Origin of the sequence: Cellulomonas edaphi, assembly GCF_030362815.1 — a bacterium.
Classification (GTDB): Bacteria; Actinomycetota; Actinomycetes; order Actinomycetales; family Cellulomonadaceae; genus Cellulomonas; species Cellulomonas edaphi.
Map to the genome: position 1 here is coordinate 1 of NZ_JAUCGR010000002.1, position 114,832 is coordinate 114,832.

The following is a 114,832-nucleotide window of genomic DNA, read 5'->3' on the forward strand; positions in this document are numbered from 1 at the left end:
CCCGGAAGCTAAGCCCCTCAGCGCCGATGGTACTGCACTCGCCAGGGTGTGGGAGAGTAGGACGCCGCCGGACATCATTCAGAAATAGCCACCCCCACGGGGGTGGCTATTTCTGTTTCCGGATATTGTGGCGCCGCGACCGGCACTTCGTCGAGCGCGCGCGTCGTGCGTGCCGCCGATTGCGGTCTTCTCCGGGGCCGGCCGCGAGCGCTTCCGCGCCTGCTCACTGGGTCCGGGGCGCTCCCGCAGTGGCCGGTCCGGAGGGAGCTCGGTGTGATCCGGTTCCCCTGCCGGCCCGCCGGTGGGAGTCTCCGGGCAGGATCGTCGGCTGGCGCTCGGCATCGGATCCCTCCTCGCGAGCTGGCGCTCCGAGGAGGCGCGCGTTGCAGTTCCCACTGTGTGTGTGAGCACATCCGGCCGGGCGGATTCGAACGATCGGCCGTGCGGGTGGGAGGATGAACGTCGATTCCGGCGAGGAGAGTACACAGATGAACAGCGACAACCGGGCAGGGCGTACCCCCGACGACAAGGACAGGTCGGGCGGCGCACCCCGCGGCGGATCGGCGCGTTCGGGCGACCGACGCGGCGGGCGAAGCGGAGGACCCGGTGGCGCGTCTCGGGGCTCGTCCGGTGGCTACGGGTCCGGTGGGGGTACCAGTCGGTACGGGCAGCGCGGCTCATCGGGCTCGGACCGCGCGCCCGCCGGTGGTCGGTCCGGCGACCGTGACGGTGCGCCTCGCTCCGGGGGCAAGCCGTACGGATCGGGCGAGCGGACGTCGTACGGCTCCCGTCCCCAGGACGACCGCGGAGGCCGGGCGTCGTACGGCCAGGGCGCGGGGCGCGACCGCGCCGGCGACCGCCCGTCGTACGGCGAGCGTGCCCAGGGCGAGCGCTCCGGGCGCGACTCCTACGGCCGGCGCGACGACCGTGGGGCGCGGCCGTCCTACGGTGATCGCTCTCAGGGTGGTCGTCCGTCGTACGGGCAGAGCGGTGACCGTGGTGGTCGTCCGTCGTACGGGGACCGCAACCAGGGTGGTGCGTCGAGCAGGCAGGGCGACGACCGTGGTGGTCGGCCCTCCTACGGCGATCGCCCGTCGGGTGGCCGCCCGTCATATGAGGAGAGCAGCGACCGTGGTGGTCGACCTCCGTACGGTGACCGTCAGCAGGGTGGGCGGGACCAGGGCTCGAGCCGTGGACACAGCAGCGACAGGGGATCGCGGGTCTACGGCGATCGCGCGCAGGGTGGTCGTCCGTCGTCGGCGCAGGGCGGAGACCGTGGCGGTCGTCCGTCCTACGGCGATCGCGCGCAGGGTGGTCGTCCGTCGTCGGCGCAGGGCGGAGACCGTGGCGGTCGTCCGTCCTACGGCGACCGGGCCCAGGGTGGTCGTCCGTCGTACGGGCAGAGCAGCGACCGTGGCGGTCGCCCCGCGTACGGGGATCGCTCGCAGGGCGGGCGCGACCGGGGTGCGGGCTACGGCAGTGCGGACGACCGCGCACCGGGCGGACGTGCGTCGTACAGCCAGGGCGACGGGTCGCGCTCGGGCGCGCGTTCGTCCTACGGCGATCGGCCGCAGGGGGACCGCGGCTCGCGGCCCGCTTACGGTGAGCGCTCGCAGGGCGACCGTGGTGCACCTCGCACCGGTCACTCGTCGGGCTCCCGCGCCGAGCGCTCGTCGTACGGCGACCGCGGTGACCGTTCCCGCACGAGCGACCGGCGTCCGATCGCCGGCGAGCGCTCGAGCTACCGGTCGCGTGCCGAGGGCGACCGCCCTGCCTACGACTCCCGCCCGTCGCACGCCGACCGGCCGTCCACGGGCGACCGCCGCCCGCCGCGTGGCCGTGACGATCGCACCGACGTGCGCGACGGCGACCGCGCGTCGAGGCCCCAGGCCTCGTCCGGCGGCCGCCCCGCCGGCGCACGGGCGTACGGGAACCGGGGTGAGGACCGCGCCGGCGCGCGCGACGGCGACCGGCAGACTCGTCCTCCGCAGGACCAGCGCCGGCCCGCGCCGCTGATCCCGGACGACGTCACCTTCAGCGACCTGGACCGCGCGGCTCGCGCGCCGCTGCGCACGCTGACCAAGGACAACGCCGAGCGCGTCGGGCGTCACCTGGTGATGGTCGGGCGCCTGCTCGACGACGAGCCCGAGCTCGCCTACGAGCACGCCCAGGCGGCCGTGCAGCGCGCGGGACGTGTCGACGTCGTGCGGGAGGCGGCCGGGCTGGCCGCGTACCGCACGGGCCGGTACGCCGAGGCGCTGCGCGAGCTGCGCACCGTGCGACGCCTGAACGGCTCGTCCGAGCACCTGCCGATCATGGCCGACTGCGAGCGAGGGTTGGGCCGCCCCGAGCGGGCCATCGCCCTGGCGCAGGAGCCCGAGGCCGAGCAGCTCGACCTGGACGGCAGGGTCGAGCTGGCGATCGTCGTGAGCGGCGCGCGTCTCGACCTCGCCGAGCCCGAGGCGGCCGTCGCGGTGCTGTCTGCTCCGGCGCTCCGAGCGGTGCAGGGCGTGCTCGCCGTCCGCGTGGCTCAGGCGCGGGCGACCGCCCTCGAGGCTGCGGGCCGGGCCGACGAGGCGGCGGACGCGCTCACGGGGTTCAGCGCCGCGCAGCTGGCGGCGGCCGGGGTCGTGGCGGACGAGCACGAGGACGACGTGGTGGTCTTCGACCTGGAGGACGACAACGACGAGAAGGACGGCGAGTCCGAGCACGAGGTGGGCACGACCGAGGCGCGCGGCGACGAGGCTGGAGAGGCCCGATGACCGGAGGTCTCGTCGGGTCGACGACCCCGCTCGCCGACCGTTACGACCTGGCGCTCGTCGACCTCGACGGTGTGGCGTACAAGGGTCACGAGCCGATCGAGCACGCTGCGCACGGCCTGACCGCCGCGCGTGGTCGTGGCATGCGCCTGGTGTTCGTCACGAACAACGCGTCGCGCGAGCCCGAGTCCGTTGCCGACCAGCTGACCGGCCTCGGCATCGAGACCGCGCCCGACGAGGTGATGACCGCGGCCCAGGCGGCGGCGCAGCTGTTGCGCTCGCGCCTGCCCGAGGGGTCGCGCGTCCTCGTCGTCGGGGGTGCCGGCCTCGTCACGGCCGTCCGGGCCGCGGGATACGACGTGGTGACGTCGGCCGACGACGAGCCGGTGGCCGTCGCCCAGGGCTTCGCGCCCGAGGTCGGCTGGACGCAGCTCGCCGAGGCCGCCTACGCGATCGAGCGGGGGGCGTGGCACGTCGCGTCCAATCTCGACCTGAGCATCCCGACCGCCCGCGGCATCGGCCCCGGGAACGGGTCGCTCGTGGCCGCGGTGCGTGCCGCGACGGGCGTGGTGCCGGACAGCGCGGGCAAGCCGGCGCCGACGATGTACCACATGGCCGTCGAGCGGGCGGGTGCCCGTGAGGCGCTCGTGATCGGCGACCGCCTGGACACCGACCTCGCGGGCGCGCGCTCCGGCGGCTTCGTCGGGCTCCACGTGCTGACCGGGGTCAACTCCGCCCGCGACGACGTGCTGGCTCGCCCTGGTGAGCGGCCGCACTACATCGGCGCCGACCTGCGGGCGCTGCTCGAGGCTCATCCCGAGCCGCAGGCGGGGCCCGACGGATGGTGGACGTGCCGCGAGGCCTCGGCTCGCGTCGTGGACGGAGCGCTCGAGCTCGGCCGCGGCGCGGACCTGGCCGACCTCGACGTCGTTCGCGCAGCCTGTGCGGCCGCGTGGGCGGTCGTCGACCAGGGCGGCGCGATCGATCCCGCAAGCGTGCCCGAGCTCGGCGCGCCCGCTGCCTGAGGCTCGGCAGGGACCGGTGGCCGGGCCCTGGGGATGTCGGGGCAGCGGTGTGGGCCGTTCCCGGTAGCGTGGAGCCGTCCGTACGACGAGGAGGATGCGTGAGCGAGTCAGTGGTTCCCGAGCACCGTCCGGTGACCCCGGACGCGGGCGACGGGCCGGTCGTGCCGCTGACGGGAGACCACGCTGTCGACGAGGCGCTGACCAGCCTGGCGGGCCTCGACGAGCACCCCCTGCGCGCGCACGTGGCGGTCTTCGACGCCGTGCACGGGGCCCTGCAGGACCGCCTGGCCGACGCGGAAGCGTGAGCGGTTCGTGACGCGCAGCATGACCCCGCGACGGGTGCACGCCGTCGGCGGCTCGGAGCCGTTCGCGCCGCACGAGCCGCACGGCGCGGGCCCGTCGGAGGTGCACGCCCGGGACGATCGCCGTGGTCCTGCTCCGGAGCAGGACGGCTTCCCCGGGTCCGCGCCGGCGGGCGAGCCCGCCGCGGGTGGACGCCTCGACGCGGAGCTGGTGCGGCGCGGGTTGGCCCGCTCGCGCAAGGACGCCGCGGCGGCGATCGCCGCGGGCCGGGTCGCGGTCCGCGGCGTCGTCGCATCGCGGAGCTCGCAGCGTGTCGGCGCCGGGGAGCATGTCGAGGTGAGCCTCGACGCCGACGACCCGGGCTATGCCTCGCGCGCCGCCCACAAGCTCGTCGGCGCGCTCGACGCGACCGGGGTCGAGGTGACGGGTCGCCGGTGCCTCGACGCCGGGGCCAGCACCGGCGGATTCACCGACGTGCTGCTGCGGCGCGGCGCCCGTCGGGTCGTCGCCGTCGACGTCGGCCACGACCAGATCATCGACCGTCTGCGGCACGACGAGCGCGTCGAGGTGCGCGAAGGGCTGAACGTGCGCTCGCTGAGCGCCGCGGACGTCGGTCCTGCGCCGGAGCTGGTGGTCGCCGACCTCTCGTTCATCTCTCTGACGCTGGTCCTGCCGGCGCTGCGGTCGGTCGCTGCGCCCGGGGCCGACTTCCTCGTGATGGTCAAGCCGCAGTTCGAGGTGGGGCGCGACCGTCTGGGCTCCGGGGGCGTGGTGCGCGACCCGGCGCTGCGGGCCGACGCCGTGCTCGAGGTGGCGCGGGCTGCCGCGCGGCTCGGCCTCGCCACCCGCGGGGTCGTGCGCAGCCCGTTGCCCGGGCCGAGCGGCAACGTGGAGTACTTCCTGTGGCTGCGCGCCGAGGAGCGAGCGGATCTCGACGAGGAACGGGTGCGTGCCGCGGTGGTCGACGACGAGGCGTACGGGCGGGGCGGGACCGAGTCGGTGCCCGATGGCGGATCGGTGAGCGCCGGGCACGAAGGCGACCGTGCGGGGGAGCGCGCATGACGCGCCGCGCTCTCGTCGTGACCCACGGCGGGCGTGAGGAGGCTGTCTCGGCGACCGCCGAGGCCGTGCGAGAGCTCGAGGACGCGGGCTTCACGCCGGTGCTCGCGCAGGAGCACACCGACGCGGCCGACCTGCCCCCGTTCGAGCTCGCGGTGGTGCTCGGAGGCGACGGCACGATCCTGCGCGCCGCCGAGCTGACGCGCGGCACGACGGTGCCGCTGCTCGGCGTCAACCTCGGGCACGTGGGCTTTCTCGCGGAGAGCGAGCGCGACGACGTCGGCGAGTCCGTGCGCCGCCTGACCGTGGGGGACTTCTCCGTGGAGGAGCGCGTCACCCTGGACGTCCGTGTGATGCGACCCGACGGGGCCGTCGGCACGGGATGGGCTCTGAACGAGGTGAGCCTGGAGAAGGTGGATCGCGGGCGCATCCTCGAGGTGGCGGTCGAGGTGGACGGCCACCCGCTGTCCTCGTTCGGCTGCGACGGCATCGTGGCGGCGACCGCGACCGGCTCGACCGCGCACGCGTTCTCCGCGGGCGGCCCGGTGGTGTGGCCGGACGTGGACGGCATGATCCTCGTCCCGCTGTCGGCGCACGCGCTGTTCGCGCGCCCGCTGGTCGTCGGCCCTCGCAGCATGCTCGCGGTCGAGGTGCTGGAGCGCTCTCCCGCGGACGGTCTCGTGACCTGCGACGGTCGCCGGCAGCTCGAGGTGCCGGCCGGCTCCCGGGTCGAGGTCACGCGCAGCCAGACGCCGGTGCTGCTGGCACGGCTGACGCCGGCGCCCTTCACCACACGGCTGGTGCAGAAGTTCGGCCTCCCGGTGGCCGGGTGGCGGGGTGGCGCCTCGTGATCGAGGAGATCCGCATCGCCGACCTCGGCGTCATCGGCCGGGCCCACGTGGAGCTCGGGCCGGGCCTCACCGTGCTGACGGGCGAGACGGGCGCCGGCAAGACGATGGTGCTGACGGCGCTCAACCTGCTGCTCGGGGGCAAGGCGGACCCCGCGACCGTGCGTACGGGCGCGCCGTCCGCGTCCGTCGAGGGTCGCATCCTGCTGCGCGAGGACGGTGCCGCCCTGGAGCGGGCGGCCGAGGCCGGCGCAGCGCTGGACGACGACGGGTCGCTGGTGCTGGTCCGGACCCTCGGCGCGCCGGTCGACGGCGGCGCGGGGCGCTCGCGGGCGTTCCTCGGTGGTCGGTCGGTGCCCCAGGCGGTGCTCGGCGAGCTGGCCGAGCACCTCGTGACCGTGCACGGACAGGCCGACCAGGCGCGGCTGCGTTCCCCGGCGCACCAGCGCGAGGCGCTCGACGCGTTCGTCGGGCCCGAGCACGCCGGCGTGCTCGCCGGCTACCGGCAGGCGTGGGCGGAGCGTGCCCGGGTAGACGCAGAGCTCGCCGATCTTGTGAGCCGCGCGCAGGACCGCGTGCGCGAGGCCGAGCTCTTGCGGCTCGGGCTGGCGGAGGTCGAGCGGGTGGACCCGCAGCCCGGGGAGGACGTGGAGCTGGCCGCCGAGGCGGAGCGGCTCGCGCACGCGGAGGACCTGCGCGCCGCCGCGAGCGGTGCCCATGGCCTGCTCGTCGGCGACGTCGACGCCGGGTCACCCGACGCGGTGAGCGCGGTCGAGCTCGTGGACCAGGCGCGGCGTGCGCTGGAGAACGCGGGCGGCCACGACGCCGCGCTGGCTGCCCTAGGGGTACGGGCGGCCGAGGCCGGCTTCCTCCTGGCTGACGTGGCCACCGAGCTGTCCGTCTACATCGAGGACCTGGCGGCGGACCCGCGCCGCCTGGACGCGGTGCAGCAGCGACGGGCCGAGCTCGCCACCGTCACGCGCAGCTACGGGTCGGACGTCGCGGAGGTGCTCGCCTGGGCCGACTTCGCGGGGCGCCGCCTGCTGGAGCTCGACGGAGGTGACGGCCGTATCGAGGAGCTCCGTGCGCAGCGCGCCGAGCTCGACACGAGCCTCGACGAGCTCGGCGCACGGTTGAGCGTCGCCCGCCGCGAGGGCGCCGAGCAGCTCGCCGCGGCGGTGACCCAGGAGCTGGCCGGCCTGGCCATGGGCGGCGCCGAGCTGCGCATCATGGTGGAGCCGGCCGACGAGCCCGGCCCGCACGGACATGACCGGGTCGAGATGCTGCTGGTGCCGCACGCGGGGGCACCCGCGAGGCCGCTCGGCAAGGGCGCGTCGGGCGGTGAGCTGTCGCGCGTGATGCTCGCGCTCGAGGTGGCGCTCGCGACCGCGCCGGACAGCGGCGCGTCGCGGCCCGGCACGTTCGTCTTCGACGAGGTCGACGCGGGGGTCGGCGGCCGCGCGGCGGTCGAGGTGGGGCGTCGGCTGGCGGTGCTCGCGCGCGACTCGCAGGTGCTCGTGGTGACCCACCTCGCGCAGGTGGCCGCGTTCGCCGACCACCACCTGGTGGTCACCAAGTCGAGCGCCGGCGGGGTGGATGTGGTGACCGAGTCGGACGTGAGGTCGGTCACGGACGAGGACCGAGTGCGCGAGCTCGCCCGCATGCTGTCGGGTCAGGAGGACTCCGACGCCGCGCGGACGCACGCCGCAGAGCTTCTGGCGCAGTCCGTCGTGGGACGATGACAGGCGATGAGATCAAGCCTGCGTAAGCGCTCCGCCCTGCCCGAGCCCGGCGTCATCGCCGGTTCGGCCCGTGTCGACCCCCGCACCAAGGCGCTGACCAAGCGCCTCAAGCCGGGCGACATCGCCGTGATCGACCACGAGGACCTCGACAGGGTGTCCGCGGAGGCGCTCGTCGCGTGCCAGCCCGTCGCGGTGCTCAACGCCGCCCGGTCGACCTCGGGCCGCTACCCCAACCTCGGCCCCGAGATCCTCGTCGAGGCGGGCGTCCCGCTCATCGACGACCTCGGCCCGGACGTCATGGCGATCACCGAGGGGCACCACCTGCGCGTCGTGGACGGGAGCGTGTACGACGGCGAGGAGCTGGTCGCCGAGGGCGTCGAGCAGACCGCCGCCATCGTCGCGCTCGCCATGGAGGAGGCCCGCGCCGGCCTCTCCGTGCAGCTCGAGTCGTTCGCCGCGAACACCATGGACTACCTGCGCCGGGAGCGCGACCTGCTGCTGGACGGCGTCGGCGTGCCCGACATCGACACCGTCATCGACGGGCGGCAGGTGCTCATCGTGGTGCGCGGGTACCACTACAAGGAGGACCTCGTCACGCTGCGTCCCTACATCCGCGAGTACCGCCCGGTGCTCATCGGGGTGGACGGGGGAGCGGACGCGATCCTCGATGCGGGGTGGCGGCCGGATCTCATCGTCGGCGACATGGACTCGGTCTCGGACCGCGCGCTCAGCTGCGGCGCCGAGGTCGTCGTGCACGCCTACCGGGACGGGCGCGCGCCGGGCCTGTCCCGAGTCGAGCAGCTCGGCGTCCCGCACGTGGTCTTCCCGGCGACCGGCACCAGCGAGGACGTCGCGATGCTCCTCGCGGACGACAAGGGTGCCGAGCTCATCGTCGCCGTCGGCACCCACGCGACCCTCGTCGAGTTCCTCGACAAGGGACGCTCGGGCATGGCGAGCACGTTCCTGACCCGCCTGCGCGTCGGCAGCAAGCTCGTCGACGCCAAGGGCGTCTCGCGCCTGTACCGCCACCGCATCTCGAACCTGCAGCTCACCCTCCTGGTCCTCGCGGGCCTGCTGGCGCTCGGCGTCGCCCTCGCGTCGACCGCGGCCGGGCAGACGCTGTTCGGCCTGGGCGGCGCCCGCTTCGACGACTTCACGTCCTGGGTCGGATCCCTCTTCGGAGGGAACGCGTGACCGCGACCGACCGCCTCACATCTGACGGAGAGAACGCCCCGTGATCGACTTCCGCTACCACGTCGTCTCCCTCATCTCGGTGTTCCTGGCCCTCGCGGTCGGCATCGCGCTGGGGGCCGGGCCGCTCAAGGAGACGATCGGCGACACCCTCACCGGTCAGGTGCAGCAGCTGCGCGGCGAGAAGGACGCTCTGCGCTCGGAGCTCGACGACACGTCCGCGGACCTCGCGGACACCCGCAGCTACGTCGACGCCGCCGGTCCCGCCCTGCTGGACGGGTCGCTGACGGGTCGCCGCGTGGTCGTCGTCGCGCTCGGCTCGGTCACCGACTCCGACTCGACCGCCATCGACGACAGGCTCACGCAGGCGGGCGCGGAGATCACGGGGCACGCGACCCTCACCGACGCCTGGGCCGACCCCGACCAGCGCAGCTTCCGCCAGGCGCTGGCGGGCAACCTGGTGCAGTTCCTCGAGCCGGCGCCCGACAAGGCGGGCGGCCTCGAGGCGGAGCTCGGCGCCGCGCTGGTGCAGGGCCTCGTGGGTGCCGACCCCGCGGCCCCGGACGCGCTGACGCAGGACGCGAGCTACCTGCTCGAGATCCTCTCCACGGGGGACAACCCCCTGGTGGCCTTCGACGACCCGATCACCAAGCCGGCGGACGCCGTCGTGGTCGTGGCCGCGACGCCGGCGAAGGTCGCAGCCGAGCCGTCGCCCTCCGCCGCCCCCACCGACGAGGACCTCGAGCCGCAGCTCGCCGTGGTCCAGGCGGCGCAGCAGTACTCCGCCGGGGCGGTGCTCGCCGACGGCCCGCGCGGCGCCGGCACCCTGACCGACGCGATCCTCGGGGACGACGATCTGGCATCGACCCTCACCACCGTGTCGGACTCGTCCGACATCACGGCTCAGGTCAACGTGCCGCTCGCGCTCGCGGCGCGCATCGGCGGCAAGAACGGGCACTACGGATTCGGCGAGGGCGAGACGGTCATCCCGCCGTCCGTGGAACTCCCGCCGGTCGACCGCACGCCCGTCGCGCCGGACGCCGGATCGGGCTCCGACGACAGCGCGGGATCCGGCGGATGAGCGTCGGGGTGCTGCGCCGGCTGCTGACCGCGGTCGCCGCGGGGGTCACCACCTCGGTGGCTCGCGGCGTCCTCGACCAGCAGACGCCCGGCGGCCAGGCGCGGTGGACGCGCACGAACCATCGCGGCGAGCCCGTGAGCATGCTCGAGGGTCCCGCCGTCGCGGCGGGCCTGCTCTCCGGACTGGCCCTCGGAGCGCCGGACGCGCGCGGTGCGGCCGCGCTGTGGGTGGCCACCGGGTCGGCCGCCACGTTCGGGATCGTCGACGACCTGGCCGAGGACACGAGCGCGCGGCGCAAGGGACTGCGCGGTCACCTCGGTGCCCTCGCGCACGGCGAGCTGACGACGGGTGGGCTGAAGGTCCTCGGCATCGGCGCGGGCGCGCTCGCCGCGGCCGCTCTCGCGACCCCGCGCAAGCCCGGTGCCGGCCCCGTGGGGCGTCTCGTCGACGTGGGGACCTCCGGTGCCCTCATCGCGCTCACGGCCAACCTCATCAACCTGCTGGACCTGCGTCCCGGCCGCGCGCTCAAGGCCGTCACGCTCGTCGCCGCGCCGCTCGCGCTCGCACCGGGTGACGGCGCGGGCGCAGGCGCTGCCATCGTCGGGACCGCGTACTCCGCGCTCGACGAGGACCTCGCGGAGACCGACATGCTCGGCGACGGCGGGGCCAACGCGCTCGGCGCCGCACTCGGCACGGCGCTCGTGCTCAGTGCGCCGCGCCCGGTCCGCCTGGCCGCCCTGGTCGGGGCCGCGGCCCTGACGGTCGCCAGTGAGAAGGTCAGCTTCACGCGCGTCATCGAGTCGACGCCCGTGCTGCGCCGCATCGACGCGTGGGGCCGACGGCCGGTCCACGTGCCCTCACCGCCCACGTGAGCCCCACGGCCCGTCGGGCGCTGACCGGCCTGGCCGGCGCCGCGGCGATGATCGCCGCCGTGACGGTGCTGAGCCGCGTGCTCGGCTTCGGGCGGTGGATGGCCCAGGCTTACGCGGTGGGCTCCGGCACGATCGGCGACTCGTACAACAGTGCCAACCTGCTCCCCAACGTGCTGTTCGAGGTGGCCGCGGGTGGGGCCCTGGCGGGCGCGCTCGTGCCCCTGCTCGCCGGCCCGATCGCGCGGTCCGAACGGCGCGACGTGGACTCGATCGTCTCGGGCGCGGTCGGGTGGACGCTGCTCATCCTGGTGCCGCTCGCGGCGCTGCTGGCGGCGACGTCCGGTCCGCTCGCGTCCGTGCTCGCGGGCGGCGACGCGTCCCAGCAGTCGATGATCCAGTACTTCCTGCTCGTCTTCGCCGTGCAGGTCCCGATGTACGGGCTGGCCGTGCTGCTCTACGCGGTGCTCCAGGCCCACAAACGGTTCTTCTGGCCCGCGTTCGCGCCGGTGCTCGCCTCGCTGGTGACCATCACGGCCTACCTCGCGTACTCCGCGCTGGCGCACGGCGAGCGCAGCGACCCCCACGCGCTCGACCGGGGCGCCCTGGAGGTGCTCGCCTGGGGCACCACGCTCGGGGTCGCGGCGATGTGCCTGCCGATGCTCGTCCCCGTCCACCGCCTCGGCGTGAAGATCCGGCCGTCCGTGCGGTTCCCCTCGGGGGTCGGCCGTCGCCTGCGGACCCTGGCGCTGGCGGGCGTCGGGTCGGTCGCGGCGCAGCAGCTGACGACGCTCGTGGTCATCGTGGTCGCCAAGCGCTGGGGGAGCACGGGCACGATGTCGGTGTACCTCTACTCGCAACAGGTCTACCTGCTGCCCTACGCGGTGCTGGTGGTCCCGCTCGCCACGTCCACCTTCCCGCGTCTCGCGACGCGGGCGGCAGCCGGCGACCGCGAAGGGTTCGCCCGGACGTCGAGCGCGGTCACCCGCGGCGTCGTCGCGGCCGGCGCCGTGGGAGCGGCCGCCGTGGTCGCGGCCGCCTACGCCATCGGGACGATCTTCGAGAACCTCACGCAGGACGCGCGCGTGGCGGACCAGATGGGTGCGGCCCTCACGTGGATGGTGCCGGGCCTGGTGGGCTTCGGTGCGTTGTTCCACGCGTCACGCTCGCTCTACGCGCTCGAGCGCGGGCGAGCGGCGGTGGTCGCGAACGTCGTCGGCTGGGGCACCATGGCGGTCGCCGTCGTCGCGCTCGTCGCGACCGACCTGCCCGACGACCGCGCGGTCGTCTCGATCGCCGCAGCGAGCACGCTCGGGATGACCGTCGGCGGGATCGTCGCGCTGGCCGCCCTCGCGCGGGCGGCCGGAACCGACGCCCTCGCCGGGCTCGGGCGCGCCGTGGTGGTGCTCCTGGCCGGGGCGACGGCCGCGGCGGTGCTGGGCCGCTGGCTGGCCGACGCCGTGCAGGAGATGGGCGGCGGCAGCTCGTGGACGGCGATCGGCGCAGCCGCGGGCGCAGCGGTCCTGGCGGTCGTCGTCTCCGGCGGAGTGCTGGCGGCGTTCGACCGGGGGACGGTCACGGGCGTGCTCCAGGCGGAGAGCACTCCCTCTTCGCCGCGCCGCTGACGGGCTGGTGACCGGACTCACCTCGCGGGGCTCTTCGTGAAGTGCCGATGTATGGGTAGGCTGGAATCCCGTGACAGAGCGCGCGCATCGACTCTCCGGGCGGTCGGATTCCACGACCCGGCACATCTTCGTCACCGGGGGTGTTGCCTCCTCCCTCGGTAAGGGTCTGACGGCGAGCAGCCTCGGCCGACTCCTTCGCTCCCGTGGCCTCCGGGTCACGATGCAGAAGCTCGACCCGTACCTCAACGTGGACCCGGGCACCATGAACCCGTTCCAGCACGGTGAGGTCTTCGTCACCGAGGACGGCTCGGAGACCGACCTCGACGTCGGCCACTACGAGCGCTTCCTCGACGTCGACCTGATCGGCTCCGCCAACGTCACCACCGGCCAGGTCTACTCGCAGGTCATCGCGAAGGAGCGGCGCGGGGAGTACCTCGGCGACACCGTGCAGGTGATCCCGCACATCACCGACGAGATCAAGACCCGCATGCGCTCGCAGGCCGACGATGACATCGACGTCATCATCACCGAGATCGGCGGAACCGTCGGCGACATCGAGTCCCAGCCGTTCCTGGAGGCAGCGCGCCAGGTGCGCCACGACCTCGGCCGTGACAACTGCTTCTTCCTGCACATCTCGCTGCTGCCGTACATCGGGCCGTCGGGCGAGCTCAAGACGAAGCCGACGCAGCACTCCGTGGCCGCCCTGCGCAGCATCGGCATCCAGCCCGACGCGATCGTGCTCCGCGCCGACCGTGACGTGCCGGAGAGCATCAAGCGCAAGATCGCGCTGTTCTGCGACGTGGACGCCGAGGGCGTCGTGGTCGCCAAGGACGCGCCGAGCATCTACGACATCCCGCGCGTCCTGCACTCCGAGGGCCTGGACGCGTACGTCGTGCAGCGCCTGGGGCTGCCGTTCCGCGACGTCGACTGGTCCGGCTGGGACGACTTGCTGCACCGCGTGCACTCCCCGGCGCACAGCGTCGAGGTGGCGCTGGTGGGCAAGTACATCGACCTGCCCGACGCTTACCTCTCGGTGACCGAGGCGCTGCGCGCGGGCGGCTTCCACCACGACACCAAGGTGGTCATCCGCTGGGTCACCTCCGACGACTGCCAGACGCCCGAGGGCGCCCGCGCGTCGCTCGAGGGTGTCGACGCCGTGCTGGTGCCCGGCGGCTTCGGCGTGCGCGGCATCGAGGGCAAGCTCGGCGCGCTGCGCTGGGCCCGGGAGAACCGTGTGCCGACGCTCGGCATCTGCCTCGGTCTGCAGTGCATGGTCATCGAGTACGCCCGCACGGAGCTCGGGCTCGAGGGCGCGTCGTCGTCCGAGTTCGACGACGACCCGAAGCACCCGGTGATCGCCACGATGGCCGAGCAGCTGGCGATCGTCGGCGGCGAGGGCGACCTCGGCGGCACCATGCGCCTGGGGTCCTACGAGGCCAGGCTCACGCCCGGGTCCGTCGTGGCCGAGGCCTACGGCGCCGAGGCCGTCACGGAGCGGCATCGCCACCGCTACGAGGTCAACAACTCCTACCGCGACAAGCTCGAGGAGGCCGGCCTGGTGATCTCGGGCGTCTCGCCCGACACCTCGCTGGTCGAGTTCGTCGAGCTGCCGCGCGAGGTGCACCCCTACTACGTGGCGACCCAGGCGCACCCCGAGTTCAAGTCGCGCCCGACCAAGGCGCACCCGCTGTTCGCGGGGCTCATCGAGGCCGCGCTGGCGCAGCGGGGCGACGAGTCGTGACGGTGGATCCGCTGGCGGACGTGCCGGCGGAGCGGTCCGTCCTGAGCCACGAGGTCATCCACGCCGGCAAGGTGTTCGACCTCGTGGGTGACGTCGTGGACCTGGGCGCGTCCCAGGTGCTGCGCGAGTACGTCGCGCACCCGGGTGCCGTCGCGGTGATCGCGCTCGACGAGGACGACCGCGTGCTGCTGCTGTCGCAGTACCGCCATCCGGTGCGGTCGGTGCTCTGGGAGCCGCCCGCGGGCCTGCTCGACGTCGACGGCGAGGACCCGGTCGCCGCGGCCGCTCGTGAGCTGGCCGAGGAGGCCGACCTGCGGGCCGGGTCGTGGTGGAAGCTCGTCGAGGTCTACACGACGCCGGGTGGCTCGAACGAGCACATCGTCGTGTTCCTCGCGCGCGACCTCGCGCCGGTGGCCGACGACGAGCGGTTCGCCCGCGCCGACGAGGAGGCCGACATGGTGCCTCGCTGGGTGCCGCTCGACGAGGCGGTCGCGGCAGTGCTCGGCGGTCGGATCCACAGCCCGACGGCCGTGGCCGGCGTCCTCGCCGCGGCGGCCGCTCGTGCGGCCGGCTGGTCGACCCTGGTCCCCGTCGTGCCCTAGTCGGGGCCGCCGGCCAGAACGACGACGCCCCTCCCGGACCCGGTCCGGGAGGGGCGTCGCGCTACCGGCTCGCCGACTTCCGGAACTGCGCGTTGGCCACCGGGATGAAGATCGCCAGGATGATGACGATCCAGATGGACGTGTACAGCGCCGGGTTCTGCAGCGACCACTGCTCGGGCTCGGGCGCGTTCGGCGGGATGTTGCCGAACAACTCGCGTGCCGCCTGCGTGACGGTCGAGACGGGGTTCCAGGCCGCGAACGTCTGGAGCACCGACGGCAGCGTGTTCAGCGGCACGAACGTGTTCGCGACGAATGTCAGGGGAAAGATGACGATGAAGGCAGCGTTGTTCACGACCTCCGGGCTCGGCACGAGCATCCCGATCCACGCCATGATCCACGAGATCGCGTAGGCGAAGCCGAGCAGCAGCGCGAAGCCGCCGATGGCCTCGAGGACGCTGGAACGGATCCGCCAACCGACCAGGAGCCCGGTCAGCGACATGACGATCAGCACCAGGACGTTGTTGATCACGTCCGAGATGGTGCGGCCGGCGAGCACGGCGGACGGCGCCATGGGCAGCGACCGGAAGCGGTCGATGATGCCCTTCTTGACGTCGTCGGCCAACCCGGCGCCCGTGATCGTGGCGCCGAAGATGACCGTCTGCGCGAAGATCCCCGCCATGAGGAACTCGCGGTAGGACTGGCCGTTGCCCCCGCCGATCGCCCCGCCGAAGACGAACGAGAACAGCAGCACGAACATGATCGGCTGCAGCGTGGTGAACACGAGCAGGTCCGGGACCCGCTTGATCTTGATGAGGTTGCGCTTGGCGACCACGGCCGCGTCCGCGAACACGTAGGGGATGCTCATGCGTGGACTCCTTCCTTGGTGTCCGCGGTCTCGGTCTCGTCAGCGGTGGCGCGACCCGTCAGCGACAGGAACACGTCGTCGAGCGTGGGCCGGCGCAGGCCGACGTCGTCGAGCCCGATGCCCACGCCGTCCAGCGCGCGCAGGGCGTCGGTGAGCACGGCGGCGCCGCCGGAGACCGGCATGACGAGCTGGCGTCGCCCCTGGTCGACCACGGCCGGTCCCACACCCCGAGGCTCGAGCAGCGTGACGGCTTCGGTGAGCCGCGCGGGGTCCTTGACCGTGAGCTCGAGCCGCTCGCCGCCGACCTGCGTCTTGAGCTGGTCGGACGTGCCCTGGGCGATGATGCGGCCGTGGTCGATGACGACGATCTCGTCCGCCAGCAGGTCCGCCTCCTCGAGGTACTGCGTGGTCAGCAGCAGCGTGGTGCCGCCGGCCACGAGTCCCTGGATGACCTCCCACATGTCGGTGCGCCCGCGCGGGTCGAGGCCCGTGGTCGGCTCGTCGAGGAAGAGGACGGGCGGGTCCGCGACGAGCGCGCCGGCCAGGTCGAGCCGGCGCCGCATCCCGCCCGAGTACGTCTTGCTCGATCGGTCGCCCGCGTCCTCGAGCCGGAACGCGGCGAGCAGCTCACGCGCGCGCTCGCGCGACCTGGCGCGACCCAGGTGGTAGAGCCGGCCGATCATGTCGAGGTTCTCGAAGCCAGTGAGGTACTCGTCCACGGCGGCGTACTGCCCGGACAGGCCGATCTTGCGACGCACCTCCCGCGGGTTCGTGAGCACGTCGGTCCCCGCGACCTGGGCGGTGCCGCCGTCAGGGAGCAGCAGGGTGGAGAGGATGCGCACGATCGTCGTCTTGCCGGCGCCGTTGGGGCCGAGGAGTCCGAGGACGGACCCGGTAGGGACGGTCAGGTCGACGCCGTCGAGCGCCGTGACGTCCTTGTAGCGCTTGACCAGTCCCCGCGCGGAGACGGCCGGTGTGCCGGTGGTGGAGGTCATGGGGCGAGACTAGATGTGACCTCCGACACAGGTCACGCCTTATGGGACGAACCGGGCCAGCCCGGCGTGCTCAGGCGGAGCGAGCCGCGTCCGCCACCGGGGCGCGGAGCACGGGCACGACGGCACGGGTGCGGGTGGCGAACAGGAACGAGAAGACGCCGGCGGTCAGCAGGGCCGCCCCCAGCATGTGCAGGTTGACCAGGGCGATGGGCAGGCCCGTGTACAGCTGGACGTAGCCGATCGCCCCCTGCGCGAGCGTGACGACCACGAGCAGCACGGCGGCGCGCCAGAGCCGCCCGTCGGCGCGCGCGCGGCGCAGGCGGACGACGATCACGGCGAGCACGGCGAGGAACGCCCAGACGGATGCGGCGTGCACCTTCGCCATCAGCCAGGGGTCCACGGCGAACCGGTAGCCGACGTTCTCGTCGCCCGAGTGCGGGCCCGCGCCCGTCACCACGACGCCGAGCGTGAGAACGACCGCCGCGAGAACCACCAGGACGCGCACGAGGCGGCGCGTGGTCGGGTCGACGAGCGACGTCGTCGGCCCGTCGCCCTCGCCGTAGCGGAACATCAGCCACGTCGACAACGACACGAGCGTCATGGAGATGAGCAGGTGGACCCCGACGAACCCCGGGTTGAGGTCCAGCAGCACGATGACCCCGCCGACCACCGCCTGGGTGAGCACGAGCGCGAGCGGCGCGAGGCCGAGCAGGCGGAAGCTGCGCACCCGGCTGCGGTCGCTGGTCACGAGGAGGGCCACGAGGATCGCGATGACCAGCAGGACGCCCGTGAGCGTGCGGTTGCCGAACTCGATGAGCGGGTTGATCGACATCGCCGCGTGGAACTCCGGCGTGAAGTGGCCCGGCTCGCACGTGGGCCAGTCGGAGCAGCCGAGCCCGGAGCCGGTGAGCCGGACGGCGCCGCCGGTGACGATGATGCCGATCTGGGCGACGAGGTTCGCCACGACGACGGGCCGACCCCAGCGCGGACGCAGGCGGTCGAGGGTGTCGAGCACGGGGGACAGGCGCACGCGACCAGCGTACGGTCCGGGTGCCGGAGCCCAGGCCGCCTGCCGCGGGAGCCTCGTCACAGTCGTCGAGGGCGGAGGCGTCAGTGCCAGCGGAACAGCCGCGCCGCGCCCCAGCCGAGGGCGGCGGTCCAGCCGACGAGCACGACCACCGACCACGCGGGCAGGGAGCCGTGCTGGAAGGCCTGCCGCATGGCCTCGCCGAGCGCTCCCGAGGGGAGCAGCAGGGCGACGTGCTCGAGGGGCCCGGGCAGGCGGTCGGCGGGGACGATGACCCCGCCGCCGAGGGCCAGCAGCAGCAGCGCGAGGTTCGCGACGGCGAGCACGGCCTCGGCGCGCAGCGTCCCCGCGACCAGCAGCGCCAGCGACGTGAACGCGGCCGCCCCGAGCACCATGGCGACGAGCGCGAGCACGATGCCGAGCGCGTCGGGCCGCCAGCCGAGCAACGCCGCCGTGACGCCGATGACGACGACCTGGACGGTCCCGACCACGAGCACGCCGGCGATCTTGCCGACCAGCAGACCGCTGCGGCCCAGCGGGGTCGTGGACAGCAGCCGCAGCACGCCGTTGCGCCGGTCGAAGGCCGCGGAGATGGCCTGCGACGTGAACGAGGACGTCATGACGGCCAGGGCGAGCACGCCGGGCGTGAAGAAGTCGATGGGCGACAGGCCCTCGGTGTCGATGTCGAGCACGTCGACGCTGGTCAGGCCGATCAGCACGAGGATCGGCACGACGATGGTGACGAGCAGCTGCTCGCCGTTGCGCAGGATGGCGCGCGCCTCGAAGTCCGTCTGGGCGACGATGCGGCGCCAGGTGGGGGCCGCGCCCGCGTGGGTGGTGGTCATCGCAGGTGCCGTCCCGTCAGGTCCAGGAACACGTCCTCGAGGGTGCGCCGCCCGACCGTGACCCGTGTGGCGAGGGCGCCACGGTCCGCGAGCCACGCGGTCAGGGCCGCGAGCGTCGTCGGTCCGACCGCACCCACCACGACGTAGCTGCCCGGCGTGCTCTCGGTGACCGCGAGCCCGTCGCCGAGGGCCGCGCCCAGAGCGCCGACGTCGAGGCCGGCCGCGGTGTCGAGGCGCAGCGTGCGGTCGTCGCCGTCCGAGACGAGGTCGCGCACGGAACCCTCCGCGATCACGCGCCCGTGGTCGACGATCGCGACGTGGTCGGCCAGGTCCTCCGCCTCGTCCATGAGGTGGGTGGTCAGGACGACGGCCACGCCCTCGTCGCGCAGCTCGCGCACCAGCTCCCACACGGCGTGCCGCGACTGCGGGTCCATGCCCGCGCTCGGCTCGTCGAGGAACACCAGCTCCGGGCGGCCGACGATCGCGGCGGCGAGTGCGAGCCGCTGGCGCTGGCCGCCCGACAGGCGGCGCACCGTGGTCCGGCCGAAGGAGCCGAGCCCGAGGCGCTCGGTGAGCTCGTCCCGGTCGCGCGGCGCCGCGTACATGCGGGCGACATGGGCCAGCATGTCCTGCGCGCGGATGCCGGTGGGGAGCCCGCCGTCCTGCAGCATGACGCCGACCCGGGGCCGCAGCCGGGCGGCGTCGAGCAGGGGATCGAGGCCGAGCACGCGCACCGTGCCCCCGTCGGCCTGGCGCAGGCCCTCGCAGCACTCGATGGTCGTGGTCTTCCCGGCCCCGTTGGGACCGAGGACGGCGGTGACCTGCCCGGCGCGCGCGACGAGGTCGAGCCTGTCGACGACGGCGCGGCCGTCGTAACGCTTCACGAGACCGGCGATCTCGAGCGCGGGGGAGTCGGGCACGAGAGGTGAGTCTAGGCGGGGCGCATCGCCCGAACCGCCGCGGAACAGGGCGGATCCGGCCTGTGACCTCCGACACGACGGCTGTGCGAAGGCTCACCTTGCTTGCGGGGACTGAATTCGGCAACAAGGATGTTGCCAATATTGCGACCTGCCCCCCGGGCGCAGCTCCGCCGGTGCTCCGGTGGTGCGCAGCCGGTGGCCGCGATCCGCACGAACCGTGACCCCGCACCGCTGGCTGGAGGTAGACATGAGCGCGTCATCGCCGTCTCTCGTCCGCCACGAGCACTCCGACAGCGATGCCGGCACCCGGCAGCGGGTGCTGCAGCTGGTCGCCTCGTCCGGCCCGATCGCGGCGCCCGAGCTGGCCGCGACGCTGGACCTTACTCCCGCGGCGATCCGTCGCCACCTGGGCTTCCTGGAGCAGACCGAGCAGATCGCGGTGCACGACGCCGTGGGCGGCGGTCCCGCGCGGCGCGGCCGTCCCGCCCGGCGCTACGTCGCGACCAGCCACGGCCAGGCCGCGCTGTCGCACACCTACTCCGAGCTCGCCGCCGACGCGCTGCGGTTCCTGGCCGCGACCGGTGGCCCGCAGGCGGTCGCCGGCTTCGCCGAGCACCGCGTCGCCGACCTCGAGTCGCGGCTCGCGGGCTCCGTCCCCACGGAGGGCAGCACCGAGGAGCGCGTCCAGGCGCTCGCGGACGCGCTGGCCGCCGACGGGTACGCCGCCTCGGCCCGGCCCGTCCCCGGCGGTCACGCCGTCCAGCTCTGCCAGGGCCACTGCCCCGTGCAGGACGTGGCCCAGGAGTTCCCGCAGCTGTGCGAGGCCGAGGCGAAGGCGTTCTCGCGCCTGCTGGGCGTCCACGTGCAGCGCCTCGCCACGCTGGCCTCCGGCGGCCACGTGTGCACCACGAGCATCCCCGTCATCCCCTCAGCACCGCTGAACCCCGCAGGCAACCCCGCAGGCAACCCCGCAGGCCCCGTGCTCGCCCCGGAAGGAACGAACGCATGAGCGCACCCACGCAGGACCCGGCACAGCCGATCAGCCAGCCCATGAGCCAGGACGAGGCCATCGCCTCCATCGGCAACTACAACTACGGCTGGCACGACGCCGACGCCGCCGGTGAGGCCGCCTCGCGCGGGCTCTCCGAGGCCAAGGTGCGTGAGATCTCCGCGCTCAAGAACGAGCCCGAGTGGATGCTCAAGACGCGGCTGAAGTCGCTGCGCCTGTTCGAGAAGAAGCCCATGCCCTGGTGGGGCTCGGACCTGTCGGGCATCGACTTCGACAACATCAAGTACTTCGTGCGCTCCACCGAGAAGCAGGCCACCAGCTGGGAGGACCTGCCGGAGGACATCAAGGCGACGTACGACCGCCTCGGCATCCCGGAGGCCGAGAAGCAGCGCCTCGTGGCCGGGGTCGCGGCCCAGTACGAGTCCGAGGTGGTCTACCACCAGATCCAGGAGTCACTCGAGGAGCAGGGCGTCATCTTCCTCGACACCGACACGGCTCTGAAGGAGCACCCGGAGATCTTCGAGCAGTACTTCGGCTCGGTCATCCCGCCCGGGGACAACAAGTTCGCGTCGCTCAACACCGCGGTGTGGTCGGGCGGCTCGTTCGTCTACGTCCCGCCGGGCGTGCACGTCGACATCCCGCTGCAGGCCTACTTCCGTATCAACACGGAGAACATGGGCCAGTTCGAGCGGACGCTGATCATCGCCGACGAGGGCTCCTACGTGCACTACGTCGAGGGCTGCACCGCGCCGGTCTACTCGAGCGACTCGCTGCACTCGGCGGTCGTCGAGATCGTCGTGAAGAAGAACGCCCGCGTGCGCTACACGACCATCCAGAACTGGTCGAACAACGTGTACAACCTCGTGACCAAGCGGGCGACCGCGGCCGAGGGCGCCACCATGGAGTGGGTCGACGGCAACATCGGCTCCAAGGTCACCATGAAGTACCCGGCGATCTACCTCATGGGCGAGCACGCACGCGGCGAGACGCTGTCGATCGCGTTCGCCGGCGAGGGCCAGCACCAGGACGCGGGCGCCAAGATGGTGCACGCCGCGCCGCACACGTCGTCCTCGATCGTCTCGAAGTCCGTCGCCCGTGGCGGCGGCCGCACCTCCTACCGCGGCCTCGTGCAGGTGCTCGAGGGTGCCGAGCACTCGGCGTCCAACGTGCTGTGCGACGCGCTGCTCGTCGACCAGATCTCCCGCTCCGACACCTACCCGTACGTCGACGTCCGTGAGGACGACGTGTCGATGGGCCACGAGGCCACGGTGTCCCGCGTGAGCGAGGACCAGCTGTTCTACCTGATGTCCCGGGGCATGGCCGAGACCGAGGCCATGGCGATGATCGTGCGCGGGTTCGTCGAGCCCATCGCGCGTGAGCTGCCCATGGAGTACGCCCTCGAGCTGAACCGCCTCATCGAGCTGCAGATGGAAGGGGCCGTCGGCTGATGACGACCACCACAGAGCCCACCTTGTCCACGGACCACTCGCGGGCCCAGGCCGACGGTGCGCACACGCACGGCGTCGGCGCGCCCGAGTCGTCGCGCGCCTCGCGCCCGACGAGCTTCGACGTGAGCGACTTCGCCGTGCCCACCGGGCGCGAGGAGGAGTGGCGGTTCTCGCCGATCAGCCGGCTCGCGCCGCTGTTCGCCGCGGACACCGACGGCATCCTGACCGGCCACGGCGTGCTCACGACGGTCGTCGAGAGCCCCGAGGTCACGGTCGAGATCGTGGACCGCGGCGACGAGCGCCTGGGCCTGGCCGGCAAGCCCGGCGACCGCACGGCCGCCACGGCGTGGGCGTCGTTCCCGCGCGCGACCGTCGTCACGATCCCGCGCGAGGCGGTGGCCTCCAAGGTCACGTCCATCCGCATCGAGGGCGTGGAGGGCGCGGGCACGCACGACGCCCCGCTCGAGCCGTCGGCCTCGCACCTCGTGGTGCGGGCCGAGCCGCTGTCGCAGGGTGTCGTCGTCATCGACCACGTCGGTCACGCGGCGCTCACCGAGACGGTCGAGATCGTCGCCGAGGACGGCGCGCACCTCACGGTCGTCACCGTGCACGACTGGGCCGACGGCTCGGTGCACGCCTCGTCGCACCGGCTGCGCATCGGTCGCGACGCGACCGTCAAGCACATCGCCGTCACGCTCGGCGGCGACGTCGTGCGCATCACACCGGACGCCGAGTTCGTCGGCGAGGGCGCCTCGGTGCAGATGCTCGGGCTGTACTTCGCCGACGCGGGTCAGCACCAGGAGCAGCGTCTGTTCGTCGACCACGCCGTCCCCAACTGCGTCAGCCGCGTGACCTACAAGGGCGCGCTGCAGGGCCAGGGCGCGCACACGGTCTGGGTGGGCGACGTGCTCATCCGCGCCGCGGCCGAGGGCACCGACACCTACGAGCTCAACCGCAACCTGGTGCTCACGGACGGCGCGCGCGCCGACTCGGTGCCGAACCTCGAGATCGAGACCGGCGTCATCGAGGGCGCCGGCCACGCCTCGGCGACGGGCCGCTTCGACGACGAGCAGCTCTTCTACCTGCGCGCCCGGGGCATCCCCGAGCCCGACGCGCGTCGACTCGTGGTGCGGGGCTTCTTCGCGGAGCTGCTGCACGAGATCGGCGTGCCGGAGGTCGAGGAGCGGCTGATCGCCGCCATCGAGTCCGAGCTCGAGGCCTCCATGACCGCGCTCGACGCGCTGTCGGTCGAGGGCTCCGAGTCCGGCGCGGTGACCGAGAAGGCCCGCCCGGAGCAGGCATGACCGCCCAGCTCGCGTGCTACGCCTCGGACGTCCCCACCGGCGGGACGCTCCGGGTCGAGCTCGAGGCCGAGTCCGGCACCGTCGAGGTGGCGCTGGTGCGCGACGACGACGGTGAGCTGCACGCCATCAGCGACATCTGTTCGCACGGCGCCGTCTCGCTGTCCGACGGCGAGGTGGAGGGCTGCACGGTCGAGTGCTGGCTGCACGGGTCGAGCTTCGACCTGCGCACCGGCAAGCCGCTGAGCCCGCCCGCCATCACCCCCGTGCCCGTCTACCCCGTGACCGTCGACGGCGAGCGCGTGCTCGTCGACGTCGACGCCCCCCTGTGAACGAGGAGAACTACCGCATGTCCACCCTGGAGATCCGCGACCTGCACGTCAGCGTCGAGACGAAGGAGGGCCCCAAGGCCATCCTGCGCGGTGTCGACCTGACCATCCGCAGCGGCGAGACCCACGCGATCATGGGGCCCAACGGCTCCGGCAAGTCGACGCTGGCCTACTCGCTGGCCGGTCACCCGAAGTACACGATCACGAGCGGCACGGTCACGCTCGACGGCGAGGACGTGCTCGCGCTGTCCGTCGACGAGCGTGCGCGCGCCGGCCTGTTCCTCGCCATGCAGTACCCGGTCGAGGTTCCCGGCGTCTCGGTGTCCAACTTCCTGCGCACCGCGAAGACGGCCATCGACGGCGAAGCGCCCCCGCTGCGGTCGTGGGTCAAGGACGTCCGTACCGCCATGGACAACCTGCGCATGGACCCGGCGTTCGCCGAGCGGTCGGTCAACGAGGGCTTCTCCGGTGGCGAGAAGAAGCGCCACGAGATCCTCCAGATGGAGCTCCTCAAGCCGAAGTTCGCGATCCTCGACGAGACCGACTCGGGCCTCGACGTGGACGCGCTGCGGATCGTCTCCGAGGGCGTGAACCGGGTCCGCGAGAACCCCGACGTGGGCGTGCTCCTGATCACGCACTACACGCGCATCCTGCGCTACATCAAGCCCGACTTCGTCCACGTGTTCGTGGACGGCAAGGTCGCCGAGGAGGGTGGCCCGGAGCTGGCCGAGCGCCTCGAGAACGAGGGTTACGACCGCTTCCTGACCAGCACCACGGTCTGAGCCGCTCCACCCGGTCGGCGAGAGCATTCGCCGACCGGGTGGCCGGTCCGACGCACGACGAGAGGTGGGGGACGTGACCAGCACGATCGAGACGCCGCACACGCTGAGCGCCACGGAGCTCGCCGCCGTGCGGGCGGACTTCCCGCTGCTCGAGCGCACCTTGCGCGACGGCCGCCCGCTCGTCTATCTCGACTCCGGTGCGACGTCGCAGAAGCCCGACGTGGTGCTGGACGCGGAGCAGGACTTCTACCTCCAGCGCAACGCGGCCGTGCACCGCGGCGCGCACCAGCTGGCCGAGGAGGCCACCGAGGCGTTCGAGGACGCCCGCGCGCGCGTCGCGCGGTTCGTCGGCGTGGACGACGACGAGATCGTCTGGACCAGCAACGCCACGGCCGCGATCAACCTGGTCGCCTACGCGATGTCGAACGCGACGCTCGGCCGCGGGGGAGAGGCCGCCCGCCGGTTCGCGCTCGCACCGGGCGACGAGATCGTCGTCACGGAGGCCGAGCACCACGCCAACCTGGTGCCGTGGCAGGAGCTGGCCGCGCGCACCGGAGCGGTGCTGCGCTGGATCGGCGTCGACGACGACGGGCGGCTGCTGACCGACCAGCTCGACGAGGTCGTCGGTCCCCGCACGCGCGTCATCGCGTTCACGCACGCGTCCAACGTCACGGGTGCCGTCACGGATGTCGGCCCCTTCGTGGCGAAGGCGCGGGCCGTCGGGGCGCTGACCGTGCTGGACGCCTGCCAGTCCGTCCCGCACCTGCCCGTCGACCTGCACGAGCTGGGCGTGGACTTCGCCGCATTCTCGGGCCACAAGATGTTCGGGCCGACGGGTGTCGGCGCCCTGTACGGCCGCCGCGAGCTGCTCGCCGCGATGCCGCCCGTCACCACGGGCGGGTCGATGGTCGAGGTGGTGACCATGGACAGCACGACGTACGCACCCCCGCCGCAGCGGTTCGAGGCGGGCACGCAGATGGTGTCCCAGGCGGTCGCGATGGGCGCCGCGGCCACGTACCTGTCGGACATCGGCATGGAGGCCATCGCCGCGCACGAGGCGCACCTCGCCAGGCTGCTGCTCGACGCGGTCGCGTCCGTGCCCGGGGTCCGGGTCATCGGCCCGACCGACACGGCCAACCGCCTCGCGACCGTCTCGTTCGTGGTCGACGGCGTGCATGCGCACGACGTGGGCCAGGTGCTCGACGACGCCGGCGTGGCAGTGCGCGTGGGTCACCACTGCGCGCAGCCGCTGCACCGCCGGTTCGGCGTGGCCGCCACGGCCCGCGCGACGGCGGCCGTCTACACGACCGACGAGGAGATCGAGGTGTTCCGGGAAGCGCTGAGCGGTGTCCGGGCGTTCTTCGGTCTGGAGGCACCCGCCTCGAGCGAAGGAGCAGCATGAGCAGCTCGATGGAGCAGCTGTACCAGCAGGTCATCCTGGACCACGCGAAGCACCCGCACGGCCGAGGTCTCGGCGTCGCGCCGGGCGGGCTGCTGTCGGCCGAGTCGCACCAGGTGAACCCCACGTGCGGCGACGAGGTGACCCTGCAGGTGGACGTCGACGGCACCGGCGTGGTCCGAGACGTGCGCTGGGAGGGGCAGGGCTGCTCGATCTCGCAGGCCTCGGTGTCGGTGCTGCACGACCTGGTCGTCGACCAGCCGCTCGGCACGGTCGACGGCCTGGGCGCCACGTTCCGGGCGCTCATGCAGACCAAGGGCGCGGGCCTGGACGACGAGGCCGCGGAGGACGCCCTCGGCGACGCCAACGCGTTCACGGGCGTCGGCAAGTTCTCGGCGCGCGTCAAGTGCGCGCTGCTCGGCTGGGTGGCCCTCAACGACGCCCTCATCAAGACCGGCGCTGCTCACCCCGGCAGCAGCGCCCACGCACCGACCGCCGCAACCACGGCTCAGGAGAACGCATGACCACCACAGTTGCCGACGTCGAGGAAGCCATGCGCGACGTCATCGACCCCGAGCTCGGCATCAACGTCGTCGACCTCGGCCTCGTCTACGGGATCGTGCTGGACCAGACCAACACGGCCGTCATCGACATGACGCTCACGTCCGCGGCCTGCCCGCTGACGGACGTGATCGAGGACCAGTCCGCGCAGGCGCTCGACGGTCTCGTCGACGGCTTCCGCATCAACTGGGTGTGGATGCCGCCGTGGGGCCCGGACAAGATCACGTCCGACGGTCGCGAGCAGATGCGGGCGCTCGGCTTCAACATCTGAGGCGTGGGACCGCTGGTCGGTCGCGCCGGGTGAAGGGTCAGAGGCGCAGGCCCGCCGCGTCGTGGACCCAGAACGGGTCGGCGTAGACCAGGCGGCCGGTCATCCACGGCCGGTGGGCCGCGAGCACGGCGACCTGAAACGCGGGTTCGGGGATGCGGTCGGTCGGCGAGGTGAAGCCCCGCGTGCCGGCCGCGACGAAGCCGTGGTCGCCGTAGTAGGCGGGGTCGCCTTCGAGGAAGACGAGCGGCCAGCCCTGATCCTCGGCGCGTGCGAGCGCGGCGCCGACCAGCGCCGTGCCCACGCCGCGGCGCTGCGCGTCGGGCGCCACCGCCAGGGGCGAGAGCACGAGCACCTCGAGCAGCCGCTGCGGGGCGTCGAGCCAGGAGCGGGTGAGCAGGACGTGCCCGACGACGCTGCCGGCCTCGCGCGCCACGAGCGACAACCCCGGCCGGGCGGCCGACGAGGACTGCAGCCCGTCGAGCAGGTCGACCACGTGGTCGCCGTCGGAGGCGAAGGCGGCGCGCACCACCGCGCGGACCGCCTCACGGTCTGCCGGCACCTCGTCGTCGATCAGCACCTCGCGACTCTGACAGCGGGCGGCGCCGGGGGGCAATCGCAATACGTGCGGCGGGCTCAGCGACGGGTCGGCCTCAGAGCGAGTCGGCGGCGAACGTGTCGCAGGCCTCGAGCGTGCCCTTCTCGTAGCCGCGCGTGAACCAGCGCTGCCGTTCCTCGCTCGAGCCGTGGGTCCAGGTGTCCGGGTTCACGGATCCGCCCGACTGCTCCTGGATGTGGTCGTCACCAACGGCCGCCGCGGCGCCGAGGGCATTCTTGAGCTGCTCGGCGGTGATGGGGGCGAGGTACGGCTCGCCGGTGTCGGGGTTGATGGTGCTGGCCGCGTCGCCCGCCCACATGCCGGCGTAGCAGTCCGCCTGGAGCTCGACGCGCACCGAGTCCGACTCGGCGCCCGTCCCGCCGCGGTCGGCCTTGTCCATGACGCCGGTGATGTTCTGGATGTGGTGCCCGTACTCGTGCGCGGTGACGTACTCCTCGGCGAGCGGCCCGTCCTCGCCACCGAAGCGGCTCTCCAGCTCGTCGTAGAAGCTCACGTCGAGGTAGATCGTGGCGTCCGGCGGGCAGTAGAAGGGGCCGCTGGCGCTCGTCGCTCCGCCGCAGCCCGTCGAGACGCTGCCGCTGAACGACTGCACGTCCGGCTGGGCGAACTGCTGGCCCGCGGCCGTCAGGGTGCTCTCCCAGTACGTGTCCAGGGCGTAGGCGGTGGCGCTCAGGCGGCACGTGCGGTCGGTGTTGGCCTGCTCGACCGTGCACGTGCCGACCGTGCCGGTCGCGCCCGGCTCGGAGCCGTCGCCGGCGATGCCGCCCAGGTCCACCTGGCCGTTGCTGAACACGTAGACGAGCACGACGAGCAGACCGACGACGCCTCCGCCGCCAGCGACCGCCTTGCCGCGCCCGCCGCCGGTCTTGACGCGGCCTCCGCCGAAGCTGCCGTCACCTTGGAATGTCACGGCCCGACGGTAATATCCGCGGCGCCGTCGCGCGCGGCGAGGCTCAGTCCTCGCCCAGTCCCCGCGCGGCCAGGGCGTCGCCCGTCGCTCGTGCGTGCGCGACCATGCGGACCGCCGACGGGACCAGGACGGCCCGCGGGTTGTTCTCGAGCCCGCGTGCGCGCGCGGCGTCGCGCGCCTCGAGCGACGTCTGCACCAGCACCGGGACCGTGCGCAGGAAGAGCCCGCAGGCGAGCGCGAACGTCTCGGGGGACAGGCCCACGCGCCGCAACGGTCGAGCGACGCGGGCGAGAACCTCCAGCAGTGTGTCCGCGCGCGTCGTCGCGGTGAGCACGGTCGCGAGCAGGACGAGCGCGACGACGTCGAGCACCACCTCCGCGGCGACGGCCCAGCCGCGCACCCACCACTGGTAGGCACCCACGAGGAGCAGCGTGACGAGCGTGCCGAGCACGCCGCGGCTGGTGCGGTGCCACGGCACGCGTGAGACGACGTGAGTCGCGACGGCGAGCAGCACCGCGACGGCGGCGGACAGCGGGCCGCGCGCCACGGCGATCGCGATGCCCGCGACGGCCAGCCCGGCCAGCTTCACCCCTGGCGGGCAGCGGTGCAGCAGGCTGTCGCCCGGGTGGTACAGCCCGAGCGGGCCGGCCCACGGCTGCCGCAGCGGGCCGCTCACGCGCGCACCGCGGCCATGAGCGCGCGGTAGTGCTCGACGGCCGGTGCGGGCTCTCCGTCGAACACCACGAGCCCGTCGTCCACCACGAGCACCCGGTCCGCGCGCGCCGCGGCCTCCAGGTCGTGGGTGACGACGATGACCTGCTGGTCGAGGCCCGCGAGCAGGTCGTCGACCACCGTCCGCCAGCGCAGGTCCAGCAGCGTGGTGGGCTCGTCGCACACCAGCACGTCGGGCTCGGCGGCGAGCACGGAGGCGAGCGCGAGCAGCTGGCGCTGGCCACCGGACAGGGCGTGCGCGGGCACCTCGGCGCGCTCGGCGAGGCCGAACCGGGCCAGCGCGCACCGGGCGGCGGCATCGCGCTCGTCGGCCGACAGCGGCAACCGTCGCAGCGAGAGCGCCACGTCCTCGAGCGGCGTGGGCATGACGATCTGCGCGTCAGGACTGGTGAAGACGAAACCGACGCGGCGGCGAACCGCGCGTCCGTCGGTGGCGGTGTCGAGGTCGTCCACGCGGACCGTTCCCGACGCGGGCAGCACGAGCCCGTTCAGCAGGCGGGCGAGCGTCGACTTGCCGGAGCCGTTGGCGCCGATGATGGCGATGCGCCGCTCGGCGAGCTGCAGCGAGACCGGGCCGAGCAGGCGCACCACGCGGTCGGCGCCGCCCGCAGGATCAGGGGCGTACGCGGTGACCAGGGCGCTGTCGAGCTCGATCATGCTCTGCTCATGCTCTGCTGGTCCCTGCCTCAGCGCCGGTGGCGCAGCAGGTCCGGGTACGCGCGGAACAGCGTGTAGGCCACGGCCGCCGCGGCCGCGTTCTTGACGATGTCACCGGGCAGGTAGACGACGTCGATGGCGACGGCCGCGCCCAGGTCGAGGTCGAGCCGCGCCATCAGGCCCAGGATCCCGCCCACGTGGATGGTCAGGAAGCTGCCGAAGACACCGGCGGTGAACAGCACGGTGTACCGGGCCCAGCCCACCGACCTGACGGCGGGGGAGGCGAGCAGGCCCGCGAGGGCGGCGCCGAGCGGGAACGCGAGCAGGTAGCCGGCGGAGGGCTTCGCGAGCACCCCGAGGCCGCCGGTGGCCTCGGCGAAGATCGGCACGCCCGCCAGCCCGATCGCCAGGTAGAGCAGCACGGCCAGGGCGCCGCGGCGCCAGCCGAGCACCAGGCCGGACAGGATCACCGCGAAGGTCTGCAGCGTGATCGGCACGCCGGACCCCGTCGGGATGCCGGGAAGGATCGCGCACACCGCGATGAAGGCGGCGAAGGTCGCGACGAGCGCGACGTCGGTGGCGACGCTGGCGCGCGCGGCGGCCGGAGCGGGTAGCGCGCCGCCAGCATCCTTGGTGATGTCGGTCACGATGGGACTCCCGTCGATGGTCGTGGAGGGGGGTGCTCGTGCTGCGTGCAGGACGACGAACAGGGCCGTACCCGCACCGGGTGGTCCCGGAGGCCGTTCGAAACGCTAGCCGGTCGTAGACTTGCTGGCGTTTGTGCCCGCGGCCAAGACCCGTGCGGCCTTCTCGGAGGAAACCATCAAGTGATCACCGCCCAAGCGGTCGAGCTGCGCATCGGCGCACGCGTCCTGCTCGAAGAGTCGTCGTTCCGCATCGCGGCAGGCGACCGCATCGGCCTGGTCGGGCGCAACGGCGCCGGCAAGACGACGCTGACCAAGACGCTGGCGGGCGAGACCCTGCCGACCGGTGGGCAGATCGTGCGCTCGGGCGAGGTCGGCTACCTGCCGCAGGACCCGGCGTCGGGCGACCTCGAGCAGCTGGCCATGGATCGCGTCCTCTCGGCGCGCGGCCTCGACGAGATCGTCACCGCCCTGCGCAAGGCCGAGTCGGCGATGGCCAGCGAGGACGACGCCGTCCGGGACGCGGCGATGGACCGCTACTCGCGCCTGAACGCGCGCTTCGATGCCGCCGGCGGGTACGCCGCGGAGAGCGAGGCGCACATCATCACCTCGAACCTCGGGCTCGACGCCCGGGTGCTCGGCCAGACGCTCGGCACCCTCTCGGGTGGCCAGCGGCGACGCGTCGAGCTCGCGCGCATCCTGTTCTCGGGCGTCGACACCCTGCTGCTCGACGAGCCGACCAACCACCTCGACGCCGACTCGATCCTGTGGCTGCGCGACTACCTCAAGGCGTACCCCGGCGGCTTCATCGTGATCTCCCACGACGCGGAGCTGCTGCGCGCGACCGTCAACAAGGTGTTCCACCTCGATGCCAACCGCTCGCAGCTCGACCAGTACGCGCTCGGCTGGGACGCCTACCTGCAGCAGCGCGAGACGGACGAGAAGCGGCGCCGGCGCGAGCGTGCCAACGCCGAGAAGAAGGCGGCCACGCTGCTCGCGCAGGCCGACAAGATGCGCGCGAAGGCGACCAAGGCGGTCGCGGCGCAGAACATGGCGCGCCGCGCCGAGCGCATGCTGTCCGGCCTGGAGGCCGCGCGCGTGTCCGACAAGGTCGCGCGCCTGCGGTTCCCCGATCCCGCACCCTGCGGACGCACCCCGCTGACGGCGTCCGGGCTGTCGAAGTCGTACGGCTCGCAGGAGGTCTTCACGGACGTCGACCTCGCCATCGACCGCGGGTCGCGCGTGGTGGTGCTGGGCCTCAACGGCGCGGGCAAGACGACGCTGCTGCGCATCCTCGGCGGCATCGACAAGGCCGACACCGGCACGGTCAACCCCGGCCACGGGCTCAAGCTCGGCTACTACGCGCAGGAGCACGAGACGCTCGACCTGTCGCGCACGGTCGTCGAGAACCTGCGCTCCGCGGCCCCCGACCTGACCGACACGCAGGTGCGCTCGGTGCTGGGCTCGTTCCTGTTCTCGGGCGACGACGCCGACAAGCCGGCCCGGGTCCTGTCCGGCGGCGAGAAGACCCGGCTCGCGCTGGCGGCCCTCGTCGTCTCGTCGGCCAACGTGCTGCTGCTCGACGAGCCCACCAACAACCTCGACCCGGCCTCCCGTGAGGAGATCCTGGCGGCCCTGCGCGGCTACACCGGTGCGGTGGTGCTCGTCTCGCACGACGAGGGCGCGGTGCAGGCGCTCAACCCCGAGCGTGTCCTCCTGCTGCCGGACGGCGACGAGGACATGTGGGGCAACGACTACCTGGACCTGATCACGCTCGCCTAGCGTGCTCGCCCCGCCCCGTCGCCCGACGACTGCGCGAGCTGGGCGTCGACGAGGGCGTCCTCGTCGGCCTCCGCCCGTCCCTCCTTGCGGCGAGGTTTGCGCGGCGCGCGGTCGGCGGGCACGCGCTCCTGGTCGGCGGCCTCACGCAGCTCGCGCCGCGCCATCCAGGTGAACCCCACGAGCGAGCCGAGCGCGAACACCCACCACTGGAACGCGTACGACAGGTGCGAGCCGGGGTCGGTGCTGGGCTCGGGCAGGGTCCCAGGGACGTCCGCGGGGGCGGGCGACTCGGACTCCAGGCCCCCGTAGACCTGCCAGGTGGGCGCGTCGATGCCGGCGACGTCGAGGACCTCGTCCACCGCGATCGCCTGCACCTGCCCCGGGGGCGCCTTGCGACGGGAGTCGGGCTCGGAGGCTCGTAGGCGCACGGTGATCGTGACGTCGCCCGCAGGTGGGGCGGGCGCGACGACATCGGCGCTCGCGTCCTCACCCGTCGCCACCCAGCCGCGGTCCACTACGAGGACCGTCCCGGCGTCGGTGGGCGTGGCGGCGGTGCCGGCCGACGAGTCGTCCACCACGAACGGGACGAGGACGTGGTAGGCCGGGATCCCGTCCGCCGGCCGGTTGCGCAGCTCGACGGTCCTGTCCGGCTCGTAGTGGCCCGTCACGAGGACCGGTCGCCACACCTGGTCGCCGGCGAGCGGCTGGTCCGGCGTGAGGACCGTCGACAGCGGCACCGGGTCGGCGCCGAAGTTCTCGTTGACGATGGCGATCTGCGCGTCACGGTACGTGTGCCGGTTCCACTGCCAGCGGCCCAGGAAGACGCACGCGGTGGCCAGTGCGACGGCGAGCAGGCACAGCCCGACGGCGCGGCGAAGCGCGGGGCTCACGTCGCGGCACCCTCGAGGGAGTCGGCCGGGACGACCGACTGCAGGAAGCCGCGGGTGTCGAGGAACTGGCTCAGGTGCGCGCGGTGCTCGTCGCACGCCAGCCACACCTTGCGGCGCTCGGGCGTGTGCAGCTTGGGGTTGTTCCACAGCAGACCCCACACGGCGTCCGCGCGGCAGCCCTTGGCCGAGCACTGCAGCTCGTCGACGGGGTCCGGTGCGAAGAGGCTCACGAGCCCAGCCTTCCCGAGGGCCCCGATCCGGGACCGATCTGCCGGGGGTCGATGAAGGTCGTCTCGTCGTCGCGGCGCTCCCGCCCGGCGTTGGCCAGGATGACCGCGACGTAGGGGAGGACGACAGCGCCCACGATGAGGATCACCGAGAGCCAGACCGGGATGTGGGACCAGGTGATGACGGCGAGCGCGAAGCACACCACGCGGATGCCCATCTGGATGAGGTAGCGCTTCTGCCTACGGGCGACGTCGTCCGCCAGCGGCTCGGGCGCGGACGTGATCCGGGTGACCTCCGGCTCGTCCTGGTGCTTGCGCGCGCTCACCACCTGATCCTAAGTCCCGCGGCTGAGGGCACGCTGAGACGGCGGGGGCCGCGCGGGTTGTGCATGTCCCACAACCGGGCGCGACGAACCTGTGCCCGGACGGTCCCGCACCAGACGGGCGCCCTCGGATAGCGTCGTGTCCCGTGCCTGAGACTTCCGACAACACACCCCGCAGCGTCCTGATCACGGGCGCGAACCGTGGCATCGGCCGCGCGATCGCCGAGCGCTTCGTCGCCGCGGGCGACAAGGTCGCCACCATCTACCGCTCCGGGGACCTGCCCGCAGGTGTCCTGGGCGTCACGGGTGACATGCGCGACACCGCGTCCGTCGACGCGGCGTTCACCGAGATCGAGGCAGCGCACGGCCCCGTCGAGGTGCTCGTCGCGAACGCCGGCATCACGCGCGACCAGCTGCTGATGCGCATGTCCGACGAGGAGTTCGACGACGTCCTGGACGTCAACCTCAAGGGCGCCTTCCGCTGCGCGCGACGTGCGAGCAAGGGCATGATCCGCCTGCGCCGCGGCCGAATCGTGCTGATCTCCTCCGTGGTGGGTCTGTACGGCTCGCCCGGCCAGGTCAACTACTCGGCGTCCAAGGCGGCGCTCGTCGGCGTCGCGCGCTCCATCACGCGCGAGCTGGGCGGCCGCGGGATCACCGCGAACGTGGTCGCCCCGGGCTTCATCGACACCGACATGACCCGGGCGCTGCCCGAGGCCACGCAGAAGGCGTACGTCGACTCCATCCCCGCGGGTCGCTTCGCCCAGCCCGACGAGGTCGCGGCCGCGGTCGAGTTCCTCGCCTCGCCGGGCGCCGCCTACATCTCGGGCGCCGTCATCCCGGTCGACGGCGGCCTCGGCATGGGCCACTGAAACTCCCGCACACCCGCACTGCGCTCGCACGACAAGAACGGAGACCACCATGGGTCTGCTCGAAGGCAAGAAGCTCCTGATCACCGGTGTGCTCACCGACGGCTCGATCGCGTTCCACGTCGCGCGCCTGGCCCAGGAGGAGGGCGCCACGGTGGTGCTGACCTCCTTCGGCCGCCAGTTCCGCCTGACGCAGGCCATCGCGCGCCGCCTGCCCGCGCCGGCGGAGGTCGTCCAGCTCGACGTGACCGACGCCGAGGACCTGGCCGCGCTCGCGGACCGCGTGCGCGAGGCCGGGCTCGACTCGCTCGACGGCGTGGTGCACTCCATCGGCTTCGCGCCGCAGTCCGTGATGGGCGGCAACTTCCTGGCCGGCGAGTGGGACGACGTCGCGACCGCGCTGCACGTCTCGGCGTACTCGCTGAAGTCGCTCGCGGTGGCCGCGCAGCCCCTGCTCAGTCGCGGGGCGTCGATCGTCGGGCTCACGTTCGACGCGTCGTTCGCCTGGCCGGTCTACGACTGGATGGGCGTGGCGAAGGCCGCCTTCGAGTCGACCGCGCGGTACCTGGCGCGCGACCTCGGGCCTTCCGGTGTGCGCGTGAACCTCGTCTCGGCGGGGCCCATCCGCACCACGGCGGCCAAGTCGATCCCCGGCTTCGAGACGATGGAGGGCGGCTGGCCGGAGCGTGCCCCGCTCGGCTGGGACGTCAGCAACCCCGAGCCCACCGCTCGTGCGGTCGCGGCCCTCCTCTCCGACTGGTTCCCGGCGACCACCGCCGAGATCGTGCACGTCGACGGTGGCGTGCACGCCATGGGCCTGTGATGGGACGCTGAGCCGGTGACGTCGTCCACCCGCCGCCTGGTCCTGCTCCGCCACGCCAAGGCGGAGCACCCAGCCGGCGTGGAGGACCACGAGCGCGCGCTCGCCTTGCCCGGCCGTCGACAGGCCGGGCGGGTGGGCACGGCGATGGCCGCGGCCTCGGTGGTGCCGGACCTCGTCCTGTGCTCGTCGAGCCTGCGCACGCGGCAGACGTGGGAGCTGGCGCGCGCCGGGCTGGGTGTCGAGCCGGCCGTGGAGCTGCGTGACGAGGTCTACACGGCCGGTGCGCAGGCGCTGCTCGCCCTGGTGCAGGCGGTGCCCGACGACGTCCGCACACTGCTGGTGGTCGGGCACGAGCCGACCATGTCGCACGCCGCCGAGCTCCTGGCGGGCCCGGGGTCGGACGAGGCCGCCTACCTGCGCGTGCAGGTGGGCGTTCCCACCGCGAGCTGGTCGGTGCTCGAGTCGTCGGCCGCGTGGAGCGACTGGGCGCCGTCGGGCGCGCTGCTGGTCGGGCTGCACACGCCGTCCTGACCGCTACCGCGTGAAGGGCTCCAGGCTCAGCACGTCGTCGAGCCGGCCGTTGACCACGGCGTCGGCCTGCTCCGCGACCACGGGCTTGGCGTTGAACGCGATCCCGTAGCCGGCCGCGGCGAGCATGTCGAGGTCGTTGGCGCCGTCGCCGATCGCCACGGTGTCCGCGAGGTCCACCCCCGCATGGGCCGCGTACTCGCGCAGGGCGACGGCCTTCGCCGCCCGGTCGACCACCGCTCCCGTGACCCGGCCCGTGAGCCGGGCGTCGACGACCTCGAGCGTGTTGGCGCGGAGCAGCGTGATCCCGAGCGGCCGCGCGAGCGGGCCCACGATCTCGACGAAGCCGCCCGAGACGAGCCCGACGCTCCAGCCGCGTGCCTGGACCTCGGCGACCAGCTCGCGCGCGCCCGGCGTCAGGCGCACCTCGGCGAGCACGTCCGCGAAGACGCTGTCCGGCAGGCCGGCGAGCGTCGCGACGCGCTCGTGCAGCGAGGCCGCGAAGTCGAGCTCGCCGCGCATGGCGCGCTCGGTGATCTCCGCGACGCGCTCTTGCGAGCCGGCGCGTGCTGCCAGCATCTCGATCACCTCGCCCGTGATGAGGGTCGAGTCGACGTCCATGACGAGCAGGCGGGGATTCACGACGCGCAGGCTACCGACTCCCGCCCGCCGCGGTCGCCGCCGACCACCCAGGCGGGATCACCTGCTCGGCGCGATCAGCTGCTGATGACGGCGCCCTTGGGCACCACCGTGATCCCCGAGTCGCTGATGGTGAAGCCGCGCGCGAGGTCGTGCTCGCGGTCGAGCCCGATCCGGGCGCGCTCGGGGACGACCACGTTCTTGTCGATGATCGCGCGGTGCACCTGCGCGTACCGCTCGACGTGCACGTTGTCCATGAGCACCGAGTCGGTGACCTGCGCCCACGAGTGCAGGCGCACGCCGGGCGACAGCACGGAGCCGGTCACGGTCGCGCCGGAGACGACGACACCGGGGGAGACGATCGAGTCCGCGGCGTGCCCGAGCCGGCCCGCACCCGCGTGCACGAACTTGGCCGGCGGCAGACCCGTGTACCCCGTGTGCAGGGGCCACTCGTCGTTGTAGAGGTTGAACACCGGCTCGATCGAGATGAGGTCGATGTTCGCCTCGAAGTACGCGTCGAGCGTCCCCACGTCCCGCCAGTAGTCGCGGTCGCGCGGGGTCGAGCCCGGCACGTCGTTGCGCAGGAAGTCGTAGACACCGGCGGTGCCGCGCTCGACGAAGTAGGGCGCGATGTCGCCGCCCATGTCGTGCCGCGAGGTCGCGTTCTCGGCGTCGGCCGTGACCGCGGCCACGAGGGCGTCCGCGTTGGCCACGTAGTTGCCCATGGACGCGAGGATCTCGCCGGGGGAGTCGGCCAAGCCCACCGGGTCGGTGGGCTTCTCGCGGAACGCCGCGATGCGGGTCGGGTCGCTCGGGTCCACCTCGATGACGCCGAACTGGTCGGCCTCGGCGATGGGCTGCCGGATGGCCGCGACCGTGAACTCCGCTCCCGAGGCGATGTGCGCGTCGACCATCTGGGAGAAGTCCATGCGGTAGACGTGGTCGGCTCCCACGACGACCACGATGTCCGGACGCTCGTCCTCGATGATGTTGAGGCACTGGTAGATCGCGTCGGCGCTGCCGAGGTACCAGTGCTTGCCGACGCGCTGCTGCGCGGGCACGGCCGCGACGTAGTTGCCCAGCAGCGCCGACATGCGCCAGGTCTTGGACACGTGCCGGTCCAGGCTGTGGGACTTGTACTGCGTGAGCACGATGACGTGCAGGTAGTGCGAGTTGATGACGTTCGACAGAGCGAAGTCCACGAGCCGGTAGATCCCCCCGAAAGGAACCGCCGGCTTGGCCCGGTGCGCGGTCAGGGGCATGAGTCGCTTGCCCTCTCCACCTGCAAGGACGATTGCGAGGACGCGCGGCGCTGCCATGGCAAGGACCCTAGGCCCCGGCGGCCCAGGAGGCGAGGCGGACCGGCGGGAGCACGCTAGCGTGTCGCGGGTGACCGGCCGTGAGGGCCGGCGTGGACCAGGAGGTTGCGGTGCGTGTCGACCTGCTCACCCGGGAGTACCCGCCGCACGTCTACGGCGGAGCCGGGGTCCACGTGGCGGGACTCACGGCGGTGCTGCGGCGGACGATCGACGTCCGCGTGCACTGCTTCGACGGTCCGCGGGACGACGCGGGGGTGCTGGGCTACCGCGTCCCGGCCGAGCTCGCGGGTGCGAACGCCGCATTGCAGACGCTGGGCGTGGACCTGGAGATGGCGGACGCGGTGGGTCGCGTCGGCTCGGACGGCGTGGCCAGCGACCTGGTCCACTCCCACACCTGGTACGCCAACTTCGGCGGTCATGTCGCCGCGATGCTGCACGACCTGCCGCACGTGATCACCGCGCACAGCCTCGAGCCGTTGCGCCCGTGGAAGGCCGAGCAGCTCGGCGGGGGCTACGCGCTGTCGAGCTGGGTCGAGCGCACCGCCTACGACGCGGCCGCCGCGGTGATCGCGGTCAGCGCGGGCATGCGCGAGGACATCCTGCGCGCGTACCCCTCGGTCGCACCGGACAAGGTCAAGGTGGTCCACAACGGCATCGACCTCGACGGCTGGCGCCGGCCCACGAGCGACGCCGACCGGGCCCGGGACGACGCGACCGTGCGCGCGCTCGGCATCGACCCGAGCAGGCCCGCCGTGGTGTTCGTCGGGCGCATCACGCGCCAGAAGGGCCTGCCCTACTTCCTGCGGGCGGCCGAGCAGCTGCCGCCCGAGGTGCAGCTGGTGCTGTGCGCGGGTGCCCCCGACACCCCGGCGATCCTGGCGGAGGTGACCGGCCTGGTGGACCAGCTGCGCGCCAAGCGCTCGGGCGTGGTGTGGATCGAGCAGATGCTGCCCCGCACCGACCTGATCGCGGTGCTGTCGGCCGGGACGGTGTTCGCGTGCCCGTCCGTCTACGAGCCGCTGGGCATCGTGAACCTCGAGGCCATGGCCGTGGGGCTGCCGGTGGTGGGGACCGCCACGGGCGGGATCCCGGAGGTCGTGGACGACGGCGTGACGGGCTGGCTGGTGCCGATCGACCAGGTGCAGGACGGCACGGGCACGCCGCTCGACACCGACGCGTTCGTGGCCGACCTCGCCGCCGCGCTCAACGAGGCGGTCAGCGACCCCGCGCGCGCCCAGCAGTGGGGCGCTGCCGCTCGTCGGCGGGTCGAGGACCACTTCTCCTGGGACGCCATCGCCGAGCGGACCCTCGAGGTCTACCGGGCCGCCACGGCGTAGCCGCTGCGCCGTGATCGGCGTGGCCGCTAGAGCGCGGGGAAGGTCGCCGCGGCGGCGATCGCGCGCCGCGACATGCGGTCGACGTCGCGCAGGGCGGCCGAGCGCTGGTCCGCCTGCCACAGGCTCACCGCGCCGCCGTCGTCCTTCGTGGCCAGGGCGACGATCGCCCGCAGGCGCGCGGCGCTCGCCAGCACGCGGGCGCGACGGCCGTCCAGGTGGTCGGGCATCCGCCAGTGCGGCAACGCCGCCCCGCGCAGCGCCACCACGAGCTCGGCATCGTCGGGGCGCCACTGCGCGACGTCGAGGCGCACCAGGGCCTCGGTGACCGTGATCAGGCCCTGGCGCAGGTCACGGTCGGCGTCCTGCAGCGAGCCGTTGCGGCCGTGCGTGGCGATCCGCCAGTCCGGGACCTCGGTGACGTGCCACGTGACCAGGTGCCCGGGCTCGAGGGCGGAACCGAACTGCTCGACCTGCGGCACCGCCGCGACGCACGCCGTCGGCGTCCGGACGAGCAGGCACTCGCCGGCGTCGATCGCGGCCGGGCTCACCTGAGCCGGCGCTGCGCCCGCGTCTCCCGGAGCCAGCACCAGGGCGGCGACGTCGATCGGACCGCCGGTCCAGTCGTCGATCACGTCGCCCAGCGGGACGGCGGAGCCGTCGCCCTCGATCACCTCGTGCGGTTCGTCGTCGCCCTGCACGGCGCGCAACATCGCCGCCCGGTCGGGTCGTGCGCCCGCGGCGTCGGGCGCCAGCCACAGGGCGAGCAGGACGGATCGGGGCAGGTCCAGAGGGGCGTCCACGAGGACAACGGTAGGCGAGCGGTGTCCGCCTCAGCCCAGACGTGCGTGCCGCGCGCCCGGGGCTCGCGCGCTCCCGGGCGCCCGTTAGGGTCATGCCATGACCGACGTGCTCGACCTGCAGGCCGTGACGATCCGCCGGGGGCTGACGACGATCCTCGACGAGGTGTCGTGGACCGTCCGGGAGGGCGAGCGCTGGGTGGTGCTGGGGCGCAACGGCGCCGGCAAGACCACGTTGCTGCAGGTCGCGTCGGGTCGCATGCACCCGACGGCAGGGACCGCCGAGCTGCTCGGCGAGCGGCTGGGCAGCGTCGACGTCTTCGAGCTGCGGCCGCGCATCGGGCTGTCGAGCGCCGCCCTGGCCGACCGCATCCCCTCGGGCGAGACGGTGCGTGACGTCGTGCTCACCGCCGCCTACGGCGTGACCGGGCGGTGGCGCGAGACCTACGAGGAGCTCGACGAGTCGCGCGCGGCCGACCTCCTGCGCGCGTTCGGCGTGGCGCACCTCGCCGACCGCTACTTCGGCACGCTGAGCGAGGGCGAGCGCAAGCGGGTGCAGATCGCGCGCTCGCTCATGACCGACCCCGAGCTGCTGCTGCTCGACGAGCCGGCCGCGGGCCTGGACCTGGGCGGCCGCGAGGAGCTGGTCGCGGCGCTCGCGGAGCTTGCCGGGGACGCGAGGTCGCCCGTGCTCGTCCTGGTGACGCACCACGTCGAGGAGATCCCCCCGAACTTCACGCACGTGCTGCTGCTCAAGGACGGCCGGGTCCACGCGGCCGGTCCCGTCGCCGAGGTCCTGACCAGCGAGACGCTCTCCGGGGCGTTCGACGTCGAGCTCGTGGTCGACCGGGCCGGAGAGCGGTGGACCGCCCGCGCGGAGCGCTGAGGAAAGCACCAGCAGCGCGTAAAGGGAGCGCCTAGGATCGGTGAAGGAGCCCGCCCCGCACCGGGGCAGGCGTTGCCGAAGGGGGCTGCACCGTGGACTGGCTGTGGTGGGTCGGCGGGGCGCTGGTGCTCGGCATCCTGGAGATGCTCTCCCTCGACCTTGTGCTGATCATGTTCGCGGGCGGCGCGCTCGCGGGCGCGGTCGCGGCGGCACTCGGAGCGCCGATCGGCGTGCAGATCCTGGTCGCGGCGCTCACCTCGGTGGTGCTGCTCGCGAGCCTGCGCCCGTGGTTGCTGCGCCGGCTCAGGCGGCGGGTCCCGCTGGAGGAGACCAACGCCGCTGCGCTCGTCGGGCGCGGCGCCGTCGTGGTCGCGACCGTCACCCCGGAAGGAGGGCGGGTCAAGCTCAACGGCGAGGTCTGGAGCGCCCGGACCACTCTCGCCGAGGCCATCCCGCCGGGGGCGCAGGTGCGGGTGGACCGCATCGACGGCGCCACGGCGGTCGTCGAGCCGGACGCCGGCTGACCCACCATCCTCGCCCGCTCGACGTGGGCGTCCGCTCAACCCTGGAGGACATTCATGGACGACCCCAGCGCCGGCCAGATCGCGCTCTACGTCGTGCTCGCCCTGGTCCTGCTCTTCGTCATCATCGGGCTGTTCCGCGCGGTGCGGATCGTGCCGCAGGCGACGGCGATCATCGTCGAGCGGCTGGGCCGGTACTCCCGCACTCTCGACGCTGGCCTGCACATCCTGATCCCGTTCATCGACCGCGTGCGGGCGGGCGTGGATCTGCGCGAGCAGGTGGTCTCCTTCCCACCGCAGCCGGTCATCACGTCGGACAACCTGGTGGTGAGCATCGACACGGTCATCTACTTCCAGGTGACCGAGCCCAAGGCGGCGGTGTACGAGATCGCCAACTACATCACCGGCATCGAGCAGCTCACGGTCACGACGCTGCGCAACGTGGTCGGCTCGATGGACCTGGAGCAGACGCTGACCAGCCGTGACCAGATCAACGGCCAGCTGCGCGGGGTGCTCGACGAGGCGACCGGCCGGTGGGGCGTGCGCGTCAACCGGGTCGAGCTCAAGTCGATCGACCCGCCCGACAGCATCAAGGGCTCGATGGAGCAGCAGATGCGCGCCGAACGTGACCGTCGTGCCGCGATCCTCACGGCCGAGGGCGTCAAGCAGTCGCAGATCCTGACGGCCGAGGGCGAGAAGCAGGCCGCGATCCTCACGGCCGAGGGCAATGCGCAGGCGGCGATCCTCAACGCCGAGGGCGAGGCCCGCGCGATCCTGCAGGTGTTCGACGCGGTGCACCGCGGCGACGCGGACCCCAAGCTGCTCGCGTACCAGTACCTGCAGGTGCTGCCCAAGATCGCGCAGAGCCCGTCGAACAAGATGTGGTTCCTGCCGTCCGAGCTCAGCGGGGCGCTGGGCGCGTTCGCCAAGGGCTTCGGCGGTGCCGACGACGAGAGCGGTCCCTTCGCCTCGGCTCGCCCGGCGGGGGTCTCGCCGCTGCAGGACGACCTGCCGCCCGCGACGCTCACCGACCCGGCCGAGGCGCTCGCCGAGGCCAAGCGCGAGTCGGCCGCGGCGACGGCGGACGCGACGAGCGCCGGCAACCTGAGTGGACGGCCGTTCGACGCCAGCGTCGAGCTGGGGCAGCGCCCCGGACCGGGCGCGGCGCCGCTGCGTCCCCCGGCCGAGCCCGGCCCCTCGCTCACGAAGGACGACGCGGAGCCGACAAACCCCTAGCGGAGTGAGTGCTCACTCAGTTACGTTCGCGAGATGAGCACGCAGCAGGACGAGAGAGGCGCGGCCCGGTTGGGTCGCGCCTCTCCGCTGCCCCCCGACGAGCGCCGCCGCGCGATCCTGCTCGACGTGCAGCCCGTCGTGCTCGCGCGCGGCGCTGCCGTCACCACGCGCGAGCTCGCGCAGGCCGCGGGCGTCTCCGAGGGCACCCTCTTCCGGGTGTTCGCGGACAAGGCCACGCTGGTCGGCGACGCCGCGCACGCCGCGGTCGACCCGGCCGCGGTACTGCCCCAGCTGGACGCCATCGACCCCGGGCTGCCGCTGCTCGAGCGCGTGACGCGCGTGCTGGAGATCGGGTTCGAGCGCATCGGGGACACCATGCGCTGGATCGCGATCCTGCACGAGCTGGGGCGCGTCGGCCCCGGCCCGGACCAGGCGCCCGAGGACCGCAGGCGCATCCACCGTGAGTGGAAGGAGCGGCAGGAGAAGGGGCAGGCCGCGGTGCGTGCCTCCGTCGCTCGAGTGCTCGCACCGGATGCCGCCGCCTTCGGCCGCCCGCTGGACCAGGTCGTCGCGCTGCTCGACGTCGTGCTGGTGGGCGCCGCGATGCAGCAGGCGGACGCGGCTCGCCGCGGCACCGCGCCCGACACCCCCGCCGTGGAGGTCCTCGCCGACCACTTCCTCCACGGCGCCCTCGCCCCGACCACCTCCAGGAGCCCGTCATGATGCTGGTCCGACTGCTACGGGAGCACCTGGGCCCGTACCGCGGCGCCGTCTACGCCATCGTCGCGCTGCAGTTCGTGCAGACGATGGCCACGCTGTACCTGCCGAGCCTGAACGCGCGGATCATCGACGACGGCGTCGCCGCCGGGGACACCGACGAGATCATGCGGCTGGGCGCCATGATGCTCGCGATCAGCCTGCTCCAGGTGGTCTGCGCCGTGATCGCGGTCTACTACGGCTCGCGCACGGCCATGGCGTTCGGGCGGGACGTGCGCAAGCGGCTCTTCGGGCACGTGCAGACGTTCTCGGCGCAGGAGGTCGGCAAGTTCGGCGCCCCCACGCTGATCACGCGCACGACGAACGACGTGCAGCAGGTGCAGATGGTGGTCCTCATGACCTTCACCTTCATGATCATGGCCCCGATCATGCTGGTGGGCGGCGTGGTCATGGCCCTGCAGGAGGACGTGAAGCTGTCCGCCATCCTGCTGGTCGCGGTGCCCGTGCTCGCGATCGTGATCGGGCTCATCGTGTCGCGGATGGTGCCGTACTTCCGCCAGATGCAGAAGCGCATCGACGCGATCAACCGCGTCCTGCGCGAGCAGATCGCCGGCGTGCGGGTGGTGCGCGCCTTCGTCCGGGAGGAACGCGAGTCCCGCCGGTTCGGGGTCGCCAACGAGGAGCTCTTCACCACGTCCCTGCGGGCCGGCCAGCTCATGGCGCTGATGTTCCCCACGGTCATGCTGGTGCTCAACGTGACGAGCGTCGGCGTGCTGTGGTTCGGCGGTCACCGGGTCGACGACGGCATGCCCGTGGGCGCGCTCACCGCGTTCCTGTCGTACATCGCCTACATCCTCATGGCCGTCATGATGAGCACGATGATGTTCGTCATGGTGCCGCGCGCCATGGTGTCCTCGGACCGGATCAGCGAGGTCATCGACACCTCCACCACCGTCCTGCCGCCCCTCGAGCACGTCGCGCTGCCGTCCGGACCCGGGTCTCGTCCCGGCCTGCTCGAGCTGCGGGACGTCGAGTTCCGCTACCCGGGCGCCGAGGCGGCCGTGCTGCGCGGCGTCAGCCTGACCGCCGAGCCGGGGCGCACCACGGCGATCATCGGCTCGACGGGCTCGGGCAAGACCTCGCTGCTCAACCTCGTGCCGCGCCTGTTCGACGTGACGGGCGGGCGGGTGCTGCTCGACGGCGTCGACGTGCGGGACCTGGACCCCGAGGAGCTCTGGGCGCAGGTGGGGCTGGTGCCGCAGAAGCCGTACCTGTTCTCGGGCACCGTCCGCTCGAACCTCGAGTACGGACGGCCCGGTGCGAGCGACGACGACCTGTGGCACGCCCTCGAGGTCGCGCAGGCCCGGGACTTTGTCGAGGCGCTCCCCGGGGGCCTCGACGCGCCCATCGCGCAGGGCGGCACCAACGTCTCGGGTGGTCAGCGACAACGCCTCGCCATCGCTCGGGCGCTGGTCAGACGACCACACCTGTACCTGTTCGACGACTCGTTCTCGGCCCTCGACTACGCCACGGACGCCGCCCTGCGGCGCGCGCTCGTGCCGGAGACCAGGGACGCGGCGGTGCTGATCGTCGCGCAGCGGGTGGCGACCATCCGGCACGCGGACTCGATCGTCGTGCTCGAGGAGGGCGCGGTGGTGGGCATCGGGACGCACACCGAGCTGCTGGAGAGCAACCAGACGTACCAGGAGATCGTGTACTCGCAGGTGAGCGCGGAGGAGGCGGCATGAGCGCGCAGCAGACGGTGCCCCGCCGCCCGCCGCAGCGCGGGCCGGGTCCCATGGGCAGCATGGGGATGCCGGGGGAGAAGTCGGCCAACTTCACCGCGTCGGGCAAGCGGTTCCTGCGCGAGCTGCGTCCCGAGATGCCCCGCATCGTGCTGGTGCTCGTGCTGGCGGTGGCCTCGGTGGTGCTCGCCGTGATCGGTCCCAAGATCTTGGGCGAGGCCACCAACGTGATCTTCGCGGGGTATGTCGGGAACCGGCCCGAGCTCGCGCCGTACGCGGGGCAGACCCAGGAGCAGGTGGTTCAGGCCCTGCGTGACGCCGGCCAGGACACGTTCGCGAACACGGTCTCGGGCATCCCCGGGCTGGTGCCCGGCCAGGGGATCGACTTCGCGCACCTGCGCGGCATCCTCGTCGTGGTCCTGCTCATCTACGTGGGCTCGTTCCTGTTCGGCTGGGCGCAGGGGCGGATCACGGCGGGCGTCGTGCAGCGCGTGGTCCTCGACCTGCGCGCCGACGTGGAGGCGAAGCTGAGCCGACTGCCGCTGCGCTACCTCGACTCCCACCCGCGCGGGGAGCTGCTCTCGCGCGTGACCAACGACATCGACAACGTCGCGCAGACGCTGCAGCAGACGCTCAGCCAGCTCATCACCGCGGTGCTGACGGTGGTGGGCGTGCTGTTCATGATGTTCTGGATCTCGCCCCTGCTCGCGCTCGTGGCACTCGTCACGGTGCCCTTGTCCATGATGGTCGCGGCCATGATCGCCAAGCGCTCCAAGCCGCAGTTCATCGAGCAGTGGGCCAGCACCGGCACGCTCAACGCGCACATCGAGGAGATGTACACGGGCCACACGCTGGTGACGGTCTTCGGGCGCCAGCGCGAGTCCGCCGAGGTGTTCGCCGAGCGCAACGACACGCTGTACGAGTCGAGCTTTCGGGCGCAGTTCATCTCCGGCACCATCCAGCCGGCGCTGGGCTTCCTGGCCAACCTGAACTACGTGATCGTGGCCGTGGTCGGTGGCCTTCGCGTGGCGTCGGGCACCATGACGCTCGGCGACGTCCAGGCGTTCATCCAGTACTCGCGCCAGTTCAGCCAGCCGATCACCCAGATCGCGTCCATGGCCAACCTGCTGCAGTCCGGCATCGCGTCGGCCGAGCGGGTGTTCGAGCTGCTCGACGCGCAGGAGCAGGACCCGGACCCGGAGCCGGCGCGCCAGCTGCCGTCGCCCGTGCGAGGACGCGTCGCGTTCGAGCACGTGGCCTTCAGCTACGCGGCCGACAAGCCGCTCATCGAGGACCTGTCCATCGTCGCCGAGCCCGGCCAGACCATCGCGATCGTCGGGCCCACCGGCGCCGGCAAGACGACTCTGGTCAACCTGCTCATGCGGTTCTACGAGGTGGAATCGGGCCGCATCACGCTGGACGGGGTCGACACGCGCGAGCTGACCCGCGACGCGCTGCGCTCGCAGATGGGCATGGTGCTGCAGGACACGTGGCTGTTCGGCGGGTCGATCGCCGACAACATCGCCTACGGCGTGGAGGAGGCGACGCACGAGCAGATCGTCGCGGCCGCCGAGGCCACGCACGTCGACCGGTTCGTGCGCACCTTGCCCGACGGGTACGAGACGGTGATCGACGACGAGGGGGCCAACGTCTCCGCGGGCGAGAAGCAGCTGCTGACCATCGCGCGCGCGTTCCTCGCCGACCCGACCATCCTCATCCTCGACGAGGCCACCTCGTCCGTGGACACCCGCACCGAGGTGCTCGTGCAGCAGGCCATGAACGCGCTGCGCGTGGGACGCACCTCGTTCGTCATCGCGCACCGGCTGTCGACGATCCGCGACGCCGACACCATCCTGGTGATGGAGGCGGGCGCGATCGTCGAGCAGGGCTCGCACGACGAGCTGCTCGAGGCGGGCGGCGCGTACGCCCGGCTGTACGCGAGCCAGTTCGCGGCCGCCGTGACCGAGTAGCGAATCGGGGCATAGCGGACATCGGGCGTCTGCCGGTAGCGTCGATCAGGCCCTGCAGGGGCCCCGACGCGAGGGGGAGGGCATGCGCCCGATGATGCGGCTCCTGGGCCGGTCGGCTGCCCGGGCGGTCGAGGAGGCGTCGCCGGACGTCCTCGAGCTGCGCGTCCACGGGGTCGCCAACACGCCGCCCGCCGCGATGCTGGGGCTCGACCCGACGCAGATCGAGCAGGTGGACGGCGACCAGCTGGGCAGCTTCTGGGCGGCGACGCCCCGGGCGCTGGGCACCGAACGTCCCGAGGGCGATCCGCGCGTTCCGCCGCCGGGTGTGCGGCGCGAGGGGTACTCCTGGGGCGCGATGGCCCGGCTGTCCACGGTGCCGGCGGTGGGCAGGGCCAGCGGCCTCGTCGCAGGCGTCATCCGCGCCCTGTGGGTGCTGATCATCCCGTTCGGCCTGGCGAACGTCGCCTACTGGAGCCGCGACGCCGACGAGCCGTCGGGGATCCGCCGTCCGTCGGCGGCGGGCGGGCTCGTGCGGATGTTCGGGCTCGTCCTCACCCTGCTGTGGGTCGCGACGGCGGCGACGGTGGCGCTCGGGATCGTGGGTGCGCAGTGCTACGGGCCCCGCACCACGCTCGACGTCGCGGTGCCCGGCGGCGTGGCGAGCGTCGACTACGTCCAGACCTGCACGGCGCTGCCCGACCAGCTCGACTCGTGGGCCCGCTGGTCGTCGGGCTCGCGCACGGCCGTGCTCGCGGTGCTGGCCGCGGCGGCGGTGCTCACCCTCGCCGCCGTCGGGTCCACGGGGAGGCTGCGCTACGAGCGCCGGATGTCCGGCACCAAGTCGCGCGGCAGGGCGCCGGGGACAGCCCTCGACGCGGGCAAGCCGTGGCCCATGCTGGCGCGGCCGGGCTTCTGGACGCACTCGCAGCGCTCCTCCGTGCTCTGGTACCAGCACCTGGCGGCGTCGTTCGCGCTGCTCGCGGTGCTGCTCGCGTGGCACTTCCTGTACCGCGGCGAGCCGCAGTGCTGGCAGGCGACCGGCATGGGCGCGCGCGGCTGCCTCGGGTCCGACGTGTGGGCCGCGGCCGGCAACCAGGGCTGGGCCGCGATGATCGGCCTCGGCATCCTGCTGCTCGTGGTCGTAGCGTGGCGGGTCGCGCGCCTGCGCCTCGACCCGTTGCCGCACGGCAGCGTGGCCACCGACGCGGTGCCGGACCGCGCGGTGTCCCGAGCCACGGACGCGGCCCTGTTCCTCGTCGGCGTCGCGCTGTTCGGCTGGGCCGTCGCCACGGTGGCCACCAGCGGAGATGCGCCGCTGCGCCCCGCGGACGCGTCGGCCGTGCCGTTCCTGGGCCTGGCAGCGGTCCCGAGCCTGCTCATCGGCCTCATGGTGGTGCTGTGCGTCGTCGCGGTCGGCCTGCGGGCGCGGCTGTGGGCCGGCATCTGGGTGCCCGCGGTGGTCCTCTCGGTCGGCGGAGCGGTGATCGCCCTGCTGTGGCCCGACGGGGCCGGCGGGGTCGTGACGCGGTCGGTGGTGGCCGTCGCGTTCGTCGGCCTTCTCGTCGTCGCGGTGCGTGCCAACGTGCGGCACCCCTCGCGAGCGCGCGAGGGCTGGGCCGGCCGGGGTCCGTTCGTGCTGCTCGCCACCGCCGCCGGCGTCGCGATGGTGCTGAGCGCGGCCACGGTCCTGGGAGTCGTCGCCTGGCTCGAGGCGCCCGGTGCCCCCGAGAACGCGACCGCGCCGGAGCAGGTGACGGCCGCGCTCGAGGCCGTCGGGACGGCGGACCGGCTGCGGGATCCCGTCGTGGTGGACGCGGCGTCCCCCGTTCGGCTCGTGACGCCGCCGGGATACGTCGAGTTCGCGGTGATGAGCGTGGCGGTGCTGGTGGTCGGCGTGCTCCTCATGGTCGTCCTGGCGGCGCGCATGGGAGCCCTGCGCACCAAGCCGCTGCCCGTGATCCCCGGCGACAACCCGCCCCCCCGGCCCGAGAAGGGTGTGGACCAGGCCGTGCAGCGCGGGCGCCGGCACGCCGCGCTCGCGCACCGCGCCGAGCGCATCGTCGGGATCGTGGGGACCACGTTCTTCCTGGCGCTCGTCGGGACCCTGCTGCTGCCCGACCCGGACAAGGAGGTCACGGGGTTCTGGGGCGACCTCTGGGCGCTGGGCGTCCAGTGGTCGACGAAGGCCGTGGTGCTCGTGTTCGCGCTGGTGGTCGCCAGCGTGGTGGGGGCCGGCTCGAAGAAGGCGCTGGCCAGGCCGTGGGGGCTGCTGTGGGACCTCATGTGCTTCCTGCCGCGCGCCGCGCACCCGTTCGCGCCGCCGTGCTACGCGGAGCGCGTGGTGCCCGAGCTCCGTGGGCGCATCGACACATGGCTGGGGGACGACCGCGACCCGGCGACGTTGTCCGCCTCGCGGCGTCGCGAGCTCGCCGACCGCCGCGTGGTGCTCTCGGCGCACAGCCTGGGCGGCGTGGTCGCCGTGGCCGCGCTGCTGGCCCGCTGGGACGGTCCGGCCGGTCCGTGCGACGACCGCGTCGCGCTGCTGACCTACGGCACCCAGCTGCGCGCGTACTTCGGCCGGTTCTTCCCCGAGCTGTTCGGGCCCGCGGTGCTGGGCACCACGCCCGCGGGCCGAGCCCGGCTCTGGGCTGCAGACCCCTGGACGGGCGTCGCGCCGGGCCCGGTCACCTCGGAGACGCTCACGGTGGTCGAGTCGCTGACCGCGCCCGGACCCGGGGGCGTGCCACGGACCCGCTGGCGCAGCCTCTGGCGGCGCACGGACTTCATCGGGTTCCCCGTCGACGCGTACGCCGACGACGGTGCGGGGATCGACCACCCCGCGCAGGAGGTCGACGGCAAGGCGTACCTGCTCACGATCGCCGCCCACAGCGGCTACCCGGCCGCGCCGGAGTACCGCGCGCAGCTCGACGACCTCGTGCGGACGCTGCGCGGGAGCGGCGGCTAGCGGGCCTATCCTCGGCGCATGGCACCGAGCGCGCAGGTCGACGTGGCCGAGGCGCGCGGCGGGTTCCACCGGGACCGGCTGACCTTCACGTTCTACGGCAGCTTCGTGGTGTGGGGCTGGGTGCTGTACAGCTTCAACCCGAGCGTGACGCTGCTCGCCGACGACTTCGACATCTCGCTCGCGCAGGCCGGCCTGCACGGCACCGCGATGGCCGCGGGCGGCATCGTCGCCGCGTTCGCCGCGCCCCGGCTGGTGCGGCGGTACGGGCGGCGCGCCGCGCTGTTCGTCGCGCTGGGGGCGGTGATCGCGGGCGTGCTGGCGCTGGTCGCCGCTCCCGACCTGGCCGCAAGCCTGTCCGCGGTGCTGGTGCTCGCGCTGGGCGGCAACCTCGCGATCAGCGCGTCGCAGCCGGGTCTGGCCCTGCACCACGGCCCGGCCGCGTCCGCCGCGGTCACGGAGGCGAACGGCGCGGGGTCCTCGATCGGGCTCGTCGGGCCGCTCGCGGTCGGCGCCTGCGTCGCGCTGGGCTGGGGGTGGCGACCTGCGGTGGCGGTGGCGATCCTCCTCGCCGCGGTCACCGCGGTGCTCGTCGGGCGCGTACCAGTGGGGGGCGCGATGAGCCCGCCCGCGCGCCGTGCGCCGCGTGCGTCGCGCGGGCTGCGGGCGCGCAGCACGGCCCCGGAACCGGCGGCTGTGGTCACGTCGGTCGAAGCGCTCGCCCTCGTCGGGATCGACGAGCACCCGTCGTCCGACGCGCGTGCGGCCCTGAACCGGCTGCCGGCCTGGTGCTTCCTGGCGTGCGTCGTCGCGGCGGTCGCGCTCGAGATGACGACCACGTACTGGGCCACCGACCTGGTGCGGGACCAGACGGGGGCGCAGGCGGGCATCGCGACCGCGACGACGGCCGGGCTGGTGGCGGGAATGTCGGCGATCCGCTTCGTCATGGGCCCCATCTCGCTCCGGGTGCCGCCCGCGCTCATCCTCGCGGGCGGGTTCGTGGTGTCCGTCGTCGGCTGGGCGATCCTGTGGACCGCGTCGTCCGCCGCCGTGGCGATCGGCGGGCTCGTCGTCGCCGGGCTCGGGTACGGCGTCCAGTACCCCATGTCGATCACGCTGCTCATCGCGACGGCACCGGCTGCGGGGGACTCCGCCCAGGCGCGCGCCACGCTCGCGGGCGGGATCGCGGTGGGGATCGCGCCCTTCGCGCTCGGGGCGCTCGCCGACGCGGTCGGCATCCACGCGGCGTTCGCGGTCGTCCCGGTCGCCGCGGTGCTCGGCTGCGTCGCCGCGGCCGTCGGGGGTCGCCTGACGCGCACCGGGCGCTCCTGACGCCTGGGAGAATCACCGTCGTGATCGAGCACATCGACGACCCCCGGGACCCACGGCTCAGCGACTACTTCGACCTGACCGACGTCCGCCTTCGCCGGTCCCGGGAGGCCGCCGAGGGCCTCTACATGGCCGAGAGCTCGAAGGTCATCGAGCGCGCGCTCGACCTCGGTCACCAGCCGCGCTCGCTGCTGACCACTGAGCGGTGGCTGCCGACCTTCGACGGCCTGATCGCGCGGGCCGAGCACAGGTTCGGGCCGATCCCGGTCTACGTGGGTGACTCGGAGATGGTCGAGCAGCTCACGGGGTTCAACCTGCATCGCGGCGCGCTCGCGGCCATGCACCGGCCGCCCCTGCCCTCCATGACCGAGCTCGTCTCGACCGCCCGGCGCATCGCGGTGCTCGACGGCCTCGTCGACCACACCAACGTGGGCGCGCTGTTCCGCAGCGCAGCGGCGCTCGGCATCGACGCCATCGTCCTGTCCCCGGACTGCGCGGACCCGCTGTACCGGCGCTCCGTGCGGGTCTCCATGGGCGCCGCGCTCACGCTGCCCTACACGCGGGCCACGGTGTGGGCCGACGACCTGCAGGCGTTGCGGGCCGAGGGCTTCACGCTCGCCGCACTGGCGCTGTCCGACGACTCGGTGGACCTGGCCGACTTCGCCGCGGCGCTGCCCGACCGGGTGGCGTGGATGCTGGGGTCGGAGGGTCACGGGCTCTCGAAGACCGCCCTGGCCGCCGCCGACGTCGTGGTGCGGATCCCGATGCAGCGGGGGATCGACTCCCTCAACGTCGCCGCGGCGAGCGCCGTGGCGTTCTGGGCGTCGCGGGCGGCGACCGCCTGACTCGTCGTCGACGCCCTACGCGTCCGTGAAGAGGCACGTGATGACGAACCGGATCGGCTTGTCGAAGGTGTAGGTGCGGTCGCCCTCGTTGGCGTCGCCGAGCTCGCTCACGAAGTAGGTCTTGCCGGTCTTGATGACGACGAAGGCGACCGGCGACGGCTTGGTGTAGGTCTTCAGGCCGTGCTTGTAGACGACCTTGCTGCAGTCGTAGACGCCGCCGTACTCCCAGGTCGTCGGATCGGCCCTCGGATCAAGCGGGCACGCGAGCGCGGCACCGGCGGAGCCGAGCAGCAGGGCGCCGGCGAGGCCGGCGGTGGCGAGCGGACGGCGCAGACGAGACATCTCGGAACCCCCTGGACGAGAAGACGGGCACCGCGCGTCGCGATGTCCGGAATGTCCATGCTAGGGGCCGGGTGGGAGCGGCGAGAAGGACGACGAGCGCGCGATCTCGGTTTCACCCGGAGAGCGCGGCGGGCGGCGACCGCTAGCCGATCGCGAGCCCGTCGACGACCTCGACGCCGGGCATCGCGGCGAGCAGCGCGCCCGGCAGGGCGATCTTCGAGTGCCGCACACCGCTGCCGATGACCACGAGCCCTCCCGCGTCCGGGTCGTCGACCGTGACCCGCGCGTCGAGCAGCAGGCGGTAGTCGTCAGGCAGCCCGATGGGCGTGATGCCGCCGTACTCCATGCCCGACTCGACCGTCGCCCGGTCCATGGGCAGGAAGGAGCACTTGCGCACGTCGAGGAGCCGCTTGACGGTCGAGTTCACGTCCGCTCGCGTGGTCGCCCGGACCAGTGCGGCGGCGACGCGCTCCGTCCCTTCGCGGCGGCCGGCGACGAGCACGCAGTTCACCGACGCCGACGGCGGCAGCTCGAACGCCTCCGTGAGCGCGGCGGTGTCGGCCAGCTCGGGGTCGATCTGCGCCACGAGCACCTCGTGCGCCACGCGGGGCTCGTGCTCCGCCCAGGCGGTCAGCGCCGCGGCCGTGCTCGGCGCCACGAGGTCGAGGTGGTCGAGCGCTCTCGCCCAGGTCAGGGTGCCGATCGTCATGCCCGGCAGGTTACCCAGCGTTCTGGTAGGTCGGCACGATCAGGGCGCGCGCGACGGTGTGGAACACGACGGCCGTGTTGGCCGCTCCGGGCATCACGTCCTTGCTCAGCCCGAGCGAGGGGACCGACAGGGCGTGCACGGCGAAGAAGTAGCGGTGCGCCTGGTCCCGCGGCGGCGGCGCGGCGCCCTTGTAGACGCTCTCGCCGTCGTCGCCGCGCAGCATGAACGAGCCGGCGGGCAGGGTGCCTCCCGGCGAGCCGGCTCCGCGCTCGAGCGACGTCGCGTCGCGAGGCAGGTCGACGACCGTCCAGTGCCACCAGCCGGACGGGCCCGGGGCGTCGGGGTCGAAGCAGGTGACCCAGAACGACCGTGTCTCCTCGGGGAAGCCGGACCAGCTCAGGTGGGGGCTGAGGTTCGAGCCTCGGTCGGTGTTGGTGTGCTCGTCGGGCAGGGCCATGCCGTCGGCGATGTCGTCGCTCGTGACCTGGAAGCCCGGCACGGGGGGCAGCAGGTCGTACGGGTGCGGGGCGGGGGGCCGGGTGATCGAGGTCATCCGGTCATCCTGGTGCGGGTCAGGCGCGAGTGCGCGGCGAGTCGCTCAGCAGGGCGCGGACGGGCAGGAGCCGGTCGATGACGACCAGCACGAGGCCGAGCACGAAGAAGCCGACGCCGTACAGCAGGACGTTGACCAGCAGGCCGTCGTAGCCGATCTCGGAGACGTCGACGAACGGGTACGGGTAGGCGCTGGCGGGGGAGGCCAGGCCGCGCACGGTGGCGAACGCGCAGTACGCGACGGGGTACAGCAGCCACCAGGCAGCGTGCAAGACGCGCAGGCGCCGGTGCGGGACCATCAGCACGAAGTGCACGAACGCGGCGACGGGCGTCAGGCGGTGCACGATCTCGGCCTTGGTCATCCCCAGCGCGACGACCTCCTCTCCCGGCGGAGCGGGGTCGAGGATGAGGTAGGCCACCAGCCCGGTGATGAGGATGAACAAGGTCACGGCGCCGACGAGCCACGGCGGCGGTCCGGCCCGTCGAGCCAGGGCGGCGACACCTGCCCAGGTCATCACCAGCGCGAGGAGCAGGTTGGACTGGTTGGTGAAGTACACGTAGTCGGTGAGCTCGAAGTGCGGTCCCGTGCTCGGCGCCCAGAACAGGGCGACGAAGGTGATGGCGGCGAGCGCCAGCCGGTAGGTCCCGACCGCGATCCTCATGCGTGCTCCTCGTCTCGTGCGCCGCGTCGCTGCGGCCTGCGCGAACGTATCCGAGGCCCGCTCCGGGGGCCATCGGCGCGCCGGTGAGCCCCTGGCGCAGATTGACATCGAGGTCGTGTGGGCGTGTACTGACATACTCGAACAAGTGTTCGACGAGGCGTCGGAATTGCCACGAATGCGCTGGTCAGAGCGCTGCTTGCGGAGAAGGGAGGTGGCGGCATGCCCACCAGCACGATGAGCAGGGAGGACCGTGCCGCCCGTGCTCGAGCGGTCCTGGCGCACGCCGAGCTGCGCACCGGAGCGCGGAGCGTGCTGCGCCCGGCCGAAGGCCACCCGGTGGCCGGTGAGCGTGCGCTCGCCGCAGCCCCGGCACCTGTACCTGCACCTGCACCTGCACCTGTGTCTGCACCGGCACCTTTGGCGGCGCCGGCCGCGGTCCCGGTGGTGCGGGGGACCGCGCTGATCACCTCCGAACGCCCGGCGCTGCCCGTACCCCACCAGCTCGCCGAGGTGCTGCCGGACGGGCTGCGTCGCGGGGGGACGACGGCGGTGCTCGGCTCCACCTCGCTCGTGCTGACGCTGCTGGCCCACGCGTGCGCGGGCGGCGCGTGGGCCGCGGTGGTCGGGCAGCCGACCGTCGGGCTGCTGGCCGCCTCGCAGGCGGGCGTCGCCCTCGACCGGCTGGCACTGGTCCCGCGGCCCGGGGCGGACGCCGCCCTCGTGCTCGCCGCCCTCGTCGACGGGCTCGACGTGGTGGTGGTCGGTCCGGACGTCGCGCTCGGCGAGGCCGACCGTCGCCGCCTGTCGGCCCGGGCGCGTGAGCGCGGGGCCGTGCTGATGCCCACGGTCGCGTGGCCCGGAGCGAGCGCGGTGCTGACCGTGGAGCAGGCGCGCTGGACGGGCGTCGGGACGGGGGACGGCCGGCTGCGCACCCACAGCCTGCGCGTCGCCCGGACGGGGCGCGGGAGCGCCGCCGTGCCGCACGTCGTCGAGGTGACCCTCCCGCTCGGGTCGAGCGCGCCCGAGCAGGTGCCGGTGGAGGGCTCGGCGGAGCCAGCCGTGGAACCCGCGTTGCGGCTGGTCGGATGAGTACGCGCACCACCGTCCTGTGGGTGCCGGACTGGCCCGTGGTCGCAGCGGCGGCAGCAGAGGAGGTGCCGCGCCATCTGCCCGTCGCCGTGCACGACGGTCAGCGGGTCACGGCGGTCTCCGCCCTCGCCCGGGTGCAGGGTGTGCGGCGCGGCATGCGCCGGCGTCAGGCGCAGGGCTGCTGCCCGGAGCTGGTGCTGCTCGCGGCCGACGACGCGCGTGACGTGCGCCTGTTCGAACCGGTGGCCGTGGCCGCGGAGAGCGTCGTGGCGGGCATCGAGGTGGTGCGCGCCGGTCTGCTGCTGCTCCCGGCGGGTGGCGCCAGCCGGTACCACGGGTCGGAGGAGGCGCTCGCGGAGCGACTGGTCGACGCGGTGGCGGCCGGGTCGGGGCACGAGTGCGGCGTCGGGACCGCCGACGGCATGCTCGCCGCGGTGATCGCGGCGCGCACCGGTGCCCACGTGCCGCCGGGCGGGTCGGCCGCGTTCCTGGCGGACCGCAGCGTGGGCGAGCTGGTGCACGCGACCGTGACGGACGAGATCGCCGCCGCTGTCGGTGACCTGGTCGACCTGCTCAGCCGCCTCGGTCTGCGCACCCTGGGCCGGCTCGCCGCGCTGCCCGCCGCCGACGTCCAGGCGCGCTTCGGCCGGCTGGGTGCCTGGGCGCACCTGCTCGCGCGCGGCGACGACGAGCGACCACCGGCCCGGCGGCGTCCCGAGGCCGACCTGGAGGTGGTCGCGGAGCTCGAACCGCCGGTGGACCGCGTGGACACCGCCACCTTCGCGGGCCGGCGCCTGGCCGAGGACCTGCACGCGATGCTCGTGCAGCGTGCGGTCAGCTGCGGGCGGCTGCAGATCGCGGCCCGCACCGACGAGGGCGAGGACCTGGTGCGCACGTGGCGCACCGACCTGGGGGGCTGGGGCGGGTTGACGCCCGCGCGCATCACCGACCGGATCCGCTGGCAGCTGGAGGGGTGGCTCACCTCGTCGGCCGTGACCACGGCCCGCGGTCTGGCCGCCGACGCCCGGGCCGCCGGGGTGAGTCGCGCGCGCCAGGACTGGCCGCTCGACGACCTCGGGCCGGATCTCCTCGACCACGACACCCCGGGCGTCGCCCTGGTCCGTCTGGCCGTGACGGCCCTCGACGTCGCCCCCGCCGGCGCCGAGCAGGGTCAGCTGTGGGGAGGCCCGTCGGGTGGGGACCTGCGGGCCCACCGCGCGCTGGACCGGGTGCAGGGGCTGGTTGGCGGCTCGGGGCTGCTCACCGCCACCCTGCAGGGCGGACGGGACGTGCGGGACCAGGTGTACCTGCGGCCGTGGGGCGAGCAGACCAGCGCCCCACGGCCGGTCGACCGGCCGTGGCCGGGCAGGCTGCCGGACCCGGCACCGGCCACCGTGCTCACCGCGCCCCGACAGGTGGAGGTCCGCGACGCCGCCGGCCGGCCCGTCGCGCTGGACGTGCGCACCGGGATGAGCGGCGAGCCGGCGTGGGTGCGCGTGCTGCCCGAGCAGGAGGAGGGCGACGACGCGCGAGGCGGTCGGTGGACGGGGGACCGCGGGGTCGGCGACCAGCGGGCCCGACGCGTGACCGGCTGGGCCGGCCCGTGGCTGCTGGGAGGACGGTGGTGGACGGGCGAGGCCGCGCCCACCCTGCGTGCCCACGTGCAGGTCACGCTCGACGAGGGACCCGCGATGCTGCTCGCCTGCACGCCCGCGGGGTGGACGTGCGAGGCCACCTATGACTGACCGCGAGCACCTGACTGACCGCGCGCCACTGGCCGATCGCGCGCCACTGGCCGATCGTGCACCGCGGTACGCCGAGCTGCACGCCCACTCCGCCTTCAGCTTCCTCGACGGTGCGAGCCAGCCGGAGGAGCTGGCCGCGGAGGCGGCCCGGCAGGGGCTGCGCGCCCTCGCGCTGACCGACCATGACGGCCTGTACGGGGTGGTGCGGTTCTCGCAGGCCGCCAAGGCCGTCGGTCTTCCCACGGTGTTCGGGGCCGAGCTGCACCTCCCGGCACCGGACGGACGACGCCACCCGCGCGAGCGCACCCGGGCCACCCCTGGGCTGAGCGTGCTGGACCCGCCCACGGGCGTACCCGACCCGCGGGCGTCGCACCTGCTCGTGCTGGCCCGCGGCCCGGCGGGCTACCGTGCGCTGTCGCGAGGCATCGCCGAGGCCCACCTGCGCACCGGGCGCAAGGGCGCCGCGGACTACCGGCTCGAGGAGCTCGCTGCCACCGCCGACGGGAACTGGCTGGTGCTGACGGGGTGCCGCAAGGGCGCGGTCCGACGGGCGCTCGCGGGCGGCGACCCGTCGGGCGTCACCGGGGTCGCGCCGGGAGGGCTCGACGCCGCGCGTCGTGAGCTGGACCGGCTGGTCGCGCTGTTCGGACGCGACAACGTGGCGGTCGAGGTCACCGCCGCGGGCGACCCCTACGACTCCGAGCGGGCCGACGCCCTGGCCGAGCTCGCCCGGAGCGCTCGGCTGCCGTTGGTGGCGACCGGCAACGTCCACTACGCCACCCCGCGCGACGCCGACCTGGCCGCCGCGCTGTCGGCCGTGCGTGCCCGGTCCTCCCTCGACGACCTGGACGGCTGGCTGCCCGGCGGCCCGATGGCCCACCTGCGCTCCGCGGCCGAGATGCTCGCCCTGCACCGTCGCCACCCGCAGGCGGTGCTGACCGCGGCGGAGCTTGCCGACGAGTCCGCGTTCGACCTCTCGCTCGTCGCCCCGGACCTGCCGCCCTATCCCGTCCCGGACGGGCACACCGAGGCCAGCTGGCTGCGCGAGCTGGTGCGTCAGGGGGCGCTCGAGCTGTACGGGCCGCCGGACGACGAGCGGATCCCCGGTGCGTACGCCCAGCTCGAGCACGAGCTGCGGGTGATCGAGAACCTGCACTTCCCGGGCTACTTCCTGGTGGTCTACGACCTGGTGGCCTTCTGCCGGCGCAACGGGATCCTCGCGCAGGGCCGTGGCTCCGCGGCCAACTCGGCGGTCTGCTACGCCCTGCGGGTCACCGCGGTCGACGCCGTGCGGCACGGGCTGCTGTTCGAGCGGTTCCTGGCTCCCGAGCGCGACGGGCCGCCCGACATCGACGTCGACATCGAGTCCGCCCGCCGCGAGGAGGTCATCCAGTACGTCTACGAGAAGCACGGCAGGTCGCACGCCGCACAGGTGGCCAACGTCATCTCCTACCGTCCGCGCTCGGCGATCCGCGACGCCGCACGCGCGCTCGGCTTCGACGCGGGGCAGCAGGATGCGTGGGCGTCGTCGATCGAGCGGTGGGGGAGCCTGCGCCCGGAGGTGCCGCCGGGGGTGCCGGCGACCGCGGCCGCTGCGGTGTCCGTCCCTCCGCCCGAGTCGCCGACGTCCACGCGTCGGGAGGCGCCTGGCGGGCGGCCGCCGCGGCCGCACGTGGACCACGCCGGCCCGTGGCCGCTCGCGCCGCTCGTCTCCGACCCCGTGATCACTCCTCGGCTGGAGCGTCACGACGCGCGGGCCGCGATGTGGGGCGACCACGGTCGGGCAGGGTCGGCGGCGGGCAGTCCCACGCGTTCGCCCCGCGGCACCGAGGTCCCCGGCCTGGCCACCGCCGACGGCCACGACGTGGTGCCGGCGATCCGTCCGCCGGCGGCGAGCGACCTGGACGAGATCCCCGAGCAGGTGCTCGACCTCGCCGAGCGCTTCCTGCGCCTGCCGCGCCACCTGGGCATCCACTCGGGCGGCATGGTGATGTGCGACCGGCCCGTGATCGAGGTGTGCCCCGTGGAGTGGGCCCGGATGCCCGGGCGCACGGTGCTCCAGTGGGACAAGGAGGACTGCGCCGACGCCGGGCTGGTGAAGTTCGACCTGCTGGGCCTGGGCATGCTGACGGCGTTGCGGATCGGGTTCGGGTTCGTCCAGCAGCACGAGGGCGTCACGCTCGACCTGCACGCGCTGCCCGACGAGGACCCCGGGGTCTACGAGCTGCTCAGCGCGGCCGACACGGTGGGCGTGTTCCAGGTGGAGTCGCGCGCTCAGATGGGCACGCTGCCGCGGCTGCGGCCGCAGCGGTTCTACGACATCGTCATCGAGGTCGCCCTCATCCGGCCCGGACCCATCCAGGGCGGCTCGGTGCACCCGTACATCGAGCGCGCGCACGGCCGACAGAAGGTCACGTACCTGCATCCGCTGCTGGAGAAGTCGCTGCACAAGACGCTCGGCGTCCCGCTGTTCCAGGAACAGCTCATGCAGATGGCGATCGACGTCGCCGGGTTCACCGGCGCGGAGGCCGACCAGCTGCGCCGTGCCATGGGCTCCAAGCGCTCCACCGAGCGGATGTACGCGCTCAAGGGCCGGCTGATGGCGGGGATGGCCCGCAACGGTGTGAGCGAGGAGGTGGGCGAGCAGATCTTCGACAAGCTCAAGGCGTTCGCCGACTTCGGCTTCCCGGAGTCGCACGCGTACTCCTTCGCCTACCTGGTCTACGCGAGCGCGTGGCTGAAGGTGTACCACCCGGCAGCGTTCTACGCGGGGCTGCTGGCCGCCCAGCCCATGGGCTTCTACTCACCGCAGAGCCTCGCGGCGGACGCGCGCCGGCACGGCCTGGAGGTGCTGCGGCCGGACGTGCAGCTCTCCGAGGCGCAGGCGTGCGTGGAGCGGATCGGCCCGACCCCGGAGGGGGGCGAACCGGTGCTGGTGCCGGCACCCAGCGGGACGGGTCCGGCGCTCGCGGCGGGGGTCCGCACGCGCGACGCCCGGCCGCCTGCTGCTCGTCCCCGGGCCGCGGCATCCGCCGGTGATGCGTCGCGTCGGCGCGCGCTGGCCGTGCGGATGGGTCTGGTGGCCATCCGCAGCATCGGCGAGGAGCTGGCGCAGCGGATCGTGGACGAGCGCACAGTGCACGGCCCGTTCGCGGATCAGCGCGACCTCGCCCGCCGCGTCCAGCTGAGCACCGCCCAGCTCGAGGCGCTGGCGACGGCCGGCGCCCTGGACGGCCTGGGCATCACCCGGCGCGAGGGTCTCTGGGCGGCGGGTGCGCTCGCCCAGGAGGGGCCGGACACGCTGCCGGGGGTGAGCGTGGGAGTGCAGGCCCCGATGCTGCCGGGGTTCAGCGACGTCGAGACGGCGACCGCGGACGTATGGGCCACCGGCGTCTCGGTGGACTCCTACCCGACGCAGTTCGTGCGCGACCGGCTCGACCAGGCGGGAGTCCTGACCGTGGAGTCCTCCTACCGGCACGAGGAGGGGCGCCGCGTGGCGGTCGCCGGCGTGGTCACGCACCGGCAGCGGCCGGGAACCGCCGGTGGTGTCACGTTCCTGTCCCTCGAGGACGAGACGGGGCTGCTGAACGTCATCTGCTCACCGGGGCTGTGGGCCAGGTTCCGCGTCGTGGCCCGCACGTCGAAGGCTCTCGTTGTGCGCGGGCGGTTGGAGCGCGCCGACGGTGCCACCAACCTCGTGGCCGAGCACCTGTCCCCGCTGTCCCTCAAGGTGCGCAGCTCCTCGAGAGACTTCCGGTAGCGAGCGGCTCAGCGCTTCGGCAGCGTCCCTGCTACCAGCGCCCGCACCCAGACCCGCTTCGACGCGCCCGAGCACGCGGAGGTGTACCCCGTCCACCGAGCGCCGAAGTGCCGGGCGACGCAGTCCGCGGAGCGCTCCATCGCGTTGGGTCCGAATGCGCCGGCCATCTTGCGGTTCAGCTGCGACCACGTCAGGTGGTACTTCCGCATGATCCGGCCCTGGTAGATGTGCACGATCTCGTGGCGGACCACGTCCCGCGCGCGCGACGGATCCGACCTCAGCCGTCGCGAGTTGAGCAGGATCGACGAGGTGTCGCCCTTCCACACCCCGCCCAGGTGCGAGCCGAGGGCGGGCTCGTCCCAGAGCAGCCGGATGCCCTTCGAGCGGGGGAGCGCGTGCAGCGCTCGCGTCGCCGCCTCGCCACCCTTGCCCGCCGCCCGCCGCGCCGCGCGGAGCTGCGCCTTGGTGACCTTCGCCCGGGTGGGTGCCTTCGCCGCCGCGGCGGTCTTCGCCGAGCCGGCGGTCGTGGTGGCCAGCGAGGCTGCGGTCGGGCCTGTGACGGCCGCGACGCCCGTGCCGGTCGGCGGGAGCAACCACGGCAGCCGGGTGCTGTCCGCGACGGCCGAGACCACGACGTCGATCATCGCCGCCGACGTCCGCGGCACGGGTGCGGCGCCCGGGTTCGACGGTGCCGCCGTGGCCGGTGCAGCAGCGCCCAGGGAGGCGGTCATCGCCGCGGCGCACAGGGCGACGAGCACCGTCCGAGGGGTTCGGTGCGTGCTGCGGAGGGAGGACATGCGGCTCCTGAGGGCGACGGTGACGACCGGGTCGGGCGTTGGGTGCCCTCCTGATCGACCGCCGCACCGTTCGTGTGAGCGGGTGAAGCGTCCGGCTCGGCCGTGTGAGGCGCGCAAACGGGTGAGAAAGTGCCACGGCGCGCCGCGTACGCTGGCGCGCGTGCTCGGATCACTGGTCGCCTACCTCCCTACACCCCGGAGCGGCGACGGGGGAATAGCCGTCGACGCGCTGCAGGTACTCGTCGACCGGGCGATCGGCGCCGGGGTCGACAGCCTCGCCGTCCTGGGATCGGCCGGCGGGTTCGCCTACCTGGACCGGGCCCAGCGCGAGCGCGTGGTGCGCGCCGCCGCGGAGGCCATCGGAGGTCGGGTGCCCCTGCTGGCCGGCATCGGCGCACTCACGACGGACGCCGTTCTGCAGCACGGACGCGACGCCACCCGAGCGGGCGCGGACGCCCTGCTGCTCGGCACCACCGCGTACCTGCCGCTGACCGTCGACGAGGTCGTGGGCCTCTACAGCGACGTCGCCTCGGCCTCGCACGCGCCCGTCTGGGTGTACCACAACCCCCGCACCACGGGCGTCGAGATCAGCGTCGAGACGCTCGTGCGGATCGCCGGCCTGCCCGGCATCGGCGGCACCAAGGACCGAAGCCTGGACGTCGAGGACGTGCGGCGTCGTCACCAGGCGCTGCGGGACGGGGCCCCGGCGCACGTCGAGCTCGGCTTCAGCGGCGACCTGCTCGGTGTCCACGGGCTGCTCGCCGGGGCGGACTCATGGCACTGCGGCCTTGCGGGCCTGCTGCCCGAGCCCTACGTCGCGGCGAGCGCGGCGGCCGTGCGCGGAGACGAGGCGGAGGCCCAGACGCAGCTCGACGCGATCGCCCCCTGGATCGAGCTGGGTCAGCGCTGGGGGATCGCCCGCCTCGCCACCGTCGTCGGTCCCGCGCTCGGCATCGACCTCGGAGACGTGCCCCGACCCTTGCTCGCGCCGCCCGCGGAGGTGCGCGCGGAGGTGGAGCGGCTGCTCAGCGCGAGGTAGCGGATCGGGTCAGTGCTTCGCGACGCTGTCGTCCGACGCGTCGTCGCCGTCGACGGGCTCGACGTCCTCGACGGCCTCCTCGACCGACATCGGCGGGTCCATGGTGCGCAGCCGCGAGAAGATCGCCCACGACACCGCCACGAGCGGCACCGCGATGACCGCGCCGAGCAGCCCGCCGGTGAGCGTGCCCGTCGTCACGGCGAGCGCGATCACCACGGGGTGGATGGACACCTGCTTGCCCATGACGAACGGCTGCAGGATGTGCCCCTCGAACTGGCCGATGAGCGCGATGCCCACGCCGACGAACACCGCCGACCAGAACCCGTTCGCGGCCAGCGCCACGATCATCGCGATGACCATGGCGGCGGGCGCGCCCACCAGCGGGATGAAGGCACCGATGAACACCAGCACCGCGAGGGGCGCGGCGAGGGGCACGCCCAGGATCAGCAGGAGGATGAACGCGAGCGCGCCGTCGGTCAGGGCGATGAGCACCGTGCCGCGGGTGTAACCGGAGAAGGTGTACCAGCCGGCACCGCCCACCACCTGCCACACGTCGCGGCTGCGGGCCGGGAGCTGGTTGAGGAACCAGGTCCACATCTCCTGGCCGCGCGCCAGGAAGAAGACGGTCAGGAAGATGGCCAGCGCCAGGGCGGTGAACACCTCCACCACGGAACCGAGCCGCGCCGCGGCCTCCGAGGCGAGCTCGCCCGAGTGGGACTGCACCCACTCCTGTGCGGAGTCGATCCACTTGGCGATCTGGTCGCTCGTGATGGTGAAGGGCAGCTTGCCGCTCTCAAGGAAGTCGGTGATCTGCGTGATGCCGGTGCTGAACTTCTCGGACAGGTCGTCCCACTGGTTGACGATCGAGAAGCCGACGTACGTGAGCAGGCCCAGGAAGAACAGGATGCCGGTGGCGATCGCCAAGCCGGTGGCGAGCCCGCGCGGCATCACCTTCGAGAAGAGGACCACGAGCGGGCGCAGCACCGCGGTGAAGACGAACGCCAGGAAGAGCGAGACGAACACGAGCACCACGTGCCACACCGCGAAGAACACCAGGCTGACCGCCATGACGACGACGATCAGCCGCCACGACACACCCGCGAGCGAACGCAGCCACCGCGGTGCCGTCGGTTCCTCGATCCCGTAGACGCTCGGGTTGCGGCGGCCGCCGGCCACCTTCCGCGGCGGTGCCGCCACGTACGCCCTGGTAGGACGCTCGCCAGCGCCGTCTGTCATCGAACCCTCGGTCTCTCGTGCGGTCGTTCCGCACAGTGTGCACCGAGGGGCCGATGCGTGCCCGACTGCCGCGCCGTGCTATCTTTTCTGCCGCACCTCGGGAGGCCTACGGGCCTCCGGTGGTCCACCTGTCCGGGTGGCGGAATGGCAGACGCGCTAGCTTGAGGTGCTAGTGCCCTAACGGGCGTGGGGGTTCAAGTCCCCCTCCGGACACTCGTTGAGACAGCGACGACGAAGGCCCCCGATCCCGCCGATCGGGGGCCTTCGTCGTCGTTCCCATGGGCGCTCGGCACGATCCGAACGTGCGTCAGCCCCGGTCGCCGCGGCGCGGCTGTCCCACGGCGCATGTCGCACTCGTCGCCCTGCGGCGGCGATGACCGTCGACAATGGGCAGGTGACACCACCGTCCCCGCGTGCCGACGAGCTCGCGCCGCCCGTCGCGTGGTCGTGGGGACAAGCGGGTCTCGGGCTCGTCTACGCCCTGCCCGCCGTGCTGGTGGCGCCCCACGACCCGCTCGCCGGGCTGGCCGTCGCCGTCGGGGTGATTCCCGCGACGCTGGTGCCGCTGCGCCCAGCTCGCCGCGAGCGGGTGTTCGTCCTGCTCGTCGGCCTTGTCGCCGGGTTCTCGATCTTCCTCGGCTCGCTGGTCGCGGGCACCCCTGCGCTCGCCGTCGTCTCGATCTTCGCTCTCGCGGTGGCGACCGCCGTGGCGAGCTCCTCTCCGGCCCGGCGCCTGGCACCCATGTCCTTGACGCTGGGGCTGCCCCTCGTCGGAGCCGGGCTGAGTGAGTCCGGTCCCCGGGACGGTCTCGTCGCGGCGGGGCTCATCATGGCGGGATCGTCGTACGCCTGGGCCGTCTCGCTGCTGTGGCCGTCGCGCCCGGCGGGCTCGCGTCCTCGACGTACTCCGCCGCCGCGGGCCGTGGCGCTGCGGTACGGGGTGCAGATCGGGTCGGCCGCGGCCGCAGCCGCCGCGCTCGGGTTCGCCAGTGGGCTCGACCACCCCGGGTGGCCGGTGATCGCCGCGTTGCTCGTGAGTCGCCCAGACACCGACGCGCTGCACGCACGGGCGACCGGACGCGCCGTCTCGGTGCTGGCCGGCTCGCTGGTCGCCTGCGGCCTCGCCGCGGTCCACCCGTCGAACGCGCTCATCGGCGCGCTCGCCGCGGTGACGCTCGCCTGCGCGGCGGCCACGCTCGGCAGCCGGTGGTACGTGACACCTGCGTTCACCACCACCCTCGTCCTGTCCCTGCTCCTCGCGGACGGCGGACAGAGCTCGTCGTACTGGTTCCTCGAACGGACCGGCCAGACCCTCGTCGGCATCGCCCTGGCGCTCCTGGCGTCGTGGGTCGCTCGGCAGTCGGTCCGGCCGCGCGCGTCGGCAGGCTGACGTGGTGCGGGGCGCCCGCGGCCGCCCGACCCGTCAGCCCTGGTCGCCGGCGTACGGAAGGGTCGACGGCTTCTTCTGCCACGGCCAGCGGCCCGTGATCTCCAGCTCGAGGGTGAAGCTGAGGAACGTCCGGATGAGCACGATCCCGGCGAGGACGCCGACGCTCTGCAGCGTGGGTGTGACGGCGACCGTTCGGATGATGTCGGCGGCGACCAGCAGCTCGAGCCCCAGCAGGATCGATCGACCGAGCTGCTGGCGGAACCTCCGGTAGACGTCTGGTTCGTGCCGCACCAGCCGGACGCACGTGGCGACACCGGCGGCCACGGCGCCGATGGCGATGATCGCCACGCCCGCGCCGTCGATCACTCGGCCGACGTCCTCGACGGTCTCGGCGAACGTCATGAGATCTCCTCGGGGTCGACGTGAGGAGTCGAGCATCCAGGATGTCGGGTCTCCGCACACCTGCGGTGGCCCCGCGCATAGCGGCCCGGCCGCGCCGTCCACACCCCTAGGGAGGTACTCAGGGCCCCGCCGGTTGCACAGACTGCTGACATGCCACTGACGTTGCCGGCCCTCTCGGTGCTCGTCGTCGAAGACGACCCCGGCGACCAGCTGCTGATCCGTGAGGTCTTCGAGGAGCACAGCGCCATCGACGCACTCACGATCGTCGACGACGGTGCAGCCGCACTCGCCTACCTCCGCCGCGAAGGCGAGTACGTCGACGCGCCACGCCCCACCCTGATGCTGCTGGACCTCAACCTGCCCCTGCGTTCCGGGGGTGAGGTGCTCGAGCAGGTCCGCGCCGAGACGGCCTGGCGCGCGCTTCCGGTGGTCATCCTGACGACGTCCGACGAGGAGGTCGACGTCGCTCGTGCCTATGCCGCCGGCGCGAACGCCTACATCACCAAGCCGCTGCACTGGGACGAGTTCGCCGCCAAGGTGCGCAAGCTCGACGAGTTCTACCTGCGCACGGCACGACTGCCTCGGCACCTGACACTGGGCGAGCACGAGGCGCGCCGCACGAGCGGTCCGGGGGACGCGCCCCGCGGAGACGGCGGCGCATAAGCGTGGCGTCGCGTGAGCGCACGGGCTTCCCGGCCTCCGTCCGAGACCGCGGTGCGCCCAGACTGCTCGGCCGAGCTCGGGCAAGTCCCGGATCGCGCGCGCCCACGTCTCAGGCGACGTGCGGGGCGACGCCGACCGTCTGCGACGCCTCGCGGGCCCGACCCGATCGAGCGTGAGGGACGAGCGTGCCTGGCACCTAGGCGGACGGGAGCGGCAGCCGGGCGTCGTGCGCCACGATCGCCGCCTGGGTGCGGTTGGCGACGCCGAGCTTGGTCATCGAGTGGGCGAGATGCGTCTTCACCGTCGTCTCCGCCATGTAGAGGTGCCGTGCGATCTCGCCGTTCGTCATGCCCGCCGCGACGCAGCCGAGCACCTCGCGCTCACGCTCGCTCAGGCCGGCCACCAGCGCGGCCGCGCCCGAGCCGGCGGGGTCGAGCCGGTCCCCGACGACGTCGAGCAGCCGTCGCAACGCCAGGGGAGACATGGGGGCCCCGCCGTCCGCGGCAGCGCGTATTCCTCGGCGGAGCTCGTCGGCGGACGAGTCCTTGAGCAGGTAGCCGGCCGCGCCCGCACGCAGGGCGGGGACGATGTACTCGTCGTACTGGAAGCTCGTGAGCATCACGACGGCCGTCGTCGGTGCGGTGCGACGCAGCTCGCCCAGTGCCTCCAAGCCGTTCATCACCGGCATCTGCACGTCCAGCAGCACCACGTCCGGATGGTGCGCCTGGACCTGGGCGATGGCCTCGCGACCGTCGGCCGCCTGCCCGACCACGTCCAGGTCGGGCGTCGCGCCCAGCAGCTCCGCGAGCCCGGACCGGAACAGCTCCTCGTCGTCGACCACCACGACGCGTGTCATCGTTCCCCCCTCGGCAGCACGGCGCGGACGATGAAGCCGCCCGCGGCAGTCGGCCCGCAGGCCCACTCTCCTCCGACCATCCGGACCCGCTCCTGCATGCCCGTCAGCCCGTGGCCTCCCGTCGTCAGCACCTGCGCCGGCGGGCGGGTCGGGGCGGCGTTCCTCACCTCGACCACCAGCACGCCCGGCCCGTCCTCGATCTCCACCACCGTGGGGGCGCCGGGCGCGTGCCTGGCGGCGTTGGTCAACGACTCGCGCACGACGCGGACCGCCGTCCGCTCCGCGAGGTCGGGCGGCTGGCGCCCCGCAGTGGTCAGCCGGAGGTCGATCGGCTGCCCCACAGCGCGGACGTCGTCGACGAGGGTGCTGACCTCCGACAACGACTGGCGAGCCAGGCCTGTTCGGCAAGCCGATGCACGCCTCCGACGACTCGCTGCTGACCTTGTTCGCCCTGCGTGCAGGCAAGACCGTCGCCCAGCCGTCCGCGTTCTCGTTCTCGCTCATGCCGACCAAGCTCTCTCATCACCGGCGGCAGCAGCTGCGCTGGATGCGCGGCTCGACGGTGCGTTCCGCCTGGCGTGCCCCGCTACCTGCCCGTCGACCGCTTCGCCTGGTGGAACCACACCGCGCGGTGGATGCAGTACGGCGCGGTCAGCGGACTGTTCCTCTACCTGGTGCTCTCGGGCACGCTGCTCAGCTGGCACGTCGTCGGGCAGTCGCTGCTCGTCGTGCTCGGACTCCAGCTGGTCATCATGACGCCGTACCTCACCCTGCGCCGCAGTGATCAGAGCACGGCCCAGCGCGTCGCGGTCTACGCAACCGCCCCGCTGCTCGGCCTGTGGCAGGCCACGTTCCTTCGCGGCCTGCGCTGGTACTCGATCGCGACCTTCCGCAAGGCGGCCGCCTCGTGGGGCACCCGCGGCACGGTCGAGGTGGCGGCCTGAAACCGGTCCCATGCCCGGCTCCAGGCGTTCAGCCGGTCGGCGGCTCGGCTCGATCCCTCGCCGGTGCGGGCGGCAGCGATCCGTCGACAGGCAGGAGCCGGACCACCAGGACGGCGACGTCGTCGTGCCGCTCGGAGTCGGCGGTCAGCGTCGCGACGAGCGAGGAGGCGTCGAAGCCCGCGACGTCGTCAGCGCGTCGTGGCAGCCGGCTCAACGCGTCGCGCAGGTTCCCCGTTCGACGTTCGACGAGCCCGTCGGTGAACAGGACCAGGGCGTCCCCGGGTCGCAGCGTCACCTCATGGTCGTGCCGCTCGGTGTCCGGCGCGAACCCGACCAGCAGGTCGCCGCGCGCCTCGAGCAGCTCGGCGTCGCCATCGGCACGGCGCACGAGCGGGGGGAGGTGCCCCGCGTTCGACCACTGCAACCGGCGGGCGCCCGACGGGTCGGGCGGGTCGAGGTGCGCGACGATCATGGATGCCGTGGCCCCTACCCGGGCGCCGGTGTTGGCCTGGTCGACGAGCTGCGCGATCGCCGACGGCGGGCGCGCGAACACCCACGCGAACGCACGCCACAGGGAGCGGAGCTGGCCCATGAGCGAGGCGGCGCGCAGGTCGTGACCGGTGACGTCCCCCATCGAGATCGCGACGCCGCGATCGCCGAGATCGAGGACGTCGTACCAGTCACCCCCCACGCGTTCGCCCGCCTCAGCCGGGACGTAGCTGGACGACAGCTCGAGCCCGTCGATCCGAGGGAGCTCGGTGAGCATGGCCTCCTGGAGCACGTGGGCGACCTCGCGACGGTGGTCGAGAAGCTGGGCGCGCTCAAGGGCGAGCGCGGCGTAGGACGCGAGCGCCTGCTTGACCGGGAGGAGGTCGTCGGTGAACGCCCGGGCCAGCTGCCAGCGCAGCAGCAGCACACCGATCTGCCGGTGCTGTGTCGCGATGGGGAGCAGGGCCATCGCCCCGGCACCGCCCGCGCCGGCAAGCACAGGAAACTGCTCGGCCAGGACGTCGCCGTCCTCGAAGAACAGAGCCTGTCGGCTCGCGGCGACGACCACCGACGGCCAGCGCCGGTCCGACATCGACACGGGAGCCCACGCGCTGTCCTGGACACCCGCGACCTCGTCGTGGCGTACCCAGTGCAACCGGTGCGCCTCGATCATGGCCACAGCGCTGCGATCGACGCCCAGCACGGTGCGCGCCAGACGCTGCACCGCGTCGAGGACCTCGTCGACCGTCGTGGTGTCCGCGAGCTCTTCGGCCATCAGCAGCAGCAGGCGAGCATGCCGTGCAGCGAGGCGGGCGTCGTGCTGGGCACGCCGGGCGCGCTCCTGCTGGGAGCGCAACGTGACCTCTGCCGAGCATGCTTGCGCGAGGTCGGACAGGGCGGAGAGCTCGTCGTCGGTCCAGCGTCGCGGTCGGTCGTCGATCGCGCACAAGCTGCCCACGGCGGCGCCTGTCCCGTCGTGGAGCGGGAAGCCCGCGTACGCGATGGCGTGCAGGTCGGGGATGGCGAGGTTGTCCGCCAGGAAGTCGACCTGCCGTGCGTCCGTGACGACGAGCGGCTCGTCGGAGCGGACGACGTACTGGCAGAACGAGTGCGCCAGGCCCGTGCCGCGGCGCGACTGCCACGGTTCGGGGAGCCCGACGGCGCCCGGGAAGACCTGCCCGGCCTCGTCGACGAAGGACACGAGCGAGACGGGTGCATCGAGCATGCGTCGCGCGAGGCGTGCGAAGCGTTCGTACCCCTCGTCGGAGCGCCCGACGGGTCCATCCATGGCATCGCTCACAGACGCATACTTCCCTATGTCGGCCAGCGATCAGCGCGCCAGCAGGTCCTCCAGCGCCTCGCGCAGGTCGGGGTGCCGGAACGTGAACCCGGCGTCGGTCAGACGCGTCGAGATCGCGCGGCGTCCGGTCAGCCCGAGGCCGGGATCGGTACGCAGCGCGATGCTGCCCACGCGCACGACCCACTCCGGCGTCGGTGGCGCGGGTGGTCGGTGCACCACGGACCGGAGCGTCGCCATGAGCTCGGCGTTGCGGACGGGCTGCGGCGCGGTGGCGACCAGGACGCCTGACGGGGGCGGGGCCGCGGGGAGGTCGAGATCCGCCGCGTCGTCGCCGAGCGCCCAGTGCGCGATCCGCAGCCAGTCGTCGATGTGGAGCCAGCTGAACCACTGTCGTCCGCTCCCCACCCGGCCGCCCAGACCCCAGCGCGCCAGCCCGGCCAACCGGCCGAGCGCGGGGGTGTCGCGGTCGAGCACGATGCTCGTACGAAGCACCACCTGGCGATCCGCTCGCGCGCCCGCGGAGGCGGCCTCCCATGCCGTCGCCACGCCCGTCATCTGCGGCGGTCCGTCGACAGGGACGGGCGTGTCCTCCGTGACCAGCGTCTCCCTCGCGTCACCGAACAGCGCGAGCGTGCTCGCCTGCAGCCAGACCCCGTCGTCGAGCGCCGGCGGTCGGCACGGCGCCGCCCGGGCCTCCCTTCCGGTCGCAAGCCCACAAGGACTGGCATACGGTCCGAGAACTGCCCCGTTCGATCGGGGCCCTGCGCCCCGGGACAAGAAACGCTGCCGGGTGGTCGCGCAGCGCAGATGCGCTCGACGCCAGCCGACGCCCTCCGCGTCGTTGCAGTGCGCCGTCGCACCACCAGAGCAAGCCCGGGGGCAACGCTGCCCCCCTGACGACCGAGGGAGCATTCATGTACCTGCACGTACAGCGCCTGATCAACGAGATCGCCGCGGACGAGCCGGACCCGGCTGCCGCCAACGCCCTGCAGGAGGGTCTCGGCGGCCAGTTCGGCGAGATGCGCACGATGATGCAGTACCTGTTCCAGAGCATCAACTTCCGCGGCCCGGCCGCCAAGCCGTACCGCGACCTGCTGCAGGGGATCGGCACCGAGGAGATCAGCCACGTCGAGCTGATCGGCACCACCATCGCCCGCCTGCTCGACGGTTCGCCCCGCTACAACGGCAAGAAGACCGACCCGCTCGACGAGCCGGGTTCCGGGGGTGACATCCCGCTGCGGATGGCGCTCGACCAGAGCAACATCCACCACTACCTCGTGGCGTCGCAGGGCGCGCTGCCGGTGGACGCGGCCGGCAACCCGTGGAGCGGCTCGTACGTCTACAACTCGGGCAACCTCGTGCTCGACCTGCTCTACAACCTCATGCTCGAGTCGACCGGCCGGCTGCAGAAGTGCCGGATCTACGAGATGACGGACAACAAGTCGGCGCGGTCGACGATCGCCTACCTCATCGTCCGGGACCAGGCGCACGAGAACGCCTACGCGCGCGCCCTCGAGACGCTCGGCGTGGACTGGGCCAAGGTGCTGCCCATCCCGAAGACCAACGCGGAGAAGTTCCCCGAGGTCAAGAAGCTCGTGGACCTCGGGCTGCAGAGCAAGCAGTACAGCTTCGACCTGACCGCCTCGTCCGAGGCCGGGCGGATCTTCCAGGGCATGTCGCCGTCCAAGGACGGCACGCAGCTCGACGCGAGCGAGCAGGCGCCCGCGGGCGTGCCGTCGACCATCGCCGAGGAGCGGTTCGAGGAGTTCAGCCCCGGCCTGGATCCCGAGCTGCTCGCGCTCATCCAGGCGACGGCCGACATCGAGATGGCCGAGGTGCAGCCCTTGTACGGGCCCATCCCGCCTACCAGCTGACGCGAGCAGACCGGACCGGCCGCCGACGATCGGCGGTCGGTCCGGTCGCCTGCCCCGTCCGCCTCAGAACGGGTGCAAGAGCCGACGCAGGAACTGCCGCGTCCGCTCGTGCTGCGGCTCGCGCAGCAGCTGGTCGGGGCGCCCTCGCTCGACGACAGTCCCGCCGTCGATGAACGCCACCTCGTGCGCGACCTCGCGGGCGAACTGCAGCTCGTGCGTGACGATCACCATCGTCCAGCCCTCGAGCGCCAGCTCCTTGATGAGCCCGAGCACGTCGCCGACGAGCTCGGGGTCCAGGGCGGAGGTCGGCTCGTCGAACAGCAGCAGCCGCGGGCGCAGCGCGAGCGCCCGGACGATGCCGACGCGCTGCTGCTGCCCGCCGGACAGCTCGAACGGGTAGGTGTCGCGCTTGTCGGCGAGCCCCACGCGCTCCAACAGCTCGAGCGCCTCGGCGCGCACCTCCGCCTCCGGTCGGCGCTGGACGACGAGGGGTCCTTCGATGATGTTCTCGATGGCCGTCTTGTGGGGGAACAGGTTGTAGTGCTGGAACACCATGGCCGACTGGTCGCGCAGGCTCGCGAGCTGGGCCTTGGACGGGGTGACGCCGAAGTCGACCGTCGGGGCGCGCCCGATGGTGATCGTCCCGCCGTCGGCGACCTCGAGCCCGTTCAGGCAGCGCAGCGCGGTCGTCTTGCCGGAGCCCGACGGCCCGATGATGGCGAGCACCTGCCCGGCGCTGACGGACAGGTCCACCGAGCGCAGCACCTCGGTGGAGCCGAAGCTCTTGCGCAGCCCGACGACGTCGAGCAGGGGAGTGCCCGCGGGAACGGTGGGTTCAATGGGCGACATACCGGTCCAATCGTGTCTCCAAGGCGCTCTGCAGCGACGAGAGCACCAGGCAGATGAGCCAGTAGATGAGCCCCGCCTCGATGTAGAGCAGCATGAACTCCTGGCTGAACGCCGCGATGCGCTGCGCCTCACGGAACATCTCCGTGACGAGAATGAGCGAGGCGAGCGAGGTGTCCTTGACCAGGCTGATGAACGTGTTGGACAGCGGGGGCACCGACACGCGCGCGGCCTGCGGCAGGATGATCCGCCGCAGCGCCACGGAGCGAGACATGCCGACCATGTAGGCCGCCTCCCACTGGCCCTTGGGCACGGACAGGATCGCGGCACGGATGATCTCGGCCGCGTAGCCGCCGACGTTGATGACGAACGCCAGGATCGCGCTGGGCCACGGAGGGATGACCACTCCGACCGACGGCAGCCCGTAGAAGATCACGAACAGCTGCACCAGCAGCGGGGTGCCGCGCACGACGGAGATGTACGCGCGCGCCACGCCCGAGAGCCACCGGCGGCTGGACAGCCGCATGAGGGCCAGCACCAGCGCGAGCGCGAGTCCGCCGGCGAACGAGATCAGGGCGAGGGGGATGGTCGCGGTGACCGCCGCGACCACCAGCGGGCGCAGCGAGGCGACGAACAGCTCCCACGAGCTCTGGTCCATCAGAGCCGCCCGCCGCGGTGCGCCAAATCAGTGCGTGACGTCTTCACCGAAGTACTTCGTCGAGATCTCCGCGAGGGTGCCGTCCGCCGACAGTTCGGCGAGCGCGTCGTTGACGGCGCCGACGAGCGAGTCGCTCCCCTTCGCGAAGGGGAACGCGCTCTGCGACGTGTCGTCGGTCTCCGCGACCGTCTTGATCCCCGACGCGTTCTCCGTCGTCGTGTAGTCGAGGTAGGTGAGCTTGTCGTTGATCGTCGCGTCCACACGCTTCTGCTCGACGAGCGCGACGGCCTGCGCCCAGCCCTCCACCGCCTCGACGGTCGCGCCGTGCTCCTTGGCCAGGTCGGACCAGACGCTCGTCAGCGACTGCGCCGACGTCTTGCCCTTGAGGTCGTCGAAGGAGGAGATCGACGTGTTGTCGGACCGCACCACCAGGACGCCGGTCGAGACCGTGTACGGCGTGGAGAACGTGTACTTCGCGATGCGCTCGGGCGTGAGGGTGACCTGGTTCGCGATCATGTCGAAGCGGCCCGCATCCAGGCCTGCGAAGATCGCGTCCCACTGCGTCTCCTCGAACTTCACGTCGACGCCGAGCTTCTCGCCGACCGCGCGCGCGATGTCGACGTCGAACCCGGTCAGGTCGCCCGAGCCGCCCTCGTGGAACGAGAACGGACGGTAGGTGCCCTCGGTGGCCACGACGAGGACCCCCGCCTTCTTCACGTCGGCGAGCGAGGTGTCCGCGCCCGGCGTGCCGCTCCCGCTCGTCTCCGACTCGCCCGATCCTCCCGACGAGCAGGCGCCGACCAGCAGGCCCAGGCCGACGAGCATCGCCGCGCCCCTGCGTGCAGTCCTCGATCGCATCGCGCCGTCCTCCGTCCAGTAGCAGTGATGCCAGCCAACTACAGGGACGCGCGGAAGGCGACCGCGGAAGACCCGAGCTGTCGCGAGCCGCGGCCCCTGGACCTCACCACACCGGTTTGGCAGGGTTGCGCACGTGTCCGAGCCGCTGCGCCGTCACCTGTGGTCGGCCAACCTGCGCACGACCCCCGAGGACCACCGGGTCACCACCTTCGAGCTGTTCTTCGACCTCGTCTACGTCTTCGCCTTCACCCAGGTCAGTCATCTGCTCACCGAGACCCAGAGCCCGCGCGGCGTGGTCCAGGCGCTCACCGTGCTGGGCTTCATGTGGTGGACCTGGACGTCGTACAGCTGGCTGGCCAACCAGTCGCCCGCCGACCAGGGTCCGCTGCGGATCGGGATGGGGGTGGCGATGGCCGCCGCGTTCGTGGCGACGCTGGCGATCCCCGAGGCGTTCCACGACCTGCCCGGCGGCCTGTTCGGCCCGATGGTGCTGCTGGTCGCGTACATGGTCGCGCGCGTGGTGCACGGGTTCCTCTACGTCCTGGCGTCCGCCGGTGACCCGGGCCTGCGGCGGCAGCTCGTCCTGACAGCCGCCGTGGCGATCGTCCCCTCCACGGCGCTGCTCGTGGTGGGCGCGGTGGTGGGGGAGCCCGCACAGACCTGGATATGGCTGGCGGCCTTCGCGCTCGACGTGCTGCTCACGCTGCTCACCGGGCGGCACGGGAGCTGGCGGCTGTACTCGCCGACGCACTGGGCGGAGCGGTACGGGCTCGTCGTCATCCTCGCGCTCGGGGAGTCGGTGGTCTCGATCGGCGTGGGCGCCTCGCACCTGCCGGTGAGCTGGCCGGTGATCGCCGGCGCCGTCGTCGCGATCGCGCTCGCGATCCTGCTGTGGTGGATCTACTTCGTGACCGCGGCCCCCCACGCCGAGCACCGGCTGGGCCGGACTGAGCGGCGTCCCGCGGTCCGAGTACGCGACGCTCGCGTACACGTACCTCCACTACGTGCTCATCGCCTCGATCGTCGTCGTCGCCGTCGGTATCGAGGAGGCCATGGCGCACGTCGACTCGCGCGAGGACCTCGGCGGCTTCGGGGCCGCAGCGCTCGCGGTCGGGATCGCCGTGTACCTCGTCGGCGTCACGGTGCTGGTGCGCTCCGCGGGAAGGGGATGGGTGTGGCGGCGGCTGGTCGAGGCGGCACTCCTCGTCGCGCTCGTGCCGGTCCTGGCGGGCATGCCCTCGCTGCGCGCGCTGTCGCTGGTCGTCGGCGTCGCCTACGTCTTCGCCATCGGCGCGCGGGTCGCGGAGCTGCGGCCGCGGCCGGGCGCCTGACCGCTCACCGACCCCGTGCGTTTCTACGACGGGGCGCGGGTCGTGGTGGCGCCGGGTGGCGGGTGCGAGCGGCGCGTGACTCGCGGCCCTACAGCCGCTCGGTCGCGCCGTCGGGGACCGACGCAGGGGAGGCGGGCTCCTGACCGGTGCCGCGCCACGTCTCGAGGACCCGCATCAGGTGGTAGGTCCCCAGGGCGGCGGCGGTGCCGAGCGCGATGCCGCCGAAGACGAGGTCGCCCGGTGCCCACGTGAAGTTGGCGATACCCACGACGAGCGCGACTGCCGCCGTCGTGAGGTTCTTGGGGTCGGAGAAGTCGACGCGGTTCTGGACCCAGATGCGGGCACCGAGGACGCCGATCATCCCGTACAGCACCGTGGTGGCCCCGCCCAGGACGCCTGCGGGGATCGACGCGACGACCTCGCCGAACTTCGGCGACAGCGAGAGCACCAGCGCCGTCGCGGCGGCGACCCAGTACGCCGCAGTCGAGTAGACCTTCGTCGCGGCCATGACACCGATGTTCTCGGCGTACGTGGTGGTGCCCGACCCGCCGCCGAGCCCGGCGAGGGCGGTCGCGATGCCGTCCGACAGCAGAGCGCGGCCGGCCAGCGGGTCGAGGTCGCGACCCGTCATGGCTGCGACCGACTTCACGTGCCCGATGTTCTCGGCGATCAGGACGAGCACAACGGGCACGAACAGGCCGAGGACGGAGACGTGGAACGACGGCCCGACGAAGTCGGGAAAGCCGACCCAGTCGGCCTTGCGGACCCCGTCGAAGCTGACCTCGCCGCGGAGCGTCGCCACGCCGTAGCCGACGAGGACGCCCACCAGGATGGACAGGCGCCCCAGGATGCCGCGGAACAGGACCGTGACCAGGATGATCGCGAGCAGCGTGGCGAGCGCGGTCACGGGAGCGGCGCGGAACCCGTTGGTGCACGACTCGACGATCGCGCCGTCGACGACGTCCTGCTGGCAGGTGCCCCAGGCGGTCGGCGCGAGGTTGAGCCCGATCAGCGCCACGATCGTGCCCGTGACCACCGGCGGCATGAGGGCGTTGATCCACCCCGTTCCCGCCACGTGCACGACGAGCCCGACGACGGCCAGCAGCGCACCGACCACGACGATCCCGCCGAGGGCCGCCGACTGGCCGCCCGAGGCGGTGGCGGCCGCGATCGGCGCGATGAACGCGAACGAGGAGCCGAGGTAGCTCGGGAGCTGGTTCCGGGTGATGAGCAGGAAGACGACCGTGCCGATGGCCGAGAAGAACAGCGTCGTGGCGGGGGAGAACCCCGTCAGCAGCGGCACCAGGAAGGTCGCGCCGAACATGGCGACGACGTGCTGCATGCCGATGCCGATGGTGCGCGGCCAGCTCAGGCGCTCCTCGGGCGCCACCACCTCGCCGGCGGGGATCGTCCGTCCGTTGCCGTGCAGCTTCCATCCGATGCTCATGGGTCGTCCTCGTCGTCGCGGCTCGGGCCAGGGGGCAGCGCGGCGGCGCGGCCAGCGGGACCGTAGCAACTGGGCCCGCCGTCGGACCACCGCAGGGGATCGCGCCGGCATCCCGGTCACCCGAACCAGTGGTGCACGCGGGCCCGCAGCTCCTCGTCGAACCGGTCGTCCGAGTGCCGTTCGCGCAGCCAGCGGGCGAAGCTCCCGCCGGCGCACGCATCCATCGCCCACCGGCACGCCGCCGGCTCGCTCACGGCGCGCAGCAGCATGGCGGTCGCCTCGGCGGTGCTGCGGTACACGAGCGGGTAGTGCTCCGGGAGGATCGCGTGCACCCACGGGCGGTCGGGGAACACCCCCACCGCCCCGGCGACGAGCGCCTCGATGTACTCCAACCCGTACGACTCCTCGGTGGCCGTCGCCAGGAACGCCGTGGTTCGTGCCAGCGCCGCCCAGTAGTCCTCGCGGGTTGCCGTCAGGGGCCCGACCCAGGCCCAGTCGCGGGTCGAGAGCCTCATCGCCCGCTCCGAGACCAGGTGCGAGTCGACCAGCCGCGCCTCGACGCGCAGCGGTGTCCGCCGGGCGACCGCCTCGACGACCTCGACGAAGAGGTCGGGCCGCTTGCGGGCCGACAGCGAGATCGCCGGGTAGAGGACCACCGGGACGTCCGTCTCCTCGCGGGGGTGCCGGTGGTCGAGCCGGATGCCGAGGTTGACCCACGCGATGCGGGCCTTCTCGGCGATCGCGGGGACGGTCCACCGGCCGACGATCTCCCGGACCTCGCGCGCGGTGCGCTCCGAGTTGGCGAACGTGGGGAACAGGGCGCACGACAGGGCGAGCGCGGCGCGGTCCACGTCGTGCTCGAACTGCGAGGTGTTCCACCAGACGAAGTTCATCAGGCGTGGCTCGGGGCACGTGCGGGCCAGGGTGCGCCAGACGCTCACCGAGTCCACGACGTTCATGTTGACGACGACGGTGTCCGTCGCGTCGAGGAACTCGACGGGCAGCATGTCGAAGCCGTCGCAGCGGCGCGGCCCTTCGCCGACCAGGATCGACTGCGGGAACACCCGCAGCAGCCGACGCACAAGGGTCGCACCGGCGTCGTGCCCGGCGACGTGCCCGTCGGGATCGACGAGCACGTCACCGTAGCGGACGGCGATCCTCATGGCACGGGGGCGACCTCGGCCAGCGGCGTCAGGTCCTCCGTCGTACCGGCCGGGTCGTCCAGCGGAGCGTCGTCCAGCTCGGCCGGCTCGTCGTCGGTGAGCGAGGTCTCGATGCGCATGCCGGAGAACGACCGGTGCACGAAGTAGGCGGAGGCGAGGAAGAAGACCACGGCGAGGCCGACGACGAGCCCACCGTGCCCGTCGTCGTTCAGGTTCACGGCGAGGTCGACCGCGAGCAGCCCGAACAGCGTCGTGAACTTGATGACCGGGTTGAGTGCCACCGACGACGTGTCCTTGTACGGGTCGCCGACCGTGTCTCCCACGATCGTCGCGTCGTGCAGCGCGGTGCCCTTGGCGTGCAGGTCGACCTCGACGATCTTCTTCGCGTTGTCCCAGGCCCCGCCCGCGTTGGCCATGAAGATCGCCTGGTAGAGGCCGAAGATCGCGATCGAGACGAGGTAGCCGATGAAGAAGAACGGCTCGACGAAGGCGAACGCGAGGGTCGCGAAGAACAGCCCGAGGAACATCGTGAGCATGCCCTGCTGGGCGTACTGCGTGCAGATCTCGACCACGCGGCGCGAGTCCGCCTCGCTGGCCTTGCTCTGCCCGTCGAGCCGGATGCTCGTGCGGATGAACTCGACCGCGCGGTAGGCGCCCGTCGTCACGGCCTGGATGGATGCGCCGGTGAACCAGAAGATGACGGCACCGCCCGTCACCAGGCCGAGCAGGAACGGCGGGTGCAGGAGCGAGAGGTTCGACACCTGCGTGGTGAGCCCCTCGGTCAGGCCCATGATGATCGAGAAGATCATCGTGGTGGCACCCACCACGGCGGTGCCGATGAGCACCGGCTTGGCGGTCGCCTTGAAGGTGTTGCCCGCCCCGTCGTTCTCCTCGAGCATCTGCTTCGCGCGCGCCCACTGCGGCTCCGACCCCTGCAGCGCGAGCAGCTCCTCGTCGATGCCTTCGACGTCCTCGATCATCGACAGCTCGTACACGCTCTGCGCGTTGTCCGTCACGGGCCCGTAGGAGTCGACGGCGATCGTGACCGGGCCCATGCCGAGGAACCCGAACGCCACGAGGCCGAAGGCGAAGACGGCCGGTGCGACCATGATCTGGTCGAGCCCCTGCTCGGCCACGAGGGCGGCGCCGCCCATGAGCCCGACGATCGCGATGCCCAGCCAGTACGCGGAGAAGTTGCCCGCGACCAGGCCCGACAGGATGTTGAGCGACGGACCGCCCTCGCGCGAGCTTTTGACGACCTCGCGGACGTGCCGGCTGCTCGTCGAGGTGAAGACCTTGACCAGCTCGGGGATGAGAGCACCGGCGAGCGTGCCGAACGCGACGATGGTCGCCAGCTTCCACCACAGCGACGCGGTGGCGCCGGTGCCCAGCACGAGGTACGTGGTGCCGTACGCGGCCACGATGCACACCCCGGACGTGAGCCAGACGAGCGACGTCAGGGGCGCCTCGAAGTCCATCGACTCCGCCTTCGCCCACCGGCGGCGTGCCCAGGTGTCGTTCGCGAGGTACGAGACGCCGGAGGCGACGATCATCACGGCACGCAGCACGAAGAGCCACACGAGCAGGGTCGCCTGGACCCCGGGATCGGAGACGCCCAGCAGGACGAACGTGACCAGGGCGACGCCCGTGACGCCGTACGTCTCGAAGCCGTCGGCGCTGGGGCCCACCGAGTCACCCGCGTTGTCGCCCGTGCAGTCCGCGATGACGCCGGGGTTGCGGGCGTCGTCCTCCTTGATCTTGAAGGCGATCTTCATGAGGTCCGACCCGATGTCGGCGATCTTGGTGAAGATGCCTCCCGCGATGCGCAGGGCCGCCGCGCCCAGTGACTCGCCGATGGCGAACCCGATGAAGCACGCGCCGGCGATGTCCGCAGGCAGCAGCAGGAGGATGACGAGCATCATCAGCAGCTCGACGCTGATCAGCACCATGCCGATCGACATGCCCGACCGCAGCGGGACGCGGTGCAGCGGCAGGGGCCTGCCGCGCAGCGCTGCGTACGCGGTCCGAGAGTTGGCGAATGTGTTGACGCGGATGCCGAACCACGCCACGGAGTACGAGCCCGCCATGCCGATGAGGCTGAACGCGATGACGATCGCCACGCGTCCCCACTCGAAGCCGACGAGCACCTTGTAGTACACGACGATCACGGCGGCGATGAAGGCCCACAGCAGCACCAGGAACTTTCCCTGCTGGAGCAGGTACGCCTTGCACGTCGAGTAGATGAGCTCCGAGACCTCGCGCATCGTCTGGTGCACGGGCATGCGACGTAGCTGCACGAACGACACGAGCCCGAACACCAGGCCCATCAGGCACACGACGAGCCCGAGCGCGAGCAGTCCGCGACCCGAGAACCCGCCGACCGTGGTGACCGCGCCCAGGTCCGGCAGCACCAGGCTCGCCTCGCCCCCGTGGCCGGATCCGGGCGGCGCCGCGCCCGACGGTGTGGCGAGCGCTGACCAGAGCATCGAGGTGGTGTGCACGGGGTCCCCAGGGGTCGTCATCGGTCCTGTCCCTGGGAAACTAGGTGCGCCGCGAGTCGCCCTTCTGTGACCTAAGTCGCAGACGGTCTGGTCACGCGCCGGGCGCTGTGCGCGTCACGCGCCGGGCACCTGGTCCGTCACGTCGTCGTACGTCTTCGGTGCCGGGGCCTCCGCGATCGCGTACGCCAGCCGCAGCACGCCCGTCGGGAACGCCTCGGAGCTCAGCAGGCGCAACGAGACGAGGGTGTCGCCGTCGTCGAACAGGCGCTCGCCCTGCCGAGCGGCCACGGGGTGCACCAGCAGGTGGAGCTCGTCGAGCAGACCCGCGGCGATCAGCTGGCGCACCACCGAGATGGAACCGGCGACGAGGATCTTCCCGTGGGCCGGGTCGTCCTTCAGTGCTCTCACGGCGTCGACCAGCTCGCCCTGGATCGCTTCGGCGTTGCGCCAGCCCAGGTCCTGCGTGCCGCGTGTCGCCACGACCTTGCGCGTGTCTCCGAGCTGCGCCGCGAACGTCGCGTCCTCGCCGCCGGCGGTCTCGCGCTCGGGCCACGCGCCCGCAAAGCTGTCGTAGGTGACGCGGCCGAGCAGCAGCACGTCGGTGCCCTCGTAGTCGTCGGCGACCGCTGCCCCCATGTTCGCGTCGAAGTAGGGGAAGTGCCACGCCGGGTCGATCTCGACGACGCCGTCGAGCGAGATGAACAGGGTCGAGACGATCGTGGCCATCTTCGTCCTCCAAGGGTGTGTGCAGGTGCCGCGGGAGGCGGCCGGTCCCATCCTGCCCGGTTCGTCCCACACGGGTGGCTCGTCCGCGACACGCCCCGTTCGTCGCGTCGCAGGTCAGGGCGCCGTCGCGCGACTCACAGCGAGACGTGCACCGCCGTGCCGCGGGCGTGTGCCTAGTCTGCTCCCTCGCAGCCCCGCGGCGCGGTGGGTCCGTGCCGGACCCCGCGCGGCCGCAGGGCGACGCCGCCAGCCGACGCCAGCCGAGGTACCCACCCGATGTCCCAGCGCCACAGCCCTGCAGCGCGGATCGCGCGCATCGCACGCCGGGCAGTGGCGACCCTCGTGGCGGTCGTCGTCCTCGCCACCGTCGCGGTCGTGACGACGTCGTTCCGTCCCACGCTTCCTGGGCCCGGCTCGGCCAGCGCCGGTGGGGTGAGCCACGACTCCTTCCAGCTGAGCTGGGCCGGTGTGGAACGTGCGGCTGGCTACCGGGTCACGGTGGCTCTGGACCCCGCCTTCGAGCGCGTGGTGTGGCGCAAGGCTCGCACCACGTCGACCTCGCTCGTCGTGGACGGCGCGCCGGTCGCCGAGCACACCACCTACTACGCGCGCGTGAACGCGCTGGACGAGGGCCGCAACGTGAGCCTCGCGTCCCCGACGGTCTCGCTGCGCACGCCGTGGGCGCCGCCGGGTGCCGCGGGCAAGCCGAAGGTGACGCGCAAGGACACCTCGGGCTTCGCCGTCGCGTGGAGGCCGGGCGCGCTCGCCGAGGAGTACCGCACCGTCGTCGCGAGCGATGCCGGGTTCACCAAGGACGTCCAGGAGTCGACGGTGGACAAGCCTGCCCTGAGCGTGAAGGTCCGCGACGGCCGGCGGTACTACGTGCGCGTCACGCCCGTGCGCAAGGGGCTGACCGCGCGCGCGGTCACGACGACCGTCGTGACCCCGCTCAAGCGCCTGGGCGCCCCCGGACGGGTCTTCGCCGAGCCGCTGTCGTCGTCGTCCCTGCGCGTGGCGTGGCCGAAGGCCACCAATGCCACCGGCTACACGGTGCAGCTGCTGCGCAGGCCGGGCGCGAAGCCCACGTGGACGACGACCACCGCGCAGCCGAGCGCGCTGATCGAGCACCTGGTGCCCGCCAAGCACCGGCTGCGGCCCGTGTTCTACGTCAAGGTGGTCGCCAACCGGTACGACCTGCGCACGTCGTCGAGCCGGACGGTCGCCGCCACCCTGCTGCCCGGCAGCACCAAGCGGGCGACGTCGTTCAGGGCGCGGGTCTCGTCGTACAACCTGCTCAAGCCCACCGAGACGGACGCGGAGAGGCGCAGCTGGAAGCGGCGCTACGCGGCGGCGAGCAAGGCCCTGCGCGGCATGGACCTCGTGGGCCTGCAGGAGACGCCGTGGAAGGCGCTGGGTGGGAAGCGGCCCGTGCTGCAGGTCGCCAAGAAGGCGGGGCTGGCCCTGGCGCGCCACCCCCGGACGAAGAAGCCGTGCACCACCCAGAGCGAGCCGATCCTGTACCGGGCCGCGCGCTTCACGGTGGTGCGCTGCGGGTTCCAGAAGCTCGACACGACCGGTCCGAAGAAGTGGGCCACCTGGGCCGTGCTGCGGGAACGGGCGAGCGGGCGCAAGGTCCTGGTCGTCAACGCGCACCTGCTCGCGTACCTGGACTCCTCCTCGACGTCGCACAAGGTGCAGGCCCAGCGCGTACGCCAGGCGCGCCGCCTGGAGGCGACGATCGCGCGGCACAACCGCGCGCACCTGCCCGTCATCGTCGTCGGTGACCTCAACTCCTACCCCAACCGTGCGGAGGTCACGCCCCTCGACGTGCTCGCGCGGGCCGGCCTGGTGAGCGCGGAGCTCGTGGCGGCCAAGCGGTTCGGTGCCGAGTTCGCCTCGTTCCACGGCTTCTCCGCGAGCAGGCTGACCGGCAGGCACCTCGACCACGTGCTCGTGGACCGGCAGTCGGACGTGCTCACCTACCGCGTGCGGCACACCGACGTGCGACGCGCACCCTCGGACCACTTCCAGATCGTCACCACCATCGCCGTCCACTGAGCCCCGGCGTGCGAGGCGCCCGTCCGCGCCTCACGATCGGAGAGGGAGGTGGCGAGATGCCGAAGACGCGCAAGGACGGCGGGGCACGCCAGAGCGAGCTGCCCGCGACGCTCCAGCGGTCTGACGAGAAGGCGCAGCGGACGTACGCGCACGCCTACGACGCGGCGATCGAGCAGTACGACGGTGACGAGGAGGCTGCCCACCGCGTCGCGTTCGCGGCCCTCAAGCACACGCACGAGAAGGTGGGCGACAGCTGGCGGCCCAAGCCGGAGGCCGGTCCGTCGGACGAGCGCGCGGAGGAGGGGTACGGGTCGCACGCCCCGACGGCCGGCGGGGTCGACGCCCGCGCGAGCAAGAGCCACCTTGCCGGGATCGCGCGCGAGCTGGGGATCCGGGGCCGGTCCTCGATGACCAAGGCGGAGCTCGTCGAGGCGATCGACGCGGAGAACCGCCGACTCACCCGTCGCAACGCCTGACCGTTCGCGGCGGCGGCCAGGCGGCCGTCGGGACCTGCCGCGGATCGTGCCCGTCGCCCGCCGGGAAGCTGGTTGACACCAGGCGGAACCGGACCTACGGTGCATCTGCGTGACAGCGTTGTCAACCCGCCGACCGGCGACGACACCGCCACGCGGACCGGTCACCGCCGACCGGTCCTCGGACCGATCTGTGGGGATGCCATGCGCCTGTCCGCCGCCCGCCACTCCGCCCGCACGCGCACCTCGCGCGTGATCGCGGCCGGAGCCTCCCTCGCCCTGGCACTGGTGGTGCTTCCAGCCGCCGGGTCCGCTCAGGCCGCCGAGCCGCCCGGTGACGCGCCGGGGGGCACGTTCTCCACGTCGTTCGAGTCGTCGGACGCGCCGGCTCTCGAGACGCGGCCGTACAGCGACCCGGTGCGCATCGCCGGCAAGGTGTACGGCCCCGGAAGCCTGCTCGGCTCCGTCTCGGCCGTGACGGCGTCCGCCGAGAACGGTCCGGGGGAGCCCGCGGCCGCCGTCGCCGACGCCGTCTCAGGGACCAAGTGGCTGGCGTTCCAGTCGACCGCGTGGCTGCAGTACCAGCTGTCAGCGCCCCAGACGGTCAAGGTGTACTCGCTGACCTCGGCGAACGACGCCCCGGAGCGGGACCCGAAGGCGTGGACGTTGCAGGGATCCGCGGACGGGACCTCGTGGACCACCCTCGACACGCGCACCGGCGTGGACTTCGCCGACCGTGGCACCACGCAGACCTTCACGGTCGCGACGCCCGGCGAGTACCTCTACTACCGCCTCGACATCAGCGCGAACCACAGCGGCGGACTGCTGCAGCTCGCCGACTGGGAGATCCTCGACGGCACCACCAACCCGCCCGCGGCATCGCCGATGATCACCGCCGTCGGCACCGGGCCGGTCAGCGGCCCGACCATCAAGCCCAACGTCGGCTTCACCGGAGCCAAGGCGCTCCGGTACGTGGGCAGCCAGACCGAGGACGGCGACGCGAGCGGCACGAACACCCTCTACGAGGACCTCGACGTCACCATCGGGGCCGACACCGAGCTCGCCTACAAGGTGTTCCCGGTGCTGGACAGCGACCTCGACTACCCGGCCACCTTCGTCGCCGTCGACCTCGAGCTCGCCGACGGCACGCTCATGTCGGCGACACCCGACCTGACCGACCAGTACGGGTTCGGCGCGACCGCCGCGGCCCAGGGCACCCAGAAGGCGCTGTACGCGAACCAGTGGAACTCGGTGCGCGTCAACCTGGGCGAGCTCGCGGGCAAGCACGTCACGAAGGTGCTGCTGACCTACCACCGCCCCGACGGCAAGGCGAAGGCGCGCTTCTCCGGCTGGCTCGACGACGTCTCCCTGCGTCCGGCCGCCGTGGTGGACCCCTCGAGCCTCACGAACTTCGTCGACACCCGGCGCGGGACCAACGCGAACTCCAGCTTCTCGCGCGGCAACAACATCCCCGCGGCGGCGGTCCCCAACGGGTTCAACTTCTACACGCCCATGACGGACGCAGGCTCGCAGAGCTGGCTCTACTCCTACGCGTCGGCGAACAACGCGCAGAACCGGCCCACGCTCAACGGCATCGGCATCTCGCACGAGCCCAGCCCGTGGATGGGTGACCGCAACCAGCTCGCGGTCATGCCGTCGATCAGCACGGCCACCAACCCGGACGGCAGCCTGTCCGGGCGTCGGCTGCCCTTCTCGCACGACGCCGAGATCGCACGACCCGACCTGTACCAGGTGGCGTTCGACAACGGCATCGAGGCAGCGGTCGCCCCGGCCGACCACTCGGCGGTCTACCGCTTCACCTTCCCGGCCGGCGCCTCCGTCGGCTCGGTCATCCTCGACCAGGTGGACGGCAGCTCGAAGCTCTCCGTCGACGGCAGCGCGGTGACGGGCTGGGTGGAGAACGGCAGCGGCCTCTCCGCGGGGCGTACCCGGATGTACGTGCAGGCCGAGTTCTCGCGCACGCCTGCGGCGGTCGTCACCACGGCGAACCGCAGCACGGGCCGTGCGGTGCAGTTCGACACGAGCTCGTCCTCGACCGTCGAGATGCGCATCGCCACGTCGTTCATCTCGGTCGCGCAGGCGAAGGCGAACCTCGACCAGGAGGTCACCGGGAAGTCGTTCGACCAGGTGCGCGGTGCGGCGCAGGACGCGTGGGACGCGCGGCTGGCCGTCATCGACGTGCCGCACGCCACCCAGACGCAGAAGCAGACGCTCTACGCGAACCTGTACCGCCTGAACCTGTACCCGAACTCGCAGTTCGAGAAGACCGGCAAGGGCGCGAAGGGCGGCTTCCAGTACGCGAGCCCGGTGTCGGCCCCGACGGGGTCGGCGACCGACACGGCCACCAACGCGAAGGTCGTCGACGGCAAGATCTACGTCAACAACGGCTTCTGGGACACCTACCGCACGGTGTGGCCCGCGTACTCGTTCCTGTACCCGGACGTGGCCAAGGAGCTCGTGGACGGGTTCGTCCAGCAGTACCGCGACGGCGGCTGGATCGCCCGCTGGTCCTCGCCGGGCTACGCCGACCTCATGACGGGCACCAGCTCGGACGCGTCGTTCGCCGAGGCGTACGTCTCGGGTGCGCTGCCCAACGAGCTCGCGCTCGAGGCGTACGACGCCGCCGTGAAGAACGCGACGGTGCTGCCCACCAGCAACGCCGTCGGCCGCAAGGGCCTCGACACCTCGCCGTTCCTCGGCTACACCTCGACGGCCACGGGCGAGAGCGTCTCGTGGGGCCTCGAGGGCTACATCAACGACTACGCGATCGGTCAGATGGGCGCCAGGCTCGCGGCCGACCCCGCCACCCCGGCGGCGCGTGTCACCGAGATCAGGAACTCCTCGTCCTACCTGCTGAAGCGGGCCGAGGACTACGTCAACATGTTCGACCCGGCCGTGGACTTCTTCCAGGGCAAGACCCCCGAGGGCGACTTCGCCAAGGACCCCGAGGACTTCGACCCGACGGACTGGGGCGGGGACTACACGGAGACGAACGGGTGGAACTTCGCGTTCCACACGCCGTACGACGTCAGCGGGCTGGCCGCGCTCTACGGCGGCACCGACAAGCTCGTCGACAAGCTGGACACCTTCTTCTCGACCCCCGAGAAGGGCTCCTACGGCATCCACGAGGCCAAGGAGGCCCGGGACGTCCGGATGGGTCAGTTCGGGATGAGCAACCAGGTCTCGCACCACATCCCGTACATCTACGCCGCGGCCGGTGCACCGAGCGGCACGCAGCGCACGGTCCGCGAGGTGCTGCAGCGCCTGTTCGTCGGCTCCGAGATCGGCCAGGGCTACCCGGGCGACGAGGACAACGGCGAGATGTCGTCGTGGTACCTGTTCTCGGCGCTGGGCTTCTACCCGCTGTCGCTGGCCTCCGGCCAGTACACCGTCGGCTCGCCGCTGTTCGACAAGGTGGTCGTCGACCGCCGTGACCACGGCACGCTCACCATCGACGCGCCGGACAACTCGGCGAAGAACGTCTACGTGTCCTCGCTCGCGCTGGACGGCACCGCGATCGACGTGCCGACGGTCGAGCAGTCCGCGATCCTCTCGGGCGACCACACCCTGACGTTCGGCATGGCCGCGACCCCGCAGACGTGGGGCAGCGGCCACACCACCGCGCAGGAGCGCACGCCGTACATCGACGCCGCGAAGCCGGACTTCGGCTCCGTCGCCGCCGACGACCAGACCGACCTGGCGCTGCTCGTCGACGACAACTCGCGCACCTCGGTGGCGCTGCCCGCCGCGGACGCCAACGTCACGTGGACGTCCACCACCGGTCCGGTGGCGGTCGCCTCGTACACGCTCACCAACGGCGCGAGCGGCGCTGCACCGACCGCGTGGACCCTGCAGGGGTCGAACGACGGCCGGCACTGGACGACGCTCGACACGCGCTCGGGGCAGAAGTTCGCGTGGGCCACGCAGACCCGCTCGTTCCCCCTCGAGACGCCCAGCCTGTACACGCGCTACCGGCTGCACGTCACGGCGACGACCACCGGGGCTCCGGCCACGCTCGCCGAGGTCGAGCTGCTGGACGACACCCTGGTGCAGGGCTCCGACCTGGAGATCTACCCGTCCAAGCCGCTGACTACGACGGTCGGCACCGAGGTCAAGGCGGCCTGGGCGATCGTCCGCGGCGGCCCGGCGGCCACCACGGAGTACGACGCCCAGGTCGACTTCCTGGACGGCACCGGCGACCACGAGGCGACGGTGAGCCGGGCGAAGCTGGGCGGTGTCCAGATCACCCTGCCGCACGCCTTCGCGGACCCGGGCACGTACCCGGTGCGGGTCACGGTCACCACGACGGTCGACGGCAACCCCGTCGTCGTCTCGGGCCTGACCAGTGTCGCGGTCACGCGCGACGCGACCTTCGTGGGTGCCTTCGACAACGCCTGCCTGACCGTGCCCGGCGTCGCCGCCAACTGCGACGGCAACGGCTACGGCCTGTCCAAGACGCTGCTGGCCGCCCAGGGCTTCACGCAGGGCGAGACCGGCACGGTGCCGGGGACGGACCTGACGTTCGACCTGCCCACCATCCCGAGCGGCGAGCCGGACAACGCCACCGCGCACGGCCAGCGGGTGCGGCTGAACGTCGGCGAGGGCGCCACGCAGCTGTCGCTGGTGGGAACGGCCAACGAGTCCCAGCAGAGCGGCACGGCGGTGATCACCTACTCGGACGGCAGCACGCAGGACGTGCCCGTGACGTTCGGTGACTGGGTGGGCGCGGCGTCCAACCCGGCCCCCGGGAGCACCGTCGTCGCGGCCATCCAGGGCCGTCTGGCGGGGACCAGTGGCTCGGACAACCTCAAGACGGCCATCTTCGCGACCACCCCGGTGGAGCTGAAGACGGGTGTCACCGCCGAGTGGCTGACCCTGCCCGACCTCGACCAGCCGGTCGGTGACGGCCAGCTGCACTTCTTCGCCATCGCGACGGACGGCACGCGCGCCGCGGTCGCACCCCTGAAGGCGACGTCGCTCGACGTGGCCGACCAGGTGGCGGGCGTGTCCAAGAAGCTCGCGCTCGCGACCGTCAGCGGCGGCCAGCCGGCCGGCGACTACACGGCCACCGTCAACTGGGGTGACCAGAGCCCGGTGGACAAGGTCACCGTCACGGACGGCACGGTGCGTGCGTCCCACGCGTTCCCGGCCGTCGGGGACTACACGGTGGTCGTCACGGCGGACGACGGCGTCACGAGCGCCGCCGCCAGGACGACCGTGCACGTCGAGCCGTCGGTCTACTCGCCGACGCTCAGCGTCGCTCCCGACGCGGTCGCCCCCGGCGGCACCATCGGGGTGGCCGGCGCCGGCTTCGCGCGGGGCGAGCAGGTCGAGGTCGCGTTCGCGAGCGACCCGCCCGTCACGCGGACGGTCACGGCGTCGGCGTCGGGAACCATCAGCACGTCGCTGACGATCCCGTCCGACCTGCTGGACGGGACGTACCCGATCACGGCCCTCGGCGAGAAGTCCCGGACCGTGGCCGAGGCCAGCGTGGCCGTGGTGCGGCCCGTCGTCACGACGAAGCTGCGCCTCGCGGCCTCGGCGTCGACGATCGCCGTGGGCTCGCGGGTCACCCTGACCGCGACCATCAACGAGGGGGCGAGCGGGGCCGTCCAGTTCTTCGACGGCACGACGTCGCTCGGGATGAGCCCGATCGTCGGCGGCGAGGCTCAGCTCCAGACCGACGGGCTCGCGGTGGGCACCCACAGCCTCACCGCGAGGTACGTGGGCGACGCGGGGCACACGGCGGCCGTGAGCGCCGCAGTGACCGTCAAGGTCACCAAGGTGGCGGTCACGCTCTCGGCGCCGTCCCTCTCGCGGACCTCGAAGGTCTACGGCTCCTCGACGGTCGTGACCGTCGCGACCACCGTGACGGGGGCGACGACCGGCCGGGTCACGTTCCGCAACGGGTCGACCGTCCTGGGCACCGCCGCCATCGGCAAGGCCGGCTCGCACTACGCGGCGACGCTCACGCTGCCGCGCACCCTGTCGGCGGGTCGGTACGCGAGCATCACGGCGTCGCTGCCCGCGACGGCCACCACCGCGGCAGCCGTCTCGCCGACGGCGCCGAAGGTGCTCACGGTGAGCAAGGCGGTGCCGTCGTCGGTCTCGGCGAGTGGCAGTGCGTTCGCCCGCGGGACGCGTCCGGTGGTGAAGGTCTCCGTCGGCAAGCTCACCAACGGGCAGTGGGCCACGGGCAAGGTCGAGATCCGGGTGGACGGTGCCCGGGTCACGACCGTGCGCCTCGCCTCGACGTCCGCGCACGGCAAGGTGACGGTGACGCTGCCCTCGCGGTACTCGTCGTCGATCCGGGTCAAGGCGACGTACGTGCCGACCGACACCCGCAACCTCGGGCCGGCGTCGTCGCCGACCGTGACGGTCAAGGTCAAGCGGTAGCGCGCTGTGGTGGGCCGGGCCCACCGGCCCGTCCCACCGCGTCGTGCTCAGCGATCGACGAGTGCCGGGTGGCGCGGGTCGTCGACGCGCACCACGACGTCGGCGGCCAGCGTCGGCGTCGCGCGGCTCTCGTAGAGGTCGAACGCCTCGAGGGTCCAGGCGCTCTCGGGCGGCGTCCGGCGCACGAGCGTCGCGGGTCGGACCGCCAGGTGCACGCTGAGATCGAACGGCAGGCCGCGACCCAGCAGCATCGACCCGTCCACGACGACCACCGCCCCCGCGGGGGCCTGCTCGTAGGGCGCGCGGGTCGCTCGGTCTCGTTCGGCGTCCCACAGGCTCGGGAGGTACCGGCCCGAACCGCCGACCCCGAACGGTGCGAGCACCTCGCGGACGAGCGCGCCCTCGTCCAGCCAGTCCTCGAGGTAGGAGATCGCGTCGTGGCGACCGTGCTCGAGCCGGATCGACGCCGGTCGCCAGAAGCTGTCGGCGGAGACGCGAGCCACGTCTCGGCCGGCCGCGCGCAGCGGGGCGACCAGCGCGTCGGCGAGGTCCGCCGGCGCGGTGGCCGGTGCGCCGTCCACCACCACCCGGACCCGCTCCGCCGCGGGCCGGGCGGCGACGCGCTCCACGAGCGCGCTGACGAGCGCGGGCATCGTCGTCGGCGTCACGGGCATCGGGCCAGTGTGCCCGGCCGCGGGGTCGCGCGGGGTCCTGCGCGGGGCGGACGTGCGGCGTCCCGCGCGGAGCGGACCTGCGAGGAGGGCCGGCCCTGGTGCGGGCCGGCCCTCCTGGTGCTGCGGCGCTCAGCCCGAGTACACCTCCAGCTCGGACAGCTGGCCCGCGGGCCAGCCCGTGTTGCCGGTGAACGACAGTCGCACGTACCGCCTCGACGACGGCGTGACGGCGATGGTCACCGTGTTGCCGGACGCCGGGTTGAAGGCGTAGCCCGCTGACGCCTTGAGGGTCGACCACGAGGCGTTGTCGGTGCTTCCGAGCACGGACAGCGTCTGCGTCCTGGTCGCCCACGCGGCGGCCGGAGGCAGCTTGAGCACCACGCGCCCCACGGTCTGCGAGGAGCCCAGGTCGACCGTCAGCGTCTGCGGGAACGCGTTGTGGGGGCTCTCCCAGTACGTGCCGGCGTTGCCGTCGACCACGTTGCCCGGTACGTAGACGTCCGCGTTCGCTCCGCTGACCGCCTTGCCCGCGGCGAGGTTGACGGTCGTCGGAGGCGTGGTCGGGGTCGGTGTGGGCGTCGGGGTGGGCGTGGGCGTCGGGCTCGGCGATGCTCCCGTGCCGTACACCTCGAGCGACGAGACCTGCGCGGCGGGCCATCCGGAGTTGGCGCTGACCGTGACGCGCACGTACCGGGCGGTGCCGCTGACCGGGATGCTCACGCGGTTCCCCGCCGCCGGGTCGAACGAGTACGACGCCGAGGGCGCCAGCGTGCTCCACGACGAGCCGTCCGCGGAGCCGGCCAGCGTGAGCGTCTGGTTGCGCTGGCCCCAGGAGGAGGGCAGCGCCAGCTCGACGCGCTGGACGGCCGTGGCCGCGCACAGGTCGACGGTCAACGACTGCGGGAACGCGTTGTTGGCGCTCTCCCAGTACGTGCCGGCGTTGCCGTCGACCGCGTTGCCCGGGGCGTAGGACTGGTTGGTGCTGGTGGAGGTCGCCGCCTTGCCGCGCGCCAGGTCACCCGTGCCGGCGTTGCACGCCGGTGGCTGGGTGGGGGAGGTGGTGGGCGTCGGCGACTGCGTGGGCGAGGACGTCGGGCTGCCTGTCGGGTTGGTCACGCCGCCCGGGTAGACCGGCGTCGGCCACGGCCCGCAGTAGGGCGGGTTGGCGTAGAACCCCGAGTTGCCGCTGCCCACCAGGTTGATCCCCGTGTTCACCGAGCCCTGGCAGCTGTACAGCGGGTTGCTGTAGCCGATGTTCCTCGCCACCACGTTCTCGAAGTTGGCGACGAAGGCGGCCTGGGCCTGGATGGCGAACGTCCCGGCGCCGTCGATGGTCACGTTCTTGAAGTTGACCGTCTTGGTCGAGCCCTCGATGAACATGATCGCGGCGTAGGAGCTGTCCAGGATGTTGGCGTCGGTGACGTTGATGGTCGCGTTCATCGGCTCGTTCAGTGCCGAGAACCACAGCGCGCCCACCCCGAACTGCCAGTTGTAGTCGGAGTTGCCCGCGCGGATGAACGTGTCCCGCGCCACCGTGATGGTCCCGCCGATCGCCGCGGCGCCCTGCACACCGGGGTAGCGGTTGGCGATGTGGATCCCGCCTCCGTTGCTGATGGTGTCCGCCACGACGTTGTCGCTCACCGTGATGTTGGTGCCGCCGTAGATGGCGATGTTGTTGGCGAGGATCGGCAGGATCACGGTGTTGAAGGTGAACGAGTTGTCGTGCTCGGCCGTCTCAGCCCACTCGGCGATCCCGTCGTCACCTGTGTTGCGGATGAAGTTGTTCGTGGCCACCGAGTTCGTCACGCCCTGGTGGAAGTTGATGCCGTCGGCGGTCTGGTCGAGGATCCGGCTGTTCTTGATGGTGAGCCGGTCCATCGGGCCGTCCATCCAGGCCCCCACCTTGGTGTGCTGCATCCACACCGAGTCGATCGTCGAGCTGCTCATGGCGCCGCCGAACGCGTTGACCTGGTCGTTGTCGTTGCGCTCCTTGACCTCGCCGAGGACCGCGAGGTTGCTCACGGTCACGTTGGTGCTCGGGCCGCCCTGGTTCACGTACTTGCCGTAGATGCCGACGCCCGCACCCGTGAGCTCGGAGTACCACTGCCCGGCGCCGGTCAGCGTCACCTTGTCGACGATGACGTGGCTGGTCACCTTGAAGCGCCCCGCCGGGACGTACACGGTCCGGCCCTGCGCTGAGCCGGCGTTGACGGCGTTCTGGATGGCCTGGGTGGCGTCGGCCGCACCCGTGGGATCGGCACCGAAGTCGGTCACCACGTTGATGGACCCCGCGGGCTGCGCGATGGGAGCCGCGACCTGCTCGAAGTCGGCCAGGTCGACGGTGAACGTGGGGGACTGGGCGGTCGAGGAGACCTGGAAGCGCACCTTGGTCCCCGCGGCGAGCGTCGAGCCGAACATCATCCGCGTCTCGTCGTAGAAGTGGTGCGGGAAGGTGTCGCCCGGGTTGTTGTTGAACGGGTAGCCGCCGTAGTACCAGCCGTAGCGGGACGTGACGGGCAGGTCCTTGACCTTCGTCCCGTCGACCAGGACCGCAGCGGTGGCGTCCCGGCCCGTGCCGGCCGGGCTGTCAGGCAGCGAGTAGCGGAACACCGCGGAGTTGGCCGGCTTGGTCAGCGTGAACTCGACGTACTCGCCCACCGCGTCCAGCGTCACCGCGCGCCTGCCCGAGGCCTCGGACGGCAGCGTGCCGTACAGCCGGTTGGGACCGATGAGCGTGCCGTTGGTGACGGCGTCCTCGGCCTCCTGCTCGACGAACGGCACGGTCGCGCCCCGGCCGGGGATGCCGACCGGTGACAACGACAGCGGGGCGGCCGCCGAGGCGGTGGTCGCGCCCGAGGTGACGGCGACCAGCGCCGATGCGACGACGGCTGCGGCGGCGACCCCGGCGGCGAGCCTGCGCAGCCCGCGAGTGCCCTGGCCGGGAACGACGGTGGTGGTGCGGGGGATGGGACCGTGACGGCTCACGATGCGGACCTCTCTGTCCGACGTGCCGGGCGACTCTCTCGTGGTGCCCGGCGAGTGAGGCCGGGCCCGCGGCGCGGACCCGGGGTGCGCGCCAAACGTACATATCCGGACAGGCCGCCGCAAGATGCCGACAAATGGACGCAAGGATCGCGTTTGATTGACCCGGGCTCACATGATGGCGTCGACCAGCGCACGCAGCTGAGGGACGTAGGCGCCTCCGAACACCAGCGCGTGCACCGCCACCGGGTACACCTGGTGCAGGGGGATGCGCTGCTGCCGTCCTGGTCGCAGCGGTGCCGCCTCGTCGTACGCGGCCAGCACGTCGTCCAGGAACGGCAAGCCGAACAGAGCCAGCATGGCCAGGTCGGTCTCCCGGTGGCCGCCGTGCGCGGCGGGGTCGATGAGGGTCGCGCCGTCTGCCGTCCACACCACGTTGCCCGACCACAGGTCGCCGTGCAGCCGCGCGGGCGGCTCGTCGTCGTCGAGCTCGCCGGACCTCAGACGCGCAGCGAGCACGTCCAGTGCCGGGAGGGGGAGGCCGGCCGCGCGCAGGGCTCGAGCCACAGGGTCGATGCGGCACGCTGCGTGGAAGTCGCCCCACCGCGTGAAGCTGCCCGCGGGCATCGTGAGCGGCGCCTCGAGGGGACCGAAGAAGCCGTCACCCTCCCAGCCCGGTGGCGGCGCCCCGAAGGCGGGAGCGCCGGCCGCATGCATCGCGGCGAGGCTCGCGCCGAACGCGCGCGCCGCGGCGGCGGTGGGCGTCACGGGCTCGAGCCGGACCAGGTCCAGATGGTCCTCCCCGACATCGATCACCTCGACCACGGGCGGTCCCGCGGCGTCGGCCAGCCAGCGCAGCCCGGCAGCCTCGCAGCGGAAGAAGCCCGCGGGGGCACCGGCCCGCTGCTTGCGGAACTCGCGCATCGCATCTCCTCGTCGGTCAGGGCGTGCTTCACCCACCCCACCAGGCTCGCGACCCGAGCGCGCGGCAGCCGGGAGCGGGATGCTGGGCGGATGACGACCATCGGCATCCCGCGCGAGACCAAGAACCGTGAGTACCGAGTCGCCCTGACCCCGGCCGGAGCGCACCACCTCGCGCTCTCGGGGCACGACGTCCTCGTCGAGCAGGGCGCGGGCCTCGGGTCCGCGATCCCCGACGAGGAGTACGTCGCCGCGGGGGCGCGCATCGGTGACGACGCCGAGCAGGTGTGGGGCGAGGCGGACATCGTGTGCAAGGTCAAGGAGCCCGTCGGGCCGGAGCACGAGCTCCTGCGCGCCGACCAGGTGCTCTTCACCTACCTCCACCTCGCCGCGGACCGCGTCACCACCGACGCGCTGCTCGCGGCCGGCACCACCGCCATCGCGTACGAGACCGTGCGCAGCCCCGACGGCTCGCTGCCGCTGCTCGCACCCATGAGCGAGGTGGCGGGCCGGCTAGCGACGCAGGTGGCTGCGTACCACCTCATGCGCAACGAGGGCGGCGCCGGCGTGCTGCTCGGGGGAGTGCCGGGCGTCGACGCGGCGCACGTCGTGGTGCTCGGTGCCGGGGTGGTGGGTCGGCACGCCGCGCAGATCGCCGTCGGCATGCGCGCCGACGTCACTATGCTCGACCTGTCGATGCCGGTGCTGCGCGAGGTGGACGCCGAGTTCGGCGGTCGCGTGCGCACCCTTGCCTCGAACGCCTGGACGCTCGCTCGCGAGGTGGCCGACGCCGACGTGGTCATCGGCGCGGTGCTCGTCCCCGGTGCGCGCGCGCCGCGGCTCGTGAGCGACGAGCTCGTCGCGCAGATGCGCCCGGGCTCGGTGCTCGTGGACGTGGCGGTGGACCAGGGCGGGTGCTTCGAGTCGACGCGGCCGACGACGCACGACGACCCGACGTTCAAGGTGCACGACGCGCTCTTCTACTGCGTGGCGAACATGCCCGGTGCCGTGCCGGTGACGTCGACCCGGGCGCTCACGAACGTCACGCTGCCCTACCTGTCCGCGCTCGCGGACCGCGGCTGGCGGGCCGCGCTGGTGGCGGACCCCGCGCTCGCGGGTGGCCTGACGACGCACGGCGGCCGCCTCACCAACGCCGCGGTCGCGCGGGCGCACGGCTACTCCTGGGTCGACACGGCCGGCGTGCTCGGGACCGGCGAGGGCGCCGTCCATGGGTGATGATGACCGGCATGACCGCCGAGCTCGACGCCGAGAACCCCTTCGCAGCCCCCTCCACGCTCCCGTACGGCCTGCCGGACTTCGCCCGCATCGGTGAGGAGCACTACCGGCCGGCGATCCTGGCCGGCATGGCCGAGCACCGCGCGGAGGTCGAGGCCATCGCGACCGACCCCGAGCCGCCGACCGTCGAGAACACGCTCGTCGCGCTCGAGCGTGCCGGTCGCCTCCTGCACCGCGCGCTGACCGCCTTCTTCAACCAGTCGAGCGCGGACTCGACACCGGGACTGGACGAGATCGAGGCGGAGATCGCACCCCTGCTCGCCGCCCACACCGACGCGATCCGGCTCGACCGGCGGCTGTTCGCCCGGATCGACGCCCTGCACACGGCAGGCCTCGAGCTCGAGCCCGACACCGCCTGGCTGCTGCACCGGACGCACACCGCCTTCGTGCGCGCGGGCGTGCGCCTGGGGGACGACGCGCAGGACCGGCTGCGCGAGCTCAACGCCGAGATCACCTCGCTGGAGACGACGTTCGGGCGCGACCTGCTGGCCGCCCAGAATGCCGCGGCCGTGCTGGTCACGGACGAGGCGGAGCTCGTCGGCCTCCCCGACGACGCCCGCTCCGCCGCCGCGCGGGCGGCCGCCGAGCGCGGTCACGCCGGCGCGTGGCTCCTCGAGCTCGAGCTGCCCACGCAGCAGGGCGTGCTCGCGATGGCCGCCAGCAGGGCGCTGCGCGAGCGGGTGTTCCGGGCGTCGGTGGTCCGCGGCGCGGGGGACGACCACGACACCCGCCCCACGCTGCTCGCGCTGGCGAGGCTGCGCGCCGAGCGCGCGCAGCTGCTCGGGTTCCCGCACCACGCGGCGTTCGTGGCGTCCGACGCCACCGCGGGTTCCGCGGAGGCGGTCGCCGAGATGCTGGACCGACTCGCTCCCGCCGCGGTGGCGAACGCGCGTACGGAGGCCGAGGAGCTCGCGGCGGCGCTCGAGCGCGACGAGCCCGGCGCGCAGCTGGCCCCGTGGGACTGGTCCTACTACGCGCAGCGGGTGCGTGCGGAGCGTCGCTCGCTCGACGACGCGGCGCTGCGGCCCTACCTCGAGCTGGACCGCGTGCTGACCGAGGGGGTGTTCCGGGCCGCCCACGAGCTGTACGGCCTGACGTTCACCGAGCGCCACGACCTCGTGGGCTACCACCCGGACGTGCGTGTCTTCGAGGTCTTCGACGAGGACGGCGCGGGTCTGGGCCTCTTCCTCGGCGACTTCTGGACCCGCGACTCGAAGCGCGGCGGGGCGTGGATGAACAACCTGGTGGAGCAGTCGTCGCTGCTCGACGAGAAGCCCGTGGTGGTCAACAACCTGAACATCACCAAGCCAGCCGCGGGGGAGCCGACGCTGCTCGCCTGGGACCAGGTCATCACGCTGTTCCACGAGTTCGGGCACGCGCTGCACGGCCTCTTCTCGGCGGTGCGCTACCCGTCGCAGTCGGGCACCGAGGTGCCGCGCGACTTCGTCGAGTACCCCTCGCAGGTCAACGAGATGTGGGCCTGGCACCCCCGGATCGTCGCCGCGTTCGCCGTCCATCACGTCACGGGGGAGCCGATGCCGGCGCAGTGGGTGACGACGCTGCTGGACGCCCGGCAGGACGGCGAGGGGTTCGCGACGACGGAGTACCTCAGCGCCGCGCTGCTGGACCAGGCCTGGTACCGGCTGAGCCCGCACGAGGTGCCGACCGACCCCGCGCAGGTCGACGACTTCGAGGCGGCCGCCCTCGAGCGGGCCGGTGTCGCGTTCGCGCTCGTGCCGCCGCGCTACCGCAGCACGTACTTCAACCACGCCTTCGGCGGCGGCTACTCGGCCGGGTACTACTCCTACATCTGGTCCGAGGTGCTCGACGCCGACACGGTCGAGTGGTTCGAGGAGAACGGCGGTCTGAGCCGGGCCAACGGTGACCGCTTCCGCGCCAGCCTGCTCTCGCGCGGCGGTTCGATGGATCCCATGGAGGCGTTCCGCGACCTGCGCGGCCGGGCACCGCAGATCGGTCCGCTGCTCGCCCGCCGGGGTCTCGCGGCGGTGGCGGCCTAGCGCCCGCCAGCTGCTGAGACGGCGCCGGCCGTCCCCGGGGTCCGGGCGGCCCGGCCGGTAGCGTGAGCCCATGCCCGTCGCGAACCCCGCCCCCGTCCCTGTCGCCGGTCACCCCGTCGCCGCCGACGAGGTCGTCGACATCTGCCGGGACCTGATCCGGTTCGACACCTCGAACTACGGCGACAACGAGGGGCCGGGGGAGCGCGCGGCTGCCGAGCACGTCATGGGCCTGCTCACCGAGGTCGGCCTGGATCCCGAGCTCTTCGAGAGTGCGCCCGGCCGCGCCAACGTGGTGGTCCGCCTCCCGGGCCAGGACTCGTCCCGGCCCGCCCTGGTCCTGCACGGTCACCTGGACGTCGTCCCCGCGCGCGCGGACGACTGGAGCGTCGACCCGTTCGGCGCCGAGGAGCGCGACGGCCTGATCTGGGGTCGCGGGGCCGTCGACATGAAGGACATGGACGCCATGATCCTGGCGGTCGTGCGCCAGATGGCGCGCGAGGGTCGCCGGCCCGCGCGCGACGTCGTGGTCGCGCTTTTCGCCGACGAGGAAGCCGGCGGGACCTACGGCGCGCGGTACGCCGTCGACCACCGCCCCGACCTGTTCGAGGGTGCGACCGAGGCCATCAGCGAGGTCGGTGGCTTCTCGGTCGACGTGGACGGCACGCGCGCGTACCTGCTGCAGACGGCGGAGAAGGGCCTGTCCTGGATGCGCCTCGTCGCGCGGGGCCGGGCCGGGCACGGCAGCCAGGTCACGCCGGACAACGCCGTGACGCACCTCGCCGAGGCGGTCGCGCGCATCGGGCGGCACCCGTGGCCGCTGCTGCTCACGCCGACGGTCCGGGCGCTGCTCGAGGGCGTCGCCGACCTGACGGGCCTGCCCTTCGACGAGCACGACCCCGAGGGCGTCGACCGGCTCGTCGCCGCGCTCGGCCCCGCGTCCCGGTTCGTCGGCGCGACCCTGCGCCACACGTCCAACCCCAGCCAGCTCACGGCGGGGTACAAGGCCAACGTCATCCCCGGGCACGCGGAGGGGACCATCGACGGCCGGTTCCTGCCTGGCCACGAGGAGGAGTTCGTGCGCACGGTGACCGAGCTGGCCGGCCCGCACGTGAGCATCGAGCGGATCCACCACGACGTCGCGCTCGAGGCCCCGACGGGCGGGGCCCTCGTCGACGCGATGGTCGACGCGCTGCTCGCCGAGGACCCGGACGCGCGCGTGCTGCCGTACACGCTCTCCGGCGGGACGGACAACAAGTCGCTGTCGCGCCTGGGCATCACGGGGTACGGGTTCGTCCCGCTGCGGCTCACCCCGGAGCTCGACTTCGCGGGCATGTTCCACGGGGTCGACGAGCGGGTGCCCACCGACTCCCTGCGTTTCGGCACGCGCGTGCTGGACCGGCTGCTCGCCGACTGCTGAGACGCCGCGACCCGCGGCGTCAGCTGGTCTCGGCTCGCGGAGTCAGCTGGTCTCGGCGAGCGTGCTGCGCACCCGCAGCGTCTTGCGGCGCAGCCACACCTTGCGCTCGCCCCCGACGTAGATCACCGAGCGGGCGAGCTCCCAGCGGCCGTACTCGGCCTGCTCGGTGAGCATCCTGCGCGCGTCCGCCCGGCTGGTGGAGCGCGGGATGGTGAGCACCCGGTACTCGAACTGCCCCCCGGCCGCCACCCAGTCCCTGCGCTTCGTCCCCGTCTGACCGATTGCCATCCGTCACCCCGTCCTGTTGCCGGCGCCGTTCGACCTATCGCGCTGCCATTGTGCCTCGTGCGGCGCTACCGTCATGGCATGACCGTCGACCCGCGTGCCGCGCTGGACCGCCTGATCGCTTCCTTGGAGGCCCACTACAACGCCGTCGCCGGGCGGCAGTCGGAGGACGACCCGGCCGTCGACGACGCCTACGACATCCTCGCGGACGCGTTCGAGGTGTACGACGAGGCGCTCGGGACCGCGCACGGCGAGGCCCTCCCGTTCTACCTCGCCGAGGAGGACGACGACGAGGACGACGAGGACGACGAGTGGGGCCCGGAGGGCGACGACTCGTACGGGGACGGCGCCGACGTCGAGGACCTCGCCGGCGAGGCGCGCTCCTCCTGACGGCGCCTCAGAAGCGCTCGGGGTAGCCCAGCACGGGGGCGCTGACCTCGTCGAGCGCGAAGCGCAGCTCCTGCGGCAGGACCAGGTCCGTCGCCGCGAGCGACCCGCGCAGCTGGTCGGCGGTGCGGGCTCCGACGATCGCGGCGCCGATCCCGGGGCGGTCCGCGAGCCACGCCAGGGCGACCTCGAGGGGGGCGCGGTCCAGACCGGTCGCCGCCGTGGCGACGGCCTCGACCACCGAGGCGCTGGTGTGCGCGAGGTACGGCTCGACGAAGCCGGCCAGGTGCGGCGACGCCGCGCGCGAGTCGGCGGGGATGGTGCGCCGGTACTTGCCCGTCAGGACGCCGCGACCCAGCGGCGACCAGGCCAGCACGCCCGCCCCGAGCGCGGCCGCGGCCGGCAGCACCTCGCGCTCGATGCCGCGCTGCAGCAGCGAGTACTCGGCCTGCACGGCCGCCAGGCCCGGGTCGTGCTCGAGCAGGGTCGCGGCGCGCGCGACCTGCCAGCCGGCGTGGTTGGCGAGCCCGACGTACCGCGCGCGCCCGGTGCTCACGGCCAGGCGCAACGCCGACACGGTCTCCTCGAGCGGCGTGCGCGGGTCGGGGGTCTGGACGAGGAACAGATCGACGTGGTCGGTGCCCAGGCGCGAGAGGGAGGCGTCCAGGGACGCCAGGAGCGCCCCGCGCGAGCCGTCGACCACCGCGCCCGTGGCGGTGCGCCGCACGCCGGCCTTGGTGCACAGCACCACATCGTGGCGGTCGACCGTGCCGGCGAGCAACGAGCCGAGAAGCTCCTCGGCGCCGCCGTCGGCGTACGAGGCCGACGTGTCCACGAGCGTGCCACCGGCGTCGACGAAGTCGCGCAGCTGCTCGGTGGCCTCGTGCTCGTCGGTGTCGCGGCTCCACGTCATGGTGCCGAGGCCCAGGCGCGAGACGCGCAGGCCGGTACGTCCGAGGTGGCGCTGCTCCATGACGCGCAACCCTAGACGGGCCGTCGGCCCGCGGGGGCGCCTGCCCCGGCGAGGCGGCGCGTCGAGCTAGTGTGACCGCTCGTGACGGGCATGGGCATAGGCGAAGCGATCCTCCTGGGACTCGTGCAGGGACTGACCGAGTTCCTGCCCGTGTCGTCGAGCGCGCACCTGCGCATCGTCGGAGACCTGATCGGCTCCGACCCGGGCGCGGCCTTCACGGCGATCACGCAGCTCGGCACCGAGACCGCCGTGCTGCTCTACTTCCGGCGCGACCTCGCGCGCATCCTCACGGCGTGGTGGCAGGCCCTGCGTGGCAGGTACGGCACCGACTGGCGCTCGCGCGTGGGCAGGCCGCCGGGTGCGCCCGCCGACCACGACGCGCTCATGGCCTGGTTCATCGCGCTCGGGTCGCTGCCCATCGTCGTGCTCGGTCTCGCGTTCCAGGACTCGATCGAGAACACGTTCCGCAACCTGTGGCTGGTCGCCCTCACGCTCGCAGGTTTCGCGCTCGTGCTCGGGTGGGCGGACAAGGTGGGCGCCAAGGCGCGGCCGCTCGAGGAGCTGACGGGGCGCGACGCCGTGCAGTTCGGCTTCTGGCAGGCCCTCGCCCTGGTGCCGGGCGTCTCGCGCTCGGGCGGCACCATCACGGGTGGTCTGCTCATGGGCTACACCCGCGAGGCTGCGGCCCGGTACTCGTTCCTGCTGGCCCTGCCCGCGGTGTTCGGCTCGGGGCTGTTCCAGCTGGCCAAGAGCGCGGGCGACTTCGGCACGGCGGGCACTCCGGGGCTCGCCCCGACGCTCGTCGCCACGCTCGTGGCCTTCGTCGTCGGCTACCTCGTCATCATCGTGTTCCTGAAGATCGTCTCGACCTTCAGCTACAAGCCGTTCGTCTGGTACCGGCTGGGCCTCGCCGCGCTCGTCGTGATCCTGCTGCTCACGGGCACGCTCGACGCGACCCCCGCGACGACGTAGCTCCCGACGACGTAGCTCCCGACGACGTAGCTCGCGACGACCTACAGCCAGCCCGACCGGCGGAACTGCACGTACAGCAGCCCGCAGACGGCGACCATGGCTCCCATCACCAAGGGGTAGCCGTAGGTCCAGTCGAGCTCGGGCATGTGGCGGAAGTTCATGCCGTACACGCCTGCGATGAGCGTCGGGGCGGCGGCGATGGCGGCCCAGGCCGAGATCTTGCGCATGTCCTCGTTCTGGCGCACCGACACCTGGCTCAGGTGCACCGAGAGCATCGCGTCGAGCAGCTGGTCGTGCGCGTCTAGGTGCCGGTCCAGCCGGTCGACCATCGTCTGCGCCTGGCGCAACCAGGGGTGGTCGTCGCGCTTGCGTCCGCGCGGCCCCTCGGACTCGGCCGCGAGCATCGGCACCACGGAGCCGATCGGCGCCAGCGCCCGCCTCGCCTCGGCGATCTCGCGCTTGAGGTCGTAGATGCGCTGCAGGGGGTCGTTCACCACCCGCCCGGTGGTGAACACCTCGCCCTCGGTCGCCGCGACGGCGTCGCCCAGGGACGCCTCGACGTCGCCGGCGGTGCGGACCAGCGTGAGCATGATCGCCGCGAGCACCTCCCGCACCCCGTCGTCGGGCATCGGCACGCCGCTCGCCAGCTTCTCGGCGGCCGCGGCCAGGATCCCGGACTCGCCCAGCTCGGCGCTGATCACGACGTCCTTGCACACGATGCAGGTCAGGGACCCCGTGTGGACGTCGCGCGTCGCCTCGACGTACGACAGGGTCGGCGCGGACAGGATCAGCTCGTCGTCGGCCGACCGGTCGACGTGGCCGCGCAGCGGACGCTCGCCCAGGCTGCGTGCGGTGCCGGGCACGTGGTGCTCCAGCAGTCGCAGCGCCTGGTCGCTCACGCCGTGGCGTCGCGCGGCGTCCGCGAGGTCGTCGGGTGCGACGACGACCCAGAGCGGCTTGCCGCCGCCCTCGGCCCACGTGTCGCCGCTCGGGCTGTACTGCGTCTCTTGTCCCACGGTGTGAATCATGGACCCCTGGCGGGCGTCGCGCGGCTCCAGCACGGTTAGGCTTCCGCAGTGCTCACCTGGCCCACGCCGCATGTCCCGTCGCTCCCCGGTCGTGGCGATCCGGTCCGGGTCCGCGACACGTCCTCCGACGAGCTCGTGGTGGCCGCGGCGGGCCCCGAGGCGACGCTCTACGTCTGCGGCATCACCCCGTACGACGCGACGCACATGGGCCATGCCGCGACGTACGTCGCGTTCGACGTGCTCGGCCGGGCCTGGCGCGACGCGGGACACAGCGTGCGGTACGCGTCCAACGTCACCGACGTGGACGACCCGCTGCTCGAGAGGGCCGCCGCCACGGGAGTGGACTGGCGCGAGCTCGCCGCCGACCAGACGGCGCTCTACGCGCAGGACATGACCGCGCTCGGCGTCATCCCGCCCGACGTGTGGAGCGGCGTCGTCGAGTCGATCCCCGCCGTGGTCGCGGCCGTGGAGAAGCTGCTGGCCGCCGGCGCGGCCTACCGCGTCCCGACGCCCGAGGCCACGGACGGGCTCGGCGACGTGTACGCCGACCTGTCGGCCGACGCGGACTTCGGTGCGGTCGCCGGCCTGGCACGCGACGAGATGCTGGCGCTGTTCGCCGAGCGCGGGGGCGACCCGGACCGCCCCGGCAAGCGCGACCCGCTGGACCCGCTGCTGTGGCGACGTGAGCGCGCGGGCGAGCCCGCCTGGGACGGTGGCTCGCTCGGGACGGGTCGGCCTGGCTGGCACGTCGAGTGCGCGGTGATCGCTCGCGACGCCCTGGGTCTGCCGTTCGACGTCGAGGGGGGCGGCTCCGACCTCGCCTTCCCCCACCACGAGATGAGCACGTCGCACGCGCGGCTGCTCGACTCGGGTCGCGGCGCGCGCGTGCACCTGCACGCGGGCATGGTGGGCCTCGAGGGCGAGAAGATGAGCAAGTCCCGGGGGAACCTGGTGCTCGTCTCGGCGCTCCGGGCGCAGGGCGTCGACCCGATGGCCATCCGGCTGGCCATCCTGGCGCACCGGTACCGGGACGACTGGGACTGGACCCAGGCCGGGCTGGACGCGGCAGTGGCGCGGCTCGAACGCTGGCGGGCGGCGGTGTCCGGCAACGGCGGTCCGGACCCCGACCGGCTGCTCGCGGCGGTACGCGCCGCCGTCGCCGACGACCTCGACACCCCAGCCGCGCTGGTGCTCGTGGACGCCTGGGCCGACCTCAGCCTCGCCGGCACCGCTGAGCCGGTGGAGGGGGCGCCCGGCGTCGTCGCGCGCATGATCGACGCGCTGCTGGGCATCAGGATCTAGCCCAGCCGCCCGACCCGCTGCCGGGCATCCGGATCGCTCAGCCGCCCAGACCGGGATCGCGCCGGCGCAGGTACCGCTCGAACTCCTGCGCGATCGCCTCGCCGCTGGCCTCGGGCAGGTCCGCCGTGTCCTTCGCCTCCTCGAGCTGGTGCACGTACTCGGCGATCTCCGAGTCCTCGCCGGCCAGCTCGTCGACGCCGGCCTGCCACGCGGCGGCGTCGTCGACGAGCTCGCCGAGCGGCACGGGCTCCCCGAGCAGCTGCTCGAGCCTGCGCAGCACCGCGAGGGTCGCCTTCGGCGACGGCGGGTGCGCGACGTAGTGCGGGACGGCGGCCCACAGCGACATCGCGTTCAGACCGCGGTGGGCGGCCTCGTGCTGCAGCACGCCGACGATCCCGGTGGGCCCCTCGTACGAGTTCGGCTCGAGGCCGAGCGCCTCGCGCAGCTCCGGGTCCTCGCTCGTGGACGTCACCGGGATGGGGCGCGTGTGCGGCACGTCTGCGAGCAGCGCGCCGACCGTGACCACGGTCCGCACGCCGAGGCTCGCCGCGATGCCGAGCACCTCGTCGCAGTAGTGCCGCCACCGCATGGACGGCTCGATGCCGTGCACCAGCACGACGGTACGGCCGCGGGGCGTCGTGGCGACGGCGATCGCCGTGGTGGGCCAGGTGATGCCCCGCTTGCCGTCGGGGCCGGGTCCCACCTGGGGCCGGTTCACCTGGAAGTCGTGGTACTCCTCCGGGTCCAGCTCGTCGACCTGGTCCGCGGCCCACACGTCGTGCAGGTGCTCCAGGGCCTGGGTCGCCGCCGACCCGGCGTCGTTCCAGCCTTCGAAGGCGGCCAGCAGGACGGTCTCGTCGGCAGGCAGGTCACCGCCCGTACGCTCACTCATCGGGCCAGCCTAGGCCGCAGGTCCGGCGGGGACGTGGTGGCGCGACTCGTAGGATGACCAGATGCTCCCCTCGACTCCCGCGCTTCCCGCTGCCGTCCTGTGGGACATGGACGGCACGCTGATCAACACCGAGCCGCTGTGGATCGCCGCGGAGACCGAGCTGGTCGCCTCGCACGGCGGGGTGTGGACGCACGAGGACGGGCTGGGCCTGGTGGGCAACCCCATGACGGTCTCGGCCCGGACGCTGCGTGACCGCGGCGTCGACCTGCCCCTCCCGGAGATCGTCGACTACCTCAACCAGCGCGTGGCCGCCGGCGTCGCGGCGAGCACGCCATGGCAGCCCGGCGCGCGCGAGCTGCTCGACTCCCTGGTCGCGGCCGGCGTCCCGATGGCGCTGGTGACGTCGTCGTACCGGATGCTGTCCGAGCCGTTCGCCGCGGCCGCGGGGTGCTTCGACGTGATCGTGAGCGGCGACACGGTGACCCGGGCGAAGCCCGACCCCGAGCCCTACCTCACGGCCGCGGAGCTGCTGGGAGTGCCCATCGAGCGGTGCGTCGCCGTGGAGGACTCCCGGGCCGGCATCACCTCCGCGCTCGCCTCGGGCGCGCGGACGGTGGGCGTCGAGGTGTTCCAGCCCGTCGAGCCTCGACCCGGCCTCGTGCGCGTGCCGGACCTCGGCGCGCTCACCGTCGAGGCCCTCTGCCGGATCGCCCTGGGCGAGGCCGTGCGGAGCTGACGCCCGTCAGGCGACCTGGGTCATCTGCACGCCGGTCGCGCGCTCGACCGCCCCCTCGGGGATGGCCGGGGGTGTGCCGCCGAACGCGGGGCACAGCGCCTTGAACGAGCACCAGTCGCACAGCTTGGACGGGCGCGGACGCCATTCGCCGCTGCGCGCGGTGTCCTGGATGCCGCCCCAGATCGAGCGGATGCGCGCCTCGAACGTCGCCATCTCGGCCTCCGTCGGATCGTGCTGCAGCACGACGCCGTCGCCGAGGTACTCCAGCTGCAGGCGCCGCGGCAGCACCCCGCGCGTCTTCCAGATGACGAACGCGTAGAACCGCATCTGGAACAGCGCCGAGCTCTCGAAGCCGGCCCGGGGCGAACGCCCGGTCTTGTAGTCGACCACCCGGACCCACCCGTTGGGCGCGACGTCCACGCGGTCGACGATGCCGCGCAGCTGCGGCCCGTCCTCGAGCTCGGTCGAGACCGCCAGCTCCCGCTCGCGCGGCTCCAGGCGCGTGGGGTCCTCGAGCGTGAAGTACGTGCCGAGCAGGGCCCGCGCGCTGGAGAGCCACTCGTCGAGGGCTGCGCCGTCGGGGAACATCTCGGCCACCTCCGGGGCCCGCTCCCGCAGCTCGTCCCACTGCGGAGGCACCAGCTGCTGCGCCGCCTGGAGCGTGCGCTCCGGCGCGGGCAGGTCGAACAGACGCTCCAGCACCGAGTGCACCAGGGTCCCGCGCGCGGCCGCCGGGCTCGGAGGCTCGGGCAAGCGGTCGATGACCCGGAACCGGAACATCTGGGGGCACTGCAGGAAGTCGTTGGCGCGCGAGGGGGACAGGCCGGGACGGGACGCGGGGCGAGCGGACTCGGGAGCGGCCGCGGCGAGTGCGTCGTCGACCGACTCCTCGACCACCTCGTCCACAACTGAGTCGGCGTCGGTGCCCTCGGGCGCGCGCTCGTCGGACCCGACACTCTCGCCGGACCTGACGTCCCCCTGACCGTGCAGCTCGCTCACGGGAGGCAACACTAGGCGCGCCCACCCACACCGCCGCGCCGGCCCGCCCGCCGGCCCCGCGGGCAGCCCGGCGGCACCCACGCGGCCGCCGGCGCCGCCGTCCGGCCGGGCCACCTACGCTGTGCCGATGACCTCCCCGCGCCCCACCCCCACGCGCACGCGCGGCTGGGTCCTCGGGCGCGTCGCGGGCGCTCCCGTGATCCTGGCGCCCAGCTGGCTCCTGGCGGCGGTGGTCCTCACGCTCATCTTCGCGCCCAGCGTGCGGGCCCGCTCCGACGTGGGCCCCTTCGTCTACGTCGTCGCGCTCGGCTTCGTGGTGCTCCTCTTCGCGTCCGTGCTGGTGCACGAGCTCGCGCACGGTCTGGTGGCCAGGGCGCGCGGCCAGCAGCCGCACGAGTTCGTCCTGACGCTGTGGGGCGGCCACACGTCGTTCGGCGGCGCGGCGCCCACCCCGGCGACGAGCGCGCTCGTGGCCGCCGTGGGGCCCCTGGCCAACCTGGTGCTCGCTGCCGGCTTCCTGGCGGCGGCCCAGGCGGTCGACGAGCAGTCGGTGGCGGGCCTGCTGCTCTACTCCGGCGCCATCTCGAACGGCTTCGTGGCGGTGTTCAACCTCATCCCCGGGCTGCCGCTGGACGGCGGCCGGGTGCTCGAGGCGCTCGTGTGGGCTGTCACCAAGAACAGGTCCACGGGGACCGTGGCCGCGGGCTGGACGGGGCGGGCCGTGGCGGTGCTGCTGTTCGCGTGGGCGCTCGTGTGGCCGCTGGCGCAGGGCGTCCAGCCGAACCTCGTGAGCGTCGTCTGGACGTCCTTCATCGCCGCGTTCCTCTGGGCTGGCGCGACGGCGTCGGTGCGGCACGGCCGGACGCAGCGTGCGGTGAGCGCGCTCACCGTCGAGGCCGTGGCCAGCCCCGCGGTGGGCGTGCCGTACACGGACTCGGTGGCGCACGCGGGCGCCACCGCGGCGGCCGTGGGTGCGCACGAGGTGGTGCTGCTGTCACCCGAGGGACGGCCCGCGGCCTACGTCGACCGCACCGCGGCGGCGGCGGTCCCCGCGGAGGTCGCGGGCACGACGCCGCTGACCACCGTGGCGATCACGCTGCCCGTCGGCGCGGTCGTCGACGGGCGGCTCACGGGCTCCGGCCTGATCGCCGCGCTGAGCGACGCGACGCGCCTGTCGCCGATCGTCGTGGCCATGACCGACGGGCGCGTGGTCGGGCTCATCCGCGCCACGGACGTCGTCGCGGCCATCCGGGCCTGACGCACGCGGACCGCGGCCGGTGCGCGGGACCTAGACTCGTCGCCCGTGACCCTCGACGAGACCCCCACCGCCGCCGGAGCCGCCGCAGAGCCGGCCGGAGCGCCCACCGGCGCCGCCCAGCGCCGCGGCCTGCTGCGCGTGGGTGACCGGGTGCAGCTGACCGACCCGCGCGGACGCCTGCACACCATCACGCTGGCCGAAGGCGAGAGCTTCCACACGCACCGCGGCTTCTTCCGTCACGACGACCTCATCGGCGCACCCGAGGGGACGGTCGTGCGCAACAGCGGCGGCACCGAGTTCCTCGCGCTGCGCCCGCTCCTGGCCGACTACGTCCTGTCGATGCCTCGCGGCGCCGCCGTCGTCTACCCCAAGGACGCCGGCCAGATCGTCGCGATGGCGGACATCTACCCCGGCGCACGCGTGATCGAGGCGGGCGTCGGCTCGGGCGCGCTGACCATGTCGCTGCTGCGGGCGGTGGGCGACGGGGGCTCGGTGCACTCCATCGAGCGCCGCGAGGACTTCGCCGCGATCGCCAAGGGCAACGTCGAGGGCTTCTTCGGCGGGAAGCACCCCGCGTGGGAGCTCTCCGTCGGCGACCTCGCCGACGTGCTGCCCACCGTGGCCGAGCCCGGCAGCGTCGACCGCGTGGTGCTCGACATGCTCGCCCCATGGGAGAACGTGGACCCCGTCGCGCAGGCGCTCGCGCCGGGAGGCGTGCTGATCTGCTACGTCGCGACCACGACGCAGCTGTCCCGGCTCGCGGAGGACGTGCGGGCCGACGGCCGGTACACCGAGCCGCAGGCATGGGAGTCCATGGTGCGCGGATGGCACCTCGAGGGTCTCGCCGTGCGCCCCCAGCACCGGATGATCGGGCACACCGGCTTCCTGCTCACCACGCGCCGGCTCGCGGACGGCGTCGACGCCCCGCTGCGTCGCCGTCGCCCCGCCAAGGGCGCCTACCCCGTGGTGCCCGAGGGCGGCCCGGTGGACGACGCCGAGCTGTGGACCTCCGAGGCGCTCGGCGAGCGCGAGGTCTCGGACAAGAAGATCCGCAAGGTCCGTCGGGACATCGAGGCTCGTCCCGAGCTCTGAGCGCCCGTCGCGGCCACCGTCGCGTCACGGTCCGGACACAAGTCGGTGCGCCACCGGTCCCGTGTTTGACTTGCATGGTTAGGGTGCAAGACCTGCATGTCGGCGGCTCTGGCCGCCTCGACGGGACGGAGGCCGACCATGACCGAACCCACGCCCGGACGAGAGCTTCAGCGCGAGCTCGCGGTGCTCGCTGCCAAGAACGAGCGACTCAGCGACGCGCTGGTGGCCGCACGCGAGCAGATCATCGAGCTCAAGCGCCAGGTCGACGACCTCGCCAAGCCCCCCGGCACCTACGCCACCTTCCTCGCCTCGCGACCGGACGGGTCGGTCGACATCGTCTCGGCGGGTCGCAAGATGCACGTCGGCGCGAGCCCGACCCTCGACGTCGACCGCCTGCGCCCCGGCCAGGAGGTCATGCTCAACGAGGCCCTGACGGTGGTGGAGGCCGGCGGCTACGAGAAGGTCGGCGAGATCGTCACCATCAAGGAGATGCTGGACGACGAGCGTGCGCTCGTGGTGGGCCGCGGCGACGAGGAGCGCGTGGTCCGGTTCGCCGGGCAGGTGCGTGACGGCGCCGCCCGCGTCGGCGACGCGCTGACCATCGACTCGCGCAGCGGCTTCGTGTTCGAGGTGATCCCGCGCGCCGAGGTCGAGGACCTGGTGCTCGAAGAGGTGCCGGACATCCAGTACGAGGACATCGGCGGTCTGGGCCCGCAGATCGAGGCGATCCGCGACGCGGTCGAGCTGCCGTTCCTGCACCCGGAGCTGTTCCGCGAGCACGGCCTCAAGCCGCCCAAGGGCGTGCTCCTGTACGGCCCTCCCGGGTGCGGCAAGACGCTCATCGCCAAGGCCGTCGCGCACTCGCTGGCCGCGACGGCCGCCGTGGCGCGCGGGGACGACACGGCGGACGTCCGCAGCTTCTTCCTCAACGTCAAGGGACCTGAGCTGCTCAACAAGTACGTAGGGGAGACCGAGCGGCACATCCGGCTGATCTTCGCCCGCGCACGGGAGAAGGCCTCGCAGGGACATCCCGTGGTGGTGTTCTTCGACGAGATGGAGTCGCTGTTCCGCACGCGCGGCACGGGCGTGTCCAGCGATGTCGAGACGACGATCGTTCCCCAGCTGCTCGCCGAGATCGACGGCGTCGAGCGGCTCGAGAACGTCATCGTCATCGGTGCCTCGAACCGCGAGGACATGATCGACCCGGCCATCCTTCGTCCCGGCAGGCTCGACGTGAAGATCAAGATCGAGCGGCCCGACGCCGAGGGCGCCCGCGAGATCTTCGGCAAGTACCTGACCCCGGACCTGCCCATCCACGGTGACGACCTGGCGGAGAACGGCGGCTCGGCGGCGGCAGCGGTCGAGGCGATGGTGACGCGCGTCGTCGAGCGGATGTACACCGAGAGCGAGGAGAACCGGTTCCTCGAGGTGACCTACGCCAGCGGCGACAAGGAGATCCTGTACTTCAAGGACTTCAACTCCGGCGCGATGATCCAGAACGTCGTGGACCGGGCCAAGAAGTCGGCGATCAAGGACCTGCTCTCGACCGGCCAGCGCGGGATCCGCGTCGAGCACCTGCTCACCGCGTGCGTGGACGAGTTCAAGGAGAACGAGGACCTGCCCAACACCACCAACCCGGACGACTGGGCGCGCATCTCCGGCAAGAAGGGGGAGCGCATCGTGTTCATCCGCACGATCGTCCAGGGCAAGAAGGGCACCGAGGGCTCCCGCACCATCGAGAACGTGACGAGCACGGGGCAGTACCTCTAGCCGGGCTCGCGCGCGCGGAGCGCTGGTTCTGCCGCGAGCTCACGCACCGCACGGGCGGGCGTCCGGTCGTCCACCGGACGCCCGGCCCGCCGTGTGCGCGGTGCGGCCTAGGGTGAAGGCGTGACCGTGCGCCGCGTGATGGGGATCGAGACCGAGTACGGCATCCTCCAGCCCGGACGGCCCATGGCGAACCCCATGCTGCTGTCGAGCCACGTCGTGGCCGTGCACGCCGCGGCGCGGGAGGGCGCCCGCGCCAAGGCGCGGTGGGACTACGACGACGAGGACCCTCTGCACGACGCGCGCGGCTTCCGCCTGCAGCGCGCGGCCGCCCATCCGTCCCTGCTGACGGACGACCCGGACAGGCCGGCACCCTCCGGGGACGGTCCGCAGGAGCTCGAGCGGCCCGCCGTCGAGGAGTACGAGGACCCGGGCGCGGCCAACGTCATCCTCACCAACGGCGCCCGTCTGTACGTCGACCACGCGCACCCGGAGTACTCCTCGCCGGAGGTCACCAACCCGCTGGACGCGGTGCGCTGGGACCGCGCGGGGGAGCAGGTGATGCTCGCGTCGGTGCGCACGCTGATGTCGAGCCCCGCGCTGCCGGACGTCACGCTCTACAAGAACAACGTGGACGGCAAGGGCGCCACCTACGGCACGCACGAGAACTACCTCGTGGACCGTGCCGTGCCGTTCGGCGACCTCGCCGCACGGCTCATCCCGTTCTTCGTCTCGCGTCAGGTGTTCACCGGCGCCGGCCGGGTGGGCCTCGGGCAGCGCGGCGAGCACGCGGGGTTCCAGCTCTCCCAGCGGGCCGACTACGTGGAGGCCGAGATCGGGCTGGAGACCACCCTGCGCCGCCCGCTGGTCAACACGCGCGACGAGCCGCACGCCGACCCGGCCCGCTGGCGCCGGCTGCACGTGATCGTCGGCGACGCGACGATGCTCGAGGTGGCCACGTACCTGCGGCTAGGCACCGCGTCGCTGGTGCTGTGGCTCATCGAGCGGGCCGTCGCCGAGGGCGGTGCCGGTGGAGCGCTCGGCGCCATCGACCGGCTGACGCTGCGCGACCCCGTGCAGGCGACGCGCCTGGTGAGCCACGACCTGACCCTGACCACCAGGCTCGAGCTGGCCGACGGCCGGTACCTGACCGCGCTCGAGATCCAGCGCACCTACCTCGACGCCGTGCGGTCCGCGCTCGCCCACGTCGGCGACCCGCTCGACGACCAGACGAGCGACGTGCTGGACCGCTGGGAGTCCCTCCTGGACCGGCTGGCCGTCGACCCCGCCTCGTGCGCACGCGAGGTCGAGTGGCTGGCCAAGCTCCGCCTGCTGGAGGGCATGCGCCGCCGCGACCACCTCGCGTGGGACCACCCCCGCCTGGCCGCGGTCGACCTGCAGTGGTCCGACCTGCGGCCCGAGCGAGGGCTCTACCACCGGCTCGTGGCCGCGGGTGCGGTCGAGCTGCTCGTCACGCCGCAGGAGGTCGACGACGCCGTGGTGCACCCGCCGCAGGACACGCGGGCGTACTTCCGCGGCGAGGCGGTGGCCCGGTACGGCGCCGAGATCTCGGCCGCGTCCTGGGACTCGGTGGTGTTCGACGTCCCCGGCGCCGCGACCCTGCAGCGCGTGCCCATGCGCGACCCGCTGCGCGGCACGCACGCGCACGTCGGCGCCCTGCTGGCCGCGAGCCCCGACGCCGCGACCCTGCTGGCGGCATTGGGCGGCTGACGGTCCACGCGGTCCACGACGGGCCGCCCGTCCCGGGTCTGTCGCCGGATGGGCCTAGGGTGGTGACCAGCAGGTCCGTGGGCGACATCAGGAGGTCATGATGGCTGGTCAGGAACGTGTGCACACGCGTCGGGACGACGAGGAGCCGGGCGACGACGCCACCCCCACGCCCGTCGCGCCCGCGGCGCAGGCCCGTGACGCCGAGGTGGACGCCCTGCTCGACGAGATCGACGACGTGCTCGAGTCGAACGCTGAGCAGTTCGTGCGCGGCTTCGTCCAGAAGGGCGGTCAGTGAGCGCCGATGACGCATCCTGACCCCACGGCGTCCGGGCGGCTCCCGTACGCCTTCACCACCCCGGGCTCGTCCTCGTTCGTCGACTTCCTCGCGTCGCACGCGCCCACCCTGCTCCCCGGCAACCGGCCGGTGCCCGTGGGCGACGTGCAGGCGCCGCACGGCACCACGATCGTCGCGCTCGCGTTCGACGGCGGCATCGTCATGGCGGGCGACCGGCGCGCCACCATGGGCTCGATGATCGCGAGCCGCGAGATCGAGAAGGTGTTCCCGGCGGACGAGTACTCCGCCGTCGGGATCGCCGGCACCGCCGGGCTGGCGGTGGAGCTCGTGCGGCTGTTCCAGCTCGAGCTCGAGCACTACGAGAAGATCGAGGGGAGCCTGCTCTCGCTCGACGGCAAGGCCAACCGCCTCGCGACGATGATCCGCGGCAACCTCGGGCTCGCGATGCAGGGTCTGGCCGTGGTGCCCCTGTTCGGCGGCTTCGACCTCGACCGGCGCACGGGCCGCATCTTCTCCTACGACGTCACCGGCGGCCGCTACGAGGAGCACGACCACCACGCGGTCGGCTCCGGATCCGTGTTCGCGCGCGGCTCGCTCAAGAAGCTGTGGCGCCCGGGCCTGGACGCCGCCGAGGCCGTCCGGGTGGCGGTCGAGGCGCTCGTTGACGCGGCGGACGACGACTCCGCCACGGGCGGGCCGGACAGCACGCGGCGCATCTGGCCGGTCGTGGCCACGGTGACCGAGGCGGGCTACCTGCGCGTCTCGCAGGACGAGCTCGCGGGTGTGGCCGCAGCCTCGGAGGAGCGGCGCCGCGTGACGCACACGGACCGTGGGGGTGCCCGATGAGCATGCCGTTCTACGTCTCGCCCGAGCAGCTGATGAAGGACCGGGCGGACTACGCGCGCAAGGGCATCGCGCGCGGCCGCTCGGTGGTGGTGCTGCAGTACGACGACGGGATCGCGTTCGCGACCGAGAACGCGTCGCGCGCCCTGCACAAGGTCTCGGAGATTTACGACCGGATCGCCTTCGCCGCCGTGGGGAAGTACAACGAGTTCGAGAACCTGCGCGTCGCGGGCGTGCGGTACGCCGACCTGCGGGGCTACTCCTACGACCGCGTCGACGTCACGGCCCGAGGCCTCGCCAACGCCTACGCCCAGACGCTCGGCACGGTGTTCACCACCGAGTCCAAGCCGCTCGAGGTGGAGCTCGTGGTCGCCGAGGTGGGCCACGTGCCCGACGGAGACCAGATCTACCGGCTCGCCTACGACGGGTCGGTCACCGACGAGCACGGATGGGTGGTGATGGGCGGCCAGGCCGACCGCCTCGACTCGGTGGTGAGCGCCGGCTGGAGCCCCGGGATGACCCTGCCGGCGGTGCTCGGCCTGGCCGTGGCGGCGCTCGGCACCCCGGCGGACGAGGGCGGGACGCAGCGCGAGATCCCGGCCGCGCAGCTGGAGGTCGCGGTGCTCGACCGCACGCGCCCGCGGCGCACGTTCCGGCGGCTGTCCGGCCCGCTGCTGGAGGACCTGCTGCAGGCGTGAACCGGTGGCGTGCGGCCGGGACGGCAGGGCACCACCGC

General features: G+C 72.9%; 102 protein-coding genes, 1 tRNA gene, 1 rRNA gene and 1 pseudogene. 63 read left to right on the forward strand and 42 right to left on the reverse strand.

Annotated elements, in window-relative coordinates; all coding sequences use genetic code 11:
- From rrf to QRT05_RS06275, 13 genes are all read left to right on the forward strand, one after another.
- A 5S ribosomal RNA gene (rrf, locus tag QRT05_RS15570) occupies window positions 1-73 on the forward strand; the annotation flags it as partial.
- 1,783 nt (window positions 74-1,856) lie between these two features.
- A complete protein-coding gene (locus tag QRT05_RS06220) occupies window positions 1,857-2,762 on the forward strand; it encodes a hypothetical protein (protein ID WP_289446130.1) in 906 nt (301 codons plus the stop codon).
- Complete coding sequence (locus tag QRT05_RS06225; RefSeq protein WP_289446131.1) at window positions 2,759-3,784, forward strand: HAD-IIA family hydrolase; 1,026 nt, start codon at window positions 2,759-2,761, stop codon at window positions 3,782-3,784. The genes QRT05_RS06220 and QRT05_RS06225 overlap by 4 nt, the downstream gene beginning before the upstream one ends.
- Window positions 3,785-3,882: 98 nt before the next feature.
- Window positions 3,883-4,089, forward strand: coding sequence for a hypothetical protein (locus QRT05_RS06230; RefSeq protein ID WP_289446132.1), 207 nt, complete (start codon window positions 3,883-3,885; stop codon window positions 4,087-4,089).
- Between the two features lie 7 nt (window positions 4,090-4,096).
- On the forward strand, window positions 4,097-5,149 hold the full coding sequence (locus tag QRT05_RS06235) for a TlyA family RNA methyltransferase (protein WP_289446133.1): 1,053 nt from the start codon (window positions 4,097-4,099) through the stop codon (window positions 5,147-5,149).
- Window positions 5,146-5,997 carry an NAD kinase gene (locus tag QRT05_RS06240; RefSeq protein WP_289446134.1) on the forward strand — a complete coding sequence of 284 codons (852 nt, stop codon included), beginning with the start codon at window positions 5,146-5,148 and terminating at the stop codon, window positions 5,995-5,997. The genes QRT05_RS06235 and QRT05_RS06240 overlap by 4 nt, the downstream gene beginning before the upstream one ends.
- Complete coding sequence (gene recN / locus QRT05_RS06245; protein ID WP_289446135.1) at window positions 5,994-7,736, forward strand: DNA repair protein RecN; 1,743 nt, start codon at window positions 5,994-5,996, stop codon at window positions 7,734-7,736. Before QRT05_RS06240 ends, recN begins: the two co-directional genes overlap by 4 nt.
- Window positions 7,737-7,742: 6 nt before the next feature.
- Window positions 7,743-8,930 (forward strand): putative cytokinetic ring protein SteA, encoded by a 1,188-nt coding sequence (gene steA, locus QRT05_RS06250; protein WP_289446136.1) that lies wholly within the window; start codon window positions 7,743-7,745, stop codon window positions 8,928-8,930.
- Between the two features lie 40 nt (window positions 8,931-8,970).
- Complete coding sequence (locus tag QRT05_RS06255) at window positions 8,971-10,008, forward strand: copper transporter (RefSeq protein ID WP_289446137.1); 1,038 nt, start codon at window positions 8,971-8,973, stop codon at window positions 10,006-10,008.
- A complete protein-coding gene (locus QRT05_RS06260; RefSeq protein WP_289446138.1) occupies window positions 10,005-10,880 on the forward strand; it encodes a hypothetical protein in 876 nt (291 codons plus the stop codon). The genes QRT05_RS06255 and QRT05_RS06260 overlap by 4 nt, the downstream gene beginning before the upstream one ends.
- Complete coding sequence (gene murJ, locus QRT05_RS06265; protein WP_289446139.1) at window positions 10,877-12,502, forward strand: murein biosynthesis integral membrane protein MurJ; 1,626 nt, start codon at window positions 10,877-10,879, stop codon at window positions 12,500-12,502. Before QRT05_RS06260 ends, murJ begins: the two co-directional genes overlap by 4 nt.
- A gap of 70 nt (window positions 12,503-12,572) precedes the next feature.
- Window positions 12,573-14,243 (forward strand): CTP synthase, encoded by a 1,671-nt coding sequence (locus QRT05_RS06270; RefSeq protein ID WP_289446140.1) that lies wholly within the window; start codon window positions 12,573-12,575, stop codon window positions 14,241-14,243.
- Window positions 14,240-14,845 carry an NUDIX domain-containing protein gene (locus QRT05_RS06275; RefSeq protein WP_289446141.1) on the forward strand — a complete coding sequence of 202 codons (606 nt, stop codon included), beginning with the start codon at window positions 14,240-14,242 and terminating at the stop codon, window positions 14,843-14,845. The genes QRT05_RS06270 and QRT05_RS06275 overlap by 4 nt, the downstream gene beginning before the upstream one ends.
- Before the next feature lie 61 nt (window positions 14,846-14,906).
- On the opposite strand, the gene QRT05_RS06280 is transcribed toward QRT05_RS06275, so the two are convergent.
- From QRT05_RS06280 to QRT05_RS06300, 5 genes are all read right to left on the reverse strand, one after another.
- On the reverse strand, window positions 14,907-15,710 hold the full coding sequence (locus QRT05_RS06280; RefSeq protein ID WP_289446142.1) for an ABC transporter permease: 804 nt from the start codon (window positions 15,708-15,710) through the stop codon (window positions 14,907-14,909).
- Window positions 15,707-16,705: an ATP-binding cassette domain-containing protein gene (locus tag QRT05_RS06285; RefSeq protein WP_289446143.1), complete on the reverse strand. Its 999-nt coding sequence runs from the start codon at window positions 16,703-16,705 to the stop codon at window positions 15,707-15,709. The genes QRT05_RS06280 and QRT05_RS06285 overlap by 4 nt, the downstream gene beginning before the upstream one ends.
- 70 nt (window positions 16,706-16,775) lie before the next feature.
- Window positions 16,776-17,735: a COX15/CtaA family protein gene (locus QRT05_RS06290; protein ID WP_289446144.1), complete on the reverse strand. Its 960-nt coding sequence runs from the start codon at window positions 17,733-17,735 to the stop codon at window positions 16,776-16,778.
- Between the two features lie 80 nt (window positions 17,736-17,815).
- A complete protein-coding gene (locus QRT05_RS06295) occupies window positions 17,816-18,577 on the reverse strand; it encodes an ABC transporter permease (RefSeq protein WP_289446146.1) in 762 nt (253 codons plus the stop codon).
- Complete coding sequence (locus QRT05_RS06300) at window positions 18,574-19,497, reverse strand: ABC transporter ATP-binding protein (protein WP_289446148.1); 924 nt, start codon at window positions 19,495-19,497, stop codon at window positions 18,574-18,576. The genes QRT05_RS06295 and QRT05_RS06300 overlap by 4 nt, the downstream gene beginning before the upstream one ends.
- A gap of 247 nt (window positions 19,498-19,744) precedes the next feature.
- Here QRT05_RS06300 and QRT05_RS06305 point away from each other — a divergent pair, with 247 nt between their 5' ends.
- The 8 genes from QRT05_RS06305 to QRT05_RS06340 all read left to right on the forward strand — a co-directional run bounded on the left by QRT05_RS06305 (window position 19,745) and on the right by QRT05_RS06340 (window position 26,597).
- Entirely contained in the window at window positions 19,745-20,506 is a 762-nt protein-coding gene (locus QRT05_RS06305; RefSeq protein ID WP_289446149.1) for a helix-turn-helix transcriptional regulator, read from the forward strand.
- Window positions 20,503-21,954: a Fe-S cluster assembly protein SufB gene (gene sufB / locus QRT05_RS06310; protein WP_289446150.1), complete on the forward strand. Its 1,452-nt coding sequence runs from the start codon at window positions 20,503-20,505 to the stop codon at window positions 21,952-21,954. The genes QRT05_RS06305 and sufB overlap by 4 nt, the downstream gene beginning before the upstream one ends.
- Window positions 21,954-23,258 carry a Fe-S cluster assembly protein SufD gene (sufD, locus tag QRT05_RS06315; RefSeq protein WP_289446151.1) on the forward strand — a complete coding sequence of 435 codons (1,305 nt, stop codon included), beginning with the start codon at window positions 21,954-21,956 and terminating at the stop codon, window positions 23,256-23,258. The genes sufB and sufD overlap by 1 nt, the downstream gene beginning before the upstream one ends.
- A complete protein-coding gene (locus tag QRT05_RS06320) occupies window positions 23,255-23,587 on the forward strand; it encodes a non-heme iron oxygenase ferredoxin subunit (protein ID WP_289446152.1) in 333 nt (110 codons plus the stop codon). The genes sufD and QRT05_RS06320 overlap by 4 nt, the downstream gene beginning before the upstream one ends.
- A 17-nt stretch (window positions 23,588-23,604) precedes the next feature.
- Entirely contained in the window at window positions 23,605-24,366 is a 762-nt protein-coding gene (sufC, locus tag QRT05_RS06325; protein WP_289446154.1) for a Fe-S cluster assembly ATPase SufC, read from the forward strand.
- A gap of 73 nt (window positions 24,367-24,439) precedes the next feature.
- A complete protein-coding gene (locus QRT05_RS06330) occupies window positions 24,440-25,768 on the forward strand; it encodes a SufS family cysteine desulfurase (protein WP_289446156.1) in 1,329 nt (442 codons plus the stop codon).
- Window positions 25,765-26,289: a Fe-S cluster assembly sulfur transfer protein SufU gene (sufU, locus tag QRT05_RS06335; RefSeq protein ID WP_289446157.1), complete on the forward strand. Its 525-nt coding sequence runs from the start codon at window positions 25,765-25,767 to the stop codon at window positions 26,287-26,289. The genes QRT05_RS06330 and sufU overlap by 4 nt, the downstream gene beginning before the upstream one ends.
- Window positions 26,286-26,597, forward strand: coding sequence for a metal-sulfur cluster assembly factor (locus QRT05_RS06340; RefSeq protein WP_289446158.1), 312 nt, complete (start codon window positions 26,286-26,288; stop codon window positions 26,595-26,597). Before sufU ends, QRT05_RS06340 begins: the two co-directional genes overlap by 4 nt.
- 37 nt (window positions 26,598-26,634) lie before the next feature.
- Here QRT05_RS06340 and QRT05_RS06345 read toward each other — a convergent pair whose 3' ends face one another.
- The 5 genes from QRT05_RS06345 to QRT05_RS06365 form a co-directional block, all read right to left on the reverse strand.
- Window positions 26,635-27,174, reverse strand: coding sequence for a GNAT family N-acetyltransferase (locus tag QRT05_RS06345; RefSeq protein ID WP_289446159.1), 540 nt, complete (start codon window positions 27,172-27,174; stop codon window positions 26,635-26,637).
- Between the two features lie 73 nt (window positions 27,175-27,247).
- Entirely contained in the window at window positions 27,248-28,123 is an 876-nt protein-coding gene (gene ypfJ / locus QRT05_RS06350) for a KPN_02809 family neutral zinc metallopeptidase (RefSeq protein WP_289446160.1), read from the reverse strand.
- A gap of 43 nt (window positions 28,124-28,166) precedes the next feature.
- The gene (locus QRT05_RS06355) at window positions 28,167-28,799 is read right to left on the reverse strand and encodes an energy-coupling factor transporter transmembrane component T (protein WP_289446161.1); all 633 of its coding nucleotides are present in this window, start codon (window positions 28,797-28,799) and stop codon (window positions 28,167-28,169) included.
- Complete coding sequence (locus QRT05_RS06360; protein WP_289446162.1) at window positions 28,796-29,512, reverse strand: energy-coupling factor ABC transporter ATP-binding protein; 717 nt, start codon at window positions 29,510-29,512, stop codon at window positions 28,796-28,798. Before QRT05_RS06360 ends, QRT05_RS06355 begins: the two co-directional genes overlap by 4 nt.
- A 29-nt stretch (window positions 29,513-29,541) precedes the next feature.
- Window positions 29,542-30,159, reverse strand: coding sequence for a biotin transporter BioY (locus QRT05_RS06365; RefSeq protein ID WP_326522635.1), 618 nt, complete (start codon window positions 30,157-30,159; stop codon window positions 29,542-29,544).
- 180 nt (window positions 30,160-30,339) lie between these two features.
- On the opposite strand from QRT05_RS06365, the gene QRT05_RS06370 reads away from it, so the two are divergent.
- Window positions 30,340-31,938 carry an ABC-F family ATP-binding cassette domain-containing protein gene (locus QRT05_RS06370; protein WP_289446163.1) on the forward strand — a complete coding sequence of 533 codons (1,599 nt, stop codon included), beginning with the start codon at window positions 30,340-30,342 and terminating at the stop codon, window positions 31,936-31,938.
- Here QRT05_RS06370 and QRT05_RS06375 read toward each other — a convergent pair.
- The 3 genes from QRT05_RS06375 to QRT05_RS06385 are packed head-to-tail and all read right to left on the reverse strand — an operon-like array spanning window position 31,935 to window position 33,381.
- The gene (locus QRT05_RS06375) at window positions 31,935-32,828 is read right to left on the reverse strand and encodes an SURF1 family cytochrome oxidase biogenesis protein (protein WP_289446164.1); all 894 of its coding nucleotides are present in this window, start codon (window positions 32,826-32,828) and stop codon (window positions 31,935-31,937) included. The genes QRT05_RS06370 and QRT05_RS06375 overlap by 4 nt on opposite strands.
- Entirely contained in the window at window positions 32,825-33,058 is a 234-nt protein-coding gene (locus tag QRT05_RS06380) for a hypothetical protein (protein WP_289446165.1), read from the reverse strand. Before QRT05_RS06380 ends, QRT05_RS06375 begins: the two co-directional genes overlap by 4 nt.
- Complete coding sequence (locus QRT05_RS06385) at window positions 33,055-33,381, reverse strand: DUF3099 domain-containing protein (RefSeq protein WP_289446166.1); 327 nt, start codon at window positions 33,379-33,381, stop codon at window positions 33,055-33,057. The genes QRT05_RS06380 and QRT05_RS06385 overlap by 4 nt, the downstream gene beginning before the upstream one ends.
- Before the next feature lie 143 nt (window positions 33,382-33,524).
- On the opposite strand from QRT05_RS06385, the gene fabG reads away from it, so the two are divergent.
- From fabG to QRT05_RS06400, 3 genes are read left to right on the forward strand one after another with little or no spacing between them, the layout of a single operon-like run.
- Complete coding sequence (fabG, locus tag QRT05_RS06390; RefSeq protein ID WP_289446168.1) at window positions 33,525-34,250, forward strand: beta-ketoacyl-ACP reductase; 726 nt, start codon at window positions 33,525-33,527, stop codon at window positions 34,248-34,250.
- Window positions 34,251-34,299: 49 nt separating this feature from the next.
- Window positions 34,300-35,070 (forward strand): enoyl-ACP reductase FabI, encoded by a 771-nt coding sequence (fabI, locus tag QRT05_RS06395; protein WP_289446169.1) that lies wholly within the window; start codon window positions 34,300-34,302, stop codon window positions 35,068-35,070.
- Between the two features lie 15 nt (window positions 35,071-35,085).
- Window positions 35,086-35,601, forward strand: a complete 516-nt coding sequence (locus QRT05_RS06400) for a SixA phosphatase family protein (protein WP_289446170.1) — start codon at window positions 35,086-35,088, stop codon at window positions 35,599-35,601.
- Window positions 35,602-35,604: 3 nt separating this feature from the next.
- Here the strand turns inward: QRT05_RS06400 and serB are convergent, their stop codons facing one another.
- Entirely contained in the window at window positions 35,605-36,240 is a 636-nt protein-coding gene (gene serB, locus QRT05_RS06405) for a phosphoserine phosphatase SerB (protein WP_289446171.1), read from the reverse strand.
- A gap of 74 nt (window positions 36,241-36,314) precedes the next feature.
- On the reverse strand, window positions 36,315-37,556 hold the full coding sequence (glgC, locus tag QRT05_RS06410) for a glucose-1-phosphate adenylyltransferase (protein WP_289446172.1): 1,242 nt from the start codon (window positions 37,554-37,556) through the stop codon (window positions 36,315-36,317).
- Between the two features lie 110 nt (window positions 37,557-37,666).
- On the opposite strand from glgC, the gene glgA reads away from it, so the two are divergent.
- Complete coding sequence (glgA, locus tag QRT05_RS06415; RefSeq protein ID WP_289446173.1) at window positions 37,667-38,893, forward strand: glycogen synthase; 1,227 nt, start codon at window positions 37,667-37,669, stop codon at window positions 38,891-38,893.
- 26 nt (window positions 38,894-38,919) lie between these two features.
- Here glgA and QRT05_RS06420 read toward each other — a convergent pair whose 3' ends face one another.
- Window positions 38,920-39,693, reverse strand: a complete 774-nt coding sequence (locus QRT05_RS06420; RefSeq protein WP_289446174.1) for a hypothetical protein — start codon at window positions 39,691-39,693, stop codon at window positions 38,920-38,922.
- A gap of 97 nt (window positions 39,694-39,790) precedes the next feature.
- On the opposite strand from QRT05_RS06420, the gene QRT05_RS06425 reads away from it, so the two are divergent.
- From QRT05_RS06425 to QRT05_RS06465, 9 genes are all read left to right on the forward strand, one after another.
- Entirely contained in the window at window positions 39,791-40,576 is a 786-nt protein-coding gene (locus QRT05_RS06425) for an ABC transporter ATP-binding protein (protein WP_289446175.1), read from the forward strand.
- Window positions 40,577-40,668: 92 nt separating this feature from the next.
- Window positions 40,669-41,100, forward strand: coding sequence for an NfeD family protein (locus tag QRT05_RS06430; RefSeq protein WP_289446176.1), 432 nt, complete (start codon window positions 40,669-40,671; stop codon window positions 41,098-41,100).
- 54 nt (window positions 41,101-41,154) lie between these two features.
- Window positions 41,155-42,333: an SPFH domain-containing protein gene (locus QRT05_RS06435; protein WP_289446177.1), complete on the forward strand. Its 1,179-nt coding sequence runs from the start codon at window positions 41,155-41,157 to the stop codon at window positions 42,331-42,333.
- A gap of 33 nt (window positions 42,334-42,366) precedes the next feature.
- Window positions 42,367-43,056, forward strand: a complete 690-nt coding sequence (locus QRT05_RS06440) for a TetR/AcrR family transcriptional regulator (RefSeq protein ID WP_289446178.1) — start codon at window positions 42,367-42,369, stop codon at window positions 43,054-43,056.
- A complete protein-coding gene (locus QRT05_RS06445; protein ID WP_289447367.1) occupies window positions 43,056-44,798 on the forward strand; it encodes an ABC transporter ATP-binding protein in 1,743 nt (580 codons plus the stop codon). The genes QRT05_RS06440 and QRT05_RS06445 overlap by 1 nt, the downstream gene beginning before the upstream one ends.
- Window positions 44,795-46,765, forward strand: coding sequence for an ABC transporter ATP-binding protein (locus QRT05_RS06450; protein ID WP_289446179.1), 1,971 nt, complete (start codon window positions 44,795-44,797; stop codon window positions 46,763-46,765). Before QRT05_RS06445 ends, QRT05_RS06450 begins: the two co-directional genes overlap by 4 nt.
- Window positions 46,766-46,847: 82 nt before the next feature.
- Window positions 46,848-49,730 carry a proline dehydrogenase family protein gene (locus QRT05_RS06455; RefSeq protein ID WP_289446180.1) on the forward strand — a complete coding sequence of 961 codons (2,883 nt, stop codon included), beginning with the start codon at window positions 46,848-46,850 and terminating at the stop codon, window positions 49,728-49,730.
- Between the two features lie 18 nt (window positions 49,731-49,748).
- A complete protein-coding gene (locus QRT05_RS06460; RefSeq protein ID WP_289446181.1) occupies window positions 49,749-51,059 on the forward strand; it encodes an MFS transporter in 1,311 nt (436 codons plus the stop codon).
- A gap of 23 nt (window positions 51,060-51,082) precedes the next feature.
- Window positions 51,083-51,901, forward strand: a complete 819-nt coding sequence (locus QRT05_RS06465) for a TrmH family RNA methyltransferase (protein WP_407650332.1) — start codon at window positions 51,083-51,085, stop codon at window positions 51,899-51,901.
- A 15-nt stretch (window positions 51,902-51,916) separates the two neighbouring features.
- Here the strand turns inward: QRT05_RS06465 and QRT05_RS06470 are convergent, their stop codons facing one another.
- The 4 genes from QRT05_RS06470 to QRT05_RS06485 all read right to left on the reverse strand — a co-directional run bounded on the left by QRT05_RS06470 (window position 51,917) and on the right by QRT05_RS06485 (window position 54,166).
- The gene (locus QRT05_RS06470) at window positions 51,917-52,243 is read right to left on the reverse strand and encodes a hypothetical protein (protein ID WP_289446184.1); all 327 of its coding nucleotides are present in this window, start codon (window positions 52,241-52,243) and stop codon (window positions 51,917-51,919) included.
- Window positions 52,244-52,385: 142 nt separating this feature from the next.
- Window positions 52,386-52,952: a YbaK/EbsC family protein gene (locus QRT05_RS06475; RefSeq protein WP_289446185.1), complete on the reverse strand. Its 567-nt coding sequence runs from the start codon at window positions 52,950-52,952 to the stop codon at window positions 52,386-52,388.
- Window positions 52,953-52,962: 10 nt separating this feature from the next.
- The gene (locus tag QRT05_RS06480; protein ID WP_289446186.1) at window positions 52,963-53,505 is read right to left on the reverse strand and encodes a YbhB/YbcL family Raf kinase inhibitor-like protein; all 543 of its coding nucleotides are present in this window, start codon (window positions 53,503-53,505) and stop codon (window positions 52,963-52,965) included.
- Between the two features lie 19 nt (window positions 53,506-53,524).
- On the reverse strand, window positions 53,525-54,166 hold the full coding sequence (locus QRT05_RS06485) for a Pr6Pr family membrane protein (RefSeq protein WP_289446188.1): 642 nt from the start codon (window positions 54,164-54,166) through the stop codon (window positions 53,525-53,527).
- 219 nt (window positions 54,167-54,385) lie between these two features.
- On the opposite strand from QRT05_RS06485, the gene QRT05_RS06490 reads away from it, so the two are divergent.
- From QRT05_RS06490 to QRT05_RS06500, 3 genes are read left to right on the forward strand one after another with little or no spacing between them, the layout of a single operon-like run.
- Window positions 54,386-55,255 (forward strand): hypothetical protein, encoded by an 870-nt coding sequence (locus tag QRT05_RS06490; RefSeq protein WP_289446189.1) that lies wholly within the window; start codon window positions 54,386-54,388, stop codon window positions 55,253-55,255.
- Window positions 55,252-57,000, forward strand: a complete 1,749-nt coding sequence (locus tag QRT05_RS06495) for a Y-family DNA polymerase (RefSeq protein WP_289446191.1) — start codon at window positions 55,252-55,254, stop codon at window positions 56,998-57,000. Before QRT05_RS06490 ends, QRT05_RS06495 begins: the two co-directional genes overlap by 4 nt.
- The gene (locus QRT05_RS06500; protein ID WP_289446192.1) at window positions 56,993-60,760 is read left to right on the forward strand and encodes an error-prone DNA polymerase; all 3,768 of its coding nucleotides are present in this window, start codon (window positions 56,993-56,995) and stop codon (window positions 60,758-60,760) included. The genes QRT05_RS06495 and QRT05_RS06500 overlap by 8 nt, the downstream gene beginning before the upstream one ends.
- An 8-nt stretch (window positions 60,761-60,768) precedes the next feature.
- On the opposite strand, the gene QRT05_RS06505 is transcribed toward QRT05_RS06500, so the two are convergent.
- The gene (locus tag QRT05_RS06505; protein WP_289446193.1) at window positions 60,769-61,557 is read right to left on the reverse strand and encodes a hypothetical protein; all 789 of its coding nucleotides are present in this window, start codon (window positions 61,555-61,557) and stop codon (window positions 60,769-60,771) included.
- Between the two features lie 160 nt (window positions 61,558-61,717).
- Here QRT05_RS06505 and QRT05_RS06510 point away from each other — a divergent pair, with 160 nt between their 5' ends.
- Window positions 61,718-62,596, forward strand: a complete 879-nt coding sequence (locus QRT05_RS06510; RefSeq protein WP_289446195.1) for a dihydrodipicolinate synthase family protein — start codon at window positions 61,718-61,720, stop codon at window positions 62,594-62,596.
- Between the two features lie 9 nt (window positions 62,597-62,605).
- Here the strand turns inward: QRT05_RS06510 and QRT05_RS06515 are convergent, their stop codons facing one another.
- A complete protein-coding gene (locus QRT05_RS06515) occupies window positions 62,606-63,832 on the reverse strand; it encodes an AI-2E family transporter (RefSeq protein WP_289446197.1) in 1,227 nt (408 codons plus the stop codon).
- Window positions 63,833-63,962: 130 nt separating this feature from the next.
- Between QRT05_RS06515 and QRT05_RS06520 the strand changes: the two genes are divergently transcribed.
- Both QRT05_RS06520 and QRT05_RS06525 read left to right on the forward strand, forming a co-directional pair.
- Window positions 63,963-64,045, forward strand: a tRNA-Leu gene (locus QRT05_RS06520).
- 181 nt (window positions 64,046-64,226) lie between these two features.
- Window positions 64,227-65,222: an FUSC family protein gene (locus QRT05_RS06525; protein WP_289446199.1), complete on the forward strand. Its 996-nt coding sequence runs from the start codon at window positions 64,227-64,229 to the stop codon at window positions 65,220-65,222.
- Between the two features lie 33 nt (window positions 65,223-65,255).
- On the opposite strand, the gene QRT05_RS06530 is transcribed toward QRT05_RS06525, so the two are convergent.
- Complete coding sequence (locus QRT05_RS06530; protein WP_289446201.1) at window positions 65,256-65,624, reverse strand: DUF1622 domain-containing protein; 369 nt, start codon at window positions 65,622-65,624, stop codon at window positions 65,256-65,258.
- Between the two features lie 150 nt (window positions 65,625-65,774).
- Here QRT05_RS06530 and QRT05_RS06535 point away from each other — a divergent pair, with 150 nt between their 5' ends.
- Complete coding sequence (locus QRT05_RS06535) at window positions 65,775-66,287, forward strand: response regulator (RefSeq protein ID WP_289446203.1); 513 nt, start codon at window positions 65,775-65,777, stop codon at window positions 66,285-66,287.
- 196 nt (window positions 66,288-66,483) lie between these two features.
- Here QRT05_RS06535 and QRT05_RS06540 read toward each other — a convergent pair whose 3' ends face one another.
- Entirely contained in the window at window positions 66,484-67,143 is a 660-nt protein-coding gene (locus QRT05_RS06540) for a response regulator (RefSeq protein WP_289446205.1), read from the reverse strand.
- Window positions 67,140-67,484 (reverse strand): sensor histidine kinase, encoded by a 345-nt coding sequence (locus tag QRT05_RS06545; protein WP_289446207.1) that lies wholly within the window; start codon window positions 67,482-67,484, stop codon window positions 67,140-67,142. Before QRT05_RS06545 ends, QRT05_RS06540 begins: the two co-directional genes overlap by 4 nt.
- Before the next feature lie 237 nt (window positions 67,485-67,721).
- Between QRT05_RS06545 and QRT05_RS06550 the strand changes: the two genes are divergently transcribed.
- On the forward strand, window positions 67,722-68,087 hold the full coding sequence (locus tag QRT05_RS06550; protein ID WP_289446209.1) for a hypothetical protein: 366 nt from the start codon (window positions 67,722-67,724) through the stop codon (window positions 68,085-68,087).
- Between the two features lie 28 nt (window positions 68,088-68,115).
- Here the strand turns inward: QRT05_RS06550 and QRT05_RS06555 are convergent, their stop codons facing one another.
- Window positions 68,116-69,864: a GAF domain-containing SpoIIE family protein phosphatase gene (locus QRT05_RS06555; protein ID WP_289446211.1), complete on the reverse strand. Its 1,749-nt coding sequence runs from the start codon at window positions 69,862-69,864 to the stop codon at window positions 68,116-68,118.
- 42 nt (window positions 69,865-69,906) lie between these two features.
- Window positions 69,907-70,422 carry a DUF1731 domain-containing protein gene (locus tag QRT05_RS06560; protein WP_289446213.1) on the reverse strand — a complete coding sequence of 172 codons (516 nt, stop codon included), beginning with the start codon at window positions 70,420-70,422 and terminating at the stop codon, window positions 69,907-69,909.
- 368 nt (window positions 70,423-70,790) lie between these two features.
- On the opposite strand from QRT05_RS06560, the gene QRT05_RS06565 reads away from it, so the two are divergent.
- Window positions 70,791-71,750, forward strand: a complete 960-nt coding sequence (locus QRT05_RS06565; protein ID WP_289446215.1) for a manganese catalase family protein — start codon at window positions 70,791-70,793, stop codon at window positions 71,748-71,750.
- Between the two features lie 63 nt (window positions 71,751-71,813).
- Here QRT05_RS06565 and QRT05_RS06570 read toward each other — a convergent pair whose 3' ends face one another.
- The 3 genes from QRT05_RS06570 to QRT05_RS06580 are packed head-to-tail and all read right to left on the reverse strand — an operon-like array spanning window position 71,814 to window position 74,112.
- Window positions 71,814-72,599, reverse strand: coding sequence for an amino acid ABC transporter ATP-binding protein (locus QRT05_RS06570; RefSeq protein WP_289446217.1), 786 nt, complete (start codon window positions 72,597-72,599; stop codon window positions 71,814-71,816).
- Complete coding sequence (locus QRT05_RS06575; RefSeq protein WP_289446219.1) at window positions 72,586-73,254, reverse strand: amino acid ABC transporter permease; 669 nt, start codon at window positions 73,252-73,254, stop codon at window positions 72,586-72,588. The genes QRT05_RS06570 and QRT05_RS06575 overlap by 14 nt, the downstream gene beginning before the upstream one ends.
- Window positions 73,255-73,281: 27 nt before the next feature.
- Complete coding sequence (locus QRT05_RS06580) at window positions 73,282-74,112, reverse strand: amino acid ABC transporter substrate-binding protein (protein ID WP_289446222.1); 831 nt, start codon at window positions 74,110-74,112, stop codon at window positions 73,282-73,284.
- Window positions 74,113-74,245: 133 nt separating this feature from the next.
- Between QRT05_RS06580 and QRT05_RS15545 the strand changes: the two are divergent.
- Window positions 74,246-75,010: pseudogene (locus tag QRT05_RS15545) on the forward strand (low temperature requirement protein A); the annotation flags it as partial.
- 49 nt (window positions 75,011-75,059) lie between these two features.
- Window positions 75,060-75,443, forward strand: coding sequence for a low temperature requirement protein A (locus tag QRT05_RS06590; protein WP_289447368.1), 384 nt, complete (start codon window positions 75,060-75,062; stop codon window positions 75,441-75,443).
- Between the two features lie 88 nt (window positions 75,444-75,531).
- Here the strand turns inward: QRT05_RS06590 and QRT05_RS06595 are convergent, their stop codons facing one another.
- From QRT05_RS06595 to QRT05_RS06610, 4 genes are all read right to left on the reverse strand, one after another.
- The gene (locus tag QRT05_RS06595) at window positions 75,532-76,890 is read right to left on the reverse strand and encodes a uracil-xanthine permease family protein (protein WP_289446225.1); all 1,359 of its coding nucleotides are present in this window, start codon (window positions 76,888-76,890) and stop codon (window positions 75,532-75,534) included.
- A gap of 116 nt (window positions 76,891-77,006) precedes the next feature.
- Window positions 77,007-78,053 carry a glycosyltransferase family protein gene (locus QRT05_RS06600; RefSeq protein ID WP_289446226.1) on the reverse strand — a complete coding sequence of 349 codons (1,047 nt, stop codon included), beginning with the start codon at window positions 78,051-78,053 and terminating at the stop codon, window positions 77,007-77,009.
- Window positions 78,050-80,539, reverse strand: coding sequence for a sodium-translocating pyrophosphatase (locus QRT05_RS06605; RefSeq protein WP_289447369.1), 2,490 nt, complete (start codon window positions 80,537-80,539; stop codon window positions 78,050-78,052). The genes QRT05_RS06600 and QRT05_RS06605 overlap by 4 nt, the downstream gene beginning before the upstream one ends.
- A 129-nt stretch (window positions 80,540-80,668) precedes the next feature.
- A complete protein-coding gene (locus tag QRT05_RS06610; RefSeq protein WP_289446227.1) occupies window positions 80,669-81,280 on the reverse strand; it encodes a dihydrofolate reductase family protein in 612 nt (203 codons plus the stop codon).
- Window positions 81,281-81,556: 276 nt separating this feature from the next.
- Here QRT05_RS06610 and QRT05_RS06615 point away from each other — a divergent pair, with 276 nt between their 5' ends.
- The 3 genes from QRT05_RS06615 to QRT05_RS06625 all read left to right on the forward strand — a co-directional run bounded on the left by QRT05_RS06615 (window position 81,557) and on the right by QRT05_RS06625 (window position 90,228).
- On the forward strand, window positions 81,557-83,338 hold the full coding sequence (locus QRT05_RS06615; protein WP_289446229.1) for an endonuclease/exonuclease/phosphatase family protein: 1,782 nt from the start codon (window positions 81,557-81,559) through the stop codon (window positions 83,336-83,338).
- A gap of 56 nt (window positions 83,339-83,394) precedes the next feature.
- On the forward strand, window positions 83,395-83,814 hold the full coding sequence (locus tag QRT05_RS06620; RefSeq protein ID WP_289446231.1) for a ChaB family protein: 420 nt from the start codon (window positions 83,395-83,397) through the stop codon (window positions 83,812-83,814).
- A 201-nt stretch (window positions 83,815-84,015) separates the two neighbouring features.
- On the forward strand, window positions 84,016-90,228 hold the full coding sequence (locus QRT05_RS06625) for a GH92 family glycosyl hydrolase (RefSeq protein ID WP_289446233.1): 6,213 nt from the start codon (window positions 84,016-84,018) through the stop codon (window positions 90,226-90,228).
- A gap of 47 nt (window positions 90,229-90,275) precedes the next feature.
- Here the strand turns inward: QRT05_RS06625 and QRT05_RS06630 are convergent, their stop codons facing one another.
- From QRT05_RS06630 to QRT05_RS06640, 3 genes are all read right to left on the reverse strand, one after another.
- Window positions 90,276-90,902 (reverse strand): nucleoside/nucleotide kinase family protein, encoded by a 627-nt coding sequence (locus QRT05_RS06630; protein ID WP_289446235.1) that lies wholly within the window; start codon window positions 90,900-90,902, stop codon window positions 90,276-90,278.
- A gap of 129 nt (window positions 90,903-91,031) precedes the next feature.
- Complete coding sequence (locus tag QRT05_RS06635) at window positions 91,032-93,887, reverse strand: galactose-binding domain-containing protein (RefSeq protein WP_289446237.1); 2,856 nt, start codon at window positions 93,885-93,887, stop codon at window positions 91,032-91,034.
- A gap of 168 nt (window positions 93,888-94,055) precedes the next feature.
- A complete protein-coding gene (locus QRT05_RS06640) occupies window positions 94,056-94,808 on the reverse strand; it encodes a fructosamine kinase family protein (protein ID WP_289446239.1) in 753 nt (250 codons plus the stop codon).
- Window positions 94,809-94,898: 90 nt separating this feature from the next.
- On the opposite strand from QRT05_RS06640, the gene ald reads away from it, so the two are divergent.
- The 3 genes from ald (at window position 94,899) to QRT05_RS06655 (ending at window position 99,536) form a co-directional block, all read left to right on the forward strand.
- On the forward strand, window positions 94,899-96,041 hold the full coding sequence (gene ald, locus QRT05_RS06645; RefSeq protein ID WP_289446241.1) for an alanine dehydrogenase: 1,143 nt from the start codon (window positions 94,899-94,901) through the stop codon (window positions 96,039-96,041).
- Window positions 96,042-96,052: 11 nt separating this feature from the next.
- Window positions 96,053-98,119, forward strand: a complete 2,067-nt coding sequence (locus tag QRT05_RS06650; protein WP_289446243.1) for a M3 family metallopeptidase — start codon at window positions 96,053-96,055, stop codon at window positions 98,117-98,119.
- Between the two features lie 70 nt (window positions 98,120-98,189).
- Window positions 98,190-99,536, forward strand: coding sequence for a M20/M25/M40 family metallo-hydrolase (locus tag QRT05_RS06655; RefSeq protein ID WP_289446245.1), 1,347 nt, complete (start codon window positions 98,190-98,192; stop codon window positions 99,534-99,536).
- 42 nt (window positions 99,537-99,578) lie between these two features.
- On the opposite strand, the gene QRT05_RS06660 is transcribed toward QRT05_RS06655, so the two are convergent.
- Window positions 99,579-99,824: a DUF5703 family protein gene (locus tag QRT05_RS06660; protein ID WP_289446247.1), complete on the reverse strand. Its 246-nt coding sequence runs from the start codon at window positions 99,822-99,824 to the stop codon at window positions 99,579-99,581.
- 78 nt (window positions 99,825-99,902) lie between these two features.
- Here QRT05_RS06660 and QRT05_RS06665 point away from each other — a divergent pair, with 78 nt between their 5' ends.
- Entirely contained in the window at window positions 99,903-100,211 is a 309-nt protein-coding gene (locus QRT05_RS06665; RefSeq protein ID WP_289446248.1) for a primosomal protein, read from the forward strand.
- 7 nt (window positions 100,212-100,218) lie between these two features.
- Here the strand turns inward: QRT05_RS06665 and QRT05_RS06670 are convergent, their stop codons facing one another.
- On the reverse strand, window positions 100,219-101,181 hold the full coding sequence (locus QRT05_RS06670; protein WP_289446251.1) for an aldo/keto reductase: 963 nt from the start codon (window positions 101,179-101,181) through the stop codon (window positions 100,219-100,221).
- A 90-nt stretch (window positions 101,182-101,271) separates the two neighbouring features.
- On the opposite strand from QRT05_RS06670, the gene QRT05_RS06675 reads away from it, so the two are divergent.
- On the forward strand, window positions 101,272-102,153 hold the full coding sequence (locus QRT05_RS06675) for an undecaprenyl-diphosphate phosphatase (RefSeq protein WP_289446252.1): 882 nt from the start codon (window positions 101,272-101,274) through the stop codon (window positions 102,151-102,153).
- Window positions 102,154-102,194: 41 nt separating this feature from the next.
- Here the strand turns inward: QRT05_RS06675 and QRT05_RS06680 are convergent, their stop codons facing one another.
- Complete coding sequence (locus QRT05_RS06680; RefSeq protein ID WP_289446254.1) at window positions 102,195-103,169, reverse strand: CorA family divalent cation transporter; 975 nt, start codon at window positions 103,167-103,169, stop codon at window positions 102,195-102,197.
- 60 nt (window positions 103,170-103,229) lie between these two features.
- On the opposite strand from QRT05_RS06680, the gene mshC reads away from it, so the two are divergent.
- A complete protein-coding gene (mshC, locus tag QRT05_RS06685) occupies window positions 103,230-104,483 on the forward strand; it encodes a cysteine--1-D-myo-inosityl 2-amino-2-deoxy-alpha-D-glucopyranoside ligase (protein WP_289446256.1) in 1,254 nt (417 codons plus the stop codon).
- A 37-nt stretch (window positions 104,484-104,520) separates the two neighbouring features.
- On the opposite strand, the gene QRT05_RS06690 is transcribed toward mshC, so the two are convergent.
- Window positions 104,521-105,375: a PAC2 family protein gene (locus QRT05_RS06690; RefSeq protein WP_289446258.1), complete on the reverse strand. Its 855-nt coding sequence runs from the start codon at window positions 105,373-105,375 to the stop codon at window positions 104,521-104,523.
- Between the two features lie 61 nt (window positions 105,376-105,436).
- On the opposite strand from QRT05_RS06690, the gene QRT05_RS06695 reads away from it, so the two are divergent.
- On the forward strand, window positions 105,437-106,111 hold the full coding sequence (locus QRT05_RS06695; protein WP_289446260.1) for an HAD family hydrolase: 675 nt from the start codon (window positions 105,437-105,439) through the stop codon (window positions 106,109-106,111).
- A gap of 6 nt (window positions 106,112-106,117) precedes the next feature.
- Here the strand turns inward: QRT05_RS06695 and QRT05_RS06700 are convergent, their stop codons facing one another.
- Complete coding sequence (locus QRT05_RS06700; RefSeq protein ID WP_407650313.1) at window positions 106,118-107,110, reverse strand: RecB family exonuclease; 993 nt, start codon at window positions 107,108-107,110, stop codon at window positions 106,118-106,120.
- Between the two features lie 127 nt (window positions 107,111-107,237).
- On the opposite strand from QRT05_RS06700, the gene QRT05_RS06705 reads away from it, so the two are divergent.
- From QRT05_RS06705 to prcA, 7 genes are all read left to right on the forward strand, one after another.
- Complete coding sequence (locus tag QRT05_RS06705; RefSeq protein ID WP_289446262.1) at window positions 107,238-108,368, forward strand: site-2 protease family protein; 1,131 nt, start codon at window positions 107,238-107,240, stop codon at window positions 108,366-108,368.
- A gap of 45 nt (window positions 108,369-108,413) precedes the next feature.
- A complete protein-coding gene (locus QRT05_RS06710; RefSeq protein ID WP_289446263.1) occupies window positions 108,414-109,460 on the forward strand; it encodes a tRNA (adenine-N1)-methyltransferase in 1,047 nt (348 codons plus the stop codon).
- A 138-nt stretch (window positions 109,461-109,598) separates the two neighbouring features.
- Window positions 109,599-111,230: a proteasome ATPase gene (arc, locus tag QRT05_RS06715; RefSeq protein ID WP_289446264.1), complete on the forward strand. Its 1,632-nt coding sequence runs from the start codon at window positions 109,599-109,601 to the stop codon at window positions 111,228-111,230.
- Window positions 111,231-111,350: 120 nt separating this feature from the next.
- Window positions 111,351-112,958, forward strand: a complete 1,608-nt coding sequence (gene dop, locus QRT05_RS06720) for a depupylase/deamidase Dop (RefSeq protein WP_289446265.1) — start codon at window positions 111,351-111,353, stop codon at window positions 112,956-112,958.
- 100 nt (window positions 112,959-113,058) lie between these two features.
- Window positions 113,059-113,253 carry a ubiquitin-like protein Pup gene (locus QRT05_RS06725; RefSeq protein WP_289446266.1) on the forward strand — a complete coding sequence of 65 codons (195 nt, stop codon included), beginning with the start codon at window positions 113,059-113,061 and terminating at the stop codon, window positions 113,251-113,253.
- 6 nt (window positions 113,254-113,259) lie between these two features.
- Window positions 113,260-114,099: a proteasome subunit beta gene (prcB, locus tag QRT05_RS06730; protein ID WP_289446267.1), complete on the forward strand. Its 840-nt coding sequence runs from the start codon at window positions 113,260-113,262 to the stop codon at window positions 114,097-114,099.
- Window positions 114,096-114,794: a proteasome subunit alpha gene (gene prcA, locus QRT05_RS06735; RefSeq protein WP_289446268.1), complete on the forward strand. Its 699-nt coding sequence runs from the start codon at window positions 114,096-114,098 to the stop codon at window positions 114,792-114,794. Before prcB ends, prcA begins: the two co-directional genes overlap by 4 nt.
- Window positions 114,795-114,832 lie beyond the last annotated feature (38 nt).

Coding starts and splice junctions, on each gene's coding strand:
- QRT05_RS06650 (WP_289446243.1), top strand. CDS start 96,053: ATGACCGCCGAGCTCGACGCCGAGAACCCCTTCGCAGCCCCCTCCACG.
- QRT05_RS06540 (WP_289446205.1), bottom strand. CDS start 67,143: ATGACACGCGTCGTGGTGGTCGACGACGAGGAGCTGTTCCGGTCCGGG.
- QRT05_RS06305 (WP_289446149.1), top strand. CDS start 19,745: ATGAGCGCGTCATCGCCGTCTCTCGTCCGCCACGAGCACTCCGACAGC.
- prcA (WP_289446268.1), top strand. CDS start 114,096: ATGAGCATGCCGTTCTACGTCTCGCCCGAGCAGCTGATGAAGGACCGG.
- QRT05_RS06655 (WP_289446245.1), top strand. CDS start 98,190: ATGCCCGTCGCGAACCCCGCCCCCGTCCCTGTCGCCGGTCACCCCGTC.
- QRT05_RS06450 (WP_289446179.1), top strand. CDS start 44,795: ATGAGCGCGCAGCAGACGGTGCCCCGCCGCCCGCCGCAGCGCGGGCCG.
- QRT05_RS06665 (WP_289446248.1), top strand. CDS start 99,903: ATGACCGTCGACCCGCGTGCCGCGCTGGACCGCCTGATCGCTTCCTTG.
- QRT05_RS06630 (WP_289446235.1), bottom strand. CDS start 90,902: ATGCCCGTGACGCCGACGACGATGCCCGCGCTCGTCAGCGCGCTCGTG.
- QRT05_RS06500 (WP_289446192.1), top strand. CDS start 56,993: ATGACTGACCGCGAGCACCTGACTGACCGCGCGCCACTGGCCGATCGC.
- QRT05_RS06260 (WP_289446138.1), top strand. CDS start 10,005: ATGAGCGTCGGGGTGCTGCGCCGGCTGCTGACCGCGGTCGCCGCGGGG.
- fabI (WP_289446169.1), top strand. CDS start 34,300: ATGGGTCTGCTCGAAGGCAAGAAGCTCCTGATCACCGGTGTGCTCACC.
- QRT05_RS06440 (WP_289446178.1), top strand. CDS start 42,367: ATGAGCACGCAGCAGGACGAGAGAGGCGCGGCCCGGTTGGGTCGCGCC.
- QRT05_RS06670 (WP_289446251.1), bottom strand. CDS start 101,181: ATGGAGCAGCGCCACCTCGGACGTACCGGCCTGCGCGTCTCGCGCCTG.
- QRT05_RS06605 (WP_289447369.1), bottom strand. CDS start 80,539: ATGCTCTGGTCAGCGCTCGCCACACCGTCGGGCGCGGCGCCGCCCGGA.
- QRT05_RS06695 (WP_289446260.1), top strand. CDS start 105,437: ATGCTCCCCTCGACTCCCGCGCTTCCCGCTGCCGTCCTGTGGGACATG.
- QRT05_RS06690 (WP_289446258.1), bottom strand. CDS start 105,375: ATGAGTGAGCGTACGGGCGGTGACCTGCCTGCCGACGAGACCGTCCTG.
- QRT05_RS06570 (WP_289446217.1), bottom strand. CDS start 72,599: ATGTCGCCCATTGAACCCACCGTTCCCGCGGGCACTCCCCTGCTCGAC.
- QRT05_RS06360 (WP_289446162.1), bottom strand. CDS start 29,512: ATGATCGAGCTCGACAGCGCCCTGGTCACCGCGTACGCCCCTGATCCT.
- QRT05_RS06485 (WP_289446188.1), bottom strand. CDS start 54,166: ATGAGGATCGCGGTCGGGACCTACCGGCTGGCGCTCGCCGCCATCACC.
- QRT05_RS06640 (WP_289446239.1), bottom strand. CDS start 94,808: ATGCGCGAGTTCCGCAAGCAGCGGGCCGGTGCCCCCGCGGGCTTCTTC.
- QRT05_RS06660 (WP_289446247.1), bottom strand. CDS start 99,824: ATGGCAATCGGTCAGACGGGGACGAAGCGCAGGGACTGGGTGGCGGCC.
- prcB (WP_289446267.1), top strand. CDS start 113,260: ATGACGCATCCTGACCCCACGGCGTCCGGGCGGCTCCCGTACGCCTTC.
- arc (WP_289446264.1), top strand. CDS start 109,599: ATGACCGAACCCACGCCCGGACGAGAGCTTCAGCGCGAGCTCGCGGTG.
- QRT05_RS06565 (WP_289446215.1), top strand. CDS start 70,791: ATGTACCTGCACGTACAGCGCCTGATCAACGAGATCGCCGCGGACGAG.
- QRT05_RS06675 (WP_289446252.1), top strand. CDS start 101,272: ATGGGCATAGGCGAAGCGATCCTCCTGGGACTCGTGCAGGGACTGACC.
- QRT05_RS06575 (WP_289446219.1), bottom strand. CDS start 73,254: ATGGACCAGAGCTCGTGGGAGCTGTTCGTCGCCTCGCTGCGCCCGCTG.
- QRT05_RS06470 (WP_289446184.1), bottom strand. CDS start 52,243: ATGTCTCGTCTGCGCCGTCCGCTCGCCACCGCCGGCCTCGCCGGCGCC.
- steA (WP_289446136.1), top strand. CDS start 7,743: ATGAGATCAAGCCTGCGTAAGCGCTCCGCCCTGCCCGAGCCCGGCGTC.
- QRT05_RS06515 (WP_289446197.1), bottom strand. CDS start 63,832: ATGACAGACGGCGCTGGCGAGCGTCCTACCAGGGCGTACGTGGCGGCA.
- QRT05_RS06530 (WP_289446201.1), bottom strand. CDS start 65,624: ATGACGTTCGCCGAGACCGTCGAGGACGTCGGCCGAGTGATCGACGGC.
- QRT05_RS06320 (WP_289446152.1), top strand. CDS start 23,255: ATGACCGCCCAGCTCGCGTGCTACGCCTCGGACGTCCCCACCGGCGGG.
- QRT05_RS06610 (WP_289446227.1), bottom strand. CDS start 81,280: ATGGCCACGATCGTCTCGACCCTGTTCATCTCGCTCGACGGCGTCGTC.
- QRT05_RS06580 (WP_289446222.1), bottom strand. CDS start 74,112: ATGCGATCGAGGACTGCACGCAGGGGCGCGGCGATGCTCGTCGGCCTG.
- sufU (WP_289446157.1), top strand. CDS start 25,765: ATGAGCAGCTCGATGGAGCAGCTGTACCAGCAGGTCATCCTGGACCAC.
- QRT05_RS06535 (WP_289446203.1), top strand. CDS start 65,775: ATGCCACTGACGTTGCCGGCCCTCTCGGTGCTCGTCGTCGAAGACGAC.
- QRT05_RS06445 (WP_289447367.1), top strand. CDS start 43,056: ATGCTGGTCCGACTGCTACGGGAGCACCTGGGCCCGTACCGCGGCGCC.
- QRT05_RS06725 (WP_289446266.1), top strand. CDS start 113,059: ATGGCTGGTCAGGAACGTGTGCACACGCGTCGGGACGACGAGGAGCCG.
- QRT05_RS06600 (WP_289446226.1), bottom strand. CDS start 78,053: ATGAGGATCGCCGTCCGCTACGGTGACGTGCTCGTCGATCCCGACGGG.
- QRT05_RS06435 (WP_289446177.1), top strand. CDS start 41,155: ATGGACGACCCCAGCGCCGGCCAGATCGCGCTCTACGTCGTGCTCGCC.
- QRT05_RS06705 (WP_289446262.1), top strand. CDS start 107,238: ATGACCTCCCCGCGCCCCACCCCCACGCGCACGCGCGGCTGGGTCCTC.
- QRT05_RS06505 (WP_289446193.1), bottom strand. CDS start 61,557: ATGTCCTCCCTCCGCAGCACGCACCGAACCCCTCGGACGGTGCTCGTC.
- ald (WP_289446241.1), top strand. CDS start 94,899: ATGACGACCATCGGCATCCCGCGCGAGACCAAGAACCGTGAGTACCGA.
- glgC (WP_289446172.1), bottom strand. CDS start 37,556: ATGGCAGCGCCGCGCGTCCTCGCAATCGTCCTTGCAGGTGGAGAGGGC.
- QRT05_RS06295 (WP_289446146.1), bottom strand. CDS start 18,577: ATGACCACCACCCACGCGGGCGCGGCCCCCACCTGGCGCCGCATCGTC.
- sufC (WP_289446154.1), top strand. CDS start 23,605: ATGTCCACCCTGGAGATCCGCGACCTGCACGTCAGCGTCGAGACGAAG.
- QRT05_RS06455 (WP_289446180.1), top strand. CDS start 46,848: ATGCGCCCGATGATGCGGCTCCTGGGCCGGTCGGCTGCCCGGGCGGTC.
- QRT05_RS06480 (WP_289446186.1), bottom strand. CDS start 53,505: ATGACCTCGATCACCCGGCCCCCCGCCCCGCACCCGTACGACCTGCTG.
- QRT05_RS06240 (WP_289446134.1), top strand. CDS start 5,146: ATGACGCGCCGCGCTCTCGTCGTGACCCACGGCGGGCGTGAGGAGGCT.
- QRT05_RS06285 (WP_289446143.1), bottom strand. CDS start 16,705: ATGACCTCCACCACCGGCACACCGGCCGTCTCCGCGCGGGGACTGGTC.
- QRT05_RS06475 (WP_289446185.1), bottom strand. CDS start 52,952: ATGACGATCGGCACCCTGACCTGGGCGAGAGCGCTCGACCACCTCGAC.
- QRT05_RS06495 (WP_289446191.1), top strand. CDS start 55,252: ATGAGTACGCGCACCACCGTCCTGTGGGTGCCGGACTGGCCCGTGGTC.
- QRT05_RS06490 (WP_289446189.1), top strand. CDS start 54,386: ATGCCCACCAGCACGATGAGCAGGGAGGACCGTGCCGCCCGTGCTCGA.
- QRT05_RS06425 (WP_289446175.1), top strand. CDS start 39,791: ATGACCGACGTGCTCGACCTGCAGGCCGTGACGATCCGCCGGGGGCTG.
- sufB (WP_289446150.1), top strand. CDS start 20,503: ATGAGCGCACCCACGCAGGACCCGGCACAGCCGATCAGCCAGCCCATG.
- QRT05_RS06620 (WP_289446231.1), top strand. CDS start 83,395: ATGCCGAAGACGCGCAAGGACGGCGGGGCACGCCAGAGCGAGCTGCCC.
- QRT05_RS06625 (WP_289446233.1), top strand. CDS start 84,016: ATGCGCCTGTCCGCCGCCCGCCACTCCGCCCGCACGCGCACCTCGCGC.
- QRT05_RS06225 (WP_289446131.1), top strand. CDS start 2,759: ATGACCGGAGGTCTCGTCGGGTCGACGACCCCGCTCGCCGACCGTTAC.
- QRT05_RS06280 (WP_289446142.1), bottom strand. CDS start 15,710: ATGAGCATCCCCTACGTGTTCGCGGACGCGGCCGTGGTCGCCAAGCGC.
- QRT05_RS06340 (WP_289446158.1), top strand. CDS start 26,286: ATGACCACCACAGTTGCCGACGTCGAGGAAGCCATGCGCGACGTCATC.
- QRT05_RS06595 (WP_289446225.1), bottom strand. CDS start 76,890: ATGAGCATCGGATGGAAGCTGCACGGCAACGGACGGACGATCCCCGCC.
- sufD (WP_289446151.1), top strand. CDS start 21,954: ATGACGACCACCACAGAGCCCACCTTGTCCACGGACCACTCGCGGGCC.
- QRT05_RS06615 (WP_289446229.1), top strand. CDS start 81,557: ATGTCCCAGCGCCACAGCCCTGCAGCGCGGATCGCGCGCATCGCACGC.
- QRT05_RS06555 (WP_289446211.1), bottom strand. CDS start 69,864: ATGGATGGACCCGTCGGGCGCTCCGACGAGGGGTACGAACGCTTCGCA.
- QRT05_RS06460 (WP_289446181.1), top strand. CDS start 49,749: ATGGCACCGAGCGCGCAGGTCGACGTGGCCGAGGCGCGCGGCGGGTTC.